This is a genomic window from Clostridium sp., assembly GCF_050717635.1.
Lineage (GTDB): Bacteria > Bacillota > Clostridia > Clostridiales > Clostridiaceae > Clostridium_AD.
Window position 1 is genome coordinate 346,028 of the sequence record NZ_JBOITO010000013.1, and the last position, 115,343, is coordinate 461,370.

101 protein-coding genes and 5 pseudogenes (2 of these 106 running past the window's edge) are annotated in these 115,343 nt (G+C 30.2%); 88 read left to right on the plus strand and 18 right to left on the minus strand.

Translation table 11 applies throughout. The annotated features are described in order from the left end of the window. The 9 genes from ACREWB_RS07590 to ACREWB_RS07630 form a co-directional block, all read left to right on the plus strand. Window positions 1–560, plus strand: the final stretch of a protein-coding gene (locus ACREWB_RS07590; protein WP_431546854.1) for an ABC transporter substrate-binding protein. 1,156 nt of this gene lie to the left of the window's left edge; only the last 560 of its 1,716 coding nucleotides appear in the window; its start codon lies beyond the left edge, outside the window; it ends in the stop codon at window positions 558–560. Window positions 561–639: 79 nt separating this feature from the next. Further along, a complete protein-coding gene (locus ACREWB_RS07595) occupies window positions 640–1,602 on the plus strand; it encodes an ABC transporter permease (protein ID WP_431546855.1) in 963 nt (320 codons plus the stop codon). Window positions 1,603–1,613: 11 nt separating this feature from the next. Then, window positions 1,614–2,531 (plus strand): oligopeptide ABC transporter permease, encoded by a 918-nt coding sequence (gene opp4C / locus ACREWB_RS07600; RefSeq protein ID WP_431546856.1) that lies wholly within the window; start codon window positions 1,614–1,616, stop codon window positions 2,529–2,531. A 10-nt stretch (window positions 2,532–2,541) separates the two neighbouring features. Further along, the gene (locus ACREWB_RS07605; protein ID WP_431546857.1) at window positions 2,542–3,525 is read left to right on the plus strand and encodes an ABC transporter ATP-binding protein; all 984 of its coding nucleotides are present in this window, start codon (window positions 2,542–2,544) and stop codon (window positions 3,523–3,525) included. Beyond that, on the plus strand, window positions 3,526–4,491 hold the full coding sequence (locus ACREWB_RS07610) for an ABC transporter ATP-binding protein (protein ID WP_431546858.1): 966 nt from the start codon (window positions 3,526–3,528) through the stop codon (window positions 4,489–4,491). A 41-nt stretch (window positions 4,492–4,532) separates the two neighbouring features. Then, on the plus strand, window positions 4,533–4,709 hold the full coding sequence (locus tag ACREWB_RS07615; RefSeq protein ID WP_431546859.1) for a hypothetical protein: 177 nt from the start codon (window positions 4,533–4,535) through the stop codon (window positions 4,707–4,709). 141 nt (window positions 4,710–4,850) lie between these two features. Continuing rightward, on the plus strand, window positions 4,851–6,770 hold the full coding sequence (locus ACREWB_RS07620) for an ABC-F family ATP-binding cassette domain-containing protein (protein ID WP_431546860.1): 1,920 nt from the start codon (window positions 4,851–4,853) through the stop codon (window positions 6,768–6,770). A 43-nt stretch (window positions 6,771–6,813) separates the two neighbouring features. After that, a complete protein-coding gene (locus tag ACREWB_RS07625) occupies window positions 6,814–9,183 on the plus strand; it encodes an ATP-dependent DNA helicase (RefSeq protein ID WP_431546861.1) in 2,370 nt (789 codons plus the stop codon). Between the two features lie 187 nt (window positions 9,184–9,370). Continuing rightward, window positions 9,371–9,799: a hypothetical protein gene (locus tag ACREWB_RS07630; protein ID WP_431546862.1), complete on the plus strand. Its 429-nt coding sequence runs from the start codon at window positions 9,371–9,373 to the stop codon at window positions 9,797–9,799. 49 nt (window positions 9,800–9,848) lie between these two features. Here the strand turns inward: ACREWB_RS07630 and ACREWB_RS07635 are convergent, their stop codons facing one another. Then, window positions 9,849–10,094 (minus strand): AbrB/MazE/SpoVT family DNA-binding domain-containing protein, encoded by a 246-nt coding sequence (locus ACREWB_RS07635; RefSeq protein ID WP_291643564.1) that lies wholly within the window; start codon window positions 10,092–10,094, stop codon window positions 9,849–9,851. Between the two features lie 323 nt (window positions 10,095–10,417). Beyond that, window positions 10,418–10,909: a YajQ family cyclic di-GMP-binding protein gene (locus tag ACREWB_RS07640; protein WP_431546863.1), complete on the minus strand. Its 492-nt coding sequence runs from the start codon at window positions 10,907–10,909 to the stop codon at window positions 10,418–10,420. A 250-nt stretch (window positions 10,910–11,159) separates the two neighbouring features. Here ACREWB_RS07640 and ACREWB_RS07645 point away from each other — a divergent pair, with 250 nt between their 5' ends. The 6 genes from ACREWB_RS07645 (at window position 11,160) to ACREWB_RS07670 (ending at window position 18,298) form a co-directional block, all read left to right on the plus strand. Continuing rightward, on the plus strand, window positions 11,160–11,756 hold the full coding sequence (locus tag ACREWB_RS07645; RefSeq protein ID WP_431546864.1) for a sensor histidine kinase: 597 nt from the start codon (window positions 11,160–11,162) through the stop codon (window positions 11,754–11,756). Window positions 11,757–11,802: 46 nt separating this feature from the next. Beyond that, window positions 11,803–12,561, plus strand: a complete 759-nt coding sequence (locus tag ACREWB_RS07650; RefSeq protein ID WP_431546865.1) for a LytR/AlgR family response regulator transcription factor — start codon at window positions 11,803–11,805, stop codon at window positions 12,559–12,561. A 37-nt stretch (window positions 12,562–12,598) separates the two neighbouring features. Next, complete coding sequence (locus ACREWB_RS07655; RefSeq protein ID WP_431546866.1) at window positions 12,599–12,982, plus strand: response regulator; 384 nt, start codon at window positions 12,599–12,601, stop codon at window positions 12,980–12,982. Window positions 12,983–13,206: 224 nt separating this feature from the next. Beyond that, window positions 13,207–15,375, plus strand: a complete 2,169-nt coding sequence (gene recQ, locus ACREWB_RS07660) for a DNA helicase RecQ (RefSeq protein WP_431546867.1) — start codon at window positions 13,207–13,209, stop codon at window positions 15,373–15,375. A 16-nt stretch (window positions 15,376–15,391) separates the two neighbouring features. Then, complete coding sequence (locus ACREWB_RS07665) at window positions 15,392–16,564, plus strand: DEAD/DEAH box helicase (protein WP_431546868.1); 1,173 nt, start codon at window positions 15,392–15,394, stop codon at window positions 16,562–16,564. 117 nt (window positions 16,565–16,681) lie between these two features. Further along, window positions 16,682–18,298, plus strand: coding sequence for an ABC-F family ATP-binding cassette domain-containing protein (locus ACREWB_RS07670; RefSeq protein ID WP_431546869.1), 1,617 nt, complete (start codon window positions 16,682–16,684; stop codon window positions 18,296–18,298). 60 nt (window positions 18,299–18,358) lie between these two features. Here the strand turns inward: ACREWB_RS07670 and ACREWB_RS07675 are convergent, their stop codons facing one another. Continuing rightward, entirely contained in the window at window positions 18,359–18,574 is a 216-nt protein-coding gene (locus ACREWB_RS07675; RefSeq protein ID WP_431546870.1) for a ground-like protein, read from the minus strand. A 180-nt stretch (window positions 18,575–18,754) separates the two neighbouring features. Further along, the gene (locus tag ACREWB_RS07680) at window positions 18,755–19,924 is read right to left on the minus strand and encodes an iron-containing alcohol dehydrogenase (protein WP_431546871.1); all 1,170 of its coding nucleotides are present in this window, start codon (window positions 19,922–19,924) and stop codon (window positions 18,755–18,757) included. 656 nt (window positions 19,925–20,580) lie between these two features. On the opposite strand from ACREWB_RS07680, the gene pknB reads away from it, so the two are divergent. From pknB to ACREWB_RS07740, 12 genes are all read left to right on the plus strand, one after another. Further along, complete coding sequence (gene pknB / locus ACREWB_RS07685) at window positions 20,581–22,209, plus strand: Stk1 family PASTA domain-containing Ser/Thr kinase (protein ID WP_431546872.1); 1,629 nt, start codon at window positions 20,581–20,583, stop codon at window positions 22,207–22,209. Window positions 22,210–22,330: 121 nt separating this feature from the next. Continuing rightward, window positions 22,331–23,581, plus strand: a complete 1,251-nt coding sequence (locus tag ACREWB_RS07690; protein WP_431546873.1) for a pyridoxal-phosphate dependent enzyme — start codon at window positions 22,331–22,333, stop codon at window positions 23,579–23,581. 156 nt (window positions 23,582–23,737) lie between these two features. Continuing rightward, window positions 23,738–24,571 carry a deoxyribonuclease IV gene (locus tag ACREWB_RS07695; protein WP_431546874.1) on the plus strand — a complete coding sequence of 278 codons (834 nt, stop codon included), beginning with the start codon at window positions 23,738–23,740 and terminating at the stop codon, window positions 24,569–24,571. A gap of 105 nt (window positions 24,572–24,676) precedes the next feature. Beyond that, window positions 24,677–24,940 (plus strand): hypothetical protein, encoded by a 264-nt coding sequence (locus tag ACREWB_RS07700; protein WP_431546875.1) that lies wholly within the window; start codon window positions 24,677–24,679, stop codon window positions 24,938–24,940. 187 nt (window positions 24,941–25,127) lie between these two features. Further along, window positions 25,128–25,592, plus strand: coding sequence for a C-GCAxxG-C-C family (seleno)protein (locus tag ACREWB_RS07705; protein ID WP_431546876.1), 465 nt, complete (start codon window positions 25,128–25,130; stop codon window positions 25,590–25,592). 12 nt (window positions 25,593–25,604) lie between these two features. Beyond that, window positions 25,605–26,546, plus strand: coding sequence for a TDT family transporter (locus ACREWB_RS07710; RefSeq protein WP_431546877.1), 942 nt, complete (start codon window positions 25,605–25,607; stop codon window positions 26,544–26,546). A 193-nt stretch (window positions 26,547–26,739) separates the two neighbouring features. Further along, entirely contained in the window at window positions 26,740–27,996 is a 1,257-nt protein-coding gene (locus ACREWB_RS07715) for a DNA polymerase Y family protein (RefSeq protein ID WP_431546878.1), read from the plus strand. A 205-nt stretch (window positions 27,997–28,201) separates the two neighbouring features. Further along, window positions 28,202–29,116: an ABC transporter ATP-binding protein gene (locus ACREWB_RS07720; protein WP_431546879.1), complete on the plus strand. Its 915-nt coding sequence runs from the start codon at window positions 28,202–28,204 to the stop codon at window positions 29,114–29,116. Next, entirely contained in the window at window positions 29,113–30,315 is a 1,203-nt protein-coding gene (locus tag ACREWB_RS07725; RefSeq protein ID WP_431546880.1) for a DUF2705 family protein, read from the plus strand. Before ACREWB_RS07720 ends, ACREWB_RS07725 begins: the two co-directional genes overlap by 4 nt. A gap of 245 nt (window positions 30,316–30,560) precedes the next feature. Continuing rightward, a complete protein-coding gene (locus ACREWB_RS07730) occupies window positions 30,561–31,610 on the plus strand; it encodes an HD-GYP domain-containing protein (protein WP_431546881.1) in 1,050 nt (349 codons plus the stop codon). A 189-nt stretch (window positions 31,611–31,799) separates the two neighbouring features. Further along, window positions 31,800–32,183: a BlaI/MecI/CopY family transcriptional regulator gene (locus tag ACREWB_RS07735; RefSeq protein ID WP_431546882.1), complete on the plus strand. Its 384-nt coding sequence runs from the start codon at window positions 31,800–31,802 to the stop codon at window positions 32,181–32,183. Between the two features lie 5 nt (window positions 32,184–32,188). After that, window positions 32,189–33,742 (plus strand): M56 family metallopeptidase, encoded by a 1,554-nt coding sequence (locus ACREWB_RS07740; RefSeq protein ID WP_431546883.1) that lies wholly within the window; start codon window positions 32,189–32,191, stop codon window positions 33,740–33,742. A 120-nt stretch (window positions 33,743–33,862) separates the two neighbouring features. On the opposite strand, the gene ACREWB_RS07745 is transcribed toward ACREWB_RS07740, so the two are convergent. Next, a complete protein-coding gene (locus tag ACREWB_RS07745; RefSeq protein WP_431546884.1) occupies window positions 33,863–36,226 on the minus strand; it encodes a PAS domain-containing sensor histidine kinase in 2,364 nt (787 codons plus the stop codon). A 2-nt stretch (window positions 36,227–36,228) separates the two neighbouring features. Between ACREWB_RS07745 and ACREWB_RS07750 the strand changes: the two genes are divergently transcribed. From ACREWB_RS07750 to ACREWB_RS07885, 28 genes and pseudogenes are all read left to right on the plus strand, one after another. Then, window positions 36,229–36,408 carry a type II toxin-antitoxin system MqsA family antitoxin gene (locus ACREWB_RS07750; RefSeq protein ID WP_431547163.1) on the plus strand — a complete coding sequence of 60 codons (180 nt, stop codon included), beginning with the start codon at window positions 36,229–36,231 and terminating at the stop codon, window positions 36,406–36,408. A 231-nt stretch (window positions 36,409–36,639) separates the two neighbouring features. Then, window positions 36,640–39,606: a TOTE conflict system archaeo-eukaryotic primase domain-containing protein gene (locus tag ACREWB_RS07755; RefSeq protein ID WP_431546885.1), complete on the plus strand. Its 2,967-nt coding sequence runs from the start codon at window positions 36,640–36,642 to the stop codon at window positions 39,604–39,606. A 99-nt stretch (window positions 39,607–39,705) separates the two neighbouring features. Further along, window positions 39,706–39,888, plus strand: a pseudogene (locus ACREWB_RS07760) (DUF255 domain-containing protein); the annotation flags it as partial. 606 nt (window positions 39,889–40,494) lie between these two features. After that, window positions 40,495–40,620: a DUF2695 domain-containing protein gene (locus ACREWB_RS07765; protein WP_431546886.1), complete on the plus strand. Its 126-nt coding sequence runs from the start codon at window positions 40,495–40,497 to the stop codon at window positions 40,618–40,620. A gap of 754 nt (window positions 40,621–41,374) precedes the next feature. Beyond that, on the plus strand, window positions 41,375–41,743 hold the full coding sequence (locus tag ACREWB_RS07770; RefSeq protein ID WP_431546887.1) for a hypothetical protein: 369 nt from the start codon (window positions 41,375–41,377) through the stop codon (window positions 41,741–41,743). Window positions 41,744–41,855: 112 nt separating this feature from the next. After that, window positions 41,856–42,482: a DUF3885 domain-containing protein gene (locus ACREWB_RS07775; RefSeq protein ID WP_431546888.1), complete on the plus strand. Its 627-nt coding sequence runs from the start codon at window positions 41,856–41,858 to the stop codon at window positions 42,480–42,482. Window positions 42,483–42,569: 87 nt separating this feature from the next. Continuing rightward, the gene (locus tag ACREWB_RS07780) at window positions 42,570–42,875 is read left to right on the plus strand and encodes a hypothetical protein (protein ID WP_431546889.1); all 306 of its coding nucleotides are present in this window, start codon (window positions 42,570–42,572) and stop codon (window positions 42,873–42,875) included. 85 nt (window positions 42,876–42,960) lie between these two features. Next, window positions 42,961–43,203 (plus strand): hypothetical protein, encoded by a 243-nt coding sequence (locus tag ACREWB_RS07785; protein WP_431546890.1) that lies wholly within the window; start codon window positions 42,961–42,963, stop codon window positions 43,201–43,203. A gap of 21 nt (window positions 43,204–43,224) precedes the next feature. Continuing rightward, window positions 43,225–43,482 carry a hypothetical protein gene (locus ACREWB_RS07790; RefSeq protein ID WP_431546891.1) on the plus strand — a complete coding sequence of 86 codons (258 nt, stop codon included), beginning with the start codon at window positions 43,225–43,227 and terminating at the stop codon, window positions 43,480–43,482. Window positions 43,483–43,552: 70 nt separating this feature from the next. Beyond that, the gene (locus ACREWB_RS07795; RefSeq protein WP_431546892.1) at window positions 43,553–43,978 is read left to right on the plus strand and encodes an HTH domain-containing protein; all 426 of its coding nucleotides are present in this window, start codon (window positions 43,553–43,555) and stop codon (window positions 43,976–43,978) included. A gap of 188 nt (window positions 43,979–44,166) precedes the next feature. Further along, window positions 44,167–44,364 (plus strand): annotated as a pseudogene (locus ACREWB_RS07800) (DUF255 domain-containing protein); the annotation flags it as partial. A gap of 700 nt (window positions 44,365–45,064) precedes the next feature. Further along, window positions 45,065–45,580, plus strand: coding sequence for a hypothetical protein (locus ACREWB_RS07805; protein WP_431546893.1), 516 nt, complete (start codon window positions 45,065–45,067; stop codon window positions 45,578–45,580). Between the two features lie 128 nt (window positions 45,581–45,708). Further along, window positions 45,709–46,530: a hypothetical protein gene (locus ACREWB_RS07810; protein ID WP_431546894.1), complete on the plus strand. Its 822-nt coding sequence runs from the start codon at window positions 45,709–45,711 to the stop codon at window positions 46,528–46,530. A 241-nt stretch (window positions 46,531–46,771) separates the two neighbouring features. Then, a complete protein-coding gene (locus ACREWB_RS07815) occupies window positions 46,772–47,158 on the plus strand; it encodes a hypothetical protein (protein ID WP_431546895.1) in 387 nt (128 codons plus the stop codon). Window positions 47,159–47,366: 208 nt separating this feature from the next. Continuing rightward, the gene (locus ACREWB_RS07820; protein WP_431546896.1) at window positions 47,367–47,678 is read left to right on the plus strand and encodes a 50S ribosomal protein L7/L12; all 312 of its coding nucleotides are present in this window, start codon (window positions 47,367–47,369) and stop codon (window positions 47,676–47,678) included. Window positions 47,679–47,823: 145 nt separating this feature from the next. Continuing rightward, window positions 47,824–48,030: pseudogene (locus ACREWB_RS07825) on the plus strand (DUF255 domain-containing protein); the annotation flags it as partial. A gap of 265 nt (window positions 48,031–48,295) precedes the next feature. Then, window positions 48,296–49,327, plus strand: coding sequence for a virulence RhuM family protein (locus ACREWB_RS07830; RefSeq protein ID WP_431546897.1), 1,032 nt, complete (start codon window positions 48,296–48,298; stop codon window positions 49,325–49,327). 123 nt (window positions 49,328–49,450) lie between these two features. Beyond that, window positions 49,451–49,681, plus strand: coding sequence for a type II toxin-antitoxin system MqsA family antitoxin (locus tag ACREWB_RS07835; RefSeq protein WP_431546898.1), 231 nt, complete (start codon window positions 49,451–49,453; stop codon window positions 49,679–49,681). Between the two features lie 464 nt (window positions 49,682–50,145). Beyond that, on the plus strand, window positions 50,146–50,580 hold the full coding sequence (locus ACREWB_RS07840; protein WP_431546899.1) for a TOTE conflict system archaeo-eukaryotic primase domain-containing protein: 435 nt from the start codon (window positions 50,146–50,148) through the stop codon (window positions 50,578–50,580). After that, the gene (locus tag ACREWB_RS07845; protein WP_431546900.1) at window positions 50,543–50,704 is read left to right on the plus strand and encodes a hypothetical protein; all 162 of its coding nucleotides are present in this window, start codon (window positions 50,543–50,545) and stop codon (window positions 50,702–50,704) included. The genes ACREWB_RS07840 and ACREWB_RS07845 overlap by 38 nt, the downstream gene beginning before the upstream one ends. 81 nt (window positions 50,705–50,785) lie before the next feature. Continuing rightward, complete coding sequence (locus tag ACREWB_RS07850) at window positions 50,786–51,415, plus strand: DUF3885 domain-containing protein (protein ID WP_431546901.1); 630 nt, start codon at window positions 50,786–50,788, stop codon at window positions 51,413–51,415. 69 nt (window positions 51,416–51,484) lie between these two features. Further along, window positions 51,485–51,682 (plus strand): annotated as a pseudogene (locus ACREWB_RS07855) (DUF255 domain-containing protein); the annotation flags it as partial. Between the two features lie 390 nt (window positions 51,683–52,072). After that, a complete protein-coding gene (locus tag ACREWB_RS07860; RefSeq protein WP_431546902.1) occupies window positions 52,073–54,319 on the plus strand; it encodes a peptidase domain-containing ABC transporter in 2,247 nt (748 codons plus the stop codon). Next, entirely contained in the window at window positions 54,306–54,803 is a 498-nt protein-coding gene (locus tag ACREWB_RS07865) for a hypothetical protein (RefSeq protein WP_431546903.1), read from the plus strand. Before ACREWB_RS07860 ends, ACREWB_RS07865 begins: the two co-directional genes overlap by 14 nt. Continuing rightward, a complete protein-coding gene (locus ACREWB_RS07870; RefSeq protein WP_431546904.1) occupies window positions 54,790–55,902 on the plus strand; it encodes an HlyD family secretion protein in 1,113 nt (370 codons plus the stop codon). The genes ACREWB_RS07865 and ACREWB_RS07870 overlap by 14 nt, the downstream gene beginning before the upstream one ends. Before the next feature lie 192 nt (window positions 55,903–56,094). Further along, complete coding sequence (locus ACREWB_RS07875; RefSeq protein ID WP_431546905.1) at window positions 56,095–56,439, plus strand: hypothetical protein; 345 nt, start codon at window positions 56,095–56,097, stop codon at window positions 56,437–56,439. Window positions 56,440–56,598: 159 nt separating this feature from the next. Beyond that, on the plus strand, window positions 56,599–57,492 hold the full coding sequence (locus ACREWB_RS07880) for a hypothetical protein (protein WP_431546906.1): 894 nt from the start codon (window positions 56,599–56,601) through the stop codon (window positions 57,490–57,492). Between the two features lie 57 nt (window positions 57,493–57,549). Next, the gene (locus ACREWB_RS07885) at window positions 57,550–57,729 is read left to right on the plus strand and encodes a hypothetical protein (protein WP_431546907.1); all 180 of its coding nucleotides are present in this window, start codon (window positions 57,550–57,552) and stop codon (window positions 57,727–57,729) included. A 447-nt stretch (window positions 57,730–58,176) separates the two neighbouring features. Here the strand turns inward: ACREWB_RS07885 and ACREWB_RS07890 are convergent, their stop codons facing one another. Further along, the gene (locus tag ACREWB_RS07890; RefSeq protein ID WP_431547164.1) at window positions 58,177–58,350 is read right to left on the minus strand and encodes a helix-turn-helix domain-containing protein; all 174 of its coding nucleotides are present in this window, start codon (window positions 58,348–58,350) and stop codon (window positions 58,177–58,179) included. Window positions 58,351–58,609: 259 nt separating this feature from the next. Beyond that, window positions 58,610–58,780, minus strand: coding sequence for a transposase (locus ACREWB_RS07895; protein WP_431546908.1), 171 nt, complete (start codon window positions 58,778–58,780; stop codon window positions 58,610–58,612). Window positions 58,781–59,222: 442 nt separating this feature from the next. Between ACREWB_RS07895 and ACREWB_RS21805 the strand changes: the two genes are divergently transcribed. The 4 genes from ACREWB_RS21805 to ACREWB_RS07910 all read left to right on the plus strand — a co-directional run bounded on the left by ACREWB_RS21805 (window position 59,223) and on the right by ACREWB_RS07910 (window position 64,333). Further along, window positions 59,223–59,393 (plus strand): DUF255 domain-containing protein, encoded by a 171-nt coding sequence (locus ACREWB_RS21805; RefSeq protein WP_503417244.1) that lies wholly within the window; start codon window positions 59,223–59,225, stop codon window positions 59,391–59,393. Window positions 59,394–59,430: 37 nt separating this feature from the next. Then, complete coding sequence (locus ACREWB_RS07900; RefSeq protein WP_503417245.1) at window positions 59,431–61,305, plus strand: thioredoxin domain-containing protein; 1,875 nt, start codon at window positions 59,431–59,433, stop codon at window positions 61,303–61,305. A gap of 507 nt (window positions 61,306–61,812) precedes the next feature. Beyond that, window positions 61,813–63,522 carry an arginine--tRNA ligase gene (gene argS / locus ACREWB_RS07905; protein ID WP_431546909.1) on the plus strand — a complete coding sequence of 570 codons (1,710 nt, stop codon included), beginning with the start codon at window positions 61,813–61,815 and terminating at the stop codon, window positions 63,520–63,522. A gap of 106 nt (window positions 63,523–63,628) precedes the next feature. Continuing rightward, the gene (locus ACREWB_RS07910) at window positions 63,629–64,333 is read left to right on the plus strand and encodes a ribonuclease H-like domain-containing protein (RefSeq protein ID WP_431546910.1); all 705 of its coding nucleotides are present in this window, start codon (window positions 63,629–63,631) and stop codon (window positions 64,331–64,333) included. Between the two features lie 76 nt (window positions 64,334–64,409). Here the strand turns inward: ACREWB_RS07910 and ACREWB_RS07915 are convergent, their stop codons facing one another. From ACREWB_RS07915 to ACREWB_RS07925, 3 genes are read right to left on the minus strand one after another with little or no spacing between them, the layout of a single operon-like run. Next, a complete protein-coding gene (locus ACREWB_RS07915; RefSeq protein ID WP_431546911.1) occupies window positions 64,410–64,583 on the minus strand; it encodes a FeoB-associated Cys-rich membrane protein in 174 nt (57 codons plus the stop codon). Between the two features lie 42 nt (window positions 64,584–64,625). Further along, window positions 64,626–66,389: a ferrous iron transport protein B gene (gene feoB, locus ACREWB_RS07920; protein WP_431546912.1), complete on the minus strand. Its 1,764-nt coding sequence runs from the start codon at window positions 66,387–66,389 to the stop codon at window positions 64,626–64,628. Window positions 66,390–66,403: 14 nt separating this feature from the next. Continuing rightward, a complete protein-coding gene (locus tag ACREWB_RS07925) occupies window positions 66,404–66,628 on the minus strand; it encodes a FeoA family protein (RefSeq protein ID WP_431546913.1) in 225 nt (74 codons plus the stop codon). A 192-nt stretch (window positions 66,629–66,820) separates the two neighbouring features. On the opposite strand from ACREWB_RS07925, the gene ACREWB_RS07930 reads away from it, so the two are divergent. The 18 genes from ACREWB_RS07930 to ACREWB_RS08015 all read left to right on the plus strand — a co-directional run bounded on the left by ACREWB_RS07930 (window position 66,821) and on the right by ACREWB_RS08015 (window position 91,047). After that, the gene (locus ACREWB_RS07930; protein ID WP_431546914.1) at window positions 66,821–67,498 is read left to right on the plus strand and encodes a ribonuclease H-like domain-containing protein; all 678 of its coding nucleotides are present in this window, start codon (window positions 66,821–66,823) and stop codon (window positions 67,496–67,498) included. 583 nt (window positions 67,499–68,081) lie between these two features. Further along, on the plus strand, window positions 68,082–69,782 hold the full coding sequence (gene ade / locus ACREWB_RS07935; protein ID WP_431546915.1) for an adenine deaminase: 1,701 nt from the start codon (window positions 68,082–68,084) through the stop codon (window positions 69,780–69,782). Between the two features lie 593 nt (window positions 69,783–70,375). Continuing rightward, window positions 70,376–72,064, plus strand: a complete 1,689-nt coding sequence (locus tag ACREWB_RS07940) for a GspE/PulE family protein (RefSeq protein ID WP_431546916.1) — start codon at window positions 70,376–70,378, stop codon at window positions 72,062–72,064. A gap of 27 nt (window positions 72,065–72,091) precedes the next feature. Continuing rightward, the gene (locus tag ACREWB_RS07945; RefSeq protein ID WP_431546917.1) at window positions 72,092–73,300 is read left to right on the plus strand and encodes a type II secretion system F family protein; all 1,209 of its coding nucleotides are present in this window, start codon (window positions 72,092–72,094) and stop codon (window positions 73,298–73,300) included. 149 nt (window positions 73,301–73,449) lie between these two features. Continuing rightward, window positions 73,450–73,902 carry a type II secretion system protein gene (locus tag ACREWB_RS07950; RefSeq protein ID WP_431546918.1) on the plus strand — a complete coding sequence of 151 codons (453 nt, stop codon included), beginning with the start codon at window positions 73,450–73,452 and terminating at the stop codon, window positions 73,900–73,902. Window positions 73,903–74,453: 551 nt separating this feature from the next. Next, window positions 74,454–75,539, plus strand: coding sequence for a pilus assembly protein PilM (gene pilM / locus ACREWB_RS07955; protein ID WP_431546919.1), 1,086 nt, complete (start codon window positions 74,454–74,456; stop codon window positions 75,537–75,539). 9 nt (window positions 75,540–75,548) lie between these two features. Then, complete coding sequence (locus tag ACREWB_RS07960; RefSeq protein ID WP_431546920.1) at window positions 75,549–76,121, plus strand: PilN domain-containing protein; 573 nt, start codon at window positions 75,549–75,551, stop codon at window positions 76,119–76,121. Further along, window positions 76,108–77,370 (plus strand): hypothetical protein, encoded by a 1,263-nt coding sequence (locus ACREWB_RS07965; RefSeq protein WP_431546921.1) that lies wholly within the window; start codon window positions 76,108–76,110, stop codon window positions 77,368–77,370. The genes ACREWB_RS07960 and ACREWB_RS07965 overlap by 14 nt, the downstream gene beginning before the upstream one ends. A 37-nt stretch (window positions 77,371–77,407) precedes the next feature. After that, window positions 77,408–78,142, plus strand: a complete 735-nt coding sequence (locus tag ACREWB_RS07970) for a prepilin-type N-terminal cleavage/methylation domain-containing protein (protein WP_431546922.1) — start codon at window positions 77,408–77,410, stop codon at window positions 78,140–78,142. A gap of 12 nt (window positions 78,143–78,154) precedes the next feature. Then, the gene (locus tag ACREWB_RS07975; protein WP_431546923.1) at window positions 78,155–80,488 is read left to right on the plus strand and encodes a hypothetical protein; all 2,334 of its coding nucleotides are present in this window, start codon (window positions 78,155–78,157) and stop codon (window positions 80,486–80,488) included. A 24-nt stretch (window positions 80,489–80,512) separates the two neighbouring features. Further along, on the plus strand, window positions 80,513–81,022 hold the full coding sequence (locus ACREWB_RS07980) for a PilW family protein (protein ID WP_431546924.1): 510 nt from the start codon (window positions 80,513–80,515) through the stop codon (window positions 81,020–81,022). Between the two features lie 225 nt (window positions 81,023–81,247). Next, window positions 81,248–84,736 carry a carboxypeptidase regulatory-like domain-containing protein gene (locus ACREWB_RS07985; RefSeq protein WP_431546925.1) on the plus strand — a complete coding sequence of 1,163 codons (3,489 nt, stop codon included), beginning with the start codon at window positions 81,248–81,250 and terminating at the stop codon, window positions 84,734–84,736. A 164-nt stretch (window positions 84,737–84,900) separates the two neighbouring features. Beyond that, window positions 84,901–85,455 carry a transposase gene (locus ACREWB_RS07990; RefSeq protein ID WP_431546926.1) on the plus strand — a complete coding sequence of 185 codons (555 nt, stop codon included), beginning with the start codon at window positions 84,901–84,903 and terminating at the stop codon, window positions 85,453–85,455. A gap of 107 nt (window positions 85,456–85,562) precedes the next feature. Continuing rightward, a complete protein-coding gene (locus ACREWB_RS07995; RefSeq protein WP_431546927.1) occupies window positions 85,563–86,072 on the plus strand; it encodes a DUF3267 domain-containing protein in 510 nt (169 codons plus the stop codon). A gap of 389 nt (window positions 86,073–86,461) precedes the next feature. Continuing rightward, the gene (locus ACREWB_RS08000; protein WP_431546928.1) at window positions 86,462–86,890 is read left to right on the plus strand and encodes a prepilin-type N-terminal cleavage/methylation domain-containing protein; all 429 of its coding nucleotides are present in this window, start codon (window positions 86,462–86,464) and stop codon (window positions 86,888–86,890) included. A 185-nt stretch (window positions 86,891–87,075) separates the two neighbouring features. Beyond that, entirely contained in the window at window positions 87,076–87,852 is a 777-nt protein-coding gene (locus ACREWB_RS08005) for a prepilin peptidase (RefSeq protein WP_431546929.1), read from the plus strand. A gap of 206 nt (window positions 87,853–88,058) precedes the next feature. After that, window positions 88,059–88,682 (plus strand): hypothetical protein, encoded by a 624-nt coding sequence (locus tag ACREWB_RS08010; protein ID WP_431546930.1) that lies wholly within the window; start codon window positions 88,059–88,061, stop codon window positions 88,680–88,682. 97 nt (window positions 88,683–88,779) lie between these two features. After that, window positions 88,780–91,047, plus strand: a complete 2,268-nt coding sequence (locus ACREWB_RS08015; protein WP_431546931.1) for an alpha/beta hydrolase family protein — start codon at window positions 88,780–88,782, stop codon at window positions 91,045–91,047. A gap of 51 nt (window positions 91,048–91,098) precedes the next feature. On the opposite strand, the gene gltX is transcribed toward ACREWB_RS08015, so the two are convergent. Then, window positions 91,099–92,556 (minus strand): glutamate--tRNA ligase, encoded by a 1,458-nt coding sequence (gltX, locus tag ACREWB_RS08020; RefSeq protein ID WP_431546932.1) that lies wholly within the window; start codon window positions 92,554–92,556, stop codon window positions 91,099–91,101. A 155-nt stretch (window positions 92,557–92,711) separates the two neighbouring features. Further along, the gene (locus ACREWB_RS08025) at window positions 92,712–93,941 is read right to left on the minus strand and encodes a 6-phosphofructokinase (RefSeq protein ID WP_431546933.1); all 1,230 of its coding nucleotides are present in this window, start codon (window positions 93,939–93,941) and stop codon (window positions 92,712–92,714) included. Window positions 93,942–94,232: 291 nt separating this feature from the next. Here ACREWB_RS08025 and ACREWB_RS08030 point away from each other — a divergent pair, with 291 nt between their 5' ends. From ACREWB_RS08030 to ACREWB_RS08040, 3 genes are all read left to right on the plus strand, one after another. Then, window positions 94,233–96,557: a VIT domain-containing protein gene (locus ACREWB_RS08030; RefSeq protein ID WP_431546934.1), complete on the plus strand. Its 2,325-nt coding sequence runs from the start codon at window positions 94,233–94,235 to the stop codon at window positions 96,555–96,557. A 77-nt stretch (window positions 96,558–96,634) separates the two neighbouring features. Next, window positions 96,635–97,408 (plus strand): hypothetical protein, encoded by a 774-nt coding sequence (locus ACREWB_RS08035; RefSeq protein WP_431546935.1) that lies wholly within the window; start codon window positions 96,635–96,637, stop codon window positions 97,406–97,408. A 45-nt stretch (window positions 97,409–97,453) separates the two neighbouring features. Beyond that, window positions 97,454–98,065: a GerMN domain-containing protein gene (locus tag ACREWB_RS08040; RefSeq protein ID WP_431546936.1), complete on the plus strand. Its 612-nt coding sequence runs from the start codon at window positions 97,454–97,456 to the stop codon at window positions 98,063–98,065. A gap of 531 nt (window positions 98,066–98,596) precedes the next feature. Here the strand turns inward: ACREWB_RS08040 and ltaE are convergent. Next, complete coding sequence (gene ltaE / locus ACREWB_RS08045) at window positions 98,597–99,634, minus strand: low-specificity L-threonine aldolase (RefSeq protein ID WP_431546937.1); 1,038 nt, start codon at window positions 99,632–99,634, stop codon at window positions 98,597–98,599. A 129-nt stretch (window positions 99,635–99,763) separates the two neighbouring features. Between ltaE and ACREWB_RS08050 the strand changes: the two genes are divergently transcribed. The 6 genes and pseudogenes from ACREWB_RS08050 to ACREWB_RS08075 all read left to right on the plus strand — a co-directional run bounded on the left by ACREWB_RS08050 (window position 99,764) and on the right by ACREWB_RS08075 (window position 109,539). Further along, a complete protein-coding gene (locus ACREWB_RS08050) occupies window positions 99,764–101,074 on the plus strand; it encodes a metallophosphoesterase family protein (protein WP_431546938.1) in 1,311 nt (436 codons plus the stop codon). A gap of 12 nt (window positions 101,075–101,086) precedes the next feature. Then, window positions 101,087–103,921, plus strand: coding sequence for an AAA family ATPase (locus ACREWB_RS08055; RefSeq protein ID WP_431546939.1), 2,835 nt, complete (start codon window positions 101,087–101,089; stop codon window positions 103,919–103,921). A gap of 99 nt (window positions 103,922–104,020) precedes the next feature. Further along, entirely contained in the window at window positions 104,021–106,180 is a 2,160-nt protein-coding gene (locus ACREWB_RS08060; protein ID WP_431546940.1) for a type IA DNA topoisomerase, read from the plus strand. A gap of 307 nt (window positions 106,181–106,487) precedes the next feature. Continuing rightward, window positions 106,488–106,633: pseudogene (locus tag ACREWB_RS08065) on the plus strand (N-6 DNA methylase); the annotation flags it as partial. Between the two features lie 346 nt (window positions 106,634–106,979). Further along, on the plus strand, window positions 106,980–108,530 hold the full coding sequence (locus ACREWB_RS08070) for an RNA-guided endonuclease TnpB family protein (protein WP_431546941.1): 1,551 nt from the start codon (window positions 106,980–106,982) through the stop codon (window positions 108,528–108,530). A gap of 139 nt (window positions 108,531–108,669) precedes the next feature. Next, a complete protein-coding gene (locus ACREWB_RS08075; RefSeq protein WP_431546942.1) occupies window positions 108,670–109,539 on the plus strand; it encodes a DNA topoisomerase in 870 nt (289 codons plus the stop codon). A gap of 65 nt (window positions 109,540–109,604) precedes the next feature. Here the strand turns inward: ACREWB_RS08075 and ACREWB_RS08080 are convergent, their stop codons facing one another. Continuing rightward, window positions 109,605–111,347 carry a phosphoenolpyruvate carboxykinase gene (locus tag ACREWB_RS08080; protein WP_431546943.1) on the minus strand — a complete coding sequence of 581 codons (1,743 nt, stop codon included), beginning with the start codon at window positions 111,345–111,347 and terminating at the stop codon, window positions 109,605–109,607. 286 nt (window positions 111,348–111,633) lie between these two features. Between ACREWB_RS08080 and ACREWB_RS08085 the strand changes: the two genes are divergently transcribed. After that, window positions 111,634–112,524: a DMT family transporter gene (locus tag ACREWB_RS08085; RefSeq protein WP_431546944.1), complete on the plus strand. Its 891-nt coding sequence runs from the start codon at window positions 111,634–111,636 to the stop codon at window positions 112,522–112,524. Here the strand turns inward: ACREWB_RS08085 and ACREWB_RS08090 are convergent. The 3 genes from ACREWB_RS08090 to ACREWB_RS08100 all read right to left on the minus strand — a co-directional run bounded on the left by ACREWB_RS08090 (window position 112,502) and on the right by ACREWB_RS08100 (window position 114,797). Then, entirely contained in the window at window positions 112,502–112,789 is a 288-nt protein-coding gene (locus ACREWB_RS08090; protein ID WP_431546945.1) for an ArsR/SmtB family transcription factor, read from the minus strand. The two genes, ACREWB_RS08085 and ACREWB_RS08090, sit on opposite strands and share 23 nt — an antisense overlap. Window positions 112,790–112,952: 163 nt before the next feature. Then, window positions 112,953–114,203, minus strand: coding sequence for a D-alanyl-D-alanine carboxypeptidase family protein (locus ACREWB_RS08095; protein WP_431546946.1), 1,251 nt, complete (start codon window positions 114,201–114,203; stop codon window positions 112,953–112,955). 171 nt (window positions 114,204–114,374) lie between these two features. Continuing rightward, on the minus strand, window positions 114,375–114,797 hold the full coding sequence (locus tag ACREWB_RS08100; RefSeq protein ID WP_431546947.1) for a hypothetical protein: 423 nt from the start codon (window positions 114,795–114,797) through the stop codon (window positions 114,375–114,377). Here ACREWB_RS08100 and ACREWB_RS08105 point away from each other — a divergent pair. Further along, a complete protein-coding gene (locus tag ACREWB_RS08105) occupies window positions 114,778–115,104 on the plus strand; it encodes a hypothetical protein (protein ID WP_431546948.1) in 327 nt (108 codons plus the stop codon). The two genes, ACREWB_RS08100 and ACREWB_RS08105, sit on opposite strands and share 20 nt — an antisense overlap. Window positions 115,105–115,135: 31 nt before the next feature. On the opposite strand, the gene ACREWB_RS08110 is transcribed toward ACREWB_RS08105, so the two are convergent. Further along, window positions 115,136–115,343, minus strand: partial view of an ABC-2 transporter permease gene (locus tag ACREWB_RS08110; protein ID WP_431546949.1) — the 3' end only. It continues 488 nt past the right edge of the window; only the last 208 of its 696 coding nucleotides appear in the window; its start codon lies beyond the right edge, outside the window — the gene reads right to left on this strand; the stop codon is at window positions 115,136–115,138.

Consider the following 115,343-nt stretch of genomic DNA (forward strand, 5'->3'; position numbering starts at 1 on the left):
ATGAAGCAGGTTGGCTTAAAAAAGATGATGGTTTTAGATATAAAGATGGTAAAAAATTAGAAATTAAATGGATGACATATCAAGGAAGTAAATATGTAGAACTCTTAATTCCAATAGTAAAAGAAAATTGGAAAGCTATTGGAGTAAGTGTTGTTCCTGAATTAATGGAATTTAACACCTTATGTACAAAGGTTTATGACGAACAAAAATTTGAAATGTACAATATGTCTTGGAGCTTAAGTATTGATCCAGATCCATCAGGAATATTCTCTAAAAAACAAGCAGAGCTAGGGGGATACAATCCAGGAAATTGGGTAAATGAAGAAAGTGAAAAAATAATGGCAGATGCTCTTAAGACTACAGATGTGAAAGAAAGAACTAAACTATACAAAGAATGGTTAAAACTTTTCGCAGAACAAGTACCATATATTTTGCTTGATCAAAGTAAAGAAATGTGGGCTGTAAGTTCAAGAGTTAAAGGTATAAGTATATCTCCATATATTAGGTTTACTTATCAACTTTATGAAGCAGAATTAGCTCCACGTGAGGCTAAAAAATAAGTAGATAAAACTAGAATCAAATTATATATTTTACTATGCTTGGGTTAACCAAGCATAGTTTAAAAAAAGGAGGATTATCATGAGGCAGTATATAACTAGAAGATTGCTGCAAATGATACCAGTTTTAATAGGGGTATCTATAGTAATATTTCTCATAGTTCAATTGGCACCAGGGGATGCATTAACAGGCAAAATGGATAAAGGCTTAACAGCAGAAAGAAAGATAGAGTTAAGACACCAAATGGGGTTAGATAAATCAGTACCTGAGCAGTATATTGCATGGGCAGGTGGAATACTTAAGGGTGATTTAGGCGAATCAACTAACTTTAAACAACCTGTAGGTAAAGTTATGAATACATATATATGGAATTCTTTTTACCTATCTATATTATCATTAATACTTAGTGTATTAATAGCAATTCCTATAGGTGTAATATCTGCTACAAAGCAATATTCAAAATTTGATGGCTTTTTCACAGTCTTTGCTTTGATAGGTATTTCGATGCCTTCTTTCTTTTTTGGTATGCTTCTTATTAAATTATTTGCTGTAGACTTGGGAGTGTTACCGGTTTCTGGTATGACTACCGCTGGAAGTACAGCAGTGGGAATTGCTTATGTGTTAGATGTAGGGCGTCATATGATACTACCGCTAATTGTTCTTACGCTAGGTAGTGTTGCAGGTCTTATGAGATATACAAGATCAAGTATGCTAGAGGTAATAAGGCAGGATTATATAAGAACTGCTAGGGCAAAAGGCCTTAGAGAAAAGGTTGTTATATATAGACATGCTCTTAGAAATGGAATGATTCCGGTTATTACACTATTAGGATTTTGGCTTCCTATTTTGTTTTCTGGAGCTTTTATCACAGAGAAAATTTTTATATGGCCAGGTATTGGTCCTATAGCACTTAATGCAGTAAGTGGACGAGATTATCCACTGCTGATGGGAGTAAATATTTTATTTGCGGTGTTAACTTTGCTTGGAAACTTAATTGCAGATGTTACTTATGCTGTAGTTGATCCAAGAATAAGGCTAAAATAGGGGGTGTTAAAATGCAATCAGAAATAAAACTAGATATGAAGGATATGAGAAACGAAGAAATTTTGAGTCCATGGAAATTAATACGTAAAAGATTAAAGAAGAATAAATTAGCGATATTTGGAATGTATATACTTCTTTTTATGGTGCTTATGGCTGTTTTTGGCCCAATGTTATCCCCTTATAGTATGGAAACCATAGATTTATTTAATGTATCTGCACCTCCATCTTTTACACATCTATTGGGTACAGATGATGTTGGAAGAGATGTTTTGGTAAGAGTAATGTATGGAGGCAGAATATCTCTTTCTGTAGGAGTACTAGCTGTAGTTATCGAAGTATTAATTGGAAGCATACTAGGTGGAATAGCAGGCTTCTACGGTGGAATAATAGATGGAATAATAATGAGGTTAGTTGATGTATTTTTATGCTTTCCGGGACTTCCACTACTTATAATGCTAGCAGCAGTTATGTCAGATTTAGGGGTTCCTACAGAGTATAGGATGTATGTAGTTATGTTTATTATTGGACTACTTGGATGGCCAGGGCTTTGTCGTATTGTTCGTGGTCAAATATTATCTTTAAGGGAACAAGAATTTATGCAGGCAGCAGAAGCATTAGGTCTAAAAGATAAGAGAAAAATATTAAATCATTTATTACCAAATACTTATGCGTCAATAATAGTTTCAGCTACTTTAGGCATAGGTGGTGCAATTTTAACTGAATCAGCCTTAAGTTTTTTAGGACTTGGAGTTACTCCACCAACACCATCTTGGGGTCAAATGGTTCAAGCAGTTACTGACCTATATACATTACAATTTAAACCTTGGATTTGGGCGCCTCCAGGTATATGCATTTTCTTAACAGTAATGGGTATAAATTTATTTGGAGATGGACTTCGTGATGCCATCGATCCAAAACTAAAGGTTTAGGAGGCATAATATGAGTAAAAATTTAGTCCAAGTAAAAAAATTAAAAACTTATTTTTATACAGGTGATGGCATTGTAAAAGCTGTTGATGATGTTAGTTTCAACATTAGAAAAGGTGAAATATTAGGTGTGGTTGGAGAATCAGGCTGTGGTAAAAGCGTCACAGCAATGTCTATAATGAGATTAATTCCATCACCACCAGGAAAAATAGTTGCGGGAGAAATTCTATTTGAAGATGAAAATATATTAAATATCAAGGAAGATAAAATGAGAAAAATTAGAGGAAATGATATAGCTGTAATTTTTCAAGAACCAATGACTTCCTTAAATCCTATATTTACTATAGGATATCAGATAGAAGAAGTAATTCTGCTTCATCAAAAAACTAGCAAAATTGAGGCTAAGAAAAAAGCAGTAGAAATGTTAAAGCTAGTTGGGGTACCAAGAGCGGATGAAATAGTAAACTGTTATCCACATGAGCTTAGTGGAGGGATGCGCCAAAGAGCTATGATTGCCATGGCAGTGTCATGTAATCCAAAGCTTTTAATAGCAGATGAGCCAACTACTGCATTAGATGTAACAATTCAAGCACAAATACTTGATATTATGAGGGATTTAAAGAAAAAACTTAATACTTCAATAATGCTTATTACTCATGACCTTGGAGTTATAGCTGAAATGGCAGAGTATGTAGTAGTAATGTATGCTGGTAATGTTATTGAGGAAGCATCTGTAACGGAATTATTCAAGAATCCAATGCATCCATATACTGTGGGTTTAATGAAATCTAAACCATCACTAGATAAAGAGGTAGATAGATTATATTCCATACCAGGACAAGTTCCAAATCCTATTGATATGCCAGATGAATGTCATTTTTGTGATAGGTGTCCAAATGTTATGGATATTTGTAGAAAAAGTCAACCGCCTATAAGGGAAATAACACCAGGACATAAGGTGGCTTGCTTTTTATATAAGGATAAGGAGGGGAAGTAAGTGGAACAAGCAATAGTTAGAGCAGAGAACTTAAAAACATATTTTCCTATTCGAGGTGGAATACTACAAAAGACAGTAGGATATGTGAAAGCTGTAGATGGAATATCTCTATCTATAAAAAAAGGAGAAACATTAGGTCTTGTTGGTGAATCTGGCTGTGGTAAAACTACAGTTGGTAGAACTCTTCTAAGGCTTTTAAATAAAACTGAAGGCGAAGTATATTTCAAAGACCAAAATGTTTTTGATTTATCAAAAAAGGCATTAAGGGACATAAGACCTAAAATGCAAATAATTTTTCAAGATCCATATAGTTCGTTAAATCCAAGGCTTACTGTAGGGGAAATAGTTGGAGAAGCACTTTTAGATCATGGTATATTACCTAAGAAGGAAATAGGGGGTAGAGTTCAAGAGGTACTTGAAATTTGTGGACTTGCTCCTTATCATATAAGAAGATATCCCCATGAATTTTCAGGGGGGCAAAGACAAAGAATAGGAATAGCAAGGGCTCTTATATTAAATCCTGAATTTATAGTTGCTGATGAGCCTGTATCTGCACTTGATGTGTCTATTCAATCTCAGATAATAAATTTAATGTGTGATCTTCAAGAAAAAGTGGGCTTTTCATACTTATTTATTTCACATGATTTAAGTGTAGTAAAACATATTAGTCATCGAATAGGGGTTATGTATCTAGGGTCTTTAGTAGAACTTGCACCAAAAAATGAATTATATAATAATCCTCTTCATCCTTATACAAAGGCATTGTTATCTGCGGTACCATTACCGGATCCAACAATTAAGAGGGATAGAATTATTTTAAAGGGAGATATACCCAGCCCAGCAAATCCACCTTCTGGCTGTAAATTTCATACCCGTTGTCAGTATGCTACGGAAAGATGTAAAATTGAAGCTCCACAGTATAGAGATGTAGGTGGAGAACATTTTGTAGCTTGTCACTTGATATAAGGTAATGAGATAATCATATTGCGTTACAAGGGGGAGAATCTGTGAGTAAGGAAAAAGAACTTGGTAGGATAAAAGCCAATGATTTAGAAGGAATAAATTGGAAGGATATTGTAGCCATTGTTATAGCACAAGTTCAAATATTGATGCCTATTGTAATTGGTGCAGCCATAGTTATGGCACTTCTATTATTCGTTATAATGAAGGTATGGATCCGATAACAACAAATAAAAAATCTATATTTTTAAATAATACATCAAAGGGTTAGTGGAAATTTGTCTAAGATAAATTTCCACTAGCCCTAAGGTGTTTTTTTGAGTATAATTAGAGTATAAAGTTATAACATGAAAAGGATGGTATATATGAATTTATTAACAATAGAAGAAGTGAGCAAAAGTTATAGTGAGAGAATACTCATTAATAGTGCATCGTTAGGCATAAGTGATGGCGATAAAATTGGATTAATCGGAGTTAATGGCACAGGTAAATCTACACTCCTCAAAATAATAGCTGGACTTGAAGTTCCTGATACCGGAAGGATTTTAAAGGGCAGTATGGTCAATATAGAATATTTATCTCAAGACCCTGAATTTGACCCAGAAGCAACAGTGATGGAGCAAATCTTTAAGAGTGATACTGACGTTATGAAGGTTATAAGAGAATATGAATCTACTATAGAAAAATTACAGGAGACTCCAGAAGATGAGTCCCTCCAAAAGTCCTTAATGAATCTCAATAATAAAATGGACGCAATTAATGGATGGCAAGTTCAAAATGAAGCTAAAATTATACTTACAAAGCTTGGCATAACAAATTTTAAGGAGCACATAGGAAACCTTTCCGGCGGACAAAAAAAGAGAGTTGCCTTATGTAGTGCACTTATTACTCCTTCGGATTTATTAATTTTAGATGAGCCTACAAATCATATGGACAATGAAATAATAGATTGGTTAGAGAACTTTTTAAATAGTAGAAAAGGTGCGCTACTTATGATTACCCATGATAGATATTTTCTAGATAGGATAACAAATAAGATTCTAGAGCTTGATAAGGGTATTTTATATAGTTACCAGGGCAATTATAGTGTGTTCTTAGAAAAAAAAGTTGAAAGAATGGCTTTGATGGATTCCCTTGAGAGGAAAAGACAAGGTTTATTTAAAAAGGAATTAGCTTGGATAAGACGTGGAGCAAAAGCTAGAACCACAAAGCAAAAAGCTAGAATAGATAGGTTCGAAGTACTTAAAGAAGGACAAATTGACATATCAAATGAAAAGATAGAATTATCTTCGGCTTCCACGAGACTTGGGAAGAAGATTATTAATGTAGAGAAAATTTATAAAGCCTATGGTGAAAATAAGCTAATTGCAGATTTTAGTCATATCTTTACTAAGAGAGATAGAGTGGGTATTATAGGACCTAATGGTATCGGAAAGTCTACGCTTATGAATATTTTAAGTAAAGTGATAAGCCAAGATTCTGGGATGATTGAGTGGGGCGAAACAGTCAAAATTGGATATTTTCATCAAGAAAATGGTGCTATGAATGAAAATATGAGGGCTATTGATTATATTAAAGAAGGAGCAGAATATATATCTACTAGCGATGGAGAAAAGATTACAGCTTCTCAAATGCTAGAGAGATTTTTATTCGATGGAACAACGCAGCATTCTTTTATATCTAAATTATCTGGTGGAGAAAAAAGAAGATTATACCTTGCAAGAATTCTTATGGAAGCTCCAAATGTGCTGTTTTTAGATGAACCAACCAATGACTTTGATATTCAGACGCTAGCAGTTTTGGAAGATTACTTAGATGGATTTGCAGGGGTTGTAATAGCTGTATCTCATGATAGGTATTTTTTAGATAGAGTTTCCGAAAAAATATTTAGCTTTGAAGGAAATCAGCAAATAGTTCAATTTGTAGGAAATTATTCTGAGTATAAAGAATATATAGAAAAGAATTCTAATTTACTTGTGGATAATGATGTAGCAGATAAAGATGATAAAAAAAGTAAAAATGACGATGGCAAGAAAGATAAGCCTTTGAAGTTTACTTTTAAAGAAGAGAAAGAGTTCGCGGAAATTGATGATGCAATTGAGAAAAAAGAAATAGAACTTGAGGAAATTAATGAAAAAATAAATGGTGGAAGCAGTGATTTTGAATATTTAGAAAAACTAGTAAAGCAGCAAAAAAGTGTAGGAGCTGAAATTGAAAAGCTAATGGTGCGATGGACGTATTTAAATGAATTAGATGAGGAGATAGATTCTCGAAAGAATAACTAAAATTTATACATGAAGATTTTATTTATTAAAGAAGGTAGAGTTTATGGAGAAAAATAAAGATATAAAAATATCAGTTCGTAATTTAGTAGAATTTGTACTAAGGTCTGGTGATTTGGATATGAGGTTTAGGGGTAGCAGTAGGGCTGTGGAAGGTACCAAGGCACATCAAAAAATCCAAAAAGAAAATAGAGAAAAGTATTCTATAATATTTGGACAAGAATACACAGCCGAAGTTAGTTTAAAACATAGTATACCATATAATGGTGGTACAATTGTAATTGATGGTCGTTGTGATGGCATTTTAATTGAGAATAAGGTGGTCACCATAGATGAAATCAAAACAGTTACTAGGGATTTAGAACTTATAGAAGAGGATTATAATGGACTCCACTGGGCTCAAGCTAAATGTTATGCATATATATATGGAGTTCAAAATAATTTTGAAAGTGTTAATGTTCAATTAACTTATTACGAAATAAATACTGAAAAAATCAAGAGATTTATTAAAAGCTTTACTAGTAATCAGTTACAAGAGTTTTTTTACGGAATTATTTCTAGCTATTTTATATGGGCAAATATTACAAGTCGGTGGAATGAAGAGAGAGATAACAGTATAAAAGATTTGAAGTTTCCTTTTTCAGATTATAGAGAAGGGCAAAGAGAGCTTGCTGTATCTATTTATAAAACAGTTGTAGAGGGTAAGAAAATATTTCTGCAAGCCCCTACAGGGATTGGTAAAACTATATCCACATTATTTCCAACGGTAAAGGCCATGGGAGAAGGTCATACTTCAAAAATCTTCTACTTAACAGCTAAAACTATAACAAGACAAGTTGCAGAAGAAGCTTTTGTAAAAATGAGTGAAAATGGACTTAAATTAAAGACTATTACACTAACGGCAAAGGATAAAGTATGTCTTAGTAAAGGCAGTGCTTGTAATCCAGAACAATGTAAATTTGCAAAGGGGCATTTTGATAGAGTTAACGCGGCTCTTCTTGATATTCTAGACAACGAAAATACATTTACTAGAGAAATAATTGAGATTTATTCAAAAAAGTATAAAATATGTCCTTTCGAATTTTCACTGGATTTAACGTTATGGTCTGATTGCGTTATATGTGATTATAACTACGTATTTGACCCTAGGGTATATCTAAAGAGATTCTTTATGGATAATAGTGGAGATTATACTATATTGGTTGATGAGGCCCACAACTTAGTAGATAGGGCTAGAGAAATGTTTTCTGCTACAATTCATAAAAAGCTGCTTTTAGGACTTAAAAGAGACATAAAAGGTGTGGACGACCATTTATACAAGGCACTGAATAAATTAAATACATTTATGAACAGTATGAAAAAATTGTGTAATGATGAGGGATATTATAAACAGAAGGCTGAGCCTGTGGATATATATAATCTTCTTAATAATCTTACCAAGTTATTAGAAGTATGGCTTACTAAAAACGAAAAATCTGATATATATGATAGTTTTTTAGAACTGTACTTTAATTCTCTCAGTTTTATTCATATTGCTGAATTTTATGATGATAAATACATAACCTATGTAGAGACTACAGACAATGACGTGATCCTTAAAATATTTTGTTTAGACCCATCTAAGCTTTTAAGAGAGGCATCCAAAAGGGGAAAGTCTGTAGTGTACTTTTCTGCAACACTACTACCACTATTATACTTTAAAGAAATTTTGGGTGGAGAAAGTAAAGATTACCATTTAACTTTAGATTCACCCTTTGATAAAGATAAACTTAAATTAATAATAGCAAAGGATATATCTACAAAATATAATTATAGAGAAAATAGTTATCTTAAAATAGTAGAGTACATATATTCAGTAATAAATGCTAAGAACGGAAATTATATGGTGTACTTTCCTTCGTATAAATATATGGAGGTAGTGGGTAATAAATTCAATGAAAAGTATCCCAATGTTAAGCTATGTATTCAAACAAATTTTATGACAGAAGATGATAGAGAAGCGTTTCTTCAAAACTTTAATAGTAGCCCAGATGAGAATATTTTAGGCTTTGGAGTTTTAGGTGGTATATTTTCTGAAGGCATTGATTTAAAAGGTGACAGATTAATTGGTGCAGTAATTATCGGCGTAGGGCTTCCTATGATTTGTTTTGAAAAAGAAATAATCCGGGAATATTTTGATAATAAAAATAATTTCGGTTATGAATACTCATATATGTACCCAGGTATGAATAAAGTGCTACAAGCAGCAGGAAGAGTAATTAGAACAGAAGAGGATCGAGGAATCGTCCTTTTAATAGATGATAGATTTCTACAACGGAGATATAGAAGGTTATACCCAAAGGAATGGGCGCATTATGATAAAACAAATAATAACACTGAGGCAAAAAATAAGGTTTCTGAATTTTTTAAAAAGTGAAATTAAGTTATTTAATAAAATACATAAAGTAAAAAACTTGAACTTATGATCAAGTTTTTTTGTTTAAAATACTTTTACAGAAAGTTAATAATAATTTGTGACTTATAGTGATAAAATAGATATAAGACTAATAAGAGAGATAGAAAAAAATAGTATCTTTCCTAGAATAATAGGGGGAATAATATAAATGTCTGTTAAATTTGCTAGAGAATTTTATGACTTGGATAGTTTTTTAAAAATAACCTTAATAGGAGGTATATTTTTGTTTTTAACCGGGTATTTATGGATTTTAGGTGCAGCACTTATTGTCTATTCAATTTGGCGAAGTAAGTCTATAAATATGTATAAGGTAAATAAGGGAAAATATATTTTCAAAAGTATAAAAAAAAATTTTAATCATAAAGTTAAAGATCTAAAAAAAGTTATGGAACAGTATTTGAAACAAAATAATAATAAAATCAAAAAGTATAACCCTATGGATAAATTAAGAGAAAAAAGAAAATATATAATAACTAACTGTCCTAAATGTTCACAGAAATTAAGAGTACCAAGATCTAAGGGTAAAATTATTGTTACTTGTTCAAAGTGTGGTAGCGAATTTAGATTAAAAACATAAAAAAAAGAGGTATCCATAGGATATCTCTTTTTTTTTTATGTTTTATAAATTATTTGCCTGAACCTAATTCAGCAAGACATTCTTTACAAATGTTTTTACCTTTGTAGTTTACAACATCTCTTGCGTTTTGACAGAAAATACAAGCTGGCTCATATTTCTTAAGAATTATTTGATCGCCATCCACATAGATTTCTAAAGCATCTTTGATATCTATATCCAAAGTTCTTCTTAATTCTATAGGAATAACAATTCTTCCAAGTTCATCCACTTTTCTAACAATACCGGTTGATTTCATAATAAATTCCTCCTCAAACATCTTTCGACTTATTTATAATTAAATTGTAGCAAATATAACATAAAACGTCAATAGGTTTATCAAAATATTTAATTAAAAAAATAAAATTTAACAAACATTTACGTATTATGCTAAATATTTATAATTGACTGTCATTTTAAACAGTTTTGTAATACCTTATATAGTATACCCAATTTTTAGAAAAAATACAATAAATTTAATAAATTCTAATTAGTGTAAAATTATACTGATTATATCACATAATTCAATATAAAAAGGTTAGTATATTTCATATTGAAATATACCAACCTTTTATATGTAACTTATCTATAATTAGTGAATTGTAGTGCAATATCAAAATCTTTTGATTTTACAAGGGCCATTACTTGTTGCAAATCATCAAGGTCCTTACCAGTAATCCTTAGCTGATTATCCATAATTTGAGCTTGAACCTTAATTTTACTTGATTTAATTTCTGCAATGATTTTTTTTGCTTTTTCTGTAGAAATACCTTTTACAATTTTAGCGGTTTGTCTAGCAGAACCTAGTGTTTCAGGAGCCTGTTTATCTAAATCTAATGCTTTTCCAGATATACCTCTTTTTATAAGTCTACCGATAAGAACTTCTATAACTGCTTTCAATTTAAAATTATCATCAGATACTATTTTAATTTCATCTTTACCTAAGGTAATTTCAGTAATAGTGTTTTTAAAGTCATATCTTTGTTTGATTTCTTTTAATGCTTGATTTATTGCATTATCTACTTCTTGCATATCTACATCTGATACTATGTCAAACGAATGTGCAGTTGCCATAATTATAACCTCCTCAATATTTTAGACTGTAATTAATAGAATCCTCTTAATTAATAGTAAATTAATAAGCTCAAAATGTCCAGTGATTAATGGCAAAGATTATTAATTTAAATAGTTTACATATAAGACATTATTTTTTACTAAAGGTATAGAGACAGTACAACGATATAGTATTAGACATATTATAATATTTAAATGTAACGTTTCTGTCTAATAAGCGTAGCATAAATAGTTAGAAGGAGAAAAAATTGTGGGGATACATAAGGAAAATAATTTATATATTAATCAACATTTTTTGTTTAATACTTTAAATGGTATATTAGCACTTTGTAGGCAAGATCCTGAAGAGGCTAGGAAGGTTGTTCTAGAACTCACTAGTTATTTAAGATTTAATTTTAATGCAATGGAGGAAATTGTTTTTTTATATGAGGAAATAGAGTATATAAAATCCTATTTGTACATTCAAAAGGTTAGATTTGGCCAGCGGCTAAATTATAAATGTTTTATTCAAGAAGATGTAAATTTTTTAATTCCGAAAGACTCGTTGTATAATTTAATAGACAATGCAATTAATCATGGAATTTTGAAAAAAAATCAAGGTGGTAATTTAACTTTTATTGTTAAAAAAGATAAAGAAGGAATAGTAATAGAAATTAATGATGATGGTGTTGGCATGGAGGAAAAACAAATAATGGAGACACTCCATGATGAAAATTGTGGGTCCATTGCAACTTCTACTTGTAAGTATAGTGAATTATATAAAGCTAAATTAGAAGTAATTAGTAAATTAAACATTGGAACACACATAACTATATATATACCAATGGAGAACATAAAATGTGTTTAGTTTTTACTTATTACTATGATGAAATTTAAATATGGGTGGGATATATATGCTAAGAGTAGTTTTGGTGGATGATGAACAATTATCTTTAGACGAACTAAGTTTTATTTTGAGTAAAAATAGTGAAATAGAAATAATAGGTAAATACTTAAATCCTTTAACGGCTTTGGAATTCATAAAAAAAACAAAACCTGAAATTGTGTTTTTAGATATAAAAATGCCAGATATTGACGGGTTTACATTAGCCGAAGAAATATGTAAGATGGAGTTTCCAGTGAGTATTGTATTCGCAACAGTATTTGACAAATATGCTATAAAGGCTTTTGAAATAAAGGCTATTGATTATGTCTTAAAACCATTTTCAGAGAAAAGGCTCCAGATTACCATGGATAAAATACATGAAAGATATAGTTGTAATAAAAGTATACCTTCTTATAGTTATAGCAATATAAGTTCAGAACAAGTGAGGATTAAAGGTATAGTGAAGTTGCCACTATGGAAAGATGAATGTATTTTTCTTGTGAGTCCTCAGGATATACTGTATTGTACTGTGCTAAATAAAGAGGTGTTCGTTTTAACTAAGGATAAAAGGTTTACAACGCAATATACATTAAATCAATTAGGGGATAAACTGGAGGAACATAATTTTTTTAGGAGTCATAAAAGTTATTTAGTTAATTTAGATAAAATTTATAAAATAATTCCTTGGTTTAATAGTACTTTTGTACTGAAAATAGAAGGCTGGAAAGAAGAAGTGCCGGTGAGTAGACACTATGTTAAGGACTTTAAAAAAATAATTAACATGTAAGTTTAAGAATTCTTAGAAAAAAGGTAGTGAGACGCAAATGAAAAAAATATTAATAGTAGATGATGAAATTAACAATAGATTATTATTAGAAGAGATCCTTGAAGATTTTAAAGAAAGAGGTGTAAAAATATTTCTGGCGGAAGATGGCAAACAGGCACTTGGGATCATTATAAGTGAGAGGCCAGACTTGGTGTTTTTAGATATTATGATGCCAGAAGTAAATGGATATGAGGTATGTAATACAGTGAAAAAGGAACTAAAACTGTTGGAAATTTATATAGTACTTTTAACAGCTAAGGGACAAGAAGAAGATAAAAATAAAGGGTTTGATGTTTTATGTGATAGATACATGACTAAGCCATTTTATTTTAATGAGGTAATAACAATAGCTGAAAGAGTGCTAGGATTAATAATTCATTAAATTAGTCTTTTATAGATTTACTATTTTATTTTATGGGTTATTATAAAATAAAATAGTAAATCTATTTTTTATTCTATAATAAAAATTTAGTAGTATGTTTTAAACATCATAAAGTTGACGAAGATAAATAAGAGTATATCGTTTGTCTAAAGTATTGTGAACAAACTTTTTAAAATAATGTTATACTATTATAAGTGATTATTATAGATGAGAGGAAGAAATATATGTTGCATGAAGCACAAGAAAAATTAAGAAAATATTATGGGTATGATAGTTTTAGAAAAGGGCAAGAAGATGTAATCGAGAGTATTATAAGTGGACGTGATACTTTTGCTGTAATGCCTACAGGAGCAGGGAAATCCGTGTGTTATCAGATTCCCGCACTAATGCTTAAGGGGGTAACTCTTGTAATATCACCACTTATATCTCTTATGAAGGATCAAGTGGATACCTTAAATAGTGTAGGTATATCGGCAACATATATAAATAGCTCACTAAGTGTTAATGAAGTTAATGAAAGAATTGATAAAACTTCAAAAGGAGAGTTTAAGCTTCTTTATGTTGCCCCTGAAAGACTAGAATCAGAATTTTTCTGTAACATGTTAAATAGATTAACTATATCTCTTTTGGCTGTTGACGAAGCTCATTGTGTATCTCAATGGGGTCATGATTTTAGACCTAGTTATTCAGCAATCTCTAGTTTGATAAAAAAATTATCTATAAGACCAATTATATCGGCCTTTACTGCAACTGCAACAGATGAGGTAAGGCGCGACGTTATAAAGTTATTGGAACTAAGAGAACCAGATGTTTATGTAACTGGTTTTAATAGAGAAAATTTGAGTTTTACTGTTATTCGTGGAGAAAACAAAAGAGATTTTGTTTTGAAATATATTGAAAATAACAAGGACAAAGTAGGAATAATTTATACTTCTACAAGAAAGGAAACGGATAATCTTTATGAACTTTTGAATAAAAAAGGATATAATGTTGGGAAATATCATGCAGGGCTAGGAGATAAGGTTCGAAAACAAAACCAAGAAAAATTTTTGTTCGATGATATAGATATTATTATTGCTACAAATGCTTTTGGAATGGGAATAGACAAATCAAATGTCCGATATGTAATTCATTATAATTTACCAAAGAGTATGGAAGCATATTACCAAGAGGCAGGACGTGCAGGTAGGGATGGAGAACCTAGTGAATGTATTTTGCTATATTCAGCAGCAGATGTTTTACTTCAAAAATTTCTTATGGAACAAGGCGTTGTGTCCGCTGCGCGAAAGATAAATGAATATAAAAAACTTCAAGCTATGGTAGATTATTCACATACCTCTAGATGCCTTCGAAAGTTTATTTTGGAGTACTTTGGTGAAGAAGATGTTCAAGATAAATGTGATAATTGCAGCACCTGTAATGACGACAGTGAACTTGCAGATATAACTATTGAGGCTCAAAAAATATTTTCTTGCATCCTTAGGATGAAGGAAAGGTATGGTACTACCTTAATTGCAGAGGTTTTACGCGGATCTAAAAATAAAAAAGTTTTGGAACTGGGTTTCGACGAATTATCAACCTATGGAATAATAAAGCAATATACTGTTAAAGAGATAAAAGATCTTATAAATGTTCTTACTGCAGAAGACTATCTTATGCTAGAGGGTGGTAAGTTTCCAGTGGTTCATTTAAAAGAGAAAGCAATACTTGTTCTAAAAAGTAAAGAAAAGGTATATCAGAAGATTGAGAAAAAGAAAGCTAAAGCAGTTGTGGATACAGGGCTCTTTGGAATACTTCGTGGTGTCCGAAAAGAAATTTCTGAGAGGGAAAAGGTTCCGCCATATATTGTTTTTGCTGATAGTGCCCTAAGAGAGATGAGTGAATATCTCCCAGTAGATAAGAATGCAATGCTTAATATAAAAGGGGTAGGAGAATCTAAACTTAAAAAGTATGGAGAAGAATTCATTCAGGTTATTAAAAAGTATATGTCAGAAAATAATATAGAACTTGAGCCAGAAATATTATATAATGAAGAAGCTGATAATAATGACAGCGTGGAATGCGCAGTAGAACTGGAAAATGATGAAAAGATACCGAGCTATGTAATTACTTATAATATGTATAAAGATGGAAAAAGCATAGATGATATAGTGTGCCATAGAAAGTTAAAAAGTCTCACAGTACAAGATCATATATTAAAATGTGCTTATGAGGGTTTTGATGTCAATTTAGATGACTTTATTCCCAAACATCATGAAGCACTTATTATTGAAGTTATAAAAAAAATTGGAGCTTCAAAGTTAAAACCTATCAAAGAAGCCTTACCAAAGGAAATAGATTATTTAGCTATAAAAGCAGCTATATTCAAATATTCTAACAATAAAATTTCTTAGAAAAAGAGGAGAAAACATGGATAAAACATTTAATGAACTAGGTTTACAGGAAAACCTTATAGAAGGTCTAAAAAAACAAGGAATAGAAAGCCCTACTGAAATTCAAGTAAAGGCTATTAAAGTGGCACTAGAGAACAAAGACATCATAGGAGAATCAGAAACAGGTACAGGTAAAACTCTAGCTTACTTATTACCTATATTTCAAAAAATAGACACATCGTCAAAGGATATAGGAGCAATTATACTTGCACCCACTCATGAACTTGCAGTTCAGATACATAATCAGATAGAGCTCTTATCACTGAATACAGGAGGCCTTGTAAAATCTACTTGTATAATTGGTAATGTTAACATTAAGAGGCAGCTAGAGGCAATTAAGGGCAAACCACACATAGTAGTTGGGTCTGCAGGAAGAATTTTAGAACTTATAGCTATGAAAAAGCTGAAATCACACTTTGTTAAGACAATAGTAATAGATGAAGGCGATAGAATGATAGATGAAAATAATATTGATGGAGTAAAGGCAGTAATAAAAACTACTCTTAGAGATAGACAGATTATGTTATTTTCAGCTACGGTATCACTTAAAGCCATAGAAATTGCTAAAACACTAATGAATGAACCTGAGGTAATTAAGGTAGGCGACAAAAGTCATGTAAATCCTAATATAGATCATATGTATTTCCTTGTTGAGAGGAGAGATAAAATGATCCTTTTGAGAAAACTTATAAGTGCTGTAAGTCCCGAAAAAGCAATAATATTTATAAACAAAAGTGATGAGGTGGAAATTACAACTTCAAAGCTTAACTATCATGGATTAAAAGTAGAAGGAATTCATGGAAGCTCTGAAAAAGAGAATAGAAAGAAAGCTCTCGAGGATTTTAATTCAGGCAAAATCCAACTTTTAGTGGCATCTGATTTAGCAGCTAGAGGACTTCAAATAGATGGAGTATCACATATATTTAACCTTGATATACCAGAGAATTCAAAGGACTATTTACATAGAGTAGGAAGAACAGCAAGAATGGGCAAAACAGGTGTAGCCATATCCATAGCAGAAGAAAGAGAGCTTGAACTTATTAAAAACTATGAAAGAGATTTTAATATAGAAATTCTTGAAAAAGATATATATATGGGAAAAATTATAGAACCTAGGACTCATGGAAAAACATCAAGATTTAAAAAGTAATATGAAAACAAATAAGAAAAAAATTACATTAGCCTACTGTCCCTCCTTGTGATATAATGGTTGAGTAGTTTTGACTACAATGAAATTACTTAAATATACGGAGGTAGTTATAAAGATATGATTAGTACAAATAATATAAGTTTAAGATATGGTGCACGTAAATTATTTGATAATGTTAATATAAAATTTATTCCCGGTAATTGTTACGGATTAATTGGTGCTAATGGCGCTGGTAAATCAACGTTCCTTAAAATATTATCAGGAGAAATTGAATCTAATACAGGTGAAGTTTTTATTACTTCTGGGGAAAGACTTGCAGTACTTAAACAGGACCATTTTGAATTTGATGAATATGAAGTTATTGAAACAGTAATGATGGGACATGTAAGACTTTATGAAATAATGAGACAAAAAAATGAATTATATGCAAAACCAGATTTTACTGATGAAGATGGAATTAAAGCATCAGTACTAGAAGGCGAATTTGCAGAACTTAATGGATGGGAAGCTGAATCCCAAGCTTCAACACTTCTAATGGGACTAGGTATACATGATGAACTCCAAAGCAAAAAAATGAAAGAACTAACAGGGGCAGAAAAAGTAAAGGTACTTTTAGCTCAAACACTTTTTGGAAAGCCAGATATTTTACTTCTGGATGAGCCTACAAACGGTTTAGATATTAAATCTAAAAATTGGCTTGAAAATTTCCTTATGAACTTTGACAGTACTGTCATAGTTGTTTCTCATGATAGACATTTTTTAAATAAAATATGTACTCATATTGCAGATATAGACTTTAGTAAAATTCAACTATTTGTTGGAAACTATGATTTTTGGTATGAATCTAGTCAATTAGCTCTTCAGATGTCCAAAGATCAAAATAAGAAAAAAGAAGAAAAAATTGCTGATTTACAAAACTTTATTGCTAGATTTAGTTCTAATGCTTCTAAAGCAAAACAAGCTACTTCTCGTAAAAAGCAATTAGATAAATTAACTTTAGATGATATAAAACCCTCTTCTCGTAAATATCCTTTTCTTGGTTTTAAGCCAGAAAGAGAAGCTGGAAATGATTTATTAATAGTTGAAAACTTGTGTAAAACTGTGGATGGAGTTAACATTCTTGATAATATAACTTTTATAGTTAACAAGGGAGATAAGATTGCATTTACTGGCATAGATGAAATAGCAAAAACTACCCTATTTAAGATATTAATGGGTGAGATGGAGCAAGATTCTGGTGAGTTTAAATGGGGAGTAACTACAACTCAATCTTATTTGCCAAAAGACAACACAGAATATTTTAATAATGTAGATTGTAGCTTAGTTGATTGGCTTCGTCAATTTTCAGAGGAAAAGGCAGAAAGCTTTATTAGAGGCTTTTTAGGTAGAATGCTTTTCTCAGGAGAAGAAGCTCTTAAACAATCTAGCGTGCTTTCTGGTGGAGAAAAAGTTAGATGTATGCTTTCTAGAATGATGCTTAGTAATGCTAACGTATTAATTTTAGATGAGCCAACTAATCATTTAGACTTAGAGTCCATTACGGCATTAAACAATGGACTCGATAGTTATACTGGAACAATTTTGTTTGCATCACACGATCATCAATTAGTTGATACAGTTGCAAATAGAATTATAGAAATTACACCTAAGGGAATAATAGACAAACAAATGTCTTATGATGAATTCATAGAAAATGATGAAATTCAAAAACAATTAGAAACTATGTATAAATAATAAAAGAGAAGCACTGCTAATAATAATTCTATTAGCAGTGCTTCTTTTTTTAGTTAGAAGTTAAAACAAACCGAAACCGCCACGTCCACAACCGCCACCGCAGTTGCCGCCGCCGCCAATTCCTAAAAGTAAAAGAATTAACCAGATACCAGAACCACTGCCACAACCTCCGCCAAAGCCGCTTCCAAAGCTATTACCACAGTTGTTTCCACAGTTGGAAACAGGTCTGCTACAACAACTATTACAACAACAATCGTTTCTATGTCTATGACTCATATAAATTACCCCCTTTTAAAAAGCAATGCTCAAATAAATGAAAGATCTGTATGCTAGTCTATTTATTTGAATGTGTCTAAGCAAAAGTTCTAAAATCAAACTTTTACTTAAGTACTAGGGTTATTTATAAAGGTTGTATCTGATACTATAATATATTCTGTATTTTACTAAATGTGAATTTTATTGTGCAAGTCTTAAAATATTGTATACATCTTTTTTAGTCAATTTTATAAAGTTACCTACCGTTGATGTATCGTCTTTCGTAGCCTTTGAAGCCATTTCCTCTAATCTGTCATCAGTAATCCCTAGTTCTTTTAGACTAGTTGGAAGACCTAGTGATTTAAAGAAGGTTTCAACACGTCTAATTCCCTCAAGAGCCGTTTGTTCTGGTGACCAGAAAGAATTTTCTACATTCCAAACTCTAACAGCAAACTGAGCAAATCTATTAATATCCTGGGTGTAAACATATTGCATCCAAGCAGGGAATATAACTGCAAGACCAGCTCCGTGTGCAACATCATATATACCACTTAGTTCATGTTCAATACCATGTGAACCCCAATCGCCTACTCTTCCAGTGTTAAGCAAATTGTTGTGTGCAATAGTTCCTGACCACATAATTTCAGCCCAAGCATCGTAGTTATCAGCCTCATCTAAAACAGTAGTAACGTTATTTATAACAGTCTTCATTGTAGCTTCAATCAATCTGTCAGTAAGCTCAACGTTCTCTGAATTAGTAAAGTATCTTTCCATTAAATGAGCAAGTATATCGGCAGAACCACATGCCATTTGGTATTTTGGTAAGGTAAAGGCAAGCTCTGGATTTAGTATTGAAAATTTAGGATATACCAAATTAGAATTAATAGCACGTTTATAGAGACCATCTTCATTTGTTATAACACTACCTGTACTTGATTCACTTCCAGCAGCTGGTATAGTTAGAATAGTTCCAATTGGTAAAGCCTTTTTTATACGTGCTTTGCCTAAATAGAAATCCCAAACATCTCCACTGTAAGGTACACCTATGGAAATAGCTTTTGAGGAATCAATAACACTTCCGCCACCAATTGCTAATATGAAGTCAATTTCATTGTCACGGCATAGTTTTATACCTTCCTCCACAAGACTTAATCTTGGATTCGGTTTAACTCCAGCAAGTTCTACATAGGAGACACCAGCTTTTTTTAGGGAAGCTACAACTCTATCATAAAGTCCAGTAGTTTTTATGCTACCGCCACCATAATGAAGAAGTACCTTATTACTATATTTTTTGATTTCCATTCCTACTTTATTTTCAGCGTCTTTCCCAAATATGATTTTAGTGGGATTTTGAAAAGTAAAATTATCCATAATATTTTGTTCCTCCTAATGATTTTAATTGTTATATAATACTTATTATAACATAACCTAGGTATTATGAAAAGCAAGTATACACAAGCTTATATGGGTTATATCTAATCATCTTTATGAAAGATGGTGCGAACTTAAGTGAATTGTTAGAATAATACAATAATTATTTATTATATTATTTAATAATACCTATTGACAAGCAACTCGGAAGTTAGTATAATAAAGACACACAAAGAAAAGAAGAAGAAAAAGAAATTTTTCAATTCAGAGTGTAAGGAAATAATCTTTAAAAAGAAGGGGTGTGGCCGCAAAATCAAAAATATAAATAAATTTCCTAATGTATACGAAAGTGTGGTGGTTACATCGAAGAAAAACTAAAGTAGGTTTTTAACCTAAGCATCAAGATTTTAGAAAAAGTATAAACAAAAAACTCAATTCATAGGTAGAAATTGGTAAGGAGAGTTTTATTGAAAGAAAATTTAATAAAGGATAGAAGCTAATTCCGTGAAGATTAATTAATGGGAATTAGCTTCTATTTTTTTTGTGTTTTTATTTTGCAGATATATTTAAATAAAGCTGAGACTAAAGTGTTTCGGCTTTATTTTGCTATGATATGTTATAATGTATAGGTTGCTGTTTTTCATGGGAGGTAAATTATGATAGGAAAATTACTTTTGAATAGATATGAGTTGTTAGAAAAAATTGGCGAAGGCGGAATGGGAATTGTCTATAAAGCAAAGTGCCATTTATTAAATAGGATTGTAGCTGTAAAGATATTAAAAGCGGAATTGTGCAAGGATGAAGAATTTGTTGCAAGGTTTAAAAGGGAAGCTACTTCAGCTGCAAGATTATCACATCCAAACATAGTTAACGTTCACGATGTTGGTGAAGAGAATGATGTTAATTTTATAGTTATGGAATATATTGATGGAAAAACATTAAAACAAATAATAAAGGCAGATGGTAGAATTAGTTCCCAAAGAACTGTAGAGATAGCACTACAAATATCCAGGGCGCTAGATTGTGCACATAAAAATAATATAATTCATCGGGATATAAAACCGGATAATATTTTAATTACAGAGGATAATATAGTTAAGGTAGCGGATTTTGGAATTGCGAAAGTGGCAGATTCAAGAACTGTAACCAATTCAAATAAAATTATTGGAACTGCACATTACTTCTCACCAGAACAAGCAAAAGGAAACTTTGTGGATGGTAGAACAGACATATATTCACTAGGAATTCTTATGTATGAAATGATTACAGGAAAAGTGCCTTATGATGCAGAGAGCTCTATAACAATAGCTATGATGCATATTCAGGAACCTGTTATTCCACCTATAGAAATAAATGCGGATATACCTGAAAATATAAATGGGGTAATATTAAAGGCAATAGAAAAAGAACCTATGAATAGATATCAAGAAGCTAAGAAAATGGCAAAAATTTTAAGTGCAATCAAGAAAAATCCATATTTTAAATTAGAGTCAGACAATCGTAAAAGTGATGCTACAAAGATTATGAGCGCAGTAGTAGCAAGTGATATAGGAAATGATTTCACAACGGTTATGAACCAGCAAACAAATTATGAAAAGCCAATAGGCGAAGAAGATAAAAAAATATTATCACAAAGAAAATCGCCTAGTAAGAATAAAAAAATTATGATAATTATTGCAACAATTCTTTTAGTTATGATTATAGGAGTTTTAGGGAAAGGTATTAATAAAGGGAAGTCTAATGATGATCAAACTACTACTGCAAAAGAAACTATTCCAAAAGAAATCGAAAAGACACCGGAAGTAAGCGAAAAAACACCAGAAGTAAGTGAAAAAGTTCCTGAAATTGAAAAGAAATTTGTGCCTTCGACTATTGGAAATACGGAGAAAATTGCAAAGCAGACTATAGTTAATAATGGATTTTTGCTTGGCGATATTTTATACGACTATAGTGAAAGTGTAGCTAAGGGTTTAGTTATAAGTCAAACGCCTAATGTAAATACATCTTATGAAGAAGGTGGCAAAATTGATTTAGTTATGAGCCAAGGAAAAAAAGTTGTTCAGGTTGCTGTGCCGGATTTAAAGGAGAAATCCTTAGATGATGCCAAAAATATTCTAGAGGACCTTAAGTTAGAACTTGGCGAGCAAACAGCTGTAAAGGTAAAGAAAAAAGATAAGGATAAACATTCTAAAGATGAGGATGAGATAATATTCAAACAAGATAGCCAGCCTGATACACTTGTAGATGTAGGAACAAAAATAAATGTTTCTTATTATGAGAACTAAAAAGGCTTAAGAAATAGTTTGTGTTAAACTTAAAAAAATACTTTGATATTTTGAAATTTTTACCTTAAACTTGACAAATATCTCATAAAATGCTAAAATAATATATAATAGGAGGTGCTTTATGAATAATGCACTAATTGAAAAAAGAGTAGGAAGAACGCCTTTAGTGAGGGCTAGAAATTTAGAAGAAAAATTAGGTGTAAAGAATATTTACTTAAAATTAGAAGGTAATAATCCTTCAGGCTATCGTATTGATAGGTTAACATATATACTGATAAAGGATGCATTAAGGGTTAATAAAAATACAATTTGCTTGAGTGTTGGTGCGAATTTTGCAAAGTCTCTTGCACATTTATCTCAATTTTATGATATGAATTGTGTTTTTGTAGTTATGGATAAGAATGATTATAAGGATGTTGAACTATTTAATAAACCTAATATTGAGTTTGTTGAATATGCTGGAACATCAGAAGAACGTGTTGAACATGTTACTGAAATATGCAAAAAAAATGCATGGTACAATGCTAATCCAGGAATGAATAATTCAATGATAAGTAGTATAGCATTTTCAAAAATTGCAGACGAATTATATGCCAAAATAAAGGGCGAAGTTGACACTGTATTTTTACAATCAAGATACGGGTATTCTCTAGAAGGACTTGATTTAGGATTTAGAAAATTATGGGTTGGCAATGAAATTAAAAAATTACCAATTCTAAACAGTTGTTCAAAAGATACAGATAACTCTGTTAATGATACTGTTGGGAAAGTAATAGAGTTAACAGAAGACGAAGTGAAACATTATGTTTCTGAATTTGAAGAAATTGAAAATATTAAGCTTACTGTTGCAAATGGATATTCTATTGCAGGATTCATGAAACAAGTTGAAGAAAAAAAATTACCTAAAGGTAATCACGTTATATTATTAAATGATGGTAAAATAGATATAGATGTAAGAAGAGCTACAAAAGAGGAATGTTTAGATAATGATGAGATTATAACTTTAGTACATGATTGGCTTAATGAATTTACAGATCCAATTTGTGAAATTGAAGAAGCTTATCATAACGCAGTAGAAAAAGGATTTATTATTACAGCTGTTTATGATGGTGAAATATGTGGTATAGGAATCGTTGTTAATTTTGGATTTGAACATTTTGCGTCAAAATATCATTTAGCATATATCGCTACGGTAGATCATATAGAAGGTAGTGGAATAGCAACTATGATATTAAATGAAGCGGTAGAGTTATCTGAAGGAAATATATCTCTTCATGTAGAACGAAACAATTATGGGGCGATTAAATTATATGAAAAAATGGGATTCAAAGATCATTATTCTAGAATGATTCATTTAACAAAAAATGATTAGGTAAATATAAAGAGTTTTGATAAAATTTAAATTTTATCAAAACTCTTTTAAATTATTATAGATAATTTTATTTAATTAAGGTGTTTTTTAAAGAGTTTATTCTAATAATAAAAAAATAGTAATACAAAAATACAGTATATTGAGGGAGAAATAATTATGTTAAATATAGGTTGTCATTTATCTGTATCAAAAGGGTATAAAGCAATGGGACTGGATGCTCTTACAATAGGAGCAAATACATTTCAATTTTTCACTCGTAATCCTAGAGGTAGTAAAGCGAAGGATATTGATCCGAGGGATGTAGAAAATTTATTAGAACTATTAAAAGAAAACAACTTTGCTAAAATACTTGCTCATGCTCCATATACTTTAAATGCTTGTTCGAAAGATCAGCGTACAAGAGAATTTACAATTGAAGTTATAGCTGATGATTTAGAGAGAATGGAATATTTTCCGAATAATTATTATAATTTTCACCCAGGTAGCCATGTAAAACAAGGAGCAGAGATAGGTATAGAATATATTATAAATATGCTTAACGCTGTACTAAAACCAGAACAAACTACCACAGTGCTACTTGAAACAATGGCTGGTAAAGGAACAGAAATAGGCCGTAGTTTTGAGGAGTTAAAACAGATTCTAGATGGAGTTATCCTTTCAGAGAAAATGGGTGTATGCTTAGATACTTGTCACATTTATGATGCTGGCTATGATATTGTTAATGATTTAGATGGAGTTATAAATAAATTTGATAGAATAATTGGTCTTGATAAGCTATATGCAATTCACTTAAATGATAGCAAAAATCCATTTGAAAGTCATAAAGACCGCCATGAAATAATCGGTGAGGGTTCTATTGGAAAAGAAACTATCTTTAAAATTATTAATCATCCTAAGTTACGTCACTTGCCATTCTATTTAGAAACCCCCAATGAATTACCAGGTCATGCTGCAGAAATTAAGATGTTAAGGGAAGCATATGTGGAATAATAAAAATATTTTCAAAATCACTACTAAAAGGTAGGAAAATAGTATATAATAATTACGAACATGTGTTCTTATCATGGGACATAAAAATAGGGGGCATGGTTTGTAATGAAAATTGTAGCAAGACCAATTGAGGTGGTATCTTACACAGATGAGAAGGGTTCTATAAGGCCGATTAGATTTAGAATGCAAATAGATGACGAACCTATGCAAGTTATAAAAATAGACAAGGTTCTAGTTAAAGACACGGAGAAACTTGCAGGTAATATTATGTTCGTCTATAAGTGTCAAAGTTTAATCGATGATGTTATGAGACGGTTTGAAATTAAATATGAACTTAATACCTGTAAGTGGATGTTGTACAAAATTTAGTAGTTAAAGCTTATTTCATTAATCTAATGGATAAGCTTTTTTCTTTTTAGAATAATTTTTTAAATGAATTAGTATTGGATTTTGAAATAAATAAGTGCGGATGTATTTAAATTAGCTATTGGACTTGCTTCAAACTTGCATATACAATTGTTTATAGATAATTTATTTAAAAGGGGTATAATAAAATATGAAAAACGAAATTAGTATTAAAAAAATCAGAAGAGACGCAGAGGAATCATTTAGAAAAGGTGATTATTTTTGTTCGGAAGCTATTGTTAGCTCAATAAAAAATAATTTTGAAATTCCTATGCCAGATGAGATGATTGCAATGGCTTCAGGATTTCCCATTGGAATAGGTAAATCAAAATGTGTTTGTGGTGCTGTATCGGGTGGAGTAATGTGCTTGGGTTATTTCTTTGGTAGAACAACAGGTGGAGATACTAAAGTGCAAAATACGCTTAAGCTGGCTAATGAATTGCAAGAAAGTTTTAAAAATAACCACAAGGTATTATGTTGTAAAATACTCACTCATGGAATGGATATGGCTTCTGGAGAACATAAAGCACAATGCATTTCCTTTACTGGAGAGATAGCAGAAAAAGCTGCACAAATTATAACTCGAGAATTAGGTCTTATTAATATTGATGAGTAAAGGGTGAAAAGAATGAAAAACTTGATTAAAAAAATCCCCGTACCAATTGGAGGGTTAATGTTAGCCTTGGCAGCATGTGGTAATTTGCTATTATCTTATGGTGATATATACAGGAGAATATTTGGAATTATGTCTGTATTAATATTATTACTCCTTATATTAAAAGTGACGTTTGATACAAAGAGTGTAGTAGAATCATTTAAAAACCCAGTTATTGCCAGCGTAGTTCCTACTTTTACTATGGGGTTAATGATTTTAGCGACTTATATAAACCCTTATGCTCATTCAATATCATTTGGGATTTGGGTTATTGGTTTATTACTGCATTGTGTATTAATAATTAACTTCACAGTAAAATTCATTTTTAAATTTGATATTAAAAAAGTTTTTCCAAGCTATTTTGTAGTTTACGTTGGTATTGTGGTAGCAAGCATAACTGCACCTGCCTATAATTTAATTAGCCTTGGAAAAGGTGCTTTCTGGTTTGGATTTATAACATATTTATGTTTGTTACCTATAGTTATTTATAGAACATTAATTATTAAGTCAATTCAAGAGCCCGCACTACCAACTATTGCAATATTTGCAGCTCCAGCTAGTTTGTGTTTATCTGGATATCTAGCATGTTTTGAGGTCAAAAGTGTTTTTATAGTAGGACTTTTAGGAGGTTTATCCGTTCTAATGTTCCTAAGGGTAATTTTATATTTGCCAAAGATGCTTAAAATTAAATTTTACCCAAGTTATTCTGCTTTTACGTTTCCATTGGTGATAAGCGCAATTGCTATGAAGCAACTTAATGGATACCTAGTTAAAAGTGAACAAGCAATTTATATACTGAAATATTTTGTTAAATTTCAAGAAGCACTAGCTGTTTTAGTTGTCCTTTATGTTTTAATAAGATATTTTAAATTTATTTTTCCTCAGAATGAAATTTTGAAAAACTATATAACATAAAAGTTAAAAGACTGTAGTTAGATTTAATTTATAAATCTAACTACAGTCTTTTGTTTAACTTTAATAATAGGAGTGACTTTAAAAATTATTTTTTAAAGTCACTTATAAAAAACAAAAAAGTGTTATATAATGATAATATGGGAACATACGTTCCAATACTCGAATATTAGTGGTAGGGAGGAGGGTGAGTTATATGGGTAGGTTAATATTTCACATAGATGCAAATAGTGCATATTTATCCTGGGAAGCTGCTTATAGACTTCAAAGGGGTGAGAGCTTAGACCTCAGAACTGTACCGTCTGTAATAGGCGGTGATGAGGAAAGTAGGCATGGTATCGTATTAACTAAATCAATACCTGCTAAAAAATTTGATATTCATACGGGAGAAACACTATATAATGCTAGAGCAAAATGTCCAACTATAGTAGTAGTACCACCGAGGTATTGGCTTTACGTAAAATGTAGCCTAGCTATGAATCAAATATTTCAGGAGTATACTCCACAAATTCAAAGATTTAGCATAGACGAAAGCTTTTTAGATTTTTCTAACATGGAACATTTATATCCTGATTATATGAAACTGGCTGAAACTATAAAAGACAGGATAAAGAATGAACTTGGATTTACAGTGAATATTGGAATATCAAACAATAAATTACTGGCAAAAGTAGCTTCAGATTTTAAGAAGCCAGATATGATACATACGTTATTTCCTCATGAAATAAAACAAAAAATGTGGCCACTACCAGTAGAAGATTTATTTATGGTTGGTAGATCAACTGCGATCAAATTGCATAGTTTAAATATCAATACTATTGGAGAACTTGCCAATTATAATTTAGAGATTTTAAAAAATAAATTTAAGAGCCATGGTCAGTTAATTTGGAATTATGCTAATGGTATAGAAAGTTCAGAAGTCCGAAAGAGCAATTATATTGAAATGAAGGGTATAGGAAATTCTACAACAATATCTTTTGATGTTGAAGATAGTGATACGGCTCATAGAGTACTTCTATCCTTGTGTGAAACAGTATCTATGCGTTTAAGAGATTCACGCAGTTGCTGCACTGTAGTAAGCATAAGTGTCAGAGGTAGTGACATGATATTCTATTCTCGTCAGAAGAAATTAATAGTAGCTACTGATTCTACTCGTAAAATACATGAAATAGCTTGTTATCTATTTGATAATGTTTGGAAGGGTAATCCAATAAGGCACTTGGGGATACGTATAACAGATTTTTGTAGTAATGAGTTTTATCAGTGTTCTTTATTAGATAATTTTGATTATGAGAAAGATAAAAGGATAAATGATACTGTTGATAAAATAAGATTAAAATATGGACCAAAAGCTGTAGTTCGGTCCTGCTTTCTTCATTCAGGATTAGATGGTATGTGTGGTGGAATGGCAGATGGTGAGGAAGATTATCCGCTGATGAGTTCTATGCTTTAAAGTCACTCTCGCTAGGGTGACTGTCACTACTCGAAAAATATCGAAATATGTTAGGACCTCCGAGGTTGTAGTAAGATATTATTAAAAAATTATTACAAATCTTAAGATTCTATTACAAATCACAAATTTCGTTGATATCAAGAAATATATAGTATAAGATTAACCTGCTTGAAGTTTTATAACAAACAGTTAAGGGGTGAATATAGTGAATGTATTAGAAGTGAAAGATGTGTACAAACATCTAGGTAAAAGCGAAATTATTAAGGGAATAAGTTTTTCTGTAAAAGAAGGAGAGATATTCGGATTTTTGGGGCCAAATGGAGCAGGTAAAACAACCACTATTAGAATGATGGTAGGTCTAATAGCTGCAAATAGTGGAACTATAACAGTTATGGGACATGAAATAGGTAGCGATAGAGAAAAAGCATTAAAAAATATCGGAGCTGTAGTAGAAAACCCGGAATTATATACATATTTAACTGGAAGGCAAAATTTAATGCAGATTGCAGCAATAAGAAGAATTTCTAAAGCAGATGTAGAAGAAGTAATTCAGCTTGTTAATTTAAAAGATAGAATAGATGATAAGGTTAAAAAGTATTCGCTAGGTATGAAGCAGAGATTAGGTCTTGCAGCAGCACTGATTTCAAAACCTAAATTGCTTATTTTAGATGAACCTACAAATGGTCTTGATCCAACAGGCATAATGGATTTTAGGGATATAGTTAGAAAGGCTGCTAAGGAACTTAAAACAGCAGTATTTATATCTTCTCACATGCTAAGTGAGGTTCAGCAGCTTTGTGATACAGTTGCATTCATAAATAAGGGAACAATAAAATCAATAGAAAGCATAACTTGCGGAGATATAAAACAAGACAATGATACCGTAGTAGTTGTTACTAAGGAAATTGAAAAATGTGAAGAAATATTAAAAACATTAGCATTTGTTCATGAATCTCATAGAGATGAAAACTCCTTAGTGGTAGAAATTGACGAAAATTCAACTCCAGAATTGATTTTCTCCTTGGCAGAAAATAAGATTCGAGTAATAGAATTATATATAAAACATAAGGGGCTTGAGGAAAGGTACATGGAGCTTGTTGAGGGGGGCATGAGATTATGATATTTATACTTATTTCAAATGAAGTAAAGAAACTTATGAGGAGAAAAAAGACGCTTATTATATTTGCAGCGTTTGTACTATTAACTGTTGCTATAGGATATGGATCTTACAAAGAAAACTTAAACAGAAAGCAATGGGATAGTCCTGAATATAGACAGCAAAACTTAGAAGATTCTATAAAATACAGGAAGCAAGATTTGGAAAATTCTAATACAACAGAGGAAGATAAGAAATATGGAAAACAAGAGATTGCTAATATGGAAGAAGAATTATCACGAGTTAAACTTGAGCTAAGTGGTAAACCTGTGGATTGGAAGATAAGTTTAAAAGAGCAAATAGATAATACTGAAAAAACTTTAAATGATAAGAGTTTGGGATTAGCGCCCAGTGACAAAGATAGAATGAAAACAGATTTACAACAGGCTCAATATTTATATGCTAATAATATAAAACCTGAAAATGGAAGTACATTTGACGCATTTAGCTTTATTAAAACACTATTTATGATTCTAGGAACTATTTTTATAGCTGTGGGGGTAATGGTGTTTACTGGAGATATAGTTTCAGGGGAATTTACGCCACCTACTATGAAAATACTGCTTACTCAACCGGTCTCAAGGGCTAAAGTATTAGCTTCTAAGTTTATAGCGGTGGCAGGAGTAGCTATTATATTAATACTCGCAGTAGAGATTTTAGCATTTTTAATAATGGGGCTCATATTTGGTTTTGGAAATCCAAATTACCCAATGATAACCGGAACGCTTTATAAATTGGATTTAACTCAGAGCGTTTATGGAGGACATCCCTTAGTAGCAGTGGCAGGTTCTTCTTATATAATTTCTACGGGGTCATTTGTGCTTAAAATGTTCTTGTTTCAGACATTATTTATAATAACTTGTGTGTCAGTTGGGTTTATGTTATCTTCTATAGTAAAGAGCAGTATGGTTTCTGTAAGTGTAAGCATAGTCATTGTAGTTGCTGTTACTATATTATTACAAATGTCAGCACTTAAAAAATTCGCACAATATATATTTACCTCCTATGGAACCGTAGGACAAATTTTTACTGGTGATGTTGTAATGGGCTATAATAACCCTCATTTAACCACGTCATTTGGAATAAGCACTTTAATAGTTACCTCTATAGTTTGTTATTTAATATCACATATTGTATTCACAAAAAAAGATATTTTAATTTAGAAACAAGGTAAGGCAGGGCTCGTAAATATGAGCACTGCCTTTTATTAATATTATTGCATTAAAGAGGAATTTTTCAATAAATATAGAATACTTGATATTATTATACTTTATATTTTGAGGTGATATTGGTGATAATAACAGAAAAATCTAAAAAAGTTATTCTATTGGATAGCTTAAATCCTTTTATAGATATATTAAAATTACTTGGAAGATACTAAAATATTCTTGATAAGGTAGGTGGACAAATGTTAATTTTAGAGTGTGAAAAATTGGCACCTGGTATGTTAGTTAGTGAGACAGTGTATCTTGGTTTTACAGATAAAATATTATTAACTAAAGGTACCAAATTAACAATTAAATTAATACGTTTATTAATAAAGAGAGGGGTAAGTCACGTTACAGTAAGTGAAAGATACACTCTTGATGTACATCCAATTGATGTAGTACACACGGAATTAAAAAGTATTTTGGAAAATGAAATTATAAGGCTTGCACCTGAAAGTGTGGAAGGAAACACTACAGACGATATGGTGGAAATTTCAAGACTTGCTCGTAAAATTAAAGACGAGCTTTTAGAAAATGAAATATTATTAAAAATATGCCTTGAAATGAAAATTAATAGTAATGATTACTTGTACAAGCATTGTGTAGGTTCTTGTGCTCTTACATTACTTGTAGCAGCAGCTATGAAGTTACCTGATAGTGAAATTTATGACACTGGTGCAGCAGCATTGGTGCACGATCTTGGAATGTGTGAAATGCCATTTTTAATTAATCGTAAAGACATGAATAAAGCTGAAAGTCTTCTTTTTCAAGAACATCCTAAATATGGGTATTATTTTGCCAAGGATGCAGGATTATCAGAAGGAATAGCCAAATTGATATTAAATCATCACGAAAGGTGGAATGGGTCAGGATTTCCTAATGGACTTTTAGAAGACAAAATTCCAATGGGTTCAAGAATTATTGCAGTGTGTGAGAGTTATAACAGACTAATAGTTTATCAGCATAATCCGGAGTACTTGGCTATAGAATATTTGTATGGTAGTGGGAATTATTTGTTCGATGCAAATGTAGTTAATGTAATGACTAATCATCTTGCCGTTTATCCATTAGGGTCTATTGTAAGGCTTTCCACAGGTGAAGTTGGAATTGTGGTCAATGTAAGACAAAATATAGGACCTAGACCAATAGTTGCATTGCACTTTAATAAAGTAAATAAGCCCATAACAAAGTCTAAGTATATTGATTTATCACAAGAAAATACAGTTTTTATAACAGAAGTACTAAAGTAATCATAATTATTTACTAATTAATTAAAAGAAACAAGTAGCTCTGGATAATCCAGGGCTTTTTTAGTTAGGAGATATACAAACTATTCAAGAAAATATGCTAACAATGGGAATATATGTTGACAATACCTAATTACAGATGTAAACTTAATATATAGATTACAGTTGTAAACAAAGTGGAGGTAGAATAAAATGCGTAAATTTCCTAAAATATCAAATGCGGAGTGGGAAGTAATGAAAATAATATGGAATCATTCTGAAATTACATCAATGGATATTATTAAGGAACTAAAGGATAAAGTGGAGTGGAAACCAGCTACAGTTAAAACCCTTATAAATAGATTATTAAATAAGAATGTAATTGGTTTTAATAAATTATGTAATGAATATTTATATTACTCTTTGGTGTCAGAAGATGAATGTATAAAATTAGAAAGTCAGTCCTTTATTAATAAAGTATTTGATGGTTCAATCAAGTCTATGATCTTGAACTTTGCTAAATCTGAGCAACTATCTGAAACTGATATAGTTGAACTTAAAAATATACTAAATAAATCAAATAATAAAGAGGGGTGATGTAGATGGATGTATTAAGTATCTTTGAGATAATTGTACTATCCTCATTAATTGGTAGCGTGATAGTACTAATGATATTAATTATTAAAAGTATATTTAAAAATAAATTAAGCCCTAACTTTCACTATTATATATGGTTAATATTGATCATAAAACTAATAATTCCTATAGGCCCACAAACTCCGTTAAACATTTCTAATGTATATAAAAAATTTTATGTGCAAAGTGCCACAAATGAAAATACACAAATAAACTCTTCAAAACAACTTGATAATTCCAGCTTAGATGGTTCAACATCAATAAGTGAAAGTGTAAACGATAACACTATTAACGTACCTCTAAAAAGCAAAATTAATACTGAAAAAGTGTTCTGTTTTATTTGGATATTTGGAGTTCTAATATTAATAGGGACCTTAATTACAGGACATAAAGAACTTAAAAATATTGTTAGTTCGTCTATAAAAAATATAAATAGCATACATAAAGAAATTCTACATATTTGCATGAAGACTATGAATATAAGAACGCAGGTAGAACTATCCTATTCTGAAAAAATAAGTAGCCCCTCTTTATGTGGGATGAATAAGCCAAAGATATTAATTCCAGTAAGTGTTGCAGACAATGTTTGTGATGAAGAATTTAAGTATATTATAATGCACGAATTGACCCATTTAAAAAACAAGGATATATTTATTAATTGGATAATAACATTATTATCCATGATTTACTGGTTTAATCCAATCTTGCTATACGGCTTTCATAAAATGAGACAAGACCTTGAAATTTCCTGTGATGCAAGTGTAATTTCTTATTTAGATAAAGGGAAAAACCTTCAGTACGGAAATGCAATAGTAAGAGTACTAGAACTTAGGAGCAGTAACAATAGACTAATTGGAACCACTTCAATGGTTATGAATAGTACAGAAATAAAAAGGAGGATTATTATGATTTCAAAGTATAAGAAGTCAAATGTGAGAAATATAATACTAGGAGCTATTATTGTTGTTATCTTAGGAGGCATAGGGATTGCACTAAATACTTCAAAATCAAAAGCAGAAACACCAGCTAAGTTTGCCAAAGAATTTGTTGAAAGTATTTACACAGTAGATGAAAAAGAAGTTGCTGATTTTAATATACCTATGCCAAAGTATACTGGCGAACAACCAATGACCCAAGAAAGTTCTAATAAACACGGTGCTATAGTCCTTGAAGTAATGAAGTCTATTGATAAAAACATAGTACCTTTAATGACAGAAGAAGGGTATACAGTGATATTGATGAATCAGTTCAAATCTGTGAGTACGAAAATATGTAGCAAGTATAATTATACATCTAAAATTACATCAATTAATTTAGGTGAAAACGTGTATAAAGATTATAAAGATAATGATGCAGGCAAAGTAAGGTATCCTTATGAGGCTGCACTTGATTTTGTATCTTCTGAGGGGAAAGTAATACAAACAGATACAGTCAAAGGAGCTGTAGAACTAGTAAAAGTAGATGGCACGTGGAAAGTGAGTTCGTTTGGTATAAGTCAATTCCCGAAATTATACAAATAGGGGAGATAACTATTTTTTCATCATTTAAAAAATTTTAACATTATAGGCAGCTTAAGTCACTGATATCAGTGGCTTAATCCACTTATATCAGTGACATAAGCTGTTTTTTTGTACGAATCACTAATAAATATCCGATAACTCTACACGTATATTTTCATTTTTAATGGGTAATTTGTTAATGTATAGCTTGCTCTCTTTAATTACCTTTTTTGAAGGTAGCCTAACAGTAAATTTACTACCTTCCCCAAATACACTTTCAACAGATAGACTACCACCATGTAATTCTACAAGTGATTTAACTAAACTTAATCCAATACCCGTACCTTCTGAATTTTTTGATAGAGATTTATCTACCTGCTTAAACCTATCGAAAATCATAGCTAAGTTTTCGTCTTCAATGCCAATACCATTATCTTTTACTGATATTTCAACAAATTCATTATTATCATTTATAGATACAAATATTTCATCACCGTCTTCTGAAAATTTTATCGCATTTGATATAAGATTTAAAACTATTCTATCTATCGCTTCTGGGTCACAAGCAATAATATTTTCTTCCATATCTGTATCAAAAATGATATTCAAGCCTTTGATATCAGTGAAATTAGTTAGTGACATCACTATATCTTCTACAAGGACCACTATATTATTATTTGATAAATTCAATTTGTAGAATCCTGCTTCAATTTTAGATAAATCAACTATGTTGTTAATAAGTTTAGATAATCTATAGGAATTTTGCTTGATGGAATCTATATATTTAATAATTGAATCCTTCTTATCGTCCAGTGAACCACTATTGCAAAACAAATCAAATAACTGAGCTGTGGCAAATATAACATTTAGTGGCGTTTTAAGTTCATGGGATATGTTAACGAGAAATTCTCCTTGTAATTTCAACGCCTTTTCCATGACTATATTAGACTTTATTTCAGCAGTAACATCAATTACAATGATTAATATTTCTTGGATTTCCCCATCTACTTTAAACAGGGGTTCAAAAATAATATTCCAATATATCTGCTTTCCATTTAACAAAACTTCTTTTTTATTCAAATACTTAGTTTTCTTATCTTTTATTACTTCATTAATATATTGGTAGCATTTACTTGTTTCTAATAATTTATATGTTTTAAATAGTTCTTCAAGCTTATTTTGCGTTAACTTACTAACTGATAAAACATCGGGTTTTAGAAGTTTAATGATATTAAATGCTTTTTTATTAATATCCACAACCTTTAAATCTGGGCATGATATTCTAACAACAGGCAAATCAAAAGTATTTATCATTCTGTTTAAAAATTTATATTGGTTTCTTATAGCTTCTTCACGCTTAAAATAGGCCGTCATGTCTTGGGTGCAAAGTACTCCTAAAGTAAATTTTCCTTCACTATCATAAATAGGTGTTCCACTAATATCTATTTGTAATGTTTTATGAGGGAATCTTACTTCCATTCTCATATTTTTAAATTTCTCACCTCTCATAACTCTACAAATTGGAGTGTCTTCCAAATCAATCTCATTTCCGCTTATATCAAAAAGTTTAGCTTCGTTGTAACTATCGCTTGTCTTATCTATATATACATAATACCTTTCATTTGTGTGGGTATTGTATTCATAATATGGAAAAAACATTTTTCTTTCTGATTTGTTAAATGATATATATTTGCCTTTATTATCAAAAATAGAAATACCATCAGATATATTTTCTATGATAGCCTCTAATTGCTTTTTCTGTTCTTCCAACTGCTCCGTTTGCTTTTCAATTATCTTATTTTTTCTTAGTAAACTTTGATTTTTAAAAAAACTTTCAGCAATTTCAGAAGCAGTCTCAAATATATATTTAATCTCTCCATTTTCAAATATAACTGTTTGAGCAAAGGTCCAATAAGTTACGTCTCCCTTGAAATTAATATTCTTTATATAACTATTCTCTTTTGTTTCAAGAATAGAGTTCCAAATAGTTTCGGATTCACTACCCACAAATCCTTCTATAATTTCTCTAATAGGGCTACCTATAATATTTTTATTATTATTAAGAGGACAGTCTACTAAATCAAGATACTTTTGATTAGCTTTAAGCAATATTAAATCAGGAACACTGTATACAGCAAAACCTGTTGTATTATCTATATATAATTGTTCTATAAAAACGAGCTTGCCTTCAAGTCTAGAATTTGGCTTTTCAACAAAAGTATATACTTGTCCATTTGTCACTTTGTCATGAAAAATAGATATAATCACTTCATGAGCGCAAAGGGATTTTGTAAATATATATACCGAATAACTATTGCTAATCTTATCAAGAAGTCTTTGGGAATTAATTTTTAGCATGGTAGCCAGTTCTGTAAGTGATTTATCTAGAAGTTCATCCATTGTAAAACCTGTAAAATCAATAAATTCTCTATTCACATCTGTTATAATACCATCAAACGAATAAAAATATGGTTTTATTATTTTATTAGAAAAGGTATTTTCCACATATTGTAGACTTTGACGGACATATAATTATAATTAAAGGTGTGCCAGCTAATATTTGTAAGCAATGTGGTGAGTATTATATAGAAAATGATGTAGCATTAAAGCTTGAAAAAATAATTGAAGATGCAAAAAAGAATAAAGCGGAAATATTAGTTATTAATTATTCGGAAATGGCAGCTTAGGGAGTTAAAGCTTAAGTAATTTCTTACTAAAAAATAATGCATGTAGATTGAATCTGAAATAGAATAAAGAATTTTAGATAGCTGGTGAAGGTGATGTGAAATCATTTTTATCAGTTTTTTTGATAAGATACAATATAATCAGTTGATTTAGTATATTAGTTCAGCTATATATAATCACATAATAGGACATAATTGCAAATGATAAGAAAGTATTAATGGAGGTATAACAATATGGACTATAATGAGCTAAATTATAAGTACAAGAGGCAATTAGAAGAAAACCAGATCTTAAAAATAGAAAATGAGAATTTCAGAAAACAATTAGGGCTACAAATAGCAGAAGTTTGTATAGATAATGAGTATAAAGCAATAAGTGAGCCAAAGGATAATATATCAATTCTAAAATATGAACTTGGAGAGGTATGTAATAGTAGTTCATCTCAAGAAAAAATAGAATTATACATGGGATTATTTAAGGGTAGAGAAGATGTATATGCTAAACGTTGGGAGAATAAACAAGGTAAAAGCGGATACTCTCCAGTATGTATAAATGAATGGGCAAAAGGAATTTGTGATAAACCTAAAATAAAATGCTTCGAATGTAAAAATAGAAAATATGTAAATTTAGATACAAATTCTATTAACAGACATCTAAGAGGAATAGAGGTTTTAGGTATTTATGCTATGACAAAAGATGAAACCTGTTATTTTCTTGCAATAGATTTTGATGACGAAGGGTGGGAAAAAGATATTTCAGTTTTAAGAGAAATATGTGAGGGGAAAAAGATACCTTTTGCAGTTGAACGTTCTAGATCTGGGAACGGGGCACACATATGGTTCTTCTTCACGGAAAAGATAAAGGCATTAGCTGCTAGAAAGTTTGGAACATCACTTCTAACCTATTCAATGATGCAAAGGCATGAAATCAAATTTCAATCATATGACAGATTATTTCCAAATCAGGATACTATGCCAAAAGGAGGACTTGGAAACCTTATAGCACTACCAATGCAAAAGGCCTCTAGAAAAAATAATAATAGCATTTTTATTGATAAAAATTTAGAACCTTATAAAGATCAATGGAATTTTCTAAGTTGTATAGGAAAGCTTACGAAAGATGAAATTTATTATTATACTTCTGAATTTTGTGTCGGAAATGAACTCGGTGATTTGAAAGAAAGCGAAGATGAAAGCAGAAAACCTTGGGAAAAAAACAAAGAAAGCTGTAAATTAAGCATAACTGATTTTCCAGATACGGCTTTAATTACAATGGCTAATTTGATATTTATAAGTAAAAAAGGATTCTCTAATAAAGCACTAAATTCTATTAAAAGAATGGCGGCATTTAAAAATCCTGAATTTTATAAAGCTCAGGCTATGCGACTACCAACATTTGATAAACCAACAGTTATTTCTTTATCAGAGGAAACACAAGAGTATTTATGTATACCAAGAGGCTGTGAGGTTGATCTTACTGATTTTTCAACTAACAATAAAATTAACTATAAGTGTGACGATAAAACTTACATTGGTAAATCAATTTGTGTTGAGTTTAATGGACAGTTGAGAGAAGAGCAGATACTTGCAGTTGATGCAATGTTGAAATATGACAATGGAGTATTATCAGCAACTACTGCTTTTGGAAAAACTGTTATCGGAGCAAAATTAATAGCTGAAAGAAAAGTAAATACTCTTATAATAGTGCATACTCAGCAGTTATTAGAACAGTGGAAGGAAAGATTAAAACAGTTTTTAACTATAAATGAGCCTTTACCTATAAATGATACTAAAAAAAGATGGGGTCAAAAGAATATTAGTATTATAGGACAAATAGGTGCAGGTAAAAACACCTTAAGGGGTATTATTGATATTGCTACAATGCAATCTTTGGTAAGAAAAGGTGAGGTTAAAGAAGTAGTAAAAGATTATGGGATGGTTATAGTTGATGAATGCCATCATGTTTCAGCTTTTAGCTTCGAACAGATATTAAAAAAAGTAGTAGCTAAATATGTTTATGGATTAACGGCAACACCAATAAGGAAGGATGGGCATCAGCCTATAATTTTTATGCAATGTGGTCCAATTAGATATAGAGTGAATGAGATTAAGCAAGCTGAGAAACTCCCATTTGAGCATTATGTCATCCCAAGATTTACTTCTTTCAGGAAACCAGTTTGCATAGATGAAAAAGAATGGTCAATAACAAAAATTTATTCTGAAATAAGCACAAGTCAAATACGAAATGAGATGATTATCCAAGATGTTATTAATTGTGTTAATGAAGGAAGAAATCCAATAGTTTTAACTGAAAGAACTGCACATGTTAAATTACTTTCTGATGCTTTAAAAGAAAAACTAGCTAATGTTATTACACTAACAGGACGAATGTCAAAAAAAGAAAAGAAATATCAAATTGAGAAGCTTTCAAGTGTGCCGAAAGAAAGTAGTATGGTAATAGTTGCTACAGGTAAATTTGTAGGGGAAGGATTTGATAAACCTAGATTAGACACTCTTTTTTTAGCTATGCCTATATCATGGAAAGGAACTTTGCAACAATATGCTGGTAGGCTTAATAGGTTATATGAAAATAAAAATGAGGTTCAAATCTATGATTATATCGATGTTCATGTTGGTGTATTAGAAAGAATGTACCAAAAGAGATTAAGTGGTTATGCTTCAATAGGTTATTCTGCTAAAAGTGATACGAACCCTTTGGAGACAATAAATTCAATTTACAACAATGACAATTTTCTAACGGTATTTAGTAACGATATTTTATTAGCAAAAAATGATGTAGTTATAGTAAACCCATATCTTTCAATTAAAAGAGAATCTTTTAATATAATAGAACTTTTGGCGAATATAATAAAAAATGGGATTGCAGTTAATATATTTACTTCAGCAGAAATAGATCATAAAGAAGATGAGAGAACTGACTTAAAGGATATGTATGATTATCTAAGAACAGCTGGGATAAATATAATTATAAAAGCCAATGTACATCAAAAGTTTATTATAATTGATCAAAAAATAGTTTGGTATGGAAATATTAATTTTTTAAGTTATGCAACTGAAGAGGGAAATATTATGAGACTGGAAAGTTTAAACATTGCAAATGAATTAATGGATACTATTGAAGAAAAAATGGTCAACGGAAAATCAGAAACTGCAATACAACAAAAATTATTCTGGGAGTAGATACGTTTAATTAATTCTACTCCTTTTTTATTGTAGGGACTTAAAGTAGTTGCTCTCGGGTATATTATATTTAAATATAATAATAGAGAATGTGCTCTTATGAACAATTTAACAAGTGTAACCAATAGATTAATAAATGAAAAATCTCCGTACTTATTGCAACACTCACACAATCCTGTAAACTGGTTTGCATGGGGTGAGGAAGCATTTATAAAGGCCAAGGCTGAAGATAAACCAATCTTCCTTTCAATAGGATATTCTACTTGTCATTGGTGTCATGTGACCTAAACACTGCAATTTATAAAAAACAGAAACCATTGAAACTAAAGGGGTTAAGCTTAGTTTGTATTGAACTTTAAGTTTTTATATAAGCACTAACATAATTGTTGGTGTATTTTTTTATGCTTTTTAAAGGTTTTTAAGTGATATAGTTATAAAATAAATAGGTTAACTAAAGTGACTTTGTGTACGGAGATATTTATTAAAGTATATAGAATTATGAGAAATAAGGTTATAATCTTCATAACAGTTGTTTCAAAAGTGCAATATAATGCTGTCCTATATCTACGACACAATTGTCGGAAATGCTAAGAGTTATATAAAATGAAATGGTCTTTCTAATACAAAGCACATACTTATGTATAAGATTTATATTAATTAGAGGTTTTGTTTGGGCAAGCCGTTCACCTTTTGCTTGGATATTATTTTATAGTTTAAATTGAATTACAGGTGAAAGAAATATTTGAGGAAATTAAAATTTACAAAGGAGAGAAAATGATATGTCGAAAACTATATCTGAATTACAACAAGTTCTTATACTAGGGCAAAAGTTATCAATGCAAGGTTCATTGGATAGAAGAAAATTCCCTAGAGAATCTAATTGACCAGGTGTTAACTCTAGTTCTTCCCACTGAGATTGACATTGCTAAAAGTAAAAAGTCCAGGATAGTAAAAGCTATTCAAAATCAGGGTGGTTTTTGTGATTGTGAAGTTCTTGCAAATGTAATAGATTAGTATTTAAATCTCAGAATTTAAAATATACAGAAGGAAACCATGAAACTTCATATAATAAAATACTCCAGTTTATTTGTATGAAAAGACTGTAAAATACGTCTATGACTCTATCCTATTTCGTGCTAAGGGTATAGGTGTATGTAGTGAGGAAAGTTAGACGAATGCTAAAGCAACGCCGCTACTGGTATAAACACAGTTTAAATTGATATAAGTTTTAGGGGGTGGGAATAATGTTAAATATATTTTAAAAAAAGCGTGAAGAAAGTATTACTGACAGATTTCTAAGATTAATAGACGAAGATAAGCTATCAGAGGCATTAAAAGTGATAGAGGAAATAATATTGATAAATCCAAATATAAGTACAAGCTATTTTAATTATGGTTTATGTTTATCGAATCTTGGATGATATGAAGATTCTGCATCAGCATTTCTAAAAGCATATGAGTTAGACGATACTAGTGGTGGTGCACTATATCGAACTTGTATCTCTCTGGCAATTTCAAATAATAAAGAAAAATTATATGAGGTATTCAAATCAGAGCTAGAATGGAATCCATATATGATTAATGATTTTGTTGAAGAGAAAATGTTTAAGGAATTCTTTTCTGAAAATAAATTTATTAATTTGAAAGAAAAATACGTAGATTATGTAGGTAAGCAAGAAGATGATTAACTAATATACTGATACAAAAATTGATGCTAACAAGTACTGAAAAGATTGGGTGTAAAGATTTAAGAGAGTAGGCGAATATATTGAATAGTGTAGAAAGTGCTAAAAAAATAATAGAGCAATATATTGAGTATTCAAATATTGAAGGTCAATCAAAATTGAATGGAGATTACAAAACAGGGAATAAAATGAGCAAAAAACTAAATAAGCTTGAATCATATCTCAAGGAGAATAATGATTTAGCTAAAATAGTTCTAAAAGAGCTATTAAAATCTAATTCAATTAGAGCTCGCTCAATGGCAGCAGTAGATTCTTTAAGATTAAATATGTATGTTGAAGAGTCGCTTAAAGTATTAAAAGAAATAGCAAATAATGAAGAATACGGAATACTAGGGCTTGGACCTGAAATTTCACTAGAAATTTGGAAAGAAAAAGGACGCCTTGAACCATAACCCTATATCATATTATTATTATTATTATTATTTGATATTTCATAAGAGTTATTTCATAGGTGTATTTAATTACGTTACAAATATTATTTATTATTTTAGGAGGCGGAAGAGATTGCTTAAAGAACAGTTGCAAGAGGAATTAGAATTATTGGGATTAAATAATCTTGAACACCCTATTTTTTACAATGGTAATAACGGAATTCGTTTTGAAATCGGTATGGGGAGTGTATATGGCAAACACAATAAACCACGAAAAGTATACATTGAAAATGCATTACGTCGTGCCATTAAGATATATAATAAGGGTATACATTCCCCAGGGATTTTAATGTGGGAAATATACTCAAAGAGTGATAAAGAAAAACATAGTTTTGAGATTCTATTCAATAAAAAAATCTCACCAATCTTACCACAGGAAGAATTTTCGCAAGATATTGATATGGAGGATGGATATAAGCTTAAAAAAACATATTTTTATTGGAATTTGGAAGAATCAAAAATTCCAATTGACAAATTGTTTCGAGAAATTTTACTCGGCGATTTAGGCGGGGTGAATGCATTTGTTTCATCGATTTATCTGTTTGATATTGATGCCCATGTTATGTTGCATCTGTACGACGATAGAGGACTTGATATTGTAGCTCATGATAAGAATACATTGATGCCACTTTATCAAGAACTAAATGCATGGATACTTGATTATGACCGTGAACAAATTGATGAAAGATTCTCGAATTAGCATCGCATAGAAACATAATCTATATTTGAAGTTAAGTCACAATTGTATTTTATGACTAACAGATATTATATTAAGGAGGTTACTATAATGTATAACACATTTATTAGTTTAGTTATTATAGTTGCAAGCTTAATAGATATTCTTATGACACTCGATAGGTCTAAAAAACTAATAAAAATGAATACTAAAAACAATAATGTAACAAATAAAAGTCACTTTGTTCAAAGATTAATAGAATTAATAGCGGGATTTTGTTATATTGTTTTAGGTCTAACATTGCTTTTTAAACTATTCAGTGGACTAACATTTGGATTTTTGACCTTAGCTGTTGTGCCATTAATCAAAATAATCAAAATTATAATTAGTAAAAAATACAAAGACATAAAGTGGTAGGTAATATTCTATCATAGTGCACCGAGCGTACTTCTGCAATAGATGAAGAATAGTAGAATAATGAGAGGTGGTATGAATTTATATTATGAAAGGAGGAGTTAACTTCTATGTTAAAACATTACCTGAAAATGAAAAAATAGAATTGGAGCAAAGATTCAATAGAATAAAAGAATTACAAGAACAAGGCATATGCTTCGGATGTTATAACTTTAATACAGGAGATATATTCCCTAACGAGGGTTTAATTTTTTACGAGGATGAAAAGGTAAGGTGTCAATTTGAAAAATACCCACGAGCAATTGGACAGACAATTATTGTATCAAAGTAACATTATGAAGACATTTCTGAAATGCCTCTTGAATTAGGAACACATATATTAAAAATAGCAGATGCAATAATTAAACTTCATAAAGAAATTATTGGTGCAGAAAAAGTGTATATGTGTACTATATGTGACGGTAAAAGGAATCACTTACATTTTCAACTTTTACCACGATTAAAAGGAGAGCCGAGAGGCTATGGAAATTTTGTCAGAGAAGAAGGAATTATTATGGATTATCATGAAACGGTAGAACTTTATAAGCTTAAAATGAAAGAATTAATATAAGTCAAGAAGAAGGAACAACATTTGATTCACAATATTCATAAAGACGAATTAAAATTAAGAGGTGATAATAATGATAAATGATGAAATCCATGTGATTACAGTTAAAGATATAGAAGAAACTTTAGAATCATTGACTAAGGATTATGGAATGAGCACTGAATGTCTATCTCATTTGTTGGGAGTGAAAAATGATGGACGCAAGATTAAAGTACCATCAGGGTTTGCTGAGCGTTCTTCTTTTTTCAATTTAATAGGGATGTTAGAAATTATTTCAGAGGAAGAACCAGATTTTAAATTTAAAGCATTTTTAGAAGTTCTAATTGAATATCATAAGATTAGTGCTGACACCATTGCCAAATTTGCAAAAATTCCAACACAGTATGTTTTAGATTTCATGATAGATAGTGGCACAGTGCCAATTGATATAAAATACAAGCTTGCATCAGTAATAATGACATTAAGACTTATATTTAAAACTGTTGAGCCTAAAATATAATATAAGTTATATTAAGAGATTTCGGACATACTGAATATTATTCTTTTACAACGTAGCAGCTCCTATTTAAATTCTTGGCACATATAAAGAAGTAATAAGGTTATATTGCTTCTTTATTTTTATGGACTTAAACTAGCTACCTTGTGCATAATATTGTTAATACATATTTGATAGGAGTTGTTATAGCTATGACTAAATATGATACTATTAATGAAAACAGAAAACCAAATAGATTAATTAATGAAATGTCTCCATATCTTCTGCAACATGCATATAATCCCGTAGACTGGTTCCCTTGGGGCGAAGAAGCTTTTCAGAAAGCCAAAGAAGAAGATAAACCAATCTTCCTTTCACTCGGATATTCGGTCTGCCATTGGTGTCATGTAAGCTAAACGCCGCAATTTATAAAAAAAGAGAACCATTGAAAACAATGGCTTAAGCTGAGTTTAAATTAAATTTGAAATTTTTATATAAGCACTGACATAATTGTTGGTGTTATTTTTCGTGCATTTTTAGGCGGATTTAAGATATAGTTAAAATTGGTGTGGATTTTTTCGTGTTAAAGGACGTCAATACCCCCTACAATTTCCAGTGGATTATTCAAGAGAAATCACAGTATAATTATATTATTACGAGTGTCATAATAATATTCTATTGTTCACTGAAAAAAGCCATAACCTTGGAGGGTCCAATGCATATATTGTTTAAAATAACTTTCGTTATAATAACAACAGCAACTTTAATATTCTATATTATCGGTAGAAAGTATCTGAAAAAGGTTAAAGAAGGTCAAGTCAATAATGATGAATACTATAAAAAGGGGTTTAAATATATAGTGATTTTTTTTATGTTCTTGCTCCTGAGTATGATTTTAAATGGCATAATTATCTTCAGTATGTAATGCTATAGTACTGAATATTTATAAAGCTTCTATTTAGAAAAAAACAGCCAAGAACTAAAAAGGGTTACCGTGGGGTGGTGGTTCTATTGTATATAGCATACTTACTATATTCTTCAACCCGAATCCAAGAAGTCATAATATTACTGGTATAATTTCTAGGTTTATTCACTTAAGGAGGAAAGGACATGAATAAAATAAAATGGAACATATGGATAGATGAAAAAGTATATATGATTGAATTTGAGTACAGTTCCATCCTTATGAAAAAAATAAAAATTTATGTAGATGGTAACCATATTGGGGGCGTTAAAGTAATTTTGGATGAGATTGGTGCAGACTATTATTTCAATATTAATGATAATAACATTTTAATTTATTATAGACCAATTAAAACAAACCAAAATCGTTATAGAATTGCTCTAGACGGATTTGATTATAAAACAGATGAAAAAATAAAAGGTATAGACCTAAAAGCACGTAGAAAAGAAGATAATCTGGAGTCCAAAGTAATGTTATTCCTAATAGTTCCTTTAAATTTGCTTTATTTTATAATTTATAATGAGATTGTTGGATTTGATACCCTATGGATTACAGAACATAACTTAATTAGATATCAATTCGTCTTATATATTATTTTATATAATATTTTTTTAGCGATTTTTAAGAAGGTTGCAAAAAAAATAATCAAAAAGCTAAATTGAAATCTATATTCAGTTTATTATAAATAAGGATATACAAACTAAAAAGATTTAAGGAAAGTATGTTTTTATAAGGAAACTTAAATTAAGATTAAGTGATGAAGAGTATTTGTATAAAAGGGAGATTATTAATGGAAATATTAAAAATGTTAGGACAAGGAATCCTTAGTTATATTGGGACAGTTATATTCGCAGTAGTTATTTCACTTACAGCAATGTTTGGTTATATGTCTTTACAGCTCATCTTATTTAAAAATGGAGATTATCTATTGTTTATATCTAGCAATTTAAACATAATACCTATAATTATGATTATAATTTTATTTGTATACCTTTCGTTTGTAATAAGAGATAAGTTTTTTGAAAAAAAAGAGAAACAGCTAGAGATAATAGAAGATGAAGAAGATGAAGAACCTTTAGATATCGAAACACTCAGCAAACTAGAGAGATTTTTCTTTAAACTTTTCATTAAACTAACGGATAAAGTTATAGCACTTGATGATGCGTTCTATAACAAAATTGCTAAAGCATTTAAAATATTAAAATCTTTATTTGTATTAATTTTAATAATAGCTATATATTGCAGTATGACGAGTTACGGTATTCTGTATACTGATAGTGTTAAAATAAGCTCGCCTTTATCCCCTAAAGGCATTATTTATAAATACAACGATATAAAAAGTATTAATGTTGGTATTGCAGATGTTTATAAAAATTCTTATGAGCCATATTATAAAATTTTTTTTAATAATAACAAATCTATCGATTTAATTGGTGGAGGTGTACAAGACGAAAGTGATATAGATTCTGAGGATGTATTAATTAACTTAGATGAAAAATTAAGAATGCATGGTGTTATTAAGAGTGTAAATAAAAATAATTTTAAAGAATATTCTAAGGAATTGGACAAAGATTATATAAATAAGTTAGAGAGACTATTTAATGATAAATAGAGCATATAAACGATATAAAACACATAAGAAATCGCATATTATTAGCATCAAAATCACTGTTTAGTAAGATGAATGGGCTTTAATAAATAGTGTATTATGAATTATATAATAGTTCACATGTATAAAAGATGAAGCAAAGATTGTTTTCATATTTTATTAGTAAATCCCATTTTAAAAAATATATTTATATGGATAGAAGATATGAAACCAAAACTAAAACAACGATAGGGGATAACATAACATGAAAAAGAATAATTTCTTAGAGCTAAGAAACATCGTATATGCCTTTTTTATAGTAAGCACAATAATTACGATATTTATTGTGTATAAGAATATTGATAATTCATTCTCTATTAAGTTTGCAATAGGATATGTAATTTTTCTTTTACTTTATTCAGGTTACTTAACCTTTGTAACAATTAAAAATATGAGGACATTAAAATGGTTAGATATAAGAAAAAGATTGTTTAAAACTATCGTTTCTTTTGTTTTATTTTATTCTTTGATTTTTATCTCTAATTATGTATTTAAACATAAAATAGATTTTCTAAGTGGAGTGGATTCCTCCTTAGGACTGTCTGTAGGGACGTATTTTTATGACCTAGCGTTCTTAAAAAGACAAGATTGATAAAGTAATTTATAGTAATAGAAATTACAAAATATTTCATAATAATTGTAAGTTACGAATTAAGTAGTTAAAAGTTATTTAGCATCTTTCATAGATTGTTCATCTATCTTAAAACTAAGATAGATGAACAATCGTATTTTAAAAAGCAACAACTTTATATCACAAAAGGAAATTTTATTTATTATTAAGAATTGAAGGAGATGTGAAGGTGTATATTGAAGATAATAATATTTGGGTAATTATTGGTTTAGTAATAGTAGTAAGCTTATGGAGTATTAAAAGTAGTATTGATAACTCGCGGAGTGAGATGGAGCGTATAAATGTAACTTTGAATAAGATTGCAAATCAAATTGGAGTACCATATACAATTATAGAAATTATAGATGATGATGAATTTAAAAACCTTATTTCAAAAGGTAAAAAGATTAAAGCAATAAAAAGGTATAAAACGCTTACTGAAGATGGGCTACAGAAATCCAAAGAGTATGTCGAATCCATAATTAAGCAGGAGTTGAAATAGTTTATTTAACGCTATAAAGTGAAAAGTTACAACATATTATCTTAAGAAGTAATAAGGGTATCTTACTTCTTTATTTTTATGGACTTAAAGTAGTTCCCTTGGGCATAATATTGTTAATACATATTTAATAGGAGTTGTTGTATCTATGACTAAATCTGATAATACTAATCAAAACAGAAAACCTAACAAACTAATTAATGAAAAGTCTCCATACCTTCTTCAACATGCATATAACCCCGTAAATTGGAATCCCTGGGGAGAAGAAGCCTTTGCAGAGGCTAAATCACAAGACAAACCAATATTCCTTTCAATCGGCTACAGCACTTGTCACTGGTGCCATGTTCATAAAAGATATTACGCATTAATTCCTTTGTTCTTATAAGTGAAAAACAATATAAAATATATTTTAAAAAAGTTAAATGTAATTCAATCACGTTTGTTATATAATTATAGTCTATAATACTACTTGGTAAGACATTAAATATATAGAAGAAGCTTAATATTATATGTGCAGTGTAACAAGAACATTAGTATGGAGATACTTGTGATATTTTGCAAACTATTAGGAGGTAATATTTGGGACAAAGTGTATTATATAACAGATATGGAGGATGAAAATGAGCATATATAAAAATAATAAAAAGCTTCAAATACGAAATAGTACAGCGGAGTTTCTAATTTTTACTTCACAAGCTGGTGAAGATTCTGTTGAGGTTAGATATGAAAATAAAACTATTTGGTTAACTCAAAAAATGATAGCATTGCTATTTGATTGCAGTGTAGATAATATTTCTCTACATTTTAAAAATATTTTTAAGGACGGAGAGCTAGAAGAAAATTCAGTTGTCGAGAAATTCTCGATAACTGCTTCTGATGGTAAACAATATAGTACAAAGCATTATAATTTAGATGCTGTTATATCTGTTGGTTATAGGATAAATTCAATTAAAGCTACACAATTTAGGCATTGGGCAACTCAGGTTTTGAGTGAGTATTCAATAAAAGGTTATGCTTTAGATAAAAAAAGATTAAAGAATGGTTCTTTTATAGGAGAAGATTATTTTGAAACCTTGCTTGAAGAAATTCGTGAAATTCGACTAAGTGAAAGAAGATTTTATCAAAAAATAACTGATATTTATGCTACGGCTATGGACTATGATCCAGCATCACTGACCTCGAAGGGATTTTTTGCAAAAGTTCAAAACAAAATGCATTATGCAGTACACAAACATACTGCAGCAGAGTTAGTCGTAGAAAGAGCAGATGCTAATAAAGAACATATGGGGCTTACATCTTGGGAGAAATCTCCTAATGGTAAAATACTAAAAAAGGATGTTTCCATAGCTAAAAACTATTTAAACAAAGACGAAGTTGAAGCTTTAGAACGTGTAGTTTCATTGTATTTAGAATATGCAGAAGATCAAGCACTAAGAAAAATACCTATGACTATGGAAGATTGGTCTTCGAAGATAGATGCATTTCTACAATTTACACAGCGAGATGTTTTATATAATTCTGGAAAGGTTACAGCAGAAATAGCAAAAGCCTTTGCTGAATGTGAATTTGAAAAATATAGAATAGTGCAAGATAGGTTGTTTGAAAGTGATTTTGATAAGATTATGAAGGAAGCGCAAAAGGAGAGAAAATGAGATAAGTAGCAATTTATACAACCACAGCTAAGCAATTGATTTTACTGTCATCTCACCTATTTTAAAAGCATATCTTGATACAAATCAATGGTATGAAGATTTAAAAACGAGGAGGTAGTAAGGTTGAATTGTATTTTATGTAAATCAAATTTAATTAAAGGTAATGTTAATCATATTGTAGATTTTGATGGACATATAATTATAATTAAAGGCGTGCCAGCTAATATTTGTAAACAATGTGGTGAGTATTATTTAGGAAATGATGTAGCATTAAAGCTTGAAAAAATAATTGAAGATGCAAAAAAGAGTAAAGCAGAAATATTTGTTATTAATTATTCTGAAATGGCAGCTTAGAAAGTTAACATTTTAGTGATTGCTCACCTTAATAAAGGCATAGAGATTGAAAATAAAATAGAAAATAATTTAATAGCTAATTGAGGTGATGTATTCATTCTAATTAGCTATTTTGGTTTTTTATAATTTTATAATTGAATAATTTTATTTAATATGGAATCTTAATCTTATCATAAAAGTATGTAACTTTATACATACAATGAAAATTTCATATATTAATATAATTAATTTATTATAATTATCCTCATGATATAAAATGCCATAATAGGATATAATTTTAGATGAGATACAAATTTTAAAAGTTAAGGTTGGAGCAGCGACACTTTACTATGTAAATAACGAAATTTTAATTTCTTATGGAAATAAGAATAAAAGTATTTTAGAATTACTATATAATTCAAATAAAATAATTTTGATATATATAATAATAGATTTGAAATAGTTTCTCTAGGAGGAATAAGAATATGGATTATAATGAGCTTTATAATAAATACTTGAAGCTATTAGAGAAAAATCAGATATTGAGAATAGAAAATATGGATTTCAGAAAACGATTAGAATTACAAACAAAAGAAATTTGTATGGATAATGAATATAAAGCTATAGTTGAGATAAAGGATGATATATCAATTCAAAAGGATAAGCTTAGTGAAGTAAGTAATAGTAGTTTGCCTCAAGAAAAAGTAGAATTATATATGACATTATTTAAAGGTAGAAAAGATGTACATGCTAAACGTTGGCAGAACAAACAAGGCAAAAGTGGATATTCGCCAGTATGTGCAAATGAATGGGCAAAAGGAATTTGTGATAAACCTCAAATAAAATGTTCAGCATGTAAGAATAGAATGTACACCGATTTAGATGCAGATGCTATTAATAGACATTTACTATGTAGATAAAGTTGATGAAGATAGTAAGTTAGTATTTGAAATTACAAGTGACCAAAGCTATATGCTTAAAACAGTAAATGACTTGGAAAAATTAATGAATAAATATTGCGATTTAAAGGGGATAAAAGGGTAAAATAATAATTGCTTTTAAAACATGTTCGTATTTAAATTACGTCACAAATATTATTTGTTGTATTTTGGGAGGGGAAATGGATTGCTTAAAGAACAAATGAAAGAGGAGTTAAAATTGTTGGGATTAAAAAATCTTAAACACCCTCTATTTTACAACTGTCATAACGGCATTCGATTTGAAATAGGTGTGGGAGATGTGTATGGCAATGATAGGGAACCACGAAAAGAATATATTGAAAATGCATTGAGCCGTGCCATTACGATATATAATAAAGGAATACAATGCCCTGGGCTTTTAATGTGGGAAGTATACCCACAAAACGATAAAGAAAAACATAGTTTTGAAGTTCTTTTTACAGAAAAGATTGCACCATTCTTACCACAGGAAGAATTATCGCAAGATGTGAATATGGATGGATGTACTATTAGGCAAACTCAATTATATTGGAATTTGAAAGATTCAAAAATTCCAATGGGCAAGGTGTTTAGGGAGATTTTACTTGGTGATTTAGGCGGTTTGCAGGAGTTTATCTCATCCGTATACCTGTTTGATATTGAAAACCATGTTATGTTTCATCTGTACGATGATAGAGGACTCGATATTATTTCTCATGATAAGAATACATTGATGCCACTTTATCAAGAACTAAATGCATGGATACTTGATTATGACCGCGAACAAATAGATGAAAGATTCTTTGATTTCCTATAATTAGGGACTTAAACTAGCTACCTTGGGTATAATATTGCTAATACATATTTGATAGGAGTTGTTGTAGCTATGACTAAATCCGATACTATTAAAGAAAGCAGAAAGCCTAACAAACTAATTAATGAAAAGTCTCCATACCTTCTCCAACATGCATATAACCCCGTAAATTGGAATCCATGGGGTGAAGAAGTCTTTGCAAAGGCAAAAGCACAAGATAAACCAATATTCCTTTCAATAGGCTACAGTACCTGTCATTGGTGTCATATTCATTTGTTGCACAGTTGTATAATTACTGAAAACACTACGTTACAGTGTATTGAGTAATATTATATAAAGTTTTAAGGCGATATCTATGCCTTTTTTTTATGAAAAAAGTGATTTCTTTATTTTTTAAGGAGTCATTTTTTTACGTTTTATTGATATTTAAGCTTGCGGGAGCATATTTTATGATATAATGAAAATTGAGTGTGAAATTGAATATAATAAGATTAAACAGAATAATACAAAACTATTATTCCGTTTAGGTCGAAAAATGTACGTTATGAGGCTTTTGTATTGATTTATTTAAAAAAAATAGTAAAATATAAAATATTATAAATAAAATTAAACATTGTTGTATAAAAAAACACAATTATAGATAATAAAGGGGATGAACCGTTGGGGTGCAAAAGATATTTAATTAAACAACTAGATGCAACTGATTGTGCGGCGGCATGTCTTGCTACTATATGTAGGTATTATAAAAAGCAAATTACAATAACAAAGCTTAGAGATATTTTAGGCACGGATATTAAAGGGACAACCCTTAAGGGATTAGAAGATGGTGCTAACAAACTTGGATTTGATACTAAAGCCATTAGAGTGGACAAGGAAGGCTTTGGAAGTAAGTTTACATTGCCAGTAGTAGCACATTTAATTACAAAGGAAGGTCTTAGCCACTTTGTTATAGTGCACAAGATAAAAAAGGACAAAGTTATAATACTTGATCCTGCAAAAGGTGTAATTAAAAAAACAATTGATGAATTTTTTGAAGAATTTGATGGAGTACTTCTTTTGCTTATACCAAATCATGAGTTTAGTGTAAAAAAAGATAAAAAAGAGAGTATGCTTTGGAAATTTGTAAGTATACTTTTGCCTGAAAAGAATTTATTCATATATACCATAATTGCTTCAATAATACTAACAATACTTGGAATAGCATCATCCTTTTTCAACAAAATTTTAATGGATGAAATTCTTCCCTACGGTTTAAAAAATCAACTTCTCACTTTTACTATAGGTTTTCTAGTAATAGGGATTACACAAATATTATTAACAGCAATAAGGACACATATGCTATTGTACTTATCACAGAAAATCAGTATTTCATTATTGTTAGGTTATTTCAGGCATGTATACAAATTGCCAATGAAATTTTTTGCATCAAGAAAGGTGGGAGATATTCTCACAAGATTTAGGGATGCGACTACTATACAAGATATATTAACCTCGGTTTCATTGTCACTAATTATGGATATTACATTAGCACTAGCGTCTGCAGTAGTACTATACATAATGAATCAAACACTATTTATAGTTGTTTTAATTCTTACAATTGCAAGTGCAGCACTTATATATATATTCAAAAGACCTTATAAAAAGATTAATCTTGAACAAATGGAAGCAGAAGCAAGGCTAAGCAGTCATATAATTGAAAGCTTAAAAGGAATAGAAACAATAAAGGTTAATGCAGCTGAGGGAAAGACATTAGAAAAATTAGAAGTGGAATATGTAAGAAATCTCAGAATTGGGTTTAAAACAGGAGTATTATCTAATGTACAAGGCTCGATATCCTCAGTTATATCAACTGTAGGAAATTTAGTTCTTATGTTTATAGGAGCAACAATGGTAATAGACGGAAAAACTACCTTAGGAAGTTTAATGGCATTTACTTCATTATCAAGTTATTTTATGGGACCAATAGGAAGACTAGTAAGTCTTCAGCTCAGTATACAAGAAGCAAGTATATCTCTAAAGAGAATATCAGAGATATATGAAGTGGAAAGAGAACAGGATGAGGAGCAACATAAAATTAACGTAGAAAAAATTGATGGAGATATTGAACTTAACAATATTACCTTTAGGTATGGCAGTAGAGCACCTGTTCTGAAGAATCTAAGTATAAAAATACCAAATGGAAAAAAGGTTGCCTTAGTTGGTGAGTCTGGTAGTGGGAAAAGTACCATATCAAAGTTACTTTTAAAATACTACTCACCTGAGGAAGGAAATATAAAAATAGATGGATATGATATAGAAGAGCTTGATTTATACGATTTAAGAAGGGAAATAGCTTATGTACCTCAAAACATAGAATTGTTCTCTGGTAGCATAAAGGAAAATGTAGCTTTAGGTAAAGAAAATTTTACTTATCAGGATGTTAAGCTTGCCTGTGAAAATGCAGGTTGCAGCTCCTTTATAGATAAGCTTCCAGGAAAATATGATACATTTTTAGAGGAAGCAGGAGGAGGCTTATCTGGAGGAGAAAGGCAGAGGATAGCACTAGCCAGAGCATTTATAAAGGAAGCCGATTTTTTAATACTGGATGAAGCTACAAGTAATTTGGACTTTATAAGTGAAGCAAAAATATACGATACTCTTTTTGTAAAAGGGAAGAATACTACAATGTTAATTATTGCACATAGACTTTCAACCATAAGAAATTGCGACATAATATATGTACTTGATAAGGGAAATGTAATGGAGGAAGGAAGCCATGAGGAGCTTTTAAAGAAGAAAGGATATTATTATAAGCTTTATGTGAGTCAAGTTGGGAAAATAGAAAAGGATATTGAAGAAGCAACAAATAATGAAATAACAGCTACAAAAGAAATTACAAAGGAAGGTGAAGAGTATGAATACGATTGAGAAAATAGTAGTAAAAGAAAATAAAATTCTAAAATTAAACAATGTACTTATAAGGGAAGTAAGTCAGAATGAATTAATTGATATAGATAAAATTACTTATATGATGGATAGTTATATAAAGTCAAAGGGGAATTCTACAGTGGGACCAATGATTAATTATTCAGCTGTGGAAGGCGACGAAAATGGTCAACCTAAAATAATAATAAAGATTATGATACAGATAAAAAATCCAATTCATAACATTGAAAAGCCTTATGAATTAAAAAACCAAATTAGAGTTAAAAATTGCTTATTTGCAAGATTTACTGAAAAAGAAGAAAACCTGCAGTATGCATATTCTAAATTAGGTTTATTCGCCTTCGAAAATAATATAAAATTAAAAGGAGACAGTTACACGGTTTTCGTAAATAAAAATGAAGAAGAACTTGTGGCAGATGTATTTATGGAGCTAAAAGAAGGAGTAGATAAGCTTGAAGCTATATAATTTGAATGAATTAACTGATAGTAAGGTTCTTTATGACAAGAATCCTCCTAAATTCATGATATATATAATTGCAATAGTTACAATACTTTTAGCACTGTTTTTGGTTTGGGCAAATAAATCAACAAAAACTTATATCGTAAAGGGACAAGGCATAGTAACTACAGAAAATAAGTCACAGATTATGGCTGCGGTATCTGGATCAGTAGTAGAAGTAAATACATTAGAAGGAAAAGAAGTAAAAACAGGAGACGTACTCTTAACACTAAATCCAGTAGAACCCAATCTGCAATCAGGACAAGCAGAGGATCAAATTGTACTGCTTAATAAGAGAATAGCATTACTTATAAGGGCAGAAAATGATGCCACTAACCAAACTAATACATTTAAACAATATGATGATCAGGAAGAAGAGTTTTATAATAAATTAAGAATCGGATACATAAAAAGAAAAGAATTTGTAATAGACGAAGAGGCTTTAAAAAAACAGGGTGGTACAAAGTATCAGATAAAAGAATATAAAAGGACACAAAAAATTAAATTAGATGGAAATTACTATGATACGATTTTACAATTCACTACAGAAAAAACGCAACTAGAACTCGAGAGAGATAAACTTGAGATTCAAAAGGTAGCACTAGGAAAGAGTGCAAAAGAATATAAAGTTGTTGCACCAAAGGATGGTAAACTACATTTAAGTACCCCTATCACAAATGGGATGGTGCTACAAGCTGGAAATGTACTTGGTAGTATAACTAATAATAAAGAAGAATTAATCATAGAAACTTTACTTCCGTCTAGCGAAAGACCAAGGATACACAATGAGGACGAAGTTGCAGTTGCTGTAGGCGGCTTAAACCAAGCAGAGTATGGGACTATAAAAGGCAAGGTTTTAAGTATAGATCAAGACGCTACTATAGATAGTGAAAAGGGAAATGTATATTTTAAAGTAAAGGTAAAACTTGACAAAACGTACCTTGCAGATAAAAAAGGAGAAAAGGTTAACCTTACATTAGGTATGGTTACAGAAACTAGGGTTAAGTATGAAAAAATAACTTATATGAAGTATTTTATGGAGCAAATTGGGATAAAATTTAATTAGTTTTTGGGTAGTAAAATAAGAGGTATTTATATTATGTAAATTATTCGAAAAATATCATTTAAAAGTATGCGTTAGTCTTCTTAGGTTAAAGTCGAAGTGTAAGGTGTTTGTATTATATAGCAAAATAATAAGTAAGTTTGTTTTTTTTAAGAAAAAACATAGAGAGATAATATATAATAGGGGGAATGTACAATGATTAAAAGTTTGGAATTACCAGTTAGTTACATTGGTGTTGATGAAGAAGAGATGGAATATATAGATGGAGGTTATTACTTAAATCCTACAGCAGTTGATGGGTTACTTATGTCGGTAGGTGTAGTTGGTGTTTCAGCAGCTTCTATACCTATTATAACAGCTGGCATATATAGCATTGCAGCTACTATGGCAACTATTCCAGGTTTAGGATTCGTTACTGGAGCGTTATTAGCTGCAAATGCTGTACAATTTGCATGGGCCTGTGTTAATGCATCATTAAAAAACAAAGGTGTTGCTATTACACTTGGGCTTCCAACAGGGTTAGATTTTGCAGTTTGCTAATTATTAAGGTTGCATAAAAACAATTAATATCCAACACTTCGACTTTAATCTAAGAAGATTTATATACATATTTATATTAGTGATAATAATCAAAAAAAATTGAGGTAATTTTAAGCACTTATGTCAAAAATTTAATTATACAGATAGGAGAGATTATTAATGAAAAAAGCTGTTAAGTTATTAATGTTATTAAATTTAATGAGTTATATAAGTAATTTTGCATTTGCATTTATATCTGCTTACGATAAAATTGCATTGAAAAGTAATTTTAAAATTGAGATAATTTGGGTATTGTCACCATTTATATTTTTAATAGCTACATCATTTATATTAGCTACTGATAACAAAGAAGAATATAAAATATTTAAAACAGAAGCAATAATAGATTGGTTTATAAGAGTTGCATCATGTTGTGTTGTTTTTCAAGAATTCAATTTCATATTTTTATCATCAGAGTATATTATTCAACAAGTCATATTAGCTACATTATTAATTGTAAATATATGCTTGGAATATAAAATGTATAAAAAAGCAAAAAAAAATATACCAATTAAAAAAGAAAATATGGAAGTAGAAAAAATATCTGAAGAAGAAAAACAAAATATAAGAGAAATGGGTAAAGCAGCAACTCTTGGAATGATTTCATTTTTTATATTTGCAGGCTTTGGAATGTCTATATCACAAACATATCAGACTGGTACTAAAGTATTAAAAGTATTTATTATGTTTGTTTCTATTTGTGTGTTTATGTGGTTTTTAATTGCTAATTATAGAAAGTGTTATTTATTTTATTTAGATAAATCTTTAGCAAAGAGAATTTTTGTTAGAGATGCTTTATATGCATCTCTTGGATATATAATAGTTCTTATAGCAGCATTTGGATTATTTGGAATAGATACTTTTCTTGAATCTATAGTTACATTTATTGGATTTTTATTATTATATCCAACAATACGGACTGATAGAAAAATAGGGCTTAGATATACAAAAGTTAAGAATATTTTAGGTGAAAACTTTTATTTGTACTTTAATTGTAAAGAAAAAAATTTGTAGCAAGGAGTTAACTTTAAGTTACCTCTTAGATTGATGATATTGCCCCCGGGGGTTTTTATGAGCAAAGCGAATTTGCTACCGGATATCGATGTCCCACGATATATAAAAGTTGGAACAGGTGAAAAAGTATTTTTGGGAATCGAGAAAAAGAAAAAAGTTCAATCTGGATATCTAATTGATGATGTGTTCAGCAACATGATAGAGGACTATTATAAAGCTTACGCTCGTTTTTTTTGAGATGCTTGAAAATTAGCAAGAATGTAACTTCTAGTTACATTCTATGGGGGAGTGTCAGACACCTAAAGAATGGGAATATGTAAAGTAGGAGAAAATGAAACATTGAATATGAGTTTAGAGCTAGTAAAATCGTTTATAGTTCATCCCATCCCATGGCGGCAATCTAATATAGTTAATAAATAAAATTTAAGAGATTTTACATCTAATAATGTAAAAAAATCATGTGCAAATTAATTACAAGTTGAAAATTATTATGCTTATTCAATCACCATATGTTTCATTTACATTTTATAGGCGGATGGTACAACCCCGTAGTAAAATTTGGGAACGCTAGTGAACAGGTTTTACTTTCTAAGTGTAGTGATATTGAATTATGTGAAGTTTAAAATGATTGACATATGTAAAATTGTAAATCGAAAGAGAACAATATTTTATGATAATATAATTTTAATTATAAATATTCAAACGGTAAACCTTTTTATGGTTGATATTAAGACCATAGTCGGCCGAGAGTGCCGCTGTCATCCTCTCCACACCATACCTCCCATAGTGTTTAATATAGAGTTTCTCAATGAATTTAATAACTTGTGCATCCTCTTTTAATTTTTTGGTCACCACCATTCTCTTATTTAACCACCGATAATATCCTGATCTGTTTATTTCAGCAACTTGAAGCAACAAAGTTACAGGGTATCTGCTACTTAGTTTCTCAATTATTTCATATTTCCTTTTTTTTTAATATTGTCGTGATTTACTTGAAGTAGCTTTTTAAGATATTCATTTTCAGCTTTTAATTTTAATATTTCTTCTTCAGGAGAATCATATTTTTTTTGGGGCGACCTCTCATTGGTGATGGAGTCTTACCTCTTTTACTCTCAAGTCAAGTTATTCCAGATTCATTATACTTTTTCAACCATTGAGTTAACATGTTAGGAGATCTAAATCCAAGTTTTTTTGAAAGGGATTTTACTCCCCCTTCATCACCACTATTATATCTCTCAATTACATTAATTTTAAATTCAACAGAATAGAAGTTCTTTTTTTTGCCCATAACAAAACCCCCTTAATTTAGTCTACACTACTTTTTAGTTTCGTGTCTACTAAAGGGGGTATAGTTCAACACAGGGTCCATTATAAATATACAAGAGGTGAAAATTATTAATGTGCTGAAAACATCTTTTTAAATTGAGATTGAGTAATTCTTGGTAAATTAACTTCTCAAGAAAAGGGTATATCAATAATTTTAATAATATATCTATTTGAAGAATATATTAAATTTTGAAACTATAATTAATCGGTAGCATATTTATGATATGCTACTTATTTTTATGTGATTTTTTTTATTTTATAGTGCAAGTATTAATATTTTGATAGGGAATTTCTATTAAGTCAAAGTTGATATAGTAAACCTAATGAAAAGCAAAAATCAATAGAGTATCTTCAGCAGAATTTCGGGTTATAATAAATGCAAACAATGAAGGGAGCGTGATAATATGTCTAATCAGAAGATGCGTGAAAAGCCTAATAGATTGGTTAACGAAAAGAGTCCATACCTGTTACAACATGCATATAACCCAGTAAATTGGAATCCCTGGTGTGAAGAAGCTTTTGCTGAAGCAAAAGAACAAAATAAACCAATATTCCTTTCTATTGGGTATTCGTGATTGGGTCTAGTTTTTGACTTGCCATTGGTGTCATGTCATGGAAAAGGAATCCTTTGAAAATGAAGAAGTAGCAGCAGTTTTAAATAAAAATTTTGTAGCAATAAAAGTAGATCGTGAAGAACGTCCAGATATAGATAGTATTTATATGACTGTATGCCAAGCACTAACTGGAAGTGGTGGATGGCCATTAACTATTATTATGACTCCTGATAAAAATCCATTCTATGCGGGAACTTATTTTCCAAAGGATAGTAAGTATGGAAGACCAGGTATAATGGATGTAATGAATTCAATTGCGCAGCAGTGGAGTGAGAAAAAAGAAGACATTGTAAATTCTAGTGAAAAAATAGTGGAGTATATTAAAAATAGTCACACACAGGTTAACGAAAAAGAATTGCAAGAAATAGGAGAACAAGAGATACATAATGCATATAACAGCTTTAACAATGCATTTGATAATAATTATGGTGGATTTGGTAGATCTCCAAAATTTCCATCACCTCATAATTTGAATTTTTTATTAAGATACTGGAAAAATTATAAGGAACCTAAGGCGCTTAAAATAGTAGAAAAAACATTGGAAGCAATGCATTCGGGAGGAATTTTTGATCATATTGGGTTTGGTTTTTCTAGGTATTCCACAGATGAGAAGTGGCTTGTACCTCACTTTGAAAAAATGTTATATGATAATGCACTTTTAGCATCAGCATATATTGAGACTTTTGAAGCTACAGGTAATGTATTTTACAAGGGTGTTGCTGAGAAAATTTTCACTTATATACTTAGGGATATGACATCAAAAGAAGGAGCTTTTTATTCAGCAGAAGATGCGGATAGTGAAGGAGAAGAAGGCAAATTCTATTTGTTAACACTAAAGGAAGTAAATTTAGTTTTAGGTGAGGAGTTTTATGAAATCTATTGTAGACATTATGATATAACAAAAGAAGGTAATTTCGAAGGCCACAATATTCCAAATCTCATTGGTAAAAAAAGCGGCTCCTATATAGATGAAGATTTAGAAAATAAATTAGAAGAAATGAGACAAAAGCTATTTAAATATAGAGAAAAAAGAGTTCATCCTTATAAAGACGACAAGATATTAGCATCTTGGAATGGGCTTATGATTGCTGCGCTTGCTTATGGTGGAAGAGTTTTTGAAAATAGTAGTTATATTGTGCAAGCGGAAAAGGCTATGGATTTTATCTTAAATAATATGATTAATGAAAAAGGAAGATTAATGGCTAGATACAGGGATGGTGAAATAGCACACTTAGGATATTTAGAGGACTATGCATTCGTGGTTCATGCCTTAATTGAACTATATGAAGCTACTTTTAATGTATCATATTTAACCAAAGCACTAGAACTTAATGAAAATATGCTTAAGCTATTTAAAGATGAAGATCAAAGTGGACTCTTCTTATATGGTATAGATGGAGAGCAGCTAATTGTAAGGCCGAAAGATATATATGATGGCGCAGTGCCTTCAGGTAATTCGGTGGCTACACTAAACATGTTAAGGCTTGCTAGATTAAGCGCTAATAGAGAATTAGAAAATGAAGCATACAAGCAATTTGAAGTTTTTGCTTCCAAGGTTAAAACTATAGAAAGTGCTCATGCTTATTTTATGACTGCACTATTATATAGTAAGGTGCCTGGAAAGGATATTATTATTTCAGGTGAAGAACAGGAAGCTAATACTAAAGTTATGATTAATGAAATTAACAGCGTTTATCTTCCTTTTGCCACAGTAATTTTAAACACTGGGGATGAAGAGTTAAATTCCATTAATCCTGAAATAAAAGCGTATAAACAGTTGCAGGGAAAAACTACGGCTTATATTTGTGAAAACTTTAATTGTAAACAGCCTATTATTGATTTAAAGAAGTTTATAGAAAATATTAAAGGGTAAGATTATCATGAATCTTAATTAAGGTGGAACAGTTATCGAAGACAGTGAAATTGATTAAATAAAATTCGTTTTATTTATTTATACAATTGAGGATTTGTTCTTGGTTTTTAAAAGAATTGACAAACATTCACTATTTAGAGTATAATGTAACATATTATTGAACAAATATATTACATCAAATTCTGTGAAGAGGACAGTACTTTCTTATTAATCTTTAAGCGAGCAAGGGTAGAGTGTAAGCCTTGTAAGGTATAAGAAGTTAAATATTATTTAACAAAATTAATCCGTTAATTTTAGGAAAAGAACCTTGGAGAAGCTGCCTCAACAAGTTAGAAGTATTAATTTTTGACTCTTATAGGGCATGCCGCTAATTAGCGTTAAAATATTGAGTGGACTTTATAGAAAGCTAGAGTGGTACCGCGGAAATATAACCCGTCTCTTTATTTAGAGATGGGTTTTTGTTGTATAGTAATGAACATTAGTTTTAAAAACAGGAGGGAAATTTATATGGATTATAAAAAAATAGTTGTAGAGAGAATTAAACAATTGGTGGATTTAGAAATAGAAACAATAGAGAATTTAATTGAAACACCACCAAGGCCTGAAATGGGGGAATTTGCTTTTCCGTGTTTTCAATTAGCTAAAACCATGAAAAAAGCACCAGCTATGATAGCTAAGGATTTAAAAGAAAAAATTGAAAAAGAAGGCTTTGAAAAAGTAGAGTGTTTTGGACCTTACTTAAACTTCTTCTTAGACAAAAGCGTATTTATTAAAAAGACTGTAGAGAAGGTGTTAGCAGAGGGAGATAGTTATGGTTCATCTAAAATAGGTGAAGGCAAGAATATGGTAGTAGAATACTCATCACCTAATATAGCAAAGCCATTTCATGTAGGCCATTTATTTACTACAGCTATTGGTAACGCGCTTTATAAGATACTTTCTTTTGAAGGCTATAATTGTACAGGAATTAATCATCTTGGAGATTGGGGAACACAATTTGGTAAACTTATTTACGCGTATAAAAACTGGGGTGACGAAGTAGCTTTAGAAAAGGATCCTATTAGAGAATTATTAAGGATTTATGTTAAATTTCATGCAGAAGCTGAGCTTGATGATACACTTAATGAAGAAGGAAGAATGTACTTTAAGAAATTAGAAGAAGGCTGCGAAGAGGAAGTTGCACTTTGGAATAGATTTAAAGATTTAAGCCTTGTGGAATTTAAAAAGCTTTATGAAACTCTAAATGTTAAATTTGATTCTTATGCTGGAGAAAGTTTTTACTGTGACAAGATGGATGATGTAATTAAAGATATAGAATCTAAGGGACTGCTTGTAGAAAGTAATGGAGCTAAGGTTGTAATGCTAGATGAGTACAATATGCCACCTTGCATCATTAGAAAAGCAGATGGGGCTACAATTTATGCAACTCGTGATTTAGCAGCAGCAACTTATAGAAAGAAGACTTATGATTTCCATAAAAACATATATGTTGTTGGAAAAGATCAATCCCTTCATTTTAATCAAGTATTTACAACGCTAAAGCTTATGGGTAATAAATGGGCAGAGGATTGCGTACATGTACCATTTGGTACAGTAAGATTTTCGGATAAGAAATTATCTACAAGAAAAGGTGATGTTATTTTCTTAGATGATTTATTGAACGAAGCGGTAGCTAAGACTCTTGAAATAATAAATGAAAAAAATCCTGAACTTGAAAATAAGGAAGAAGTAGCTAAAAAAGTAGGAATAGGAGCTATTATATTCACTTATTTAAAAAATCATAGAGAAAGAGATATTGTCTTCAATTGGGAAGAAATGCTTAGCTTTGATGGGGAAACAGGTCCTTATGTACAATATACTTATGCAAGAGCTAAAAGTATATTAAGAAAAGTTATGGAAAATAGCGACACTGATGAAACTAATGTAGAGGTGGACTATAATACGCTAAATTCTAAAGAAGAATTTGAACTTGTAAAACAATTAGAAGGTTTCCAAAGTTCAATTTTGTACTCTATTGAGAAATTAGAACCGTCTGTAGTGACAAGATACGTTATTGATGTAGCTAAATCTTTTAATAAATTCTATAATCAGCACAATATAGCAAATTTAGAAGATAAATCGGCTAAACTTGCAAAAATTAAAATGGTAGAAGCTACTTGTACCGTAATAAAGAATGCATTAGGCCTTATAGGTATAGAGGTTGTAGATAGAATGTAAATTATGAACGTTATTGCATTTGCAATAACGTTCATTTTAAGGTATTATTATATTATAGAAAAATGTGAAATTTATACGTTTCTTTTTTTATAGATTAGGGGGAAGTATGTTTATCAAAGAATATGAAATTAAAGTTGTTTTACCTAAGGAAATTTTCAAAAGATTTAAGATGGGTACTATTGCGTATTTAGATATTGAAGCTACAGGTTTTGATTTGGAATATGATAAAATAGTGTTGATATCCCTAGGGTATTACTTAAATGAAGAAGAATTTAAAGTTATTCAATATTTTGCAGAGACGCCTTATGAAGAGGAAAATATTTTAAAAGAGCTTAAGAAAGCTATGAGTAATTTTAAAAGATGGTGTTCTTTTAATGGCACAGCCTTTGATGAACCCTTTGTAATTAGAAAGATGAATAAATATAATTTGCATTTTAGATTGCCTGGTGAACACATAGATTTATTTAGAATTATAAGACCCTTTTATAAAAGAATGGGAATGAAGGGTTGTAGTTTGAAGAATGTAGAGCAGTTTATAGGTATTTATAGGCAAGATGAAATAAGTGGAGCTAGAAGCGTTGAGATTTATAATGAATATCTAGAAAAACATGATGACAAATTGAAGGAAATTCTTATGCTTCATAATTATGAAGATGTTGCAAATTTGCCTAGAATTTTTAATGTAATCAACACAATTGAAAATGATTTGGATGTTAAGAGGAAAGAAAAACTAGCTAAAAAACAAATGGCTCTACAAAAGAGCAATAGAAATAGAAGTGAATCATTAAAAGTAGTCAACAGCCAACTATAAAAAAGTAGGTGGAAAAGTTAATAACACATAAAAAAAGATTGATATAATACACAGTGTATTATATCAATCTTTTTGTTTATTTTTTTATTTCTTCATCTTTTTTGTTCTTGTCACTAGAAATCTTTAAATTGCAACTATGACTACAATTTTTGCAGCCACTACCGCAATCACCGCTTGCTTGTTTTTTAATGTTGGAATACAAGAGATATGCAGCTACGATAACAATAACACCAACAATAATAAATTCCATAATCACATCACCTCTTTTTATTTTGTACTATTAGTTCTTTAATTATCCTATTATAAGACTACCTACATTAAATATTATAAAAGAAACTACCCAAGCGAGTATTAGTTGATAGACTAGTGAAAAAGTAGCCATTTTACTTCCATATTCTTTTTTCATAGTTGCAATTACTGATACACAAGGAGTGTAAAGTAATACAAAAGAGAGAAAACTGTAAGCGGCTAGTGGTGAAAAATAGTTAGGCAAGATATGTGTTAAATTGCCTCCGTATATGACACCCATGGTACCTACAACAACTTCTTTAGCCATAAGACCAGTTAGAAGAGCTATAGAATTTTGCCAAGAAGCAAAACCAAGTGGAATAAATATAGGGTTTATAAATTTTCCGATAGCAGCAAGGAAACTAGAGTTTATATCAACCATACCTGTAGTGTTAAAATTTGATAAAAACCAAACTAATACTGAAATCGAGAAGATTATAGTACCAGCTTTCTTCAAGAAGCCTTTACCTTTTTCCCAAGTATGAAGTAGCAAAGTCTTTGGATCTGGTAATTTATATTCTGGTAATTCTATAATGAAAGGTTCTTCATCTTTTTTAAACAGTGTGTTTTTAAATAAGATACCAATTCCAAAGGCGAGGCCAATACCCATTAAGTATAATGAAAATACTATTAAGGTCTCGCGTCCAGGAAAAAATACTGATGCAAAGAGTGCATAAACTGGTAGTCTAGCATTGCAAGACATTAGAGGTACTAAAAGAGCAGTTAATTTTCTATCTTTATCACTTTCTAAAGTTCTAGCAGACATTATAGCTGGCACAGAACATCCAAATCCCACAATTAAGGGAATAAATGCTTTACCGGATAAACCCATTTTTCTCATTAATTTATCCATTATAAAAGCAGCTCTTGCCATATAGCCACTGTCTTCTAAAAATGATATACCTAAGAATAATGCCAATATAACTGGTAGAAATACTACTACAGAGCCTACTCCTCCTACAATACCATCGATTATAAGAGAAGAAAACCATCCGCTATTACTTGCAAGTACATTAGTTAAAAATGGAATAAAAGAATCATTAAGTAAGGAATCTAATAAATCAGCTAAAGGTTGTCCAACCCAATTGAAAGTGAACATAAAAATTAAAAATAAACTACCGAAAAAAAGCGGATAAGCCATAAATCTATTTAGAACAATTTTATCTATTATTTCTGTAATAGAAATTTTACTATCATTACTTTTGTTAGTGCAGGATTTTAATAAAGTTTCAATGTAACCATATGTTTCTTTTTCATCTTTAAATTTTAAATTGTTAGTTGTTGTAATAATGTAATCCTTTTTAAGTATGCAATCTGTAACTTCTGATATTCCCGTGCCTTTTGAAGCTATAATAGGTATTATTTTCATCCCTAATTTTTCTGATAAAAGGTTATAATCAATATCAAAGCCTTTAGATTTGGCAACATCAACCATGTTTAATACTAAAATTATTGGTATATTAAATTGCTTTAATTGCGTTGTAAGATATAAATTCCTTTCAAGACTTGATGCATCAACAATATTTATAATTATATCTACGGTTCCATTTTCTAAAAACTCTTTGGAAACTTTCTCTTCGTTTGAATAAGTATCCATTGCATAAATACCAGGTAAATCAACAATTTTAATTTGATTATTAATTATGCCTTCTTTTTTATCTACGGTTACTCCACCCCAATTACCTACATGTTGATTGGATCCTGTAAGTGCGTTAAATAGTGTCGTTTTACCAACATTAGGGTTACCTAATAGTGCAGCAGTAATCATTTAAGTCCTCCTTCTTATGCAGTTTTAACATGTATATTTTTAGCGTCATTTTTTCTAATGGCCAAGTTGAAACCACGTAAACTAATAATTATTGGATCGCCTAGAGGAGCAGTTGCTTTTAGTGTTATTTCTGTGCCTTCTATGCAACCTAGTGCGAGTAATCTCTTCATAAATTTTTTGTCGCCATAAATTGATTTTATAAGTGCTTTATCACCAGGTTTTAAATCGTAGATGCTCATAATAATCACTCCTCATTGAAAATAATTCTCAATATCATTTTACCATCATTATTTGTTGGTGTCAATATAAAAATAATGCTCAAATGTACTATATTTTTAAAAATACTTCATATAATAAGAGAAACTGTGATAACATATAAATAGAAAAGAGTTGTAAAAAAGTTAGTAAACTTAGTAGAGAAGAGTGATAATGTGATTACAAAACTTAGTAGTATTAAAGTGGGGGAAATTTCAACAGAGAAAGCCCTTGCAATAGATGGAAATAGAGATCTCTTTAAAGATGCATTGTTTTTTGATTTAGAACATTATATTTATAAAAAACCCATATGTATTGGAGTTTTTGGATGTTGTGCTTATGATGAAAACTCAAATGAATTAAGGGTTACTCAATACATGGCAGAGAATAAAAAAGATGCTATACAAATATTGTCCTTAGCTAAAGATTATTTTGAAGAAATGAAGAATAAATATAACAAAAAATGCATCGTTACTTTTTCAGGAAATAATGATTTTACTGTTATAAATTATTTGTTAAAGGCACACAAAATAGACTTTTTATTAGAAGGATATTTTCAAGAGGTAGATCTTCAAAAATGTTATGAAAAAGCTGAAGGAAATTGTATTGGGCTTAAAGCACTAGAAAAGATATTTGATATTGATCGTGAAAGTGAATTAATTAGTGGTTCTAATTTAGCTAAAACTTTTGGTAAAATAGTAAAAGATGAGGACTATATAAATAGAATGCCTCAGGAGAAGAAAGATAAAATACTACTATATAATCAACAGGATGTTGTGAGTTTATTTTATATATATGTGGATTGGTTTAATAAAGTAAAATTAAAAACAGAACAAAGCGAAACACAGCAATAGCTGTGTTTTTTTTATTGAGAATAAAAATGTATAGTAAGTTCTTCTGCGTGCCTTGAAATAGAGCTCGAAACTAGGAATTTCATTAAGAAACTCTAATCTTTCGCTCATATAAAATCCTCTAACGCTCACATTCGCCTTCCTGGCTCAGGTTCGCTGGGCTGACGTCCTGTCAGCACTACGAGAGTTTTACCTTCGTAAAAGAAGAATTTCTAAATGGTATTTCAATAGTTTCTTCGCTTCTGTTTCAAGTCACTTCGAAGAACTTCTATACATGAGTTAGCAATAAAAAATGCGAGAGTGAAGTAATAATAAATGTTGATAGCATTTATATAAAATTAAAGTTTTAGAAAACTTATAACATTTAGATAAAAATAAAGTAATAAAAAATGTTGACAACATTTATATAAAATTGAGGGATAAAAAATAGTGATAATATTTATATATAATAATTTGTTAAAAGGGAATAATGGGAACCTTTACATAATAATGTAGTAGAAAGTATATGCAAATAAATAACAGGTAATTGTGCGGTACATATTCATGTTTAAAAGAGAGTGACGCAAATTATTAAGGGGGAGAGAGTATGGAGAAGATTCGAAGGAACATTGATGCGGCTATGGGGAGGATTAAATCAGATTTGGTATTAAAGAATGCAAATTTTATTAATGTATTTACTGAAACAATGGATAGTGGAGATATTGCTATAGTTAATGATACTATTATTGGTATTGGGAATTATGATGGGGAAATTGAAATTGATTGTTCAGATTTATATGTAACACCAGGATTTATAGATGCGCATGTGCATATAGAATCCTCTATGGTTATGCCGCAGCAGTATGGGAGAACTGTAATTAAAAAAGGTGTAACTACCGTAATAGCAGATCCACATGAAATTGCTAATGTAGATGGAATGAAGGGTATAAATTTCATGCTGGAAAATAGTGCGAAGGCTCCTATAGATATTTTTATCATGCTACCTTCTTGTGTTCCAGCTACTAAATTTGAGGATAGTGGTTGCACTATTAACGCACAGGAGTTAGAAAAGTTAATAGATAATAATAGAGTGCTAGGCCTTGGTGAGGTAATGGATGTTGCCGCAGTTATAAATAAGGATGGTGAAATATTAGAAAAAATAGAAATGGCAAAGCATAAACATATTGACGGTCATTGTCCGAGTGTATCATATAGAGAGCTTAACGCATATTTAAGTTCTGGTGTTAGAACAGATCATGAGTGTACTAGTGCTAAGGAAGCCTTAGACAAAGTTAGCATGGGAATGTACGTTATGCTAAGAGAAGGGTCTGCTGCAAGAAATTTAAAAGATCTACTTCCAGCAGTTAACAAACATAATTTCGGGAGATTTTTGTTTTGTACTGATGATAGACATATAGATGACGTATTAGAAGGTGGGTCTATAGATAATTGTATTAGAATGTCAATAAAACAAGGGCTTAGTCCTATAATGGCATTTATAATTGCTTCATTTAATGCAGCTAAGTGTTATGATTTAAAGGACAGAGGTGCTATAGCCCCAGGATATAAAGCTGATTTGGTTATATTTGAAGACTTAAAGGGTTTAAATATAGTGAGAGTTATTAAAGATGGCAAGCAGTACACAGAGCTTCGGGATGTAAAACAGGAAAAATTAAAAATAAGCTCTTCCATGCATATGGAGTTTATAAATAGTGATATATTTAAGGTGGAAAGTAAAACTAAAACGGTAAATGTAATAAAATTAATTCCAAAATCCCTAGAAACTAAATTGGTACAAAGAAAAACAGAAAATGAACTTGGTTATATAAAGAGAATGGTGGAAAAAGATATATTAAAGATAGCAGTGTTTGAAAGACATCACAACACAGGTAAGCATTTTGTTGGATTTATAGAAGGCCTGGGATTAAAGCATTGCTCTATAGCACAAACAATATCTCATGATTCTCATAACGTTATAGTGGTGGGAGAAAATGATAAGGACATGGAGGTGGCGGTTAATGCTCTTATATCTATTGGTGGGGGAATAGTCATGGTGTCCGAGGGAAGGGTTATAGCTCAATTAAGCTTGCCAATTGGAGGTATAATGAGTTTTGAAACCCCATACATGGTGGCGGAGAATCTAAAGAGGCTTAGTAGGATTGCTAGAAACTTCGGAGTGCGAGAGGAGTATGATCCGTTTATAAGCTTATCTTTTATGGCGCTTCCAGTAATACCACAGGTTAAAATTACTGCTAGAGGACTGTTTGATTATAATAAATCTGAGTTTATTAACCTCTTTGTCGAATAATAGGGAAAGAAAATTTTTCGTAAAAAAAATGAGATTTATTTGTGCTATTCTTATACTTATTTGTACTTAATTAGGTTAGACGTTAATAGATCAATCATAAAAACAAAGATAAAGGATTGAAAATACACATATAAGAGCTGTGTAATTGTTAACTTTAAAAGTGACATATTTAATTGTAAATATAGTTTAATTTAATAAAAAAGTAGATAGCCTAACTCTTTTAAGAGAAGGGCTATTTTTTTTGTGAAAAAATTACAATATTTTTTATTATTGAATTGAATTTCTTTAAGAAGTGATATATAATAATTTAAATAGTAAAATAATGCTAATCTTTATTATAAAAAAGAATTAAACTTTACATCTAAGAGGTCGATAATATCTTTGAGTAGTGTATGTCTTATAAGTGTAAGGAGAAAAATATGTTTGGATTAAAGAAAAGACTGGGAGATCTATTAGTTGATGCAGGGAAATTGACTAAAGAACAATTAAAAGAGGTTCTAAGTATTGCTAGAAAATCATGAACTAATGATATAAACATAGAACCTTTTGAAACTTATTTATGAAATACTATTTTCAATAAAGGGGCATGACTAATGAAGATTATGGCAAAAAAAAGACTAGGAGATTTATTAGTAGAGTCAAGAAAGATAGCTCCAGAACAACTTAAGAAAGTACTTATAAAACAGCAAGGATCTGGTAAAAGGCTAGGAGAACTTCTTATCGAAGATGGTATTTTAAGTGAAGAAGATATCTTAGAAGTTCTAGAACAACAATTATGTATAAATAGAGTATACCTAGATATGGAACATATTGAGCAAAAGGTTGCACAATTAGTTCCGGTAAGTATTTCAAAAAAATATAATTTAGTTGCTTTTGGTATGGAGAATAATAAACTAAAGGTGGCCATGTCTGATCCACTAAATATATTTGCAATAGACGATGTTAAGATATCTTCAGGTTTTGACGTTGAAATATACATTGCAGCAACAAAAGATATTGAAGATGCGATAGATAGATATTATACAAATCAAAATGCTCAAAAAGCTGCTGAGGATTTATCAAAATCTCAAGGAACAAATGAAGGTAAGGAAGAAAACAAAGTACAATTAGATGATATAAAAAGTGCTCCGGCAGTGAGACTGGTTGATTCTATAATAAGTGATGCAATAAAGTTGAAAGCTAGTGATATTCATATAGAGCCTTTTGAAAATCACATAAAAATAAGATACAGGATTGATGGCACATTAAAAGAAATATCTAAGTATAATAAAGATATTTTTAATGCTTTTATAACTCGTATAAAAATACTTGCAGAATTGAATATTGCAGAGAAGAGAATTCCACAGGACGGTAGAATTTTAACTGTTGTAGACGATAAGAAGATAGATTTGCGGGTATCAACGCTGCCAACAATTCACGGTGAAAAAGTTGTAATCCGGGTATTAGATAGAGAAAATTTTTTAGTAGGTAAAGAAAAACTAGGTATGAATGAAGATGACTTAGAAAAAGTAGAAAGAATACTTAAAATCCCATATGGAATAATTTTGGTTACAGGACCTACAGGTAGTGGAAAATCCACTACACTATATACCTTATTAAGTGAACTTAATGACAACAGTAAGAACATTATAACAGTAGAAGACCCTGTAGAGTACGTAGTAGATGGAATAAATCAAGTAAACGTAAATGCTAAAGCAGGACTAACTTTTGCATCGGGCCTCAGGTCGATTTTAAGACAAGACCCTGATGTAGTTATGATAGGTGAGATAAGGGATAACGAGACAGCAGAAATTGCTACCAGAGCATCTATAACAGGACATATAGTGTTAAGCACAATACACACTAACGATGCACCATCAGCGATAGTAAGGCTTATAGATATGGATATACAGCCTTACCTAGTAGCTAGTGCCATAGCGGGAATTATATCTCAAAGACTTGTAAAAAAGATATGCCCCATGTGCAGTGAAATTTACGTAGCAACTGATTTTGAAAAAGAAATTCTAGGAATTCACTCAAATGAGGAGTTGTTTCTTCACAAGGGTAAGGGTTGCGGTCACTGTAACAAAAGTGGATATGCAGGAAGAATAGGTGTATACGAAATAATGGAAGTAACTCGTAAACATAGAGAATATATAATGCGCAATGCCAGTGTAGATGAAATAAGAGATATAAGTGTTGAAAATGGAATGAAAACGCTAAAAGCATCTTGTATTGATTTAGTTTTAAAAGGAATGACAACTATAGAAGAACTGGTTAAGATAGCATTTTTGAAAGAATAGGAGTTTTAAAAAAAAGGGGGTGAGAAAGTGCTTACTTTTAAGTATAAAGTTATGAATCACCAAGGTGAGAAAATAGAAGGGACATTTAAAGCTAATAGTCAAAATGAAGTATTAGCCATGATAGAGGATAATAATTACTATCCTATAGAAGTAAAAGAAGTATTAGAACGTGAAGAGCAAGATTTATTCGAATCCTTTGCGAAGGTTAAAACAAAGGATATATACATTTTCTGTAGACAGTTTCACACCATGATAAACGCAGGCGCTAATATTTCTAATGCATTAGATGTTTTAAGAAAACAAACTACCAATAAAAAACTAAAGAAATGTTTAAATGAAGCACATGATGATGTTCAAAAGGGAATTTCTCTATCAGAGGCATTTGGAAAGCATAATGATGTGTTTCCAGATTTACTTGTAAATATGATTAACACTGGGGAAGTCAGTGGTAATTTAGACATAATAATGTCACGAATGGCATCGCATTTTGAAAAAGAAAATAAAATAAACAACCAAATTAAGAGTGCTATGGTTTATCCAATAGTGTTAGCAAGTTTATCTATAGTAATAGTAGCCTTCATTTTGACCTTTATAATGCCTACCTTTGTAGGAATGTTTGAGAGCTCAGGGGTAGCGCTACCAGCACCAACAAGGATAGTTATGGGATTAAGTAAATTTATAACAACTAAATGGTATATTTTAATTGCAGTTATAGGTGGAGGGATTTATGGTATGAAAACTTATGCTAAAACTCCAGCAGGTAGATTATCAATAGATGGATTAAAATTAAAATTACCAATAATTAAAGATATTACAGAAAAAGTAATAGTATCTAGATTTACTAGAACACTAGCTACAGTACTTGCTAGTGGTGTATCTTTGGTACAAGCACTAGAAGTAGTGCAAAAGGTAGTTGGAAATAAAGTAGCAGAGAAAAGCTTAGAATTAATTAAAGAAAAAGTGCTAAAAGGTGTATCTTTAGGTGAAGCACTAGGAGAAGAAAAAATATTTCCAATGATGTTGCACTCCATGATAAAAATAGGTGAAGAATCAGGATCACTAGACGATATATTAGATAAGACAGCAAATTTTTATGATGAAGAACTAGAATCATCGCTGAAAAGAATGACTACAATGATAGAGCCACTTATGATAATAATAATGGGGTTTTTAATTGGAGGAATAGTTATTGCTATGATGTTACCTATATTTGATATGGGTAATACAGTTCAATAATAGTTTGAATACAGCTCCACAGGAGATGATTAATATGATAAAGCTACAAAATTATGTGCATGGAAATTATAAATATTAGTAATATGATAATTTTGTAGTTTAATCATTATTATATATTTTAAATATTAGTTTATAAGGGGGAATTATTAATGAAAATGGATTTAATAAAAACAAAAAAGAAAAAGGGGTTTACGCTAATAGAACTTATTGTTGTTATTGCAATTATAGGAATATTGGCAGCAATTGCAGTTCCTAGGTTAACTGGTTTTCAAGATAAGGCAAGGAAAACTCAGGTGGTTACTGATGCACACCAAATTACCACAGCTATTGAGTCATTATTAACTGAATCAGCTAATGGTGCTATTACTACAACGATACCATCAAGTGCAATAACGATTTCAACTTCTACTAATGGGTCAGATCCTGTTTTAAAAGTAGCTGGGATTACGCCTGGTGGTACGGATACCGCGAAGACATTAATTTATGGTGCTGATGGCAATTTTACTCTAACAGAAGTTATAAATAAAAAAACTTATACTGCTACTAGAGCAGCAGGATTAGCACCAGCTGTTAGTGATGGGGTTGTAGTAGCAGGGCCATAACAAGTTGATTTTAGTAGCAAGTAGTAAGGAACTGACTTCCAGTTAGCAACCATTAAACGGATTCGCTCCGCTAATCCATTTAATGGAATGGGGTCGTGTCAGCCACCTAGAAGCAAGCTCAGTCCCTTCGCAAGGCCCCCCGGGGGTCATGAACAAATTGTGAATGACTGCTGTTAAAGCAATTTACTCAGGCCAATAAGTCAAGGTTACAAATCAAAACTTCCAGTTCTTGTTACCACCTCATGGCGGGTAACAAGAACTGGAAGTATATATTAAACATTTTAACTAAACAAACTAAAAAAGAGGTGACCACCAATGTTCAACTCAAAAGTCTTATCCCTAGATAAAGCAAGCTCAGTCCCTTCGCAAGGCCCCCCGGGGGTCATGAACAAATTGTGAATGACTGCTGTTAAAGCAATTTACTCAGGCCAATAAGTCAAGGTTACAAATCAAAACTTCCAGTTCTTGTTACCACCTCATGGCGGGTAACAAGAACTGGAAGTATATATTAAACATTTTAACTAAACAAACTAAAAAAGAGGTGACCACCAATGTTCAACTCAAAAGTCTTATCCCTAGATATAGGTTCAAAATACACAAAAATAGTTCTAGGAACTCAAAGTAAAAAAAATGTAATCATAGAAAAAGCTATCACCATGATTACTCCAGTAGGATGTTATCATGATGGGAATATTTTAGATATAACTAAATTTAAAAATGAAATTTTTGAAGTGCTTCAAAAGGAAAATATAAAATGTAAAAGTATTATAATTACATCAAAAAGCACCTCAGTTATAGCCAGAGACATTGATATTCCAGTAGCTAAAAAGGAAGATATGGATGCTATAATTAAGTTTCAGATGGAAAGATATTTACCAATAATGTTTGATGATTATATAATGCAATATAAAGTATTAGAAGAGTTTGAAGAGGATGACATAAAACAAGCTAAAGTTACAGTTGTAGTGTATCCTAAAATTATGGCAGAGGCATATTATAATTTAGTAAAGGAATTAAAGGGTAATGCGATTGCATTAGATATTAGTTCAAATAGCATCAATAAGTTATTTATTGAAAATATAAAAATTAATGATGAAAATTACAGTTTAGAAGATACTGTTGCGGTTATAGATTTAGGATATGATTTTATAAATGTTAACATTATTTCAGATGGGAATGTACAGTTTACTAGAATTATTAATTATGGTGGCTCTAATATAGATATAGATATTGCTAAGCAATTATCAATATCAGAAGAGGAAGCTGAGGATCAAAAGCTTGAGCAATGTAATTTAGAAAGAGAATCGTCAAGTGACATGCAAAGTTCAACCATAAACGATATTGCAAAAGCACAAGTAAGAAATTGGAATGAAGAAATAGAACGAATGATTAACTATTATAAAAATAAGGATCAAGGAAATAAGGTAGACAAGATATATATTTACGGAGGAAGTTCAAATATTAAGGGTATAGAAACATTTATAAAAGAAGCATTAAACTTACCAGTTACTAAAATACAGAGTTTAAGCAATGTTAATTGTACTAAAATGAATGAATCTAAAGTAGGTTTATTTAAAGCAGATGGAGAATTAAGCAAATATTTAAATGCTATAGGAGCAATAATAAGACTGAGGTAGGTGAAACTTATGAAGGATTTTAACTTTTTTGATTCATATAAAGGAAGTAAAAAAGATTTCGAAAAAAAATATTTGTATGCTATTATTTTATGTTCCGGTTTAGTCTTATTCATAACTTTTACTTATGCTTTTAATTATTATAAAATAAGTAAGCTAAATTCAGGGATAGTGGTCATACAGCAAAATTTAAATTCAAAAGAAAATATTATTAAATTGAAAGAAATAGAAAATGAAGAAAAAAAAATAGCTATAATGAATCAGTATTATAGTGTAGTATCAAATATTAGTGATGGCATAAATAATAGTGATTTTGTAGGTAGTAAAGTAATAAATAAAATAAGTACTTGCGTTCCTGAAGGTGTGTATTTTAAAGTTATGGCTTTGGATGCTAGTTCAGTGCAACTTCAGGCTGAAGGAAAAGATAGAGATACAATAGCAGTATTTGAGCGTACTTTAAGAAATTTAGACATTGTAAAGGATGTTTATATTGCTACTATAAATTCATCATCTGAAGAAAATAAAAACTTTACGTTTACTGTAAATTGTAATTTAAAGGATGTTGATAATTATGAAGGTAACTAAAAGGGAACAAATGCTACTAGCAGCTTTATTAATAGTGTTATTAGGTTATGGATTTTATCATTTCGTTTATGCAAAACAAAATGAAAAAATAACGCAGTTAAAAGCCAGTAAAGATACGTATTCGCAAAAATGGGAACAGGTTAAAGCAAAGATTGCATCAAAAGATAAAAAAAATGAACAGTATAAAATTTTAAATGCTAAAATAGTTAGTAAAACAGATATGCTGTTCCTATCAATAGAGCAGGAAAAAATCATAGTGGTTTTAGATAAAATGATTAAAGACAGTAAGCTTCAAGTAGAGGTATTGGGGTTTTCAGAAGTAAGTAGTGATAACACAACAGAAGATAAGAGCAAAATAAATACAGAAATTAAAGAAAAAATTACTATTAATGAATTAGACAAGTTAGTAAACGACTTTAATGGTACTTTAGACAAAGATGCGATTACAGAAAAAACAAATACTAGCAAGGCAGAACTAAACAATGCAACTACTAAAACTGTTGACTCAAAGATTGTAGGTGCATATACAATGGAAGTTACACTTGCTTTTAAAGGCAAATATGATGAACTTATAAGTTTTATTGAACAAGTAGAAAATTACGATAAAAAGATAATTATAAATAATATAAACATGGCTGCAGTAGAGGGCAGTACTGTATCAGGAAATATTATATTAGAGTTTTATGGTATTCCTAAATTTAATGATAATGATAAATTTAAGTGGGATTATAAAAAACCTATCGGGAAGAAGAATCCTTTTGTTGGAGGAAATATTTCAGTTACTGGTTCACAAGTTTTAAATACTGTAGTTACGAAAAAAGAGGATATTCAATATGATTTTTTAATGAGTGTTAGCTCTATTACCTCAGATTTACCAACTATAATGCTTGGAAAGTCCAAAGATAGCTTAAGGAATACTTATGTATACGCTGATAATGAGGGTGAAGAAAATGTTGAGATTTATTTAGTTCAAAGCGATGGAAAATATTTTTATAAGTATAAAACTATTGGTGATGCCTATCCAAAAGATTTTAATACTCAAAAAGAATTTATACCTTATGAAAAAGATATAAAGTTTAAAATTTATACTAACAAAAGAAATTCGGGCGTAGATTTAGCAGGAGCTAATATAAAAATATTTAACAAAACCGATTTAACAGTTAATATAGACATTGAAGATGATGATAAAGATAAGCCAAGAGTTAAAATTAGTAAAGAAACAGGAAATATTAATGTTAATAAATTATAAAAAACAATAATAGTTTAGAATTTTGGGAGGACGGGTTATGGAGGGGATAAAATATAAAAAAGGATTTACTTTAATCGAAGTAGTAATAAGTATAGCAATTTTAAGTATTATCATTGCCCCAATATTATCCCTTACTTTATCTACCTTAAAAATAAACAAACAATCTGATGATAAACTTAAAGCTATCAATATTGCTCAGAAGAATTTAGAGGAAATAAAATCTTTTGATTATAAATTACTACCAGGTGCTACGTTCCCAATTAAGGAAACTAAGACAGAAAATAGTTTTAGTATTGAGAGAACTATAATTCCAATAGAAGAGTATAAATTTGATGTTAGTAATAATGATATTAATATAATCTATGATGCAGAGGTAAAAGATAGTGTTATAAAAAATAATATACCTGGAGTTTTAACTACAAACTATATTACTAATAATAATTTAGAAATAGATTTTAGTGGAATCACATCTAGGGAAATCAATGTAAAAATTGAATTGACTGGAAATGATAGTGTGAATATTGATTTAAATAATATTAATAATAGCGATTCAAATAATATTATTAATAATACTGAAGGAATGAACGTGTATTTTACCAAAGGTTCAAGGTATTCTATTACTAGATGCAGTGGTAAAGTAAATATATTCACTAACATATCAGAAAATACAGACTTAAATGATAATTATAGATTATATAAAGTAATTATAGAAGTTAAAAAAGGTAGTAAATCATTACAAAAAATTGAAGGTTATAAAACTTGCTTAAAATAGGAAGTGATAATTTTGAAAAAAAATAAAAAGGGATCATCTTTACTATTAGTACTTATTGTGTGTTCAATATTAAGTATTTTAGGAATGTCTATGATATCAATGGCAACATCTAATTATAAAATGAAGATTTTAAAAGGAAATATTAAAACTAATATGTATGCTTCTGAGTCGGGTATTGATGAATCATATGGGATAATTGGCAAGATGGTAGATGAAGCTATTATAAAAGGTAATGATGAAGTTAAAATATTTATGGTTACACTTGATTTAAATGAAAAAATAAAAAAGAAAGAAACTCTTAAGTCAAAAATGATTGAAAAGAGGGTGGTTGAGGCACGATTAAATAATTTAGATGATGATGATGCTGAAAGAGTAGTTTTAAATGAAAAATCTCAAGAACTTGATAGTTATATTAATAATGATGATAATGATAGCATTTATGTAAAACCTACTGACTTGGTAGATTTATATAAAAAAGATATGGATATATCACAAATAAATTTAGTTGTAAACTTGGAATATATAAAAGAGAAGCAAAATGAAAAATTTAAGGAAGCTTATACAAAGTATATAGTTGGTAAATTAGATTTAATTGATGTAAGTATTGTACCTGATGATACTAAAAAAGAAAATTTAATAGCTGCGTTAAATACGAAATATACTTTTATAATGCCAGAAGACCAAAAATCAGTTGTGTATATAGAAAATTTTGACACTAGTAAAGCTTTTAATAATATGAGTTTTACTAATGATATATTAAATGTTAAGTTAGAATCGGTATATAAAAACAAAAATATAGAAAAGATTATTAAAGCAGATTATGAAATTGGTATTCCTGATTATGAAGATGCATTATCCATTGAAAATGATAGCAAAGATATAAGCAAAAACATTGTATGGTCTAAAGCAATATGTGCAGATGGTAATCTAGAGGTCAAAGATACAAGCAAAATGGATATTAATGGAAATGTTTATATAAGAGGTGAAAGCAATGTTAGTAATAGTGGAATTTCCATAGAAAATTCTGAATTCAATGTAAATGGTGACATCTCAACTTTAAATGATTTGAATTTAATATCAGCTAATAATACAACTAATGTTGATGGAAGTATTTATGCTAAAAATATCATATTAACTGAAACCGCAAAAAATTCGAATTTAGTTTCTACTGGAAGTGCTTATACTAGCGATGATTTAGAGTTGAATTCTACGGAAAAAGGTGTAATTGATATAAAAGGTGATTTTTATGGTCTTCAAAAGGGAGATGTTAGTACAACAGATGATGCTTCTAGCTCTATAATAATAAATTCAGATGATTTAGGAACGGGGTCAAGTTTAACAATTGGTGGTAAAAGTATTATTATGGGAACTTCTTATATAAATACTTCACCTGAAAAGTATCAAACGGGAGAGGCTGTATCTATTAAAGGGAATTATAGGGCTTATATGGAACCATTAACTAATATTGATGAAACTGATAGACTTAAGAGTGGAAAGGAAAGTTTAAAAGAAGAAAATATTATTTTTGATGCTGATAAATATAAACCGCTTATACCAGCAGATAAGTTTGTAAGTGATAATTATTTAAATGTATTTGATAAAAGTGATTATATTAAATATTATATTCAGCAAAAAGATAAAAATATGAAAGAAAATTATTTAAAAACTAAAGGGGTAAATATAGATTTGGAAAAATCGTATCATATTGGAGCAATTATAGACGAGGATGGACAGTGGAAGGAATCAAAAGTAGAGCTTGATATTTTAAGTTTAGTAAAGAAAAAAAATAATAAATATAAAAAAATGGCATATTTCATGGGTGAAGAATCAATAACTGACAAAGAACTTGATGATTTTGATGATTTTAATGGAACAGTAGTAGCTAAACAGCTTAGCTCATCTAGAATTGCATCAAATACAATCGAAAATAATAAGTTTATTATTAAAAAAGATGATTATGCTTTAGTATTTTCGAATGGAGATACAAGCAAGATTCCTACAAGTTTATCAAATGAAAGTATAAAGCCAATGAGTAGTATTTATGAAGGAATAATTATAGTGGATGGTGATTTGTATATATGTGGTGAAATGAATTTTACTGGAACTATAATATGTACAGGGAGTATTTATATTGTAGATGATAAGTATAAAAAAATAACTTATGATGAAAATGTTGTTAAAAACATTATAGCTACAAATTATGATGTATTTAAAGATATATTCAAAGAATCAAGTAATAAAATAAACGTTGTAACTGATGCTAAAATAAGCAGTACTGGTAACAGTTCTTTAAGTGTAAATAGTAATAAATTAATTAAATTAAAGAATTGGTCATTGGTAAAATAAGCCTGCGAAAGTGAGTTGGTTAAAATGTTTAGACATAAAATGAAAGGATTTACTTTGATAGAAATTTTGATAACTTTAGCTATATTAGGTGTAGTCCTTTCAGTAATATACACATTTTTTTTTAACAATTATAAAACTATAAATAAAGCCCAAATTGAAATTGAAATACAATCTGAAGGGGAAAAAGTTATTGAAAAAATTTCTAATGTAGCTATTCAATGTAGTGAGATGAAATTAACAACCCTAGATAGTGATGATAAAATTGATAATATAGATGATTCTATTGAATTTATAGTTAAAGAACGGGATGAATCCATAGTTACAGAGCCTTACACATTTATAGTTAAAGAAACTCATACATTTACTTTAATAAGTGATAATAGGCTTTGTTTAGATGGAGTGGTATTGGGACAATTTATTCAGTATATTGCATGTACTAAAATTACTAATGGTGTTCAAATTGAAATAAAACTAAAAAATATGGATGTAGAAAAATCTATTAGCACCACAATTTATTTTAGAAATGCTATGTGATATGTTATGGACATAATTTGAATAAAAATTTAACTCCAGTAGTATTTATTACCTCAATAAAATTTATAAAGATGTCTTAACAATTATGGTAACACCATTAGCGTTAGGTAAAAGTTTTACCGAGTGTAAGTGAATAAGAATAGAAATGAAATTGGAATTAGATAAGATAGAGAAAAAAATTGTTAGTGAAGTTTATTTAAGAAATATAAGAGGGGGGTTATTTAAATGTATTGGAACAGAAATTTTAAAAAACTAATAAGCTTGTTTGTAAGTGTTTTCATGTTAATTAATTTGATTGTTTTTGTACCAGTTACAGTATCAGCAGTAACTACAAATTTTGACGGGAATTGGAGTTTCAAAAATGCAGTGCTTAAAGATACTTCTGAAGCACAATTAATGGTAAGAACTGGAGATATTGATAATTTTGGATTTGGATGGGCTTCAAATTTTAATCCTTTTTCTGGAAATAACACAGTCTCACACGAATTTCCTTGGAGTACTCCCAATGATGAACCACAAGGTCTAGATAGAATTATGGTAGTGTCAGGGTATGGTTATGGTAATGGTAAATCAACTGATGGATATACATCATCAACTAATAGGTCTACCAATGCTGTAACGCCTTTACAACTAAATTATACAAATGAATTAGCTGGAATAAATGTTAGAAGTGCAGTTTTACAAATGTTTGTTGATGATTTTCAGCCACTAAAACCTAATGGAACAAAACCATCAGGAATTTTAGAAGGAAATAATCATTACACAACTACAATTATCGCTAGTGTAAACGGACAAGTACGAGTGGAGTCTGTGCCAGAAATAGACAATATTATTAATAATTTAGATCAAGGAGGACCTATAGGAAAATTAATTACAGTTCAAATTCCCGAGAGATTACTGTGCATGGTCCAAAGTGGAAGTATATCATTAAAAATTGATGATGCAAGAAGAGAAATTACAGGAGATGGATATGCAATAGATTTTGTTAAACTATTAATTAATTTTAAATCCTTTGCAAGTACTGCAACTGTAGAAGGGTATGTTCGAAATAGTAATAATACTGCAAATTTATCAGGAGCTACAGTAACATCTGGAGGTATTGTTACAACAACAACAGATGGCAATGGATATTATAAACTTAATGGAGTCCCAGCAGGTCAAGCTATAATAACAGCTACTAAACCAGGATATATGTCACAGGCTATCACTATTGAACAAGTTGTTGCTGGTGGAGGATATGCAAATGTAAACTTTAGTTTAACTGGAATAGCTAAACTAGGTACTCCTACATTTACACAAAATCCATTAAATACGGTTATAACTAATAATGATGTTAGTGTAACTATAGATTATCCAAGTAATCCAACTATAAAAGAATACAAAATTGGTGAAAGTGGATTATGGCAATCGTATATTGGGCCAGTTGTAATAAGTGGAAACACAGTTATTACAGCTAGAGGTAAGGCTGTTTATGAGAATTACGAAAATATTTCAGATGTAGCTAGTCATTTTGTAACTAATATAGATAAAATAAGCCCACCAATTACAATAACAACACCAGTTATGGGTGATGATATTGTATCTTCTGATGAAGAAAGTAATGTAACAATAAAAGGGACAACAGAACCCAATGCAAAAGTAACAGTAGAAATTACAGATGAAGATAATAAAAGTGTGAGTAACTCTATTGCTGTAATTGGTGATAATTATATTGTAAATAATCTAGATGTAAGGGGATTATCAACAGGGGAACTTACAGTAACTGCAACTGCAGAAGATGCAGCAGGAAATTCGTCTAAGGTCACTAAAAGGATACAAAAAAATGGAATCATACCAGAAGTTAAAATAAGCGTTAGTGATGTCAGTGGACTTAAGGACACATACTCAGTAACAGCTCAAGATCCAAATAAGAGTGTTAATAAAATTTTACAACCCAATATTAAACTTAGCGGAGATTCTTTTGCTGATATAAATGTTAAAGGAAATAATGTTGATTTTTTTAAATACCAATTCATTGCTGGAACTGAAGTACCGGCAGTAATGCCTGTAAATGGATGGAGTGATATTGATTTAACTAAAAAAACAACTAATGAAGATGTTATTTTAGAACAAAAGGGACATTTAAATCAAAGAGCTTATGATGTCAGTCTTATGCCGCTTCTTACTAATGTTAGTATGTGGAGTGATGCAGAGGAGGTTTTTAAAACTCCATTTGATGCTACAACTGTTAAATCGGCGACATATTCACAAAGTCCAAGTGAGTATGGAAAATACGAGGATTATTTTAAAAGTGATGGAACTAAAGCTAAAAGATGGGAAACTAATTCAATGTTTATGAGTAATATGAGCATTGGGGGAGACTATAAGGAAGCTTCAAAGTTTTGGGGGTATATTAAAGTTCCAACAAATGGCGACTATAAATTTGGGGCACTCTCTGATGATGGATGCAGGGGATATATAACTGTTGATGGGATAACTAACCCTTTTGTTGATATGTTTGTGCCACAAGGGTCAACTTTTGGAACTACAAACAATGTATATAATTTAAAAGCAGATAAATTTTATCCGATTTATTTAGAATATTTTAATTGGGGTGGATCGGCTAATTTTGAACTTAGATATAGTGATAACGGGTCCGTAACATCCAATTCTTTAGGAATTCCTTCAGACTGGTTTTATCCATCTGAAAATATTACTCCAGGAGAGTATGCTACAACTACATTTACTGGGAGTGAGGGTGTTAAATTTCCAAAAGAGTCAAATGATTACTACATTGCTTACAAAACAGGTAAAGGAAATAATATTACTAGAGAAGGTTTTTATGGACCGTTTACTGTAGATGGAAAAACGAAATTAAGCTTATCAAAATCAATTGTTGGCACAAATAAATTAGAGACAAATAAAGATTTTATATTAGAATATACTATTCAAGCTGAGGATGTAGTTCCTATAAGTACATTCAAAGATCCAGATGGAACATTTAAGAAAAAAATATATTTAAATAGTGTAAAATTACAGGATGAATACCCTGAAAATATTGATATAAAATCTATTGCTAATGATTCTACTATAGTTGAAAATGATCAGATTACTGTTAGAATTCCTAACATAGAGTATAACTTAACTACAAAAAATGGAAAAGCTATATACTCTGCACAACCAGTAAAAATTGGAATTTCATTAAGCGCTAAAAAGGTAGGAAAATACACTTTAAGTGAAACGGGTAAATCAATAATTACTTTTGGAGATTTCAATGGTGCCAATGCACAAATGGAGTTTAAGCCTATTGAAGTTAATGTAATTAATGTTGATAATTCCACAATCAGAACTGGGTTATTTTTGAATAATAAATTTAGTGAAAAAAGTAACATCAGTATAGTAAAAGGATTTAAAACTAATTTAGCTGTTGAAATCAAAAATTTGAATAATCAAACAGTTAAACTATATATGAAGAATGATGGATTTATTACAATGTCCAATGTATTAGTATATGCAAGTACAAATTTGAAAAATCCAATTAGAAATATCACAGTAATTGAGAATACTGTTACTATTAAAAATCTACCAGCGAGTAATGATACCTATATATTTGTATTAAAAGCAAAAGCAGTTAATATAACGACTACTACTATTAGTAGTGAAATTAGGATAGGAGATATTCCAAAAGATGAAAAACATTCAATTGAGGTATTGAAATTACCAATTTTGAAATAATCATTAAGTCCCCGAAAGGGTGACTGGCACTTGTCGAAAGCTGCGAGAACTACCGAAATATAGAAATATATTTCGGTAGTTTTTTCATTCCCCCAGTGAATATAAAAAATGTTGTTGTCTATAATTAAAATAAAACTAAAAAACATTTAGGAAGTGGATTATAGATGACTCGAAAAAATAGGAAATGGTACCCAAATGTCATGATGCATATTACTTCTAGAGGTAATAGAAAAGACAATTTATTTAGGGATGAGGAGGATTACCGAATATATTTAAGTACTTTAGAGTACATGTTGGAAAAAACTAATGCTCAGTTTGAAGTGATATGTTATGTTTTAATGTCTAATCATGTGCATTTGCAAGTACAAACAAAAGAAATGCACATAAGTTGTTTTATAGGAAGATTAAATAATTTATATGCTAAATATTTCAATAATAAATATAATTATGTAGGTCATGTTTTTCAAGAAAGATATGGATCGGAAATAATAGCTGATGATAAATATGTATTAGAAGCAAGTAGGTATATTCATCTAAACCCAGTAAGGGCAAATATGGTAAAATTTCCAGAACAATATCTATGGAGTAGCTATAGAATGTACATAAGTCTTGTTCCTGAAAAAACTATAGAAACTCTTAGAATTCTATCATATTTTAAGGGTGAAAATAGAATGCTATATAAAGAATTTGTTGAGAGTGCAATCAGACCACAATGGTGACTGGCACTTGTCGAATGTGTCGAAATGGGTGACTGCCACCTGTCGAATACATGTCGAATGTCTAACAACCCAAAAACATGTCAATACTTCTAAATGAGGTGATGGACATGTCTTTTAAAATTTCATGGAAGACTCATGTAATATGTATATTTATAGCATTTATAATAGTAAAACTTTTAGGTAGTAACGCAAATAATATAATGGACAATTTCTTTCTAAGGCCTTTTATTTTTTATCCAACTGAATACCTAGCAATTAATTTTTTTATATATGTTCTACTTTTAATGGTTCCTATATCAATTATCCATGAGTGTATTCATGGACTCACATTTATAGCTTTTGGCGGAAAGGTTAAGTATGGGTTCAAAGGGATTTATGCTTATACTATGGAAATTTCTGAGCTTCCTATAGAGCGTACTAAATTTTTAATTATTCTTCTAGCACCAGTAACGGTAATGTCTATTGCATCGTTGTTGTTGCCGATTTCTCTTGGAGGTGTAATATTCCTATTTAATTTATTAGGGGCATCAGGAGACTTATATATGTCCTTTAAGCTTGTGAAATATCATTGGAGTAGTAAGATAGTTGATAGAATATATGGATTTGATGTGGTGTAGAAAAGTTATTAAAATATTTTTGATGAGAGTGAATTTTATCCTGTTTTTAGGGTTGAAATTCATTCTTTTTTAATATGACTAAATTAATAAAAATAAATTTTATATTTATTTACAAAGTTATTAACATAGCGTAGGGCTTGATTTCAAATAGTTTGACTTAGAATAAATTCACGAATGACATTAAAATTAGGATTGTGGATGGTATATTTTTATAAAAGTATGGCTAATATTCTTTATATACTCATGAACCTAGGATATTGATTTTCTATAACTGGCTTTAATTTTAACGGGAATAAGCAACCCTCATGCTTTAAAAATAAAATTGCTAATTATAAAGATATTAGCTCTCATAAGGAGTTAAAATAAAAAAAACAACAGGAGGAATAAAAATGATAAAAAATGTAAAGAAGAAAAAAGGATTTACCCTAATCGAACTTATAATTGTAATTGCAATTATAGGTATACTGGCAGCAATTGCAGTACCAAAGTATAGTAGTGTACAAAAGGATGCTAAAGTGAAAGCTGATATTGCTAGTGCAAAGGTTATTGCTGATGCTACAGTGATAGCAATGAATAATAATGAGACTTTTACAGCACCTGCGGCACCTGTTGCAGCCGATATAGTAAAGTATCTACCACAATATCCAACACCTCAGCTAATATCAGGAGTATTTACAATAGCTGTAGCTGATGATTTAGTAACGGTAACAGTTGCTTCAGATGAAATTCAAACTATTGCAAGTACTTCTATTACCGCAACAAGCACGTTTCAATTATATCCGGAACTAGCAATAAAAGTAGAACCCTATAAAAAATAATAATAAGGTTTACAAATTAAAAATTGATAATTCTATTTAGGTTTAAATCTGATTGTCCAAAGAGTAAATATCTTTGGACATTAATTTTTTCATATTCATATCTACTTATATATGTTAAAATAAAACAATAATATATACAAATAGAGCAATAAAATACAAAAGCCAAATTCAAGGGGGATACACTTATGGAAAGTATTTTTCCAGTAACAATTTTTATTCTAGGACTATTAATAGGAAGCTTTTTAAATGTATGCATATACAGGATTCCAAAAGGAGAAAGCATAGCATTTCCACCTTCGCATTGCACCTCTTGTGGTAATGGTATAAAGCCTTATGATCTAATACCAGTAATTAGCTGGATCTTCTTAGGAGGGAAATGCAGAAGCTGCAAGGAGAAAATATCTAGTAGATATGCCCTAGTAGAATTATCCACAGCTATACTTTTTTTATTAACTTATTTTGAGTACGGATTAACTATAAATCTTTTGAAATTTTTAATACTCATACCTTTTTTAGTAGTTATAGCTATGATAGATTATGACACTATGGATGTATATAGCACAACTACTTGGATGGCTATAGGGGTTGGCATTGTTTTTCTAGGGGTGAACTTTTATTTAGGTCAGCCTGTACTAACCTACGTTTATGGTGGATTAATTGGAGCAGGTACAATAACCTTTATTATTTTAATGTCCAAGCTTATTATAGGACAAGAGGGCATGGGCTGGGGCGATGCCGAGATTTGTGGACTTTGTGGATTGTTTATAGGTTTTAAGCTAACATTTATGATGTTGTTTTTCTCTTTTATAATTGGTGGAGCTGTTGGTGGTTATTTACTGATTTTTAAGAAGAAAAAGGGTAGATCAGAAATGCCCTTTGGACCATCTATTATAATGGCTACTTTTTTGATAATTATTTGTGGGGATAAAATTCTAAATTGGTATTTAAATTTATATCTATAAATATTATTCATAAATCTTCTGTTATTTGCGCATAATAAAAGTAAATTATCAAACAGCAGTCTAAACATGTGGACTTTAACGTAAACTAGAGTATAGCTTGAATAGTTTCATTAATCCTCCAACTATCTAAAATGGCTCTGTTTGGCTATTCTCAGTAATCAGTGTATAATAAACTATAACTGAATTAGTTGTGAAGGGTTGATATAATGCAAAATGTATTGCAGAACATGAATAGCAAATGGAAGGATAAAACCATGAAAGCAAAGAAAAGTGATTATCTTCATAAGATTTATGAGAAAAATCCTACTACCGGAAATTATGTTATACAGGTAGCTCTAGACAAGTATAATGATATATTTAATGATTGGGACCACGCTCCTTTCAAAAAAAGAGATATGGATCCGGATTTAGCAATTTTTCTTGAAAATTGTTTTGAAGAAATTCCGGACAAATATGGAGTGGATATATGCTTCTACTTACCCAAAGAGGGAAAAGACGTAAATAGAGAAGAATCTTTAATTGCAGGTATAAAAACTTATTATTCTTTTTATTTGCATCAAGAAATTAAAGTTTTAAAAGAGAATTATCACAAGATATTTAAATATATAATAACATCACTTGGTCTTTTGGCAGTGTCTGTTTTTTTAGGTACAACTGTTGGTGATAATATATTCCTTGGAACTATACAGCAAGGATTTAATATAGGTGGATGGGTGTTCTTATGGGAAGTTATTTCAATGGTTTTCTTTCGAGGACGTGAAGTTAGTTCTGAGATTACTAAATATCAGAGGTTTTTGAGTTCATTAATCTATTTTAAATATAATAATTAGTTATTAAATAAAATAAGAAATTCAAACCCCTTCTATCAAGTTAAACTTAGAGGGGGTTAGTTATTTTATCAATGTGAATTAGTGAAGGGAGAAACCTATGATTAAAAAAATAGGACTGTTTATAAAAGTGAAGTATAAGAGGAACAATAAAAGAATTATAGCTAATATGAAAAGTTTGGACAAGTATACTAGTAATATAAACCTAGCGTTAATTATAACTACAATAATAATATTTGCCATAATAGGAGGATATGTAAACACAGGGCTTGGAAAAGTAGTGGATTCTGCTATTTTAATGTGCATAGGGGTAATTGTACTTCTTCTTAGTATGATTCTTATCAAATTAATTTTTAGAGTTTTAAGCCATTTGCCGAAAAAAACAAGCGTCATTTTACTTTCGGGAGTTATATTATTAACAATTGTTTTCGAAGGCTTATTGTATTTTGAACTCTATGAAGCGGTGATTTGTGCTTTTTTAATTGTTATAGTAGAAGCATCCATGGCTATTAGTATAGGGAAATTGATTCAAAAGGATGCTAAAAAAGTTAAAGTACTATTTTTTTTATTCATTACTATAGTCATAAATGTATATTGGGGTATTTGGGCATTTACTAATGTGGATCTTAGTTTTAAGAAGGTGAATGAAGCTTTAATAGTAAATGGTGTACAAGCAATTGTAGATAATGATTTTACAAATCCACTAGATGATAGTAAATATACTGTAGGCTCGCTAACATATGGAAGTGGTGATGATAAAAGACCTGAATTTGGAAAAGATGCTAAGCTAATAACGGGAACTGTAAATGCTACTCCAATGCTAGGAGAAATATCAGGATTAAAGGGTAAAGTGAGAGAATTATTCTGGGGTTTTACTGAGCAGGAATATCCAATAAACGGTACAGCGTGGTATCCTAAATCGGAAGGTGTGCACCCGCTTGTTATTATAGTTCATGGTAATCACGCTATGGAAGATTATTCAGATAAGGGATATGAGTATTTAGGAAAACAGCTTGCTAGTCAAGGATTTATAACGGTATCCGTGGATGAAAATTTTTTAAATGGATCTTGGAGTGGAAACATAGGAAATGAAAATGACGTAAGAGCGTGGATGCTTCTTAAACATTTAGAGGTTTTCAAAAATTGGAACCAAAATAAAAATAATATTTTTTATGAAAAGGTAGATATGGAAAACATAGCCCTTATAGGCCATTCAAGGGGAGGAGAAGCAGTTGCTACTGCGGCAGCGTTTAATAAACTTGATTTTTATCCCAGCGATGCTGATATAGGTTTTGATTTTAATTTTAATATTAAATCTGTTGTAGCTATTGCGCCTACAGATGGACAGTACAAACCAGGTGGAAAGCTAACACCAATGGAGAATATTAACTATCTGGTGCTTCAAGGTTCTCAAGATGGAGATGTATCTAGTTTTTACGGTGATTTACAGTATAATCGTGTTAAATTTACTGATGATAATGAGTATTTTAAAACTTCCTTGTATATTTTAGGGGCTAACCATAGTCAGTTTAATACTACTTGGGGTAATAAAGATTTAGGTGGGCCTAGTGGATTGTTTTTAAATATAAAGCCAATGCTGGAACCGGAGAAGCAAAGAGAAATTGCCAAGATATATATATCAGCTTTTTTACAAAGCACACTTTATGATCAAAAGGATTATATTAAATTATTTCAAAATTATAATTATGGTGAAAAAATATTACCTGAAACAAAATATATTAGTAGATTTGAGAATTCAAATTATAATGTAATAGCAAATTATGAAGAGGACATTGATATAACGACTGGTACACTTAAGGGAGCAGAGCTTAAAGGTGAGAGGTTTGTGTTTTGGAGGGAAAAGGATACGTTTCTAAGATCAGAGGAAGAAAAAAACAATACTGGGGTACTTCTTAGGTGGGAGAACGCCTCTGATATTCAAATAGAACAAAAATATGACTATCCAACATATAAGGTTAAATTGCCAAGAGACTTCTATGAAAAGAAGCTAGCGCCTAACAGCATATTAAATTTTTCATTGGCTGATACAGGATTTAGCGAAAATACAGATAATATTGATTTAACTATTCAGGTTAAGGATAAGAACGGATTAATTGCAAAAGTAGCACTAAGTGAGATTTCAAATTTAAAACCTGCAATAAAAGTGAAGTTTGCAAAGTGGTCATTTTTAGAGAAAATATATGATAACGAAATTGAAACATGTCTTCAAAGTTATGGAATACCACTTCAAAAATTTATGGAGAAAAATCCTAAAATAGATGCTAGTAATATTGAATATATTGATTTTATATTTAATAAAACTACAGATGGGGAAGTATTATTAGATGACATAGGTATTAGCAGTTAAAATAAAGATAGAGCTACCTACTATAACAGGTAGCTCTATCTTTATTTCTATTTATTTTTTAAGCTTTTCAATTCCAATTTTAACTCTTTTAATACTTTCATCTTTACCTAATATTTCAGCAAGTTCAAAAGCACCGCCTGGGGATGAAGCTTTACCAGATAGAGCAGTTCTTATTGGCCATAACATTTGACCGTTTTTAACTCCTAGAGTTTTAATGAATTCCATTATTGTAGTGTGTAATGAATCAAGTGTCCAATCATTTAGATTTTCTAGTACAGGTAATACACTTTCTAGATTTTCTAATGAATTTTCAGGTGTAGTTTTCATTTTTTTATGCACATACAAATCAATATCATATTCTGGTAAATTTTCTATAAAGTCAATATGACTAGGGATTTCAGTTAGAAGCTCTACTCTTGTTTGAACAAGAGGGCTTATTTTCATAAGATCTATGTTTTTGTCAGTTATTAAATCATTGTAAAAAGGCATAGCCATCTTATGGAATACTTCTAATGGTAGTTTTTTAATATATTCTCCATTCATCCATTTTAGTTTTATAGGATCAAAAACTGCTGGAGATTTACTCATATTCTTGTAATCAAAGGCTTTAACTAATTCCTCTAGAGTGAAAATCTCTTCGTTAGTTCCAGGATTCCAACCAAGTAAGGCGATGAAGTTAATTATTGTTTCCATCAAATATCCAGTTTCAAGTAAATCCTCAAAGGACGAATGACCACTTCTCTTACTTAACTTTTGATGTTCACCATTTGTTATTAGTGGGCAGTGTACATAAATTGGAACTTCCCATCCAAAAGCCTGGTATAATCTATTATATTTTGGAGAAGAAGATAGATATTCATTTCCACGAACAACATGAGTAATATCCATTAAATGGTCATCAACTACGTTTGCAAAATTATAAGTAGGAAGTCCATCAGATTTTATAAGTATCATATCATCTAGTTCTGAGTTGTTTACTGAAATTGAACCATAAATTGCGTCTTTAAATGAGGTAAATCCTTCAGTAGGATTGTTTTGTCTTATAACATAAGGCATACCTTTAGATAAATTATCTGCTATTTCTTCTTTGGTAAGATTTAAGCAGTGTTTATCATATCTAAAATTACCACTGTTTCCTTCTACTTCAGATCTTAATTTATCTAGTCTTTCTTTTGTGCAGAAACAGTAATAAGCTTCACCACTATCAATCAACTGTTTTGCATACTTAATATATATGTCACGTCTTTCGCTTTGTACATATGGACCATAATCTCCACCAAGGTCAGGGCCTTCATCATGCTTAAGGCCTGTGAGCTTTAGAGTGTTATATATTATATCTACAGCACCTTCTACAAATCTTTCTTGGTCTGTGTCCTCTATTCTTAATAGAAAATCTCCATCTTCATGCTTAGCTATTAAGTAGGCATATAGTGCAGTTCTCAAATTACCAACATGCATTCTTCCAGTTGGGCTTGGGGCAAATCTAGTTCTTACTTTTTTAGTGCTCATTTTTTTCACTCCTATTGTCTAATTTTTGCTATATGCTATATAAAAACATAAAATTCTTTCAAATACTGGTCAAAATCTACAATATCATAGTACAATACTGTGCATTTTATGTCAAGATTATGCATAGGAAAGCTGGCTTAATAGATGATTTTGTGTTATAAATTAAATGCCTCATCTAAAAATGTGTATTTTGGAAGGCCATTTTCTATTGTTACTTTAGGTTCACCCATTATTAATGGCAGTGTGTAATCATAGGCTTCTCTTGTAACATTATTGCCTTCTTCGTTTATCCACTCCATAGGGAAATACTTAATATTATTAGCAACTTTTGAAGCTTCAAGTACAAAAGTTTCTGCAATATAAGGCGAATTTGATATTCTTTTTATACCTATCATATTTCCGCTTATGCCATCTATTGAATAAGTAATTGCAGCTTTGCCAACCTCAAAGGCTTCATCAATATCCCTTTGAGATGCACAGTGCATAGAACAACGTTGAATTGTAGAAAGTTCTAAAACCCTGACTTTTTCAGCGGTATTAGTGCTTAATAGTGACTCTTTAAGATAGCCACAAACTCCACCTAACTGGGCATGCCCAAATTTGTCGTTAACTGTTACCATAGTTTCACCTAAGAATTTACCTTCTTTAGTTCTAATTCCCTCAGATACTACTACGAAAACATGGTTTTTCTCAGTAAGTTTTTTACTTACATCAGAAAGGAATTTGTCTGTATCAAAAGCTACTTCGGGTAGATAGATGAAATCAGCAGCAGGTTTTCCGTTAATAGTTGCAACACAAGCACTAGCTGCAAGCCATCCAGTATCTCTGCCCATAGTTTCAAGGATGAATACTCCTTTTGCAGGATATACACTAGCATCTAGAAAGTTTTCAAGAACTGATGTGGCAATTAGTTTGGCTGCGCTTCCAAAGCCAGGGGTATGATCCATAATAGGTAGGTCGTTATCTATAGTTTTAGGTATGCCTATAAATTTAACAGCCTTATTATGTTTCTTTGCGTAGATGCTGAATTTATGCACAGTATCTTGTGAATCATTACCACCTATATAGAAAAAGGTTTTAATTTGGTATTCATCTAATATATCGAAAAGTTTTATGTACTCGGAGTCGTTTTCTTCATGAGATTTCAGCTTATATCTGCAAGAGCCAAGACCTGAGGACGGAGTATACTTTAATCCGCGAATCTCATCATATAAAATGTTGGATAGGTTTACAATATGTTTGTCTAAAATACCTTGTATTCCATTGATGCCAGCATAAACGTTATCATAAAAGTGAAGACTATTATTGGTGGCTAGAATTCCCATGGCGCTAGCGTTTATTACAGAAGTTGGACCGCCTGATTGTGCTACTATACAATTTTTCATATATTAATTTCCCCTTTCATAGGACAGAAGTTGTGATTAGAATCTATAGTATATCTACCTAATTATAATATATAAGTTTGAGTTACTCAACATAGAATGAAACTTTTAACCTGTTTTTAGCAATTAAAATGACTTTCTAATTGAATAAGCTATAAAATATGTAAAAATATTGATATAAATTAAATTGTCGCAAAAAATTCAGAGACTAATTTGGTTATTAATGATAAAATATATATATAGTATTTGAAACATTCTGTAAAGTATTTGTTTTATAAAATCAGGAGGGATACAATGGCAATTCATTCAAGTAATCATGGTAAACAATTGAAAAACAACATAATTTTAAAAGAGGTAAATATTAGAGGAAATTTATGTGGGGAATTCGCAGAGTATACTATCGACCATGTTTATGAAAATAGAGGAACAAATGATGTAGAGGCTGTTTATACATTCCCAATTCCAGAGAGAGCAGTTATATCAGGATTTGAAGCAGTACTTGGTGGAAGGACTATAAAAGGGTTAATACAAGATAAGGAAGAAGCCAGTAGGATATATGAGAATTTTGTGGGTAAAGATAATACAACTATTCTTTTAGAGGAATTTAAGGATAATATATTCAGAATAGTTATTGGCAAGATAATTCCTAATGAAGTTGTAAAAATAAAAGTGTCTTATATCGAAGAACTTAGCTACGAAGATAATAATATGAAATTAATTATCCCAGCAATAATTACTCCAATAAATCTTTCTAAAGATGATGAATTAATTTCTGGTGAAGATAGTAAAACAGGTAAAGCTTATAATTATAAATTTACATTAAGGCTACTTGTTGAATCACTAACAAAATTAGAATTTAAGAGTTCATCTCATAAGTTAAAGGTTGAATATGAAGAAAATAATCTATACAAAGTAACTTTAGATGGAAAAAATCAAAAAATGAATAATGATTTAGAAATAATACTAGAAGAACAAGAAAAACTAGAAACTACAGGAATGATTTATGATTATCCTAGGGAAGATAAGGGGATTTTATATTTAAGATTTATACCAGAAATTGAAATAGAGCAGGAAGTATACGGATCAAACTATATATTCCTTCTAGATCTATCTGGGTCAATGGGGGGAAATAAATTAATAGAAGGTAAAAATGCTCTCCAGCTATGTTTAAGAAATTTAACTATAGGCGATACCTTTAATATTTCAGCTTTTGGAGACGAACTTCACCACTTTTCTAAAGAGTTAAAGGTTGATTTTAACGAAGAAAATCTAAGTAATGCTAGTAAGTGGATTCAAAATCTTGTGGCAGAAAAAGATGCAGTTATTTTTGATGCAATAAAATATGCATTACTTGATAAAAGTGAAAGTGAGGAAAATATAATATTCCTCTTTACAGATGATTTGGTGGAAAACGAAAAAGAAATATTAGATTTTGTAGAAGCCAATATCAAAGAAAGTAGAATATTCCCTTTTGGAATAGATACTTCGGTAAATAGTTATTTCATAAATAAATTAGCTCGGATCACTTATGGCGTAGCGGAAGTTATTTATCCTGGGGAGCGAATTGAAGACATAGTGCTTAAACAATTTAATAGAATTAAAAATCCTCAAATTACAGACATTGAAATAGATTGGGGTAAAATGAAAGTAGAAACAACGTTCCCAAGAACAATTAGCTATATGTATGACAAAGAGCCATTTTCGATTTTTGCTAAAATCAATGGAGAAGTGGAAGGAGTTGTAACCTTTAAAGGGAAAGTTGGCAAGAATAGAATTCAAAGAAGAATTATGCTGAACGATTTAGAACTAGAAGAAAATGTTAATTTAATCGAAAAAGTATGGTACAAAAAAAGAATAGAATCTCTTCAACATAGAGTTAAGTATGAACGGGGAGAATTGCAAGAAGCAATGAATAACAAAATCATTGAAATTTCTAAAAAGGTTGGTATAATTTGCAAAGAAACTTCGTTTATTCTCTATGAAGAGATGGAAGATCCAATACTCGGAATAAGAATAAGGGAGATATTGCCTGTTAAAACCACGAAAAGCTTAGAGATTTCCTATGATAAATTAGATGATGATTCTGAATCAACCTCATTTTATTATACAGATTTATCACTGTTAAAAGATGATAATGCGAAATATGATAAGTTTCAAAAGAGTGAAATGCTAAGAGTTTTAGCTTCTAATCAATTAGCTAGTGGAGCCTTTGGTATGAATGTTGAAAGTGGCATAGAAAGCAATATAAAATATACTATTAAAGCAATGTTAGCATTTATAATAGGTAATCATGACGTTAAGCTGTATACTAACCAATTAAACAAATCATTGGAGTTTTTAACAAAAACCCTTAGAAACTCTGATATTAATTTAAGTAAAGAAGTGTATACACAATTATTATTAGTTTTAAAATTATCTATCAAAAAAAATATAGTTTTATCTTCCTCCAAAGCAGTTATAGAGAAGAAAATTCATGAAATAGAAGAAACATTTGCACTAAGTGATGTTGATTTAATGAAAATTCAAAATGATTTTCTTAATGAGTTAAAAGAAAGTTCAAATGAATCAAAAGATACATTGAATTTTATAATTAACACTACCATTTTAAAAACTGTTTAAAGTTAGCATGAAAACCCTATATGCGGTGCAGGTAGGGTTTTTATGTTGGAAATGAAAATAAGCTAGGAGTAATTATTATGATATTAGAGTATATAAAAAATGTAAAATACGACAAAGAGGAAATAGCCCGGAAAAGAAATGTTATAAGAAATGAATTCATTATTAAATCTAAAAATGTGAGTAGCGGCAAACTAGAGCGACTGTCAAATGAGGATCTAAGAGTTTTATTTTCTTTGTATGACCAAGGATTTTTTGGTGGTTACTTTAATAGAAATTTTAAAGGGTGCTTAAAATTTTCATTATCCACTAGGATGACTTCTGCAGCAGGAAAAACCATATACAGTAGAAAAATAAAAGAGTTACAAGAAGATGAAGAAAATTATGAAATTAGAATGGGTATAAAGTTCTTTTTTGAGTATTATGTGGTGGAAAGAGAAAAAATAGTATCGGGTATAAATACTAAAGATTCTTTAGAGGCATTTCAAATAGTATTTGAACATGAATTATGCCATTTATTAGAACTACATATATTTAAAGAATCTAGTTGCAAAAAACAAAGATTTAAAATTATGGTTTATAAATTATTTGCTCACACAGAGGTGAATCATCAGCTTCCAAGTCAGAAGGAAATAGTATCACAAAAATATGGAATAATAATAGGACAAAGGGTTAGTTTTTTGTGTGAGGGTAAAAAATATAGTGGATTTATTCATAACATAAATAAGAGAGCGACAGTTATGGTCTTAGACACGAAGGGTACTTATAGAGATGCACCTGGAAATAAATATTCTAAATGGTATGTAAGCTTTAAAAATATAATATTGACTAAGAACAATCATATAGCAATATAATGTATGATATAATATAAACATATTTTACAAAGGATGGTGATAATAATGAAGAAAATTCTTGCAACAATATTATGTAGTGTTTTAATCTTTACAGTAGCAGGGTGTGAAAGAACTGAGGCAAAAAAAGATAATAATTCAAAAGTTATTAGCAAAGATAATTCAGCTGAAGCTGTAGAAAAAGAAAAAAACACAGAAGTAAAAGTTGAGGAAGTAAAAGATGCAGAAATAAAAACTAAAGAAGTGATACTATATTTTAGCGACGATCAAGCTATGTACTTAATGGGAGAGAAAAGAAATATAGAAGCCCCCACAGCTAAGGCTATTGTGCTAGAACTTATAAAAGGACCAAGCGCACCAAGTGAAGGTGCAGAAAAATTATATGAAACACTGCCTTCTGATTTAAAATTAATAGATGTGCAGGTTAAGGAAGGAATAGCAAGCGTTGATATTAGTGGTGACTCAGTCCAAAAGATATCAGGTGGATCTGCGGGAGAGGGAATGGCTCTATATTCAATTGTAAACACATTGATTTTAAATAAAAATTTAGGTATCACAAAAGTTCAATTCCTTGTTGATGGAAAAAAAGTGGATTCTATTAAGGGCCACTACGATGCTAGTGTACCTATGAGTGAAGATAGTGAAATGATAAAAAAATAATTTTATCAAAATTTAATAAGTTAAAATAAAAAGGCAAGTTATTAATTACAACTTGCCTTTTTAACCTAGGATTTTTTCGACAACTCAAAGCAATCTACGCTACAACCTATATACATACTTACATACCCATACCCAATCTTCCGACAAAATAAGAGCATTACAGCACACATACACATCTTTACTTGACAATATAGAATACCTTGGGAGCCAAAAATAATCTCTCGACCAAGAATAACCCCTAGTTTGTTTGAAATAAACCTGCGGCAACCTATACCATCTTAGCTCGACTATTACACATCCGGGAAAACCATATATATACAGTTGGGCACATATACAGCTGTTAAGAACCCATAATAATCTTCCCTCCGGCATATAAAAAACCCTTTCGGATATCGTATACACCTTTGGCCGAATACTCAAACGCCAAATCTAGCATAAGAGCACTCTTGGCTCAACCACTTTAAATCATCATTAACGTTATTTTATGCTTTTTTGAAATTAATATACTATGATAAATATGGAAAATGAAGATTAATTTTTAGCGAAAATATCTTTTATAGAGTCTACTACAAAATTAACATCTTTTTCAGAAACCCAATTGTGAGTAACAAAACGCATTAACCCATCTTCTTCTCCATTGATTTTAATACCTTTACTATAAAGTTTCTCTACTAATATCTCGCTACTAAATCCAGTTCCGCTCATATCAAAAAAAACCATATTAATATGGATATCTTCCATATTTACCACTATACCTGGAATTCTAGATAACTCTTTTCCAAGGAGTATAGCATTTTTATGATCTATTTTAAGCTGTGGAATCATTTCCTTTAAAGCCACAAGTCCAGCTGCAGACAAAATACCACATTGCCTTAAACCACCACCTAAAAGCTTTCTTTTCTTTCTTGCTTTATCAATAAATTTTTTATCACCACAAAGCATTGAACCTATAGGTGCACAAAGGGCTTTAGACAAGCAAAACATAACAGAGTCGCAATATTTAGTGATTTCTTTTGCATCTACATCTAGGTGTGCAGCAGCATTAAAAAGTCTTGCTCCATCTAGATGAACTGGTACTTCATGATTTTCCGCAATGCTATAAATTTTTTTCATTATACTTAGTGGCATTACCCTGCCAACGGAATGAGCATTTTCGAGGCATATGAGACCAGTGCTTGGATAATGTATATCTTCATCTTCTTTTCTTATTTTAGCTGCAATTTTCTCAGGATCAAGTTCTCCCTTGTTACTTGTAATAGTTCTAAGCTGAACTCCTGCAATTATTGATGAAGCACCAACTTCATGCATTACTATGTGGCAGTCATCAGCAAGAATAACTTCATTACCACGAGTGCAATGGGTAAACAGTGCTAGCTGATTTCCAAAAGTACCACTTGGTACAAATAGTGCAGCTTCTTTGCCCACCAGGTTAGCCGAATATTCTTCTAGAGCTATTGTAGTTTCATCGTCTCCGTAAACATCATCTCCAACCTGTGCCGTAAACATTGCTTGTCTCATGTTTTGAGTAGGTTCTGTAACTGTATCGCTTCTTAAATCAATAAATTTCATTTGTTTTCCCCCTTATATCGCTATATATATATTATAGCTTAAAAGTTTTAATGTTCCTAATATATAGTTTTGATTTATTATGGTAAAATATTTATATTATGCAATTTTAAATATAGGTGGTGAAAAGTAATGAGTACAGTGTTTCGATTTATTCATGCGGCAGATGTGCATTTGGGCTCCTATCTTAATATAAATGGTAAACCGCAAGATGAAGTACAAGACCTCTGTAAAGTGGCTGTATATGATGGATTCCAAAGAATATGTAGTAAAGCTATTTCCTATAAGGTGGATTTTATCTTGCTTTGTGGAGACGTTTATGATAGCTATTTAAGGTCAGTAAGAGGGAATAGATTTTTCGTTAAACAGTGCATAAGGCTAGGTGAGAAAAATATAGGTGTATATGTTATTTACGGCAATCACGATGCTACGAATGAAAAATGTGAATTATTTGATATGCCAGTGAATGTTCATATTCTAAGTGCTGATAAAGCTGAGAGCTTGGAAGTTTACAAATCAGGGGAAGTTATAGCAAAGATTATTGGAAAATCATATAAACATCGCTCCGAAAGAGAGAAAAGTTATGAGAGTTATTCATTAGATAATGATGTTTTTAATATTGCAATGCTCCATACTGCACTTGAAAAGGAGAATAAAAATTACATTCCTTGTACTTTAGAAGAGCTTAAAAAAGTTCCTAATATAGATTATTGGGCACTTGGACATATTCACAAACCCAGTATTTTAAATGCTACGAAACCTATTATAGCCTTTTCAGGTATTCCTCAAGGACGTGATATGGGAGAACAGGGAATAGGGGGAGTTTACCTAGTTGAAGCTTTAGGGAAAGAAGTTATAAGCATGGAGTTCTTGCCTATATCAACGATAATATATAAAAGTGTAGAAATAATAATAGGTGATGCGGATAAAATGCAGAATTTTAGTGATTTAGTAAAATTGATTTTAGATAAAATTAGTTTAATCTATGAAAATCCTGACCTATTTAAAGAAGTTAAAGGAAACATTATGCAAGTAATAATAAGAGGAAGAACAAATTTGCATAATGAAATAACTGGGATGAGAGAAGAAGATTATGAACAGTTTATGGAAAATATAAACGAAGAACTGGACCATTTCAAATATTTTATGTGGATAGATTCCATAATATTTAGGACAGGGCCCATTATGCAGAATTTTGAAACACTTAAAATACAAAATTCTATTTTTCAGGATTTAGAGGAAGTAATTAACTTATGCACAGGGGATAGTGGTTATAGGAATGAACTTCTAAAAAACTGGGGATTAATTTGGAAAAAGCAGATTTGTACAGAAAATATAGAAGAGGATAAATTTGATTTTAGTGAAGAAATTATTCAAGATATTATATTACAAGCTAAAGAATTAGTTATAGAAGAGTTAGTCTCAGCGCTAGAGATAACCTAAGGGGGTGAAAGTTTGAAAATAACAGGGCTAGATATCAGAGATTTTGGTGTGTTTCAAGGTGAAAAACTAGAGAACCTCGGCAGTGGCATAATAGTTATTGGTGGAGCAAATAGGTCTGGCAAGACAAGCCTTATGCAGGTACTTAGAAATATGCCTTTTGGACTTTCACAAAGCAGTAATATACCGCCAGCTAAATTTAAGTATGATGTGAGATGTGATCTTTTGACAGAGGAGGGGGAGAAAGTAAATGTACTCCTTAATGGATTTAGTAACCCCGAGATAGTTTACAGTGGGGAAAGTGTAAATAAATCTAGTAAAGGCCTATATAATATAGATAAGGGTACTTACAAAGAACTGTTTACCATAAGTCTTGATGAGCTTAATAAAAGTTCAGGGTCGGAAGATAGTAATCTACAGTATATATTACTAGGTGCAGGGTTTAAGCATATTGTGAAAATACCAGAGGTAGCTAAAAAATTAAGAGAAAAAGCTAATGTAATTGGGGGAACTCGTGGAAATCCATCTACTAAAATGTTTAAGCCATTTGTGGAAAATATTAAAAAGGGCGTAGAGGGAAGAAAAAAATCTATGGCACTTTTAGATACCTTTGTGCAAAAGAAAAATATTTTGCAGCAGCTTGAAGATACTATAATTTTAAAGGAAACTGTGCTTCAAACTAGTAATAATAATATAACCAAATTAGAGTTTCTAAAGCATAATTTTGAGCTTAATAATAATAAGCAAGATTTAGAGGCACGACTTCTTGTTTATCATTTTAGTGATGGCGAAATATTTGAATATAATATAGAAAGAGCTAATGCTCTAAAAAGCCAATATAACCGGGAACTTACGCATTACAATGCAGACAACTATGAATTTCAAAGGGGTGCAGCTGTAAGTGACATTAGTAAAGAGTCCCTGCTTCAAAATAAGGTGCAAATTAATAGTTTCTATAATGGAATATCAGGCCTTAAAGAAATGACTAAAAATGTGCTTTCTATGCAGGATGAATATAATGAAAGAACACAATCACTAATGAATAAAATAAAAAAAGCTAACGATAATTGGACTAGTTTTAGTGACGTTATTGAGATTAATTGTGATGAGGTTCAGCAAGATATTTTAAACCGAAATATTGAAGGATTTAAAAAAACAGAAGGTGAAAGAATAGCTTATAATAAAAGAATTCAAGAACTTAAAATTCAAGGGGAAATTATAGAAAAACAAAACGCACCTTATGACTTTGGCGCTGCACTAAAAAAGTATTTTTATTTTACACTTATAATTATGATTTTAGGCTTTGGTCTATACTTTATGGATAAACTTTTAGGAGTTTCAATAATAGTAATGGGAGCTATAGGAACATCGGTATATCTATTTATAAATTATTCCAGTAGTAAACAAATAACAAAACAGAATATGGATATTAAAGTGCAAATGGATAATAGCCAGGTTAGTTTTAATGAAGCTTTGGCGCAACTTAAAGAAATAGAGGTGGATTTGCGGTCGCTAGAAAATATAATGGACGAATATAGGGATATTTTAAAGCTTGATGGAAGAGTAACAGAAGAAGGAATAAAAGATTATTTTAAAATGGCAGCTTATTTAAAAGATGAAATATCTCATTATAATTTATTAGATAAGAAACTAAATAAACAGTTTAGTGATCTATGTGAATCACTAAATAGTATAGTTAAAGTGCTTGTTAAATTTCCTGTTTTTAGTAGCATGAGTTTAGAAGGTATAAACACAGACAATATTCAAAATGCATGTGATGATATATTGCTAAAGGTAGAAATTGTATATAAGCATTTGATATTAGGTGAAAAAACTGAAAATAGCTTTTCAAAACTTACAATGGTGCATGAGGAAATATTAAAATTTCTAAAGAAAGATGATTCAGAGGATATAGTTTTTGATATAGAAAATTATATTGTTCAAGGTGAAAAATATATAAAATATAAAAATTTGAATATGGAATTACAAATAACTCAGGAAAAGTTATTACAAGGATTGAGGAGTCAGCCTATCAAAAGGATCTTATATGATAAAAATGAGAACCGTAAAGAGGTTGACGAAAATAAGAGTTTATTAAAAATTATCCAAGATTTATATAAGCAGTATCAAAGCTCAGATGAGCTAAGTTATGAATATGAGATTTTAAGATGTGAAATAAAAGTACTTCTAGAGGATTTGGATAGTTTGAAGAATAGAAAACAAACATTAAAAGATGAAATACAAGCTCTAAACTCTGACGAGATGCTATTACAGAAGCAGGAAGCCATTAGACAAGCAAGAACTCAGTTAAGGCCGCTTGCAGAAAGATATGCTATTTATAATACAGCTGCATTATTTTTGGAAAAGATTAGAGAAAGGTTTCTAGAAAACACCAAGGATAATCTCTTAAAAGGTGCTAGTGAAATTCTAAGTGATATAACCTCTGGGGAATACAAAGACATTATGCCTATGGAAGATTTAATGCAAGGAGACTTTAAAACTGTACTAAAAGATGAGCGTATTATGGCCAGTTCCAAGCAGTTGAGTAGAGGTACAAGGGAACAATTATTTTTGGCGGTTCGTATTAGTAGGATAAAAGAAATTCAGCCAGCCTTGCCAGTAATACTTGACGATTCTTTTGTTAACTTTGATATTGCACATACTAAAAATACAGTTAAAGCTCTTGTAGAACTTGCAAAGACACATCAGATTATTGTGCTTACTTGTCATGGAGTATTAGTAGATTTAATAAGCGCGCAGTCAAAAGCAGCTCAGTACTTTAAATTAGACAAGGGTAAATTCACTAAAAGTTCAGGTGGGGAATTAGTGGAATATCTAAATGAGCTTTAGTAATTATGATTTGCTTTGAAATATGGGTGTAAATAATGGTATAATTAATTCTTAAAGCATTATTAATTTAATTAAACGGAAAGCGAAGTGGTACTTATATTGAAAAAAGTAATTATTGCAGAAAAACCATCTGTTGGAAAGAATATAGCTGAGGCTCTAAATGTTAAAGTGAGAAAAGATGGATATTTAGAAGGTGAAGATTACATTATAACATGGGCTTTTGGTCATTTGTTACAGTTATTTGATGCAAAAGACTACGATATAAATATGAAAAGTTGGAGACTTGAAAAATTTCCGTATATTCCAGAAAAATTTCAGTATAAAGTCAAATGTGATAGTGCGAATAGGACAGCTGTAGATAAGGGTGCGGAAAAACAGCTTAATATAATTAAAAGTCTAATAGACAGACCTGACGTTGATGCGGTTATCTCAGCAACAGATTTTGATAGAGAGGGACAGGTTATTGGGGACGAATTATTCCTATATTTTAATGAGAAAAAACCTGTATTCAGAATGCTATTGAATGAGTGGACACCAGAAGAAGTAAAAAAAGGGATTGCTAATTTAAAGCCTAATGAGCAAATGCAATCACTTCAAGACGCAGGTATTGGTAGGCAATGGGCAGATTGGATTATAGGTATAAATTTAACTTCGGTAGCAACATTAAGATACAACTCTAATGACAAGAAGATATTAAATATAGGGAGAGTTCTGTTACCAACATTAAAGATTATTTATGACAGAGATAAGGAAATAGAAAATTTTGAATCCTCTACATATTATAAATTAATAGCAACTTTTAAAACAAAAGATAATGAAGAATTTGAAGCGATTTATTATGAAAATGATAATGAAAAATTCGACGATAAAGAAACACCAGAAAATATAATTGTACTTTTAAAAGATAAGAATGCTGAAATTATTGAAAAACAAATAGAGAAGAAAAAAGATTATGCACCGTTGTTATTTAATTTATCAAATTTACAAGGATATGTCACAAGTAAGTATAAAGGTTGGACATCAGATAAGGTATTAAAAGTTGCACAATCACTTTACGAGAAAAAATTTATAACATATCCGAGGACAGGTAGCGTTGCATTAGAAGAAAGTTTAAAAGAAAAAACTAAAAAAGTTTTAGATTCATTGAAAATAGGCTTAATATATGAGAAACAAATTAAATTTATTGATAACAAAAGAATATTTGATAATTCAAAGGTAGAAGGTCATAGTGCGATAGTACCAACCTACATGAAACCAAGTGGGGTGGGCAGTGATGAAATGGTTGTATATAATGCAATTAAAAATAGATTTATAATGCAGTTTTTACCCGTGGCTGAATATGAAGAAACTAAACTTATTACTAAAGTAAACGAGACTGACATTAAAGGTATATTTGTATCGAAAGGAAAAGTTCAAACAGTTGAAGGATGGCGTGTTGTTGAGAAAACAGAAAATAAGGATACTATTTTACCAATGGTATCAGAAAAAGAAGTTGTATATGTTGTTGATAGTAATGTAAATACTGTTACTAAAAAACCACCTAAACACCATATTGAAAAGACTCTTTTAAGAATCATGGAAACTTGTGGTAAGAATTTTAAAGAGGAAGAAGATACAGAAGAAATGATGGCTTCTATTCTGAGTGGTTTCTCCATTGGAACACCTGCTACCCGAGCAGAAACCATTAAAAAGTTGAAAGATGTTGGATACATTCAAGCAAAAGGTAAAAACCTAATATGTACAGAGCTTGGGAGAACTATAGTTGAAATATTCCCATGTAAAGAATTATTGGATTTAGAGTATACTGGTAGGTTAGAAAAAACATTATCTGATATAGAAAAAAATAAGTTTGAAAAAGAAGATTTCTTGGATATGATTAAGGAGTTTACTATAAATGCAGTAGATTCTATAAAAAATGATATATCTATGTTAAACACCTTTAAAATTGAACTAAAAGAGGGAATAGAAAGTGTCGGTAAATGCCCTACATGTGGGAATGATGTAATAGAAAGTGAAAAAAACTTTGGGTGTGTTAATTGGAAGAATGGCTGTAAATTTACAATATGGAAAGATGATAAATACATTCAATCATTTGGTAAGAAGGTATCTAAGGATATGGTTGAATTGTTACTTAATAATGGTAAAGTAGGATTTAAAAATTTAAGAAGCAAAAAAGGAACTACATTTTCAGCTTATTTTAAATACATATTAGATGATAAAACTGGATATTATAATTGGGAAATAGAATTTATAAAATGAAGCAGAAGTAATTACTTCTATGTACGGATAAACATTGATAAATGAAGAGTCAGTAATGAGATTATTTTGCTCATTACTGGCTCTTCAGTATATATAATAAAATTAGATGTAAAGGTATAAATAGAATTATTACTTAAATAAATCCTCTATAGGAACTTTGAGGGCTTTAGCAAAGGCTATTATCTCATAATCTACTATTTCTCTTAAACAATTCTCTATTTTAGAAACCATAAGTCTATCAATATCTATGCCTTAATACATTAAGTCTAGCAGTTATAAATTGGGCTACTTATAAAAAAATGAACTTGATTTAAGATTTAGTGCTTATGGGAAATTAGCTACAAAATCAAAAGCAGACTGGGCATTTGTTCAACATATGATTCATCATATGGCTGATGATGGCGTATTGCTGTTTTACTTCCTCATGGTGTGCTTTTTAGAGGGGTAGCAGAACTCTGTAAAAAGTCGAGTATATGATAGTGCGTTGGTTGATATCTATGGTTAGTATGTCCGTAAGGACTGACGAAATTGGGAATGTACGGGTCTAAATGAAGGATATTTAGAAATGAATATTACCTCGTCCGAGGGATAAGTGAGGATTAGTAAAAATCGTGACTCTGAAAATCCGTATACTGTTAAAGGCAGTATCAAGCTTATAGGCTCATACCAATGACCTAAAGATATAATATGATATGATAGGAATAACGGAACAAAGAAAGCTAAGAATATTCGTATTATTCTTTTAATAATAAATGCATGTGTAGGACATAATAATAGTAGAAAGCGAGGTGAATATTCATTGGCAAAACAAACAACGCCTAATTATGTTTTAACTCTTAGTTTAGATATAAATAATAGTGATGAAATAATATTAGATAAAAGATTTGAAATATGTAGAAAACTTTACAATGCTATTTTAGGACTAGGGTTAAAGAAATTTAATGCTTTAAGCGAATTAAAGGTATACAAAAAACTAAGAAAAGAATTAGCAGAAATCAATAAATTATATTTTAAAGATAAAGAGAGTAAAAAATTAAAAATATATATTGAACTAAGAAAACAAAAATACAAAGAGTTAACTAATTTATTAGGAGAATATGGCATTAATGAATATTTATTTATAAATAAAATGACACCTATGTATAAATCATTTAATAAAAATATAGATAATAAAACTGCTCAAGCATTAGCAAGCAGGGCGTGGAAAGCTTTAGAAAAGTTAATATTTAAGGATGCGCAAAAGGTTAATTTTATTAGATATGATGAACTAAAAAGTGTTGAAGGTAAATGGAATAAAAGCGGAATAACTTATAGAGATGGAATTATTAAATGGAATGGATTAAAGATTCCAGTAATTATAAAATCTAATGATATTTATGCTCAAAAAGCTATTCAAGATAGAATTAAATATTGTAGAATAGTAAGAAAATATATTCGTGGTAAATATAAGTACTACGTGCAATTAGTAATGGAAGGTATACCACCAGTAAAATATAATAAAGAAACTTGTGATATAAAAAGAAGTGTTGGATTTGGTAATGTTGGAATAGATATAGGAACTCAAACAATTGCAATATCGAGTAGGTATGATGTTAAATTGTTAGAATTATGTCCTGAAATTAATAATATTCAAGGTATAAAAACTAAATTATCAAGAAAATTAGATAGACAAAGACGTGTTAATAATCCTAATAATTATAATGATGATGGAACTATCAAATTTGGTATTATGATTAATAAAAAGAAAGAGAGATTAACATGGGTTAAGTCTAATAAATATATTAAAACTCAAATGGAATTAAGGGATATTCAGAGGAAACAAACTGATATTAGAAAACAATCTCATGAAAAGTTAGCAAATCATATAATTTCATTAGGTGATAGAATTCTAGTTGAAACTATGAATTATAAAGGATTGCAAAAAAGAAGTAAAAAAAACACAATTAATGCGAGGACTGGTAAGTTTAATAAGAAAAAAAGATTTGGAAAGTCTTTAGGAAATAAAGCACCTTCTAAATTAATAGACATAATTAATAGAAAACTTAAATATGATGAACTGGAAATATTGAAAATAAATACACATAAAGTAAAGGCTAGCATGTATAATCATTTTACTGATGAATACATAAAAAAAGAATTGAAGGATAGATGGGATATTTCTACTGGAATTCAAAGAGACTGTTACTCTGCATTTTTAATAATGAATGTCAGCAATGATTTAGAAAGTATTAATAGAAATTTATGTTTTGAGAGTTATGATAATTTCAAGCAATTACATGATAGAGAAATAAATAGACTTAGAACATCAAAAGAAAATGGTAATAAATTAATAGCCAGTATGGGAATATAAATATTAATAAATATGGTTTTGAACCGAGCCATTATGCTATCGTTAATGGGCTAAATGTAGTCTTTGGTAGTAAAAGTCTTATTATAATTAGATGAGTCATACTATGTTGTAAGATATAGAGGAAATACAATTCCTATAAATGAGAGTATTATGGAAGTTTAAAGAGATAAGAACCACATGTCTTCAGAGATGTGAGATTCAGGATAGTAAGGTTACAGACCATTATGCTATTATCCCAACAGGTGAAGGTCTTCAAAACTATTTTTCATTAAAAGATTTAGAAAAGAAAATTTATAATTTGGTGACTAGAAGGTTTTTGGCAATATTTTATCCACCTGCTGTGTATAACAAAGTTTCTGTTATAACCAAAATTGACCAGGAAAGATTTTTTACCTCAGATAAAGTTTGTACAGAAATAGGTTATTTGGAGGTTTTGAAACCTGCTAGTGATAGTAATGACAACGAAAACAAAAACATGAAATTTTTAAGTACCCTTAAAAAAGGTCAAATCGTGAAGCTGGAAGATTTAGTTGTAAAAGAAGGTAAAACTTCTCCTCCTAAAAGATTTACTACAGGTTCAATAATTATAGCCATGGAGAATGCAGGTAAACTTATTGAAGATGAAGAACTAAGAGAGCACATAAAAGGCTCTGGCATTGGTACAAGTGCTACGCGTTCGGGAATTTTAACAAAGCTTGAAAAAATAACATACATTAAAGCTAATAACAAAACACAAGTGGTCATGCCTACACTCCTTGGAGAAATTATTTATGATGTGGTGAAAAATTCTATCCCTACGCTTTTAAATCCAGAGTTAACAGCTAGTTGGGAAAAAGGACTAACCATGGTTACTCAAAGTGAAATAGCAGGAGATTTGTACATGGATAAGCTTGAAAACTATATAATCAAAAATACTGATAGAGTACTTAAATTAAATAATGGAGCAAGGCTTAAAAGCAATTTTGATAGAGTAAGTTCATTTTACAAAAATTCAAATGGGTCAGAATAACGTGGCAAATTAAAAGAACCATATATTCAGTAGAATTTAAGTCTACTCATATATGATTCTTTTTTTTACTCGATAATTAGTTCAAATAATTTTTTAGCTGCTTTTTTAGGACCATGTTTTTCTTGCCCTTTTATACCAAGGGAAGTCCGAATTTGTCCAACTTTTACCCCTGTTTTGAAAAATTCTTCAAAGTAATTAACTAGAAGTACATCTACTAGTTCCTGTTTTTGAGCAGGTCCAAAAGGATTTGCGAAATATGAGGTTACAAGGCCAAGTTCAGTAGTAGTGCCTTTTGACATTCTTGCACCTGTTTTACATACATCAATGGCGTCCTTTGGATTTGTAAAGAAATCAATTTCGGGAGTTCCGTCCTTTACTTCTTCATAATTATTTGCATAAAGGAATAAGTCTATAGGGTATCCTTTAATAATATCTTTATAGCTTGCTACAGGCATAACAAGTCTTGCGTTAATTTTATCAGGATTCATAAATATACTTCTATCAATTTCTTTAAAGGCATAACCTGCATCTAAATCATCAAGTCTTACGAAAGCACCAATTTCTGTTCCATAGGCGAGAGGCTTCTTACCTCCATTCATATTCAAAACGCCCATGTCATCAAAGACTATGGTCATGTCGCTTATATAATCTTCACTTAAGCTTCTAAAAGCTTCTAAGCACTCAGACTTACCAGCACCACTATCACCCATAATAACTACATTTGCACTTTTACCATTATTCATAACAATGTTTACCATTGCACCGTGGATTGGTAAATAGCCTCGTTTAATCATTATTAGGTTGTGCAGAGTTAAAGTCATTTTTTTCACATATCCGAAGTAATCAATTTCGTCGCCATAACTTATATAGCCGAGCATAATATCATTTTCTACATCATCATAAAATATTGTTTTAATTTTAGAGTAAGAATCCTTAGCACCAAAAACATAAACTATATCCGGTTTAATGTTTGTATATTCTTTTTCTCTTGCCATTTCAAATAGATTACATAGAGTTATTGCATGAGCCATAAAATCTCTGTGAATGTAGATAAATGCAAGCAGTGTACCCACTTTAGCTGGATAACAAAACCAATGATCTGTGCTTATGGAACAGTCTTTAAGTGGATTTTCAAAACATTCTTCAAAAATGCCATCACGAGTATTCTTTTTAGGATAGCTAATATAAGGTAAATCTAGCATTATTGTATCGATAAAGGGAATGTTCTTTAATATTTCATATCCAGAGGGTATAGGCCAATTTACATTATTAACAATTAGTCCAGCATTACCACCAGCAGGTAGCTGCCTGTAAACAGTAGGTTTGTGGCCAAGAACATTCTCTTCAATTTTTCTGTATAAGTTAAGAATGAGCATAGAGAAATCATTGTTAGCTTCAACAAAACTTGTCTTTTCCAAACCCTCATTAATTTTATTGTTTTGAATTACAGTGTATCTTTCAAGCCTTCTCCAAAAACTGTAAAAATCTTCTATAAAATCAACGAAGTTATCCTTTAAGTTTATAAGGGCACTGTATTTAGTATTTAAATTTATAATTTCATTTATGTTTAATACCGATAGTAATTTAAATAAATGTATAATGAAAACATCTAACTCTTCATTTTCTAAGTGTGCATTTTGTAATAAATATTTATAGCTATTTGATTTTTTCTTTTTTATTTTTTTAAGATAAGCGTTGAAAACTCTTCTAAAACCTTCACTTTCCAGTAGTTTCTCAGGGCTGTTACAATATTTTGCAGTAAAATTTATCATTACCTTGTCGTTACTTAGAGAAAATTCTTTTTTCAAAGTTGCACCTCCGTAAAATTTATAGTTGTTAATAAATGAAGCTTATATAATCCGATATCGTCATAATTATCAGTTGAAATGACCGTTATCTATTATTATACTTCAATTATGAAGTATTGACAACAATAAAATTGCAAAAAACATATTCTATATTATTGTAAAAAAAATAATAGTGTAATTATTGGATATTCTAAGATATACTATATTATGTACATTAAATGAAATAGACTAACATATTGATGTTTTATTTTAATTTGTTTTAGAAGGAGTAAAGGGGGGTGATATAATGAAAAATAAAAAATTGCCTCATTTATTGGCAATTATCTTAATGGTGATGTGGAGTTTATCTTATTTAAGCATAAAGGTTATAGTTAATGAGGTCAACCCTGCTTTATCAGCATTTTATAGATTTCTAGTAGCCGCAATAATATTATTTATAGTACTTAAAGTAAAGTTTCCAGATGAAAAAGTTTTAAAAGAGGATAGGTTTAAATTGGCATTGGGTGGGCTCTTCGGGATAACAATATATTTTATTTTTGAAAACTCGTCTGTAGCATATACCTCGGCATCAAATGTGGCTATTTTAATATCTACGATACCTATTTTCACCTTGTTTTCTCAAAAAATAATTTATAAAGAGAAGATGAGCTATGGAAAAATTATTGGCGCTACCTTAAGTGTAGTTGGAATTATTATAATAATTGTATCTAAAGATAGAGTAAGCTTTTTTTCGAAGGGAAGTATAGGAGATTTAATGGCCCTTGGAGCAGTATTTTCTTGGGTGATTTACAATATGGTTTGTACTAGTTTTAAAGGTAACTATAAAAGTATAACTATAACCACTTATCAAATAATATGGGGGGCATTATTTTTAAGTCCTTCACTATTTTTTGGTGGTCTAAAAATTCCTTCTACTATAGTTATATTAAACATAGTGTATTTATCCATTTTCTGTTCTTGTTTTGCCTATATAATATATGTGTATTGTCTAAAAGAACTTGGGGCAACTGTTACCACTACGTATATAAACTTACAGCCAATTATGAGTCTAGTTGCAGCTGCAGTGATCCTAAATGAAGTAATCACTGTTTGGCAGGTAATTGGGTGCGTGGTTATAATAATAGGAGTAACTTTAGTGAGCTTTGAAGGTAAGTTTAATTTTCATCTGGAAAAATAGCATTTATTACATTTACGATGGTTTGATTAGCAATTTCATAATTAACCTGAAGTCCATTTCGAGTGCTTTTTATAATTCCTAAAGATTTTAGCTTTTGTAGATGTTGGGAAACGGTGGATTGAGGAAGGTTTAGACAATCTTGCATATAGCTAACGTTGCAACTCCCTTTTCCCATAAGTCCTCGTATAATACATATTCGTACAGGATGGGCAAGAGCTTTTAGTAAATCTGCAATTTCTGTATACTGCTCATAATCATTTTTCATAAAAAATCTCCTAACTATATTTTGATTGAATAGGTTATATATTTTTATATTAATATATAACGTTATAAATGTCAATATTTTAACGGGTGGTTCACTTAAGTGTAGTTGAAGCAATAAAAAAATGACTATATTAGCTAAAAAACTAATATAGTCATTTTTATAATTAAAATCTAATTCTACTGCCACCACGATTATTTCGTCTCTTAATTTTTGAAATTAAGAACACAATTAAGACTAAAAGTGCAATCAGTACAATGGCAACTCCGGCATATATAATTATGTTGGCTTTAATGAGAGTGGATTTTGAAATTGTTGGATATAATTTAGAGCTAATTTTTGAATCTCTTTGTTTTAAATCTACTGTTCCCACAGAAGTCTCTTTATCAAGTTTCCATGGATTTATGCCTGAAACGTTAAAAGTAATTTCTGGTTTAATAGCATTTTTATAATAAGTTAAATCTTTTTTTGCAGTAAGTGGAATATCTATTGTTTTTTCTGGTCCTATGAATGGGATAACCTTATAAGGAACAGAAATTGTTTTTAATTCAGTATCTTTTTTATTCAGTACTTCTTTTTTAGCAGCATAACTAAAGTTTATAAGTTTTGTCATATCTTCAAAGACTTTTGTATCTTTTGCATCAGCTTCAGATTTCATAACAACTCCTATGATATGGCGACCGTTACGTTCATATATAGAAACTAAGCATCGTCCAGCCTTTTGTGTAACACCGGTTTTACCGCCTATGTTACCATCTATTCCAAGAAGTTTATTCCTATTTTCTATAATAGCTTCAGGGCCATTAGCTGTTTTTACTGTGCTAGTTTTTTTAGCTATTGACTTTTTTACCCATTCATTTTTGTAAGCAGCTCTTCCTAAAAGAGTTATGTCATATGCAGTTGTAAAATGTTCATCAGTTTTGGCATCCAAACCATTTGGCGTAACAAAGTGAGAACCCGTCATTCCAAGAGATACTGCTCTTTTATTCATCATTTTAATAAACTCAGGGGTAGTTTTACCAACGTTATCAGAAATCATATAAGCAATATCATTTCCGGAAAAAAGAAGAAGTGCATCCATTACATTATCTGCTGACATAGTATCACCTACTGCTATGGGATGTAGATTAGCATTATAAGTAAAAGGTGGTTGTGATTTTGCTAGTGCAGTATAGGTCAAATTGTCTGTTATTTTCATATTTTCTGCAAGTAGTAAGCCTGTAAGTAGTTTTGTAATACTTGCTGGGTACATCTTATTATCAATATTTTTAGTGTAAATAATTTCGTTAGTATCTAAATCTACTGAAATGGCGGCTTTACCAATTAAGTCTAGCGGCTTTTCAGTAGCAAAAACAGTTGTAGAAAAAATTAGTGCGAATGCTAGTGTGAATACTATAAGTTTACTTCTTCTTTTCAATTTTCATCTCTCCATTATAATCAAATTTTATATTTATTGTAGGTAAATACAAAGTTAGTATATCATTTTAAGATATTAAGAACAAGTTAACATTTAATTATGTTTAATATATACTTTTGTTAGCAAAATATAAGAAAGGACAACTATGACAGTAAGATTCTTATCTTATTTTTAATTTTTACTAATAGAGTTACCAATATAGAGTCTACATCCAGTGTAAACCGAAGTAGTGCTTATTATGACTGTGGCAATTGCTACACAAATTAAAATTGTAGTTGCCTGAGGCATAATAGAAAAACTTTCAAGAAATTCTACTTTGTCTGAGTTTGGTGATATTGGTAAATTGAGTTTTAATAAAATTAAGAGACCGTAGCCAATAGTAGCAAATCCTGCATAGACTGAGAGTCTTAAGTTTTTGTTTTTTATAAAAGTAATTGCCATGGCTGCAAAAATAATTATCAAAAATACGAAAATCATTAATAGATTTCCTTTTGATGTATCTATTATTTGATGCACAGCAGATTCTGGAGGTGATTCACTTAAACCAGTGGGGGATATAAGATATACAAGACCAATGATAATACCCATTGCCATAGAACTAAAAGTTAAAATCATGATATATGCTATAAATAAAGTTACTATTGGAAAGAGAAATATATTTAATGCTGTATATTTTCTGCTGACAGGAACGGTTTCAAATAGTCGCTGGTTGCCGTTAAGTACCCTGTTTATCATCCATACAATTACTATAGGTACAGCAATTGCTAAAAAAGCATCTGAAGTCCATGTATTTCCGAAAAATATAAAAATATTCATAAAAAGCATAGTAGCAATAACAAAACAATATAGTAATATGGTTGAAATTGTTGGGGGGCTAGAAGAAAACGGGGGACTTGAATGAGTTAATAGTTTTTGATAAGCAATGATTTTTTTTAACATGTTGTGCACCTCTTTCCTTTATATAGTTTGTAGGATATTAACATTGAGATAGGTAGTATTACTACACAAATACAGGCTAATATATATTCATTGTAATTAGGCATTATTGTAATGCTTTCCCAAAAATACACTTTATCAAGTTCAGTTACAACGGGCAATGTATTTTTAAAGAATAAAAGCACTATGGGAATAAATACAATT

Coding starts and splice junctions, on each gene's coding strand:
- ACREWB_RS07595 (WP_431546855.1), top strand. CDS start 640: ATGAGGCAGTATATAACTAGAAGATTGCTGCAAATGATACCAGTTTTA.
- opp4C (WP_431546856.1), top strand. CDS start 1,614: ATGCAATCAGAAATAAAACTAGATATGAAGGATATGAGAAACGAAGAA.
- ACREWB_RS07605 (WP_431546857.1), top strand. CDS start 2,542: ATGAGTAAAAATTTAGTCCAAGTAAAAAAATTAAAAACTTATTTTTAT.
- ACREWB_RS07620 (WP_431546860.1), top strand. CDS start 4,851: ATGAATTTATTAACAATAGAAGAAGTGAGCAAAAGTTATAGTGAGAGA.
- ACREWB_RS07625 (WP_431546861.1), top strand. CDS start 6,814: ATGGAGAAAAATAAAGATATAAAAATATCAGTTCGTAATTTAGTAGAA.
- ACREWB_RS07630 (WP_431546862.1), top strand. CDS start 9,371: ATGTCTGTTAAATTTGCTAGAGAATTTTATGACTTGGATAGTTTTTTA.
- ACREWB_RS07635 (WP_291643564.1), bottom strand. CDS start 10,094: ATGAAATCAACCGGTATTGTTAGAAAAGTGGATGAACTTGGAAGAATT.
- ACREWB_RS07640 (WP_431546863.1), bottom strand. CDS start 10,909: ATGGCAACTGCACATTCGTTTGACATAGTATCAGATGTAGATATGCAA.
- ACREWB_RS07650 (WP_431546865.1), top strand. CDS start 11,803: ATGCTAAGAGTAGTTTTGGTGGATGATGAACAATTATCTTTAGACGAA.
- ACREWB_RS07655 (WP_431546866.1), top strand. CDS start 12,599: ATGAAAAAAATATTAATAGTAGATGATGAAATTAACAATAGATTATTA.
- recQ (WP_431546867.1), top strand. CDS start 13,207: ATGTTGCATGAAGCACAAGAAAAATTAAGAAAATATTATGGGTATGAT.
- ACREWB_RS07665 (WP_431546868.1), top strand. CDS start 15,392: ATGGATAAAACATTTAATGAACTAGGTTTACAGGAAAACCTTATAGAA.
- ACREWB_RS07670 (WP_431546869.1), top strand. CDS start 16,682: ATGATTAGTACAAATAATATAAGTTTAAGATATGGTGCACGTAAATTA.
- ACREWB_RS07675 (WP_431546870.1), bottom strand. CDS start 18,574: ATGAGTCATAGACATAGAAACGATTGTTGTTGTAATAGTTGTTGTAGC.
- ACREWB_RS07680 (WP_431546871.1), bottom strand. CDS start 19,924: ATGGATAATTTTACTTTTCAAAATCCCACTAAAATCATATTTGGGAAA.
- pknB (WP_431546872.1), top strand. CDS start 20,581: ATGATAGGAAAATTACTTTTGAATAGATATGAGTTGTTAGAAAAAATT.
- ACREWB_RS07690 (WP_431546873.1), top strand. CDS start 22,331: ATGAATAATGCACTAATTGAAAAAAGAGTAGGAAGAACGCCTTTAGTG.
- ACREWB_RS07695 (WP_431546874.1), top strand. CDS start 23,738: ATGTTAAATATAGGTTGTCATTTATCTGTATCAAAAGGGTATAAAGCA.
- ACREWB_RS07700 (WP_431546875.1), top strand. CDS start 24,677: ATGAAAATTGTAGCAAGACCAATTGAGGTGGTATCTTACACAGATGAG.
- ACREWB_RS07705 (WP_431546876.1), top strand. CDS start 25,128: ATGAAAAACGAAATTAGTATTAAAAAAATCAGAAGAGACGCAGAGGAA.
- ACREWB_RS07710 (WP_431546877.1), top strand. CDS start 25,605: ATGAAAAACTTGATTAAAAAAATCCCCGTACCAATTGGAGGGTTAATG.
- ACREWB_RS07715 (WP_431546878.1), top strand. CDS start 26,740: ATGGGTAGGTTAATATTTCACATAGATGCAAATAGTGCATATTTATCC.
- ACREWB_RS07725 (WP_431546880.1), top strand. CDS start 29,113: ATGATATTTATACTTATTTCAAATGAAGTAAAGAAACTTATGAGGAGA.
- ACREWB_RS07730 (WP_431546881.1), top strand. CDS start 30,561: ATGTTAATTTTAGAGTGTGAAAAATTGGCACCTGGTATGTTAGTTAGT.
- ACREWB_RS07735 (WP_431546882.1), top strand. CDS start 31,800: ATGCGTAAATTTCCTAAAATATCAAATGCGGAGTGGGAAGTAATGAAA.
- ACREWB_RS07740 (WP_431546883.1), top strand. CDS start 32,189: ATGGATGTATTAAGTATCTTTGAGATAATTGTACTATCCTCATTAATT.
- ACREWB_RS07755 (WP_431546885.1), top strand. CDS start 36,640: ATGGACTATAATGAGCTAAATTATAAGTACAAGAGGCAATTAGAAGAA.
- ACREWB_RS07780 (WP_431546889.1), top strand. CDS start 42,570: ATGTATAACACATTTATTAGTTTAGTTATTATAGTTGCAAGCTTAATA.
- ACREWB_RS07785 (WP_431546890.1), top strand. CDS start 42,961: ATGAAAGGAGGAGTTAACTTCTATGTTAAAACATTACCTGAAAATGAA.
- ACREWB_RS07790 (WP_431546891.1), top strand. CDS start 43,225: ATGCCTCTTGAATTAGGAACACATATATTAAAAATAGCAGATGCAATA.
- ACREWB_RS07795 (WP_431546892.1), top strand. CDS start 43,553: ATGATAAATGATGAAATCCATGTGATTACAGTTAAAGATATAGAAGAA.
- ACREWB_RS07805 (WP_431546893.1), top strand. CDS start 45,065: ATGAATAAAATAAAATGGAACATATGGATAGATGAAAAAGTATATATG.
- ACREWB_RS07810 (WP_431546894.1), top strand. CDS start 45,709: ATGGAAATATTAAAAATGTTAGGACAAGGAATCCTTAGTTATATTGGG.
- ACREWB_RS07815 (WP_431546895.1), top strand. CDS start 46,772: ATGAAAAAGAATAATTTCTTAGAGCTAAGAAACATCGTATATGCCTTT.
- ACREWB_RS07830 (WP_431546897.1), top strand. CDS start 48,296: ATGAGCATATATAAAAATAATAAAAAGCTTCAAATACGAAATAGTACA.
- ACREWB_RS07840 (WP_431546899.1), top strand. CDS start 50,146: ATGGATTATAATGAGCTTTATAATAAATACTTGAAGCTATTAGAGAAA.
- ACREWB_RS07845 (WP_431546900.1), top strand. CDS start 50,543: ATGCAGATGCTATTAATAGACATTTACTATGTAGATAAAGTTGATGAA.
- ACREWB_RS07865 (WP_431546903.1), top strand. CDS start 54,306: ATGAATACGATTGAGAAAATAGTAGTAAAAGAAAATAAAATTCTAAAA.
- ACREWB_RS07875 (WP_431546905.1), top strand. CDS start 56,095: ATGATTAAAAGTTTGGAATTACCAGTTAGTTACATTGGTGTTGATGAA.
- ACREWB_RS07880 (WP_431546906.1), top strand. CDS start 56,599: ATGAAAAAAGCTGTTAAGTTATTAATGTTATTAAATTTAATGAGTTAT.
- ACREWB_RS07885 (WP_431546907.1), top strand. CDS start 57,550: ATGAGCAAAGCGAATTTGCTACCGGATATCGATGTCCCACGATATATA.
- ACREWB_RS07890 (WP_431547164.1), bottom strand. CDS start 58,350: ATGGTGGTGACCAAAAAATTAAAAGAGGATGCACAAGTTATTAAATTC.
- ACREWB_RS07895 (WP_431546908.1), bottom strand. CDS start 58,780: ATGGGCAAAAAAAAGAACTTCTATTCTGTTGAATTTAAAATTAATGTA.
- ACREWB_RS21805 (WP_503417244.1), top strand. CDS start 59,223: ATGTCTAATCAGAAGATGCGTGAAAAGCCTAATAGATTGGTTAACGAA.
- ACREWB_RS07900 (WP_503417245.1), top strand. CDS start 59,431: ATGGAAAAGGAATCCTTTGAAAATGAAGAAGTAGCAGCAGTTTTAAAT.
- argS (WP_431546909.1), top strand. CDS start 61,813: ATGGATTATAAAAAAATAGTTGTAGAGAGAATTAAACAATTGGTGGAT.
- ACREWB_RS07910 (WP_431546910.1), top strand. CDS start 63,629: ATGTTTATCAAAGAATATGAAATTAAAGTTGTTTTACCTAAGGAAATT.
- ACREWB_RS07915 (WP_431546911.1), bottom strand. CDS start 64,583: ATGGAATTTATTATTGTTGGTGTTATTGTTATCGTAGCTGCATATCTC.
- feoB (WP_431546912.1), bottom strand. CDS start 66,389: ATGATTACTGCTGCACTATTAGGTAACCCTAATGTTGGTAAAACGACA.
- ACREWB_RS07925 (WP_431546913.1), bottom strand. CDS start 66,628: ATGAGCATCTACGATTTAAAACCTGGTGATAAAGCACTTATAAAATCA.
- ade (WP_431546915.1), top strand. CDS start 68,082: ATGGAGAAGATTCGAAGGAACATTGATGCGGCTATGGGGAGGATTAAA.
- ACREWB_RS07940 (WP_431546916.1), top strand. CDS start 70,376: ATGAAGATTATGGCAAAAAAAAGACTAGGAGATTTATTAGTAGAGTCA.
- ACREWB_RS07950 (WP_431546918.1), top strand. CDS start 73,450: ATGAAAATGGATTTAATAAAAACAAAAAAGAAAAAGGGGTTTACGCTA.
- pilM (WP_431546919.1), top strand. CDS start 74,454: ATGTTCAACTCAAAAGTCTTATCCCTAGATATAGGTTCAAAATACACA.
- ACREWB_RS07960 (WP_431546920.1), top strand. CDS start 75,549: ATGAAGGATTTTAACTTTTTTGATTCATATAAAGGAAGTAAAAAAGAT.
- ACREWB_RS07965 (WP_431546921.1), top strand. CDS start 76,108: ATGAAGGTAACTAAAAGGGAACAAATGCTACTAGCAGCTTTATTAATA.
- ACREWB_RS07970 (WP_431546922.1), top strand. CDS start 77,408: ATGGAGGGGATAAAATATAAAAAAGGATTTACTTTAATCGAAGTAGTA.
- ACREWB_RS07980 (WP_431546924.1), top strand. CDS start 80,513: ATGTTTAGACATAAAATGAAAGGATTTACTTTGATAGAAATTTTGATA.
- ACREWB_RS07985 (WP_431546925.1), top strand. CDS start 81,248: ATGTATTGGAACAGAAATTTTAAAAAACTAATAAGCTTGTTTGTAAGT.
- ACREWB_RS07990 (WP_431546926.1), top strand. CDS start 84,901: ATGACTCGAAAAAATAGGAAATGGTACCCAAATGTCATGATGCATATT.
- ACREWB_RS07995 (WP_431546927.1), top strand. CDS start 85,563: ATGTCTTTTAAAATTTCATGGAAGACTCATGTAATATGTATATTTATA.
- ACREWB_RS08000 (WP_431546928.1), top strand. CDS start 86,462: ATGATAAAAAATGTAAAGAAGAAAAAAGGATTTACCCTAATCGAACTT.
- ACREWB_RS08005 (WP_431546929.1), top strand. CDS start 87,076: ATGGAAAGTATTTTTCCAGTAACAATTTTTATTCTAGGACTATTAATA.
- ACREWB_RS08010 (WP_431546930.1), top strand. CDS start 88,059: ATGCAAAATGTATTGCAGAACATGAATAGCAAATGGAAGGATAAAACC.
- ACREWB_RS08015 (WP_431546931.1), top strand. CDS start 88,780: ATGATTAAAAAAATAGGACTGTTTATAAAAGTGAAGTATAAGAGGAAC.
- gltX (WP_431546932.1), bottom strand. CDS start 92,556: ATGAGCACTAAAAAAGTAAGAACTAGATTTGCCCCAAGCCCAACTGGA.
- ACREWB_RS08025 (WP_431546933.1), bottom strand. CDS start 93,941: ATGAAAAATTGTATAGTAGCACAATCAGGCGGTCCAACTTCTGTAATA.
- ACREWB_RS08030 (WP_431546934.1), top strand. CDS start 94,233: ATGGCAATTCATTCAAGTAATCATGGTAAACAATTGAAAAACAACATA.
- ACREWB_RS08035 (WP_431546935.1), top strand. CDS start 96,635: ATGATATTAGAGTATATAAAAAATGTAAAATACGACAAAGAGGAAATA.
- ACREWB_RS08040 (WP_431546936.1), top strand. CDS start 97,454: ATGAAGAAAATTCTTGCAACAATATTATGTAGTGTTTTAATCTTTACA.
- ltaE (WP_431546937.1), bottom strand. CDS start 99,634: ATGAAATTTATTGATTTAAGAAGCGATACAGTTACAGAACCTACTCAA.
- ACREWB_RS08050 (WP_431546938.1), top strand. CDS start 99,764: ATGAGTACAGTGTTTCGATTTATTCATGCGGCAGATGTGCATTTGGGC.
- ACREWB_RS08075 (WP_431546942.1), top strand. CDS start 108,670: ATGAGAGTATTATGGAAGTTTAAAGAGATAAGAACCACATGTCTTCAG.
- ACREWB_RS08085 (WP_431546944.1), top strand. CDS start 111,634: ATGAAAAATAAAAAATTGCCTCATTTATTGGCAATTATCTTAATGGTG.
- ACREWB_RS08090 (WP_431546945.1), bottom strand. CDS start 112,789: ATGAAAAATGATTATGAGCAGTATACAGAAATTGCAGATTTACTAAAA.
- ACREWB_RS08105 (WP_431546948.1), top strand. CDS start 114,778: ATGATAATACCCATTGCCATAGAACTAAAAGTTAAAATCATGATATAT.
- ACREWB_RS08100 (WP_431546947.1), bottom strand. CDS start 114,797: ATGGCAATGGGTATTATCATTGGTCTTGTATATCTTATATCCCCCACT.